Genomic DNA, 112,460 nt, shown 5'->3' on the forward strand with positions numbered 1-112,460 from the left:
AACGACTCCAGCTCACCCTTGTTCCACTCCTCGAACACGCCGGCGATCTCGGCCGGCTCGAGACCCGCGACGGAGCGCAGCAGGTCGTAGGACTCGGCGATCAGCTGCATGTCGGCGTACTCGATGCCGTTGTGGACCATCTTCACGAAGTGGCCGGCGCCGCCCTCGCCGACGTGGGCGCAGCACGGCTCGCCGTCGACGTGGGCGGCGATCGACTCCATGATCGGCCCCAGCCGCTCGTAGGCCCGGTCGCTGCCGCCGACCATGATCGAGGGCCCGTTGAGCGCGCCCTCCTCGCCGCCGGAGACGCCGGTGCCGACGAAGTGCAGGCCGTGGGCCTCGAGCTGCTCGGTGCGGCGGACGGTGTCGGTGAAGTGGGCGTTGCCGCAGTCGACGACGATGTCGCCCTCCTCCAGCAGCGGCACGAGGTCGTCGATGACCGCGTCGGTGCCCTCGCCGGCCTTGACCATCACCAGCACGACCCGCGGCTTCTCGATGGCGGCGACGAACTCCTCGAGGCTCTCGGTGCCGATCAGGCGGCCGCCGCTCCCGGCGCCCTCGTCGCCGTGCTCCTCGAGCAGGCTGGTGGTGCGGGCCGTGGTCCGGTTGTGGACGGCGATGGCGTGGCCGTGCCGGGCGATGTTGCGGGCCAGGTTGCGTCCCATCACCGCCAGGCCGGTCAACCCGATGGTGGCGGACGGGGTGGTGGCGTTCGAGTTCATGGCTCCAGCCAACCTCGTCGGGCCAAAGTGCGTCGCGGCGTCTCAGCCCTTGCGGTCCCGCTTGATGCGCCGGCGCAGCTGCAGGATCCGCAGCGACCCGACCGCGCCGGCGACGACCATGCCGACGACGGTGGCGATCAACAGGGCGACCGCGAGCGGCAGGGAGCCGTCGAAGCCGAGGAACTCGATGTCGGTCGACTCGGTGTTCTGGGCGATGAAGACGATCAGCAGGATCAGCAGCACCGCCGCCGCGATCACCCCGGCCCAGGCGCCGCTGGTGCGGGAGCCGCGCAGCGGGTCCTGGTGGTCCCTGGTGGGTGTCGGTGCCGGCCCGGGCACGGTCTCCGGGCCGGGCGACCCGGCCGGGGGCGGCGGCGGGCCGCTCGGGCTGGTCGGGTCATGCGGCGCCGGGGTCTCGGTCATGGGGCCGAACCTAGCCCCGCCGGGGCGTCGTGCGGTCCACCCCGGAGGCCCGGTCTCCCCGGCCCGCGCCGGGCGGCGGACGTGGTCAGAAGACGTTGAACGGGCGGTACTGGACGGAGATGCGCGGACCGGCGTGCGCCACCTTCGGGACGGCGTGCTCCCACGTGCGCTGGCACGAGCCGCCCATCACGACCAGGTCGCCGTGGCCCATCTCGACCGCCAGCGTCGCCGCGCCGGCCGCGGCGGTGCCGGCGCGGGGGCGCAGGTGCAGCGTGCGCGGGTCGCCGAGGGAGACGATCGCGACCATCGTGTCGTGGGTGGACCCGCGGCCGATGGTGTCGCCGTGCCACGCGACGGAGTCGCGGCCGTCGCGGTAGTAGCAGCAGCCGGCGGTGCGGAACGGCTCGCCCAGCTCGCCGGCGTAGTGCGCCGAGAGGGCGTCGCGGGCCTCGGTGAGCAGGGGGTGGGGGAGCGGCTCGTCGATCATGTAGGTGTGCAGCAGACGGGGGACGTCGACGACCCGGTCGTACATCTGCCGGCGCTCGGCGCGCCACGGCACGTCGTGCACCAGCGTCTCGAACACCTCGTCCGGTGCCGGCACCCACGACCGCAGGACGTCGAGCCAGGCGCCCCCGCCGAGCGGACGGCGTTCGATGCGGGCGAAGTCGCCCACCCCGGACGCGGGTGCCTGGAAGAGGGTTCCCTGGAAGTCCATGCGCCTCAGCATAGACCGCGGGTCGAACAGGTGTTCGACCCTCCGCGGCGTGCCGCGAGCCGGTCACCGGGATCGGGGTCGCGTCGGGGGCATCCCGGTGGCGCCGAGGTTGCCCGACCGGTCAGGCTGGTGCCATGACGACCTCCACCCCCAGCCCGACGGCCGGCCGCGAGGTGGCCGCTCGCGTGGTCGGCCTCTCCAAGACCTACGGTCAGGGTGAGGCGGTCGTCCGGGCCCTCGACGACGTCACCCTCGACCTGTACGCCGGGGAGTTCACCGCCGTGATGGGTCCGAGCGGGTCCGGCAAGTCGACGTTGATGCACGTCTGCGCGGCCCTCGACAGCGCGACGTCCGGCGAGGTGCTGATCGGCGACCGGGAGATCGGCCGGCTCCACGACAAGGCCCTGACCCTGCTGCGCCGCGAGGAGATCGGCTTCGTGTTCCAGTCCTACAACCTGGTGCCGACGCTGAGCGCGGAGGAGAACATCGTGCTGCCGCTGGCCATCGCCGGCCGCAAGCCCGACCGCGCCTGGTTCGACTCCGTCGTCGCCACCGTCGGGCTCGGCGACCGTCTCGACCACAAGCCCAACCAGCTCTCCGGGGGCCAGCAGCAGCGGGTCGCGGTCGCGCGGGCGCTCGTCAGCCGGCCGCGGATCGTCTTCGCCGACGAGCCCACCGGCAACCTCGACTCCCGTTCGGGCGCCGAGGTGCTCGAGCTGCTGCGCGCCAGCGTCGACACCCACGGCCAGACCGTCGTGATGGTGACCCACGACCCCGTCGCGGCCGCCTACACCGACCGCGTCGTCTTCCTCGCCGACGGCAAGGTCGTCGACGAGCTGCGCCAGCCCGACCGCGACCAGGTGCTCGCGATCATGGCCCGGATGTCGGACGCCGGCCCCGGCGGCCCCGGATGATCCGCGCGGCTCTCAAGAGCCTGCTCGGGCGCAAGCTGCGCCTCGTGATGAGCACCTTCGCGATCGTGCTCGGCGTGGCGTTCGTGGTCGGCACCCTGATCTTCTCCGACACGCTGAACCGCAGCTTCACGTCGCTGTTCGCCTCGACCGTCGGCGACGTCGTCGTGCGGCCCGACGGCGGCGGCGACGCGCCCGGTGGGGTGCTGTCGACCCGCACCGTCCCCGGCGACCTCGTCGGGACGCTGGCGGCGGTCCCGGGGGCCGCGCGCGCCGACGGGATGGTGAACGCGCTCGGCGTCTACGTCGTCGACGACGAGGGCAAGCCGATCGGTGGGTTCGGGCCGCCGTCCCTCGGAGCCAACTGGTCCGACGCGCCCGCCGGCAACGGGCTCGAGGGTCTGCAGATCGCCGAGGGTCGCGCACCCGAGGGGCCCGACGAGGTCGTCCTCGACGCCGCCACCGCCGAGAAGTCCGGCTACGACGTCGGCGACACCGTCCCCCTCATCACCACCGACGAGACCGCCAACCTCGCACCGACACTGGTCGGGGTGGCCGACTTCGCCGAGGGCGGCTCGCTCAACGGCGCGACGTACGCGGCGTTCGAGACCGCGGAGGCGCAGCGGCTCTTCCACGAGGGCGAGGACGAGTACGAGTCGATCTGGGTCACCGCCGCCGACGGCGTCACCCAGGAGCAGCTGCTCGCCGACGTCGAGGCCACGCTGCCCGACGGCTACGAGGCCGTGACCGGCGACGAGGCCGCCGACGAGTCGGCGAGCGACCTGCTCGAGGCGATCTCGTTCCTCACCACCTTCCTGCTGATCTTCGCCGGGATCGCGCTGGTCGTGGGGTCCTTCATCATCGTCAACACCTTCTCGATCCTGGTCGCGCAGCGCAGCCGCGAGCTGGCCCTGCTGCGGGCGCTCGGCGCCTCGAAGAAGCAGGTGGTGCGCTCGGTCCAGCTCGAGGCGTTCGTGCTCGGCTTCCTCGGCGCCACCTTCGGCGTGCTGCTCGGCATCGTGCTCGCGATCGGGCTGCGGGCGCTGTTCGCGACCTTCGGGCTCGACCTGTCCGGGCAGCCGCTCGTCTACCGGCCGCGCTCGTTCGTCGCGGCGTACGCCGTCGGGATCGTCGTCACGATGGCGGCGGCCTACCTGCCGGCCCGGCGGACGTCGCGGATCGCGCCGGTGCAGGCGATGCGCGACGAGATCGCGCTCCCGGAGGAGTCGCTGCGCAACCGGTTCCGCTACGGGCTGCTGCTGGCGCTGGTCGGCGGCGGGCTGCTGGCGGTCGGGCTCACAGACGTCCTCGGCCTCGGGCGCGTCGGCTGGTTCGTCGGCGGGGGCGTGCTCGCCGTCCTGCTCGGCGTCACCGCGATGGCTCCGGTGCTCGCGGGGCCGTTCCTCCGAGCCGCCCGGGCGCTCTACGAGCGGCTGTTCGGCTCCATCGGCAACCTCGCCGGCCAGAACTCGCTGCGCAACCCGCGGCGCACCGCCGCGACCGCCTCGGCGCTGATGATCGGCCTCACCCTCGCCTGCACGATGGCGATCGTGGGCGACTCCGCCAAGGCGTCGGTCGACCGGACCATCGAGGAGAGCTTCACCGGCGACTTCGTGGTGAGCAGCATCTTCGGCGGTTCCTTCTCCGCCTCCATCGCCGAGCGGGTCGACGGCGTCGAGGGCGTCGACGCCGTCGTGCGTCAGCGCTCCGGCTTCGCCGAGGCCGACGGGGACTTCACCGTCGTCGTCGCCACCGACCCCGAGTCGCTCGAGCGGCTCGGCGTCACCTTCGTCGAGGGCGGCCCCGCGGACCTGACCACGGGCACGGTCCTGCTCGGCGACTCCTACGCCGCCGACCGCGGCCTCGCCGTCGGCGACGACTACGTGCTCGACGCCGCCGCCGGCACGGTGACGTGGACCGTGGCGGGCACGGTCGAGACCGGCGCCCTCCTCGCCGGTGGCGTCATCGTGTCGATCCCGACGTACGAGGCGGCGGGCTACCCGCCGGAGGACTCGATGCTGGTGGTGTACGCCGACGACGCGGCGTCCGGGCTCCAGGACCGCCTCGACGAGGTGCTGGCCGACCAGCCGATCGTGACCGCCAAGGACCAGGCGGCCTTCGCGGCCGAGCAGCGCGAGCCGATCGACCAGTTCGTGCTCATCATCTACGCGCTGCTCGGCCTGGCGCTGCTCATCGCCGTCCTGGGCATCGTGAACACGCTGGCCCTGTCGGTGATCGAGCGGACCCGCGAGGTCGGGCTGCTGCGGGCGATCGGCGTCACCCGGCCGCAGCTGCGGCTGATGATCACGCTGGAGTCGGTGGTGATCGCGGTGCTCGGCGCCGTGCTCGGCCTGGTGCTCGGGATCGGGTTCGGCGTGGCCCTCATGCGGGCGGTCCGCGACGAGGGGCTGGAGGTCATCAGCGTCCCGTTCGGGCAGCTCGGCGTCTTCCTGCTGCTGGCCGTCGTGGTGGGGGTGCTGGCCGCCGTCCTGCCGGCGCGGCGTGCCGCGCGCCTCGACGTCCTGGAGGCGATCTCGACGCAGTGAGTCCCCGCAAGTCGGCCATTCTGCTGACGGGGCGGTCGGCGTTGCCTACTGTGGCTCGCGTGGAGGACGTGCTGCTCAGGGACGGACGTGCGCTCAAGCACGTCGTCGTGCGCGAGTACGTCCGCGCCCTGGTCGGGAACAACGCCCCCGGGTCGCCGGCGCCGTCCGAGCGCGAGCTCGTGCACCGCTTCGGCGTCGCCCGGATGACGGTGCGCCAGGCCCTCGACGCGCTGGTCACCGAGGGGCTGCTCGAGCGGATCCCCGGGCGCGGGACCTTCGTCGCACGGCCGCGCCGCGAGGCCACCCGGATCATCGGCTACACCGAGGAGATGACCCGACGCGGCCTCCTGGCCGAGTCCCAGACGATGCTGGCCCGCCGCGAGCAGGCCGGCCCCGGCGTCGCCCGCGCGCTGTCGCTGACCGAGGGTGACGCCGTCATCCACTGGCGCCGGCTGCGCCGCGGCGACGGCTCCCCGGTGTGCATCGAGGACAACTACCTCAACGAGATCCTGCTGCCGGGCTTCCTGCAGACCGGCATGCCGACCAGCCTGTACGACGCGCTCGAGCGGCGCGGTCTGCGCCCGACCTGGGCCGAGGACTCCATCTCCGCCGACACCGCCGGCGACGAGGAGGCCGCCCTCCTCGAGATCGAGCCGGGCACGGTCGTGCTGCGGCACTCGCGCCGCGGCATGGTGGGCGAGAAGATCGTGAACGTGTCGCGCTCGGTCTACCGCGCCGACCGGTTCACGATGTGGATCCAGCTCGGCTCCGACTCCTAGCCCACCCGGCGCGCCGTCCCGCCAATCGCGCCGTCCCGCCCGTCGCGACGGCGCGCTCGTCAGCGCTCCGCGCCCAGGAACCCCAGGGCGGCCGCGACCTCGCCGGTCTCCTCGCAGACCCACACCGGGTCGGGTCCGCCGAGGTCGGGCTGGATGTAGAGCGAGTGCACCGGGCCGTCGGCGCAGGCGAGGCACAGCGGCCACCGCCCGGCGTTCTCGAACAGCGCGTCCTGGACGTCCTGGGCCACCAGCCCGGCGACGTACACGGTGCCCTCCGGCCACTGCTCGGCCCACCAGTGCCGGGCCGAGCAGGCGTCCTCCAGGGCCGACACGGCACTCGCCGTCGCCTGGTGCCGTGCCGAGAGGTCGGCCAGCACGCGGGCTCGGGCGTCGATCAGCAGGCGGTCGTCCACAGGTCCATTGTGCGGGCGTTTCAAGGGCCGGCCTCCGGGGGCACGTCCCGGGCCCACCCACGACCCGAAGGAGCACCCCATGAGCAGCCCCGAGATCACCGTCGAGGACTGGGCCGACCTCGAGCGCCTGCCGCGAGCGATGGACGACGTCGGCCAGCAGCTCGAGGACACCCTCGGCTACGCCGTGCGCTGGATGTGCCGCCGCGACGGCTTCGCCACCAGCCCGGTCTGCGTGCTGCAGCCGCTCGCCGAGGTGATGGACGTCGTCGCCGCCGCGTTCGCGGGCGCGGGACGTCGCTACCTCGACGACTGGCACCAGCTGCGCGACGACGTGGTCATGGCCGGCCGCGAGCTGCGGGCGAGCGACGACCGGGCGACCGCCCGCGCCGGCGTCGTGGACGACGCCGTGGCCGGTGCCGGCACGGGGGAGGTCGGTTGAGGTGGGCGACGACCCGCTGCTGCGCGAACCCGACCTGTCCCCGCCGCCCGAGGGCGACGACGAGCTGCGGCACGACCGCACCTTCGAGAGCTGGGACGCGAAGGTCGGTGGGCTCCGCGACCTGGCCAACCGTGGCATCGACGTCCTCGACGGCCTCGGTGCCGGCCTGCGCCGGCTGCCCGAGGGCAGCCTGCGCGAGCTGCTCGTCGAGCCGCTCACCGGCGATGCCGGCGCGATCCGGCAGAACGCCGAGGCCTGCCACACCGTGCGCGACGCGCTCGTCGTCCTGGCCGGCAACCAGGGTCGGCTGGTGCTGTGGGTCGACCCACGGTGGGGCGGCCGGGCCGGGCTCGCCTACGGTCTCGACCTCGGCGGGCGCGCGCTCGCCACCCGGGCGCTGGCCGAGCTGGTCGAGGCCGCGGCGCCCGTCCTCGACGAGGTGGCACTCACCTGCGAGCGGCTGACGGTCGAGGTGGAGGGGCTGGTGGTCGAGTGCGGCGAGGTGCTCGGCCGGCTCGTGCGGCGGTTGCTGTCGCGGGTCTCGGGCCCGCTCGGGTGGGGGTGCTTCGCGGTCGAGGTCGCCACCCAGGGGATGAGCGCGATCACCGACCTGGTCGACGACGCGACCCGGGTCCTCGAGATCGTCGAGACGCTGCTGACCATGCAGGACGACGTCCTCGCCTGGGCGCAGGAGCGGCGCGACCGGATCGAGACGCTGCTCGACCTCCCCGAGATGCTGCGCGCCATCGCCTAACGTCGGGTCCATGACGACGGTGCTGGAGGTCGCGGTGCGACAGGCCCGCGACGTGCCCGGCTGCGTCGAGGGTGGCGCCGACCGGCTCGCGCTCGACGTCGACGGCCGCTCGCCCGACGTCTCGACGGCCGCGGCCGTGGTGCGCGCCAGCGACCTCCCGGTCCGGGTGCTGCTCCGCCTCGACGAGACCTTCACCACCACCGGGGGTGACCTGGCCCGGCTGGCCGGCCTGGGTCGCGAGTACGTCGCGCTCGGCGCCGAGGGCGTCTGCTTCGGCTTCCTCGACGCCGACCTCGAGGTCGACGTCGAGACCACCCGCGCGCTCGCGGAGTCCCTGCCCGGGGTCGGGTGGACCTTCCACCGCGCCGTCGACGCCACCCTCGACCTGCGACGCTCGTGGCGCCGGCTGCTGGCGCTGCCCGGGCTGACCGCGGTCGCCAGCGGCGGCTCGCCGCAGGGGCTGGCCCACGGCTACGACGACCTGCTCGCCCTGGCCTCCGCCGACCCCGAGGTCGCCCGCCTGCTGATGCCGACCGGGGGGCTCGCGGCCGAGCAGGTGCCGTGGTTCGTGCGGGCCGGGGTCCGGCAGTTCCACGTGGGCCCCCAGGTCCGACCGGGCGGCTCCGACCGCGCCTACGTCGACGCCGGGCTGGTCCGCTCCTGGCGGCTGCTGCTCGACAGCGCGCCGGTCGCCGGGCGGGAGCGGAGCGGGTGACCGTGCTCATCGACCCGCCGACCGTCGAGGGCCACGGCCGGCTGTGGTCGCACCTGGTCAGCGACGTCTCCTACGACGAGCTGCACGCCTTCGCCCGCACGCTCGGCATCCCTGAGCGCGGCTTCGACCGCGACCACTACGACGTCCCGTCCGAGTGGTACGACGACGTGGTGGCCGCCGGTGCGCTGCCGGTGAGCTCGCGCGAGCTGGTCCGCCGGCTGATCGCCTCGGGCCTGCGGCGCCGCAAGGGCTAGGCCCGGCCGCTGAGCTCGGCGGCGACGTTGGCGCGGGCCCGCTGCTCCCACCGGTCGTGCGCGTACGCGGTGTGGAACAGCCGCGGCTTGGCGAGGAGGTCCTCCAGGACGCCCCGCCGCCCGGCGGTGAACGTCGCGTCGTCGAGGTGGCCGTACTCGGTGCGCACGGCGGCGACGTACGAGGCGTAGCGGGCGTCCGGGGCGGCCAGGATGCCGAGGTCGGCGTCGGAGAGCACGCAGCCGTTGCGGTCGCTGTCGTCGGGCCGGTGGGTCTCGGTCAAGCGGATCAGCCGGGTCACCTCGGCGACGGTCGCGTCGTCGACCAGGCCGGGCAGGGCGGCCTCGGCCCACGCGGCCGAGCGCTCCTCGGCGTCCCGCTCGCCGTCGTACACGCTGTCGTGGAACCACGCGGCGAGCCGCACCGGCGTCCGGTCGAAGCTCACCCCGGCCGCGGCCAGCTCCTCGACGCGGGCCAGGACCTCGGAGAGGTGGGTGGTGTCGTGGTAGCCGCGGGCCGGGTCGGCGTAGGCCGCGAGCAGCTCGTCGCGGACGTCGGCGCCGTCGGCCAGCGGCCAGGGGTGGCTGGGGTCTGCGGGATCGGCAGGTGGGGGCACCACCCCATTGAAACCCAGGACCCTGTCAGGCGGGTGGGCGCATCGCCCAGCGGATGGTGCCGGTCGCCGCCGTGCCGAGCGCGCGCACGGCGGTCCGCTCGGTGACCGGGAGCCAGGGGAGCCGCAGCTGCGGGCGGGTCCAGGCCGGCATCAGCCCCACCGCGGCGGCCACCAGCACGCCGTACGGCGCGCGGGCGAGCAGCGGCAGCGGCGGGTGCACCAGCACGTGGCGCACCGCCTCGCGGGCCTCGGGCGTGCCGCGCAGCTCGGGTCGGTACGACGCCAGCGCGTCGGCGAGCTCTGCCTCGGTCGCCGGGACGTCGTTCGCGCCGAGCCGCCGCGCGACCAGCCCCGCCTGGGCGACGTACTCGTCGCGCTCGGCCTGGTCGAGCGCGTGCTGGCCGTAGACGGTGTGGGCGCGCAGGAAGCTGTCGACCTCGGCGACGTGCACCCAGCGCAGCAGGTGCGGGTCGGAGGCGGCGTACGGCGCGCCGTCGGGCATCGTCCCGACGACCCGGCGGTGGATCGCCTTGACGATGTCGACGGAGCGTTGGGCGTCGTCCGCGGCGCCGAAGGTGGTGGTCGCCAGGAAGGTGCTGGTGCGGTGCAGCCGTCCCCACATGTCGCCGCGGTAGCCGGAGTGCTCCGCGACGGCCCGCATCGCGGCCGGGTGCAGGGTCTGCAGCAGCAGCGCCCGGATCCCGCCGACGAACATCGAGGCGTCACCGTGCACCACGGTGATCGGGCTGCTCGGCTCGAACCACCGCGGCCCCTCGGTGCCGTGGATCCGGTCCCGCTCGGCCGGGCCGTCCGGTCCCGCGACCCGCAGGAAGAGCGCCTCGCCGAGGCGTCCGCGCACGTCGCCGATCATGTCTCGATCACGAGGTCGACCCTACGCAGCGCCGGTGACCCGGAGGGGTGGCCGAGTCGGCGCGGAGGTCGAGCCAGGACGGGTCGAGTCGGCGTTCGTGTTGAGTCCGAACGCCGACTCGGCGTCAGGAGGCCCAGGAGCGGACCCAGACGGTGTGCTCGGAGTGGCCGAGGGCGGCCAGGACGGTGTCGGTGACGGGGCCGGCGACGTCGGTGGCGACGTAGCCCTGCTCGCCGCGGGTGGCGAGGTACTGGGCGGTGACGTTGAGTCCCTGCTCGGCCAGGCGAGCGTTGAGGCCGGCCAGGACGCCGGGGACGTTGACGTGCAGGAAGCCGACGCGCGACCCGGAGCCGAGGTGCGGGGCCAGGACGGCGGGCAGGTTGACCGACAGCTCGGTGCGGCCCTCGAGCGAGAACGCCGCGAGCTTGCCGGACACGAACCAGCCGATCTCCTCCTGCGCCTCCTGGGTGGACCCGCCGACGTGCGGGGTGAGGATGACGTTGTCGAGGCCGCGCAGCACCGACATGAACTCGTCGCCCTGCGCCTTCGGCTCGACCGGGAACACGTCGAGCGCAGCGCCGGCGATGTGACCGGAGAGGATGTGCTCGCGCAGCGCGACGTCGTCGACGACCATGCCGCGGGCGGCGTTGATGAAGAGCGAGCGCGGCTTCATCTTCTTGAACTGCTCGTCGCCGAAGAAGCCGGCGTTGCCCGGGCGGCCGTCGACGTGCAGCGAGACGACGTCGGCCTCGGCGAGCAGGTCGTCGAGGGTCGGCATCCGGCGGGCGTTGCCGTGCGCGAGCCGGTCGGCGGTGTCGAAGAAGACGACCCGCATGCCGAGCGCCTCGGCGAGGTTGGACAGCTGGGTGCCGATGTTGCCGTAGCCGACGATGCCGAGCGTGCGGCCGCGGACCTCGTGGCTGCCCTTGGCCGACTTGTCCCAGATCCCCTCGTGCATCCGCTGGGTCTTCTCCGACAGCCGGCGGCCGAGCGCGATGATCTCGCCGATCACGAGCTCGACGACGCTGCGCGTGTTGGAGTACGGCGCGTTGAAGACCGCCACGCCGCGGTCCGCGGCGGCGGCGAGGTCGACCTGGTTGGTGCCGATGCAGAAGCAGCCGACGGCGAGCAGGTCGGTGCCGGCGTCCAGCGCACGCGGCGTGATCGTGGTGTTGGAGCGGATGCCGAGCAGGTGGACGCCGGGCAGCGCCGCCACCAGCTCGTCCTCGCTCATCGCGGCCGAGCGGAGCTCGACGTCGAAGCCGCGACGTTCGAGGGTCTCGACGGCGACCGGGTGGATGTTCTCGAGCAGGAGGGCCTTCACGTGCCACCAGCCTACGGCGGCGCCGAGGGGGCCCGAACGGGCCATGGCATCGGCGAGACGCCGGCCTAGCGTCGACAGATGGACTCCTCCCGCCCGGCCCGCACCGTCCCTGCCGTCTCCGCCCTCACCCTGGCCGCCATCGTCGTGGCGCTGCTGGTCGCGGTCGGCTCGACGTCGTACGCCGTCGGGGTCGCCCGCAACAGCGTCGGCACCGCCCAGCTCAAGCGCGCGGCGGTGACCGCGGTGAAGCTCGGGCAGGGCGCGGTGACCGCCCCGAAGCTGCGCGGCGACGCCGTCACGGGGGCCAAGGTCCGCAACGGGTCGCTCGGCCCCGCCGACCTCGCGCCCGGGACGCTGGCCCCGCGGCCGGTCGTCGCCGACGGCTCGATCCCGGCCGGCGTCGCCGATCGCGAGATCGGACGCGTGAACGGGATCTCCTACGTGATGAACTGCTCGTTCCGCGGCGGTAGCGGCGCGACCGCCGTGCTGGCGATCCACGCCACGACCTTCACGAACACGGTGACGGGCGGCACCTCGACCGCCGTGAAGGACGGCGGCGCCACCGAGGTCACCCAGACGCTCTCGACCGGGGGTGAGGCCTACGCCGTCAACTACCTCATCACCAGCACCGACTCCGCGGCCACCGGCACCGGGCACGGCCGTCTCGACGGTCTCGTCCGGCAGGCCGGCCAGCCGATGTCGTCGGTCGAGGCGTCGGTCAGCGCGGTCGGTGGGTCCTCGCGCTCGTGCGGCTACCGGCTGTTCGTCGTCCCTGCCGCCTGACGGGCCGCGGGTAGGACCACGCCGGGGTGGGTAGGCGTCGCCCTCATGGGATGGAACTGCACGATCGCCGTCGTCCACGACGCCAGCCTCGCCGACCTCGTGCCACTGGGCTGGACGCCGACCACGGAGAGCGTCGCCTGGGACGAGGCCACCGGGAGCGGCTTCGAGGGCATCGCCGGGTGGGAGCGCGACGGTGACGTGATCCTGGCCAGCGGCGGCCCGGACCTGGTCGACGCCGTGGAGCGGCTCGGCCGCGTCGGCCCGGTCCACCTCGGCCTCTTCATGTCGGTGACCGACGTCCACGTCTGGGAGACCGCCGGCCCGGTCGGCCGTCGGACCTGGTCGTGGACCGTGGACGGGCCGGCGGTCGACGAGGGTGCGCCCCACCCGGCCGAGGCGGGCATCGAGCGGCTCGACGAGGACACCCTGTTCGACCTCCTCGCCGCCGGGGGGCTGGCCTACGACGAGCGGCTCGAGGAGGCGACGTTCGTCGTCCTCGAGACCGGGCTGCCCGACCCGGGCGCCGTCGCGGGTCCGCCCGCACGCCGCCGGAAGAAGCGGTTCGGCCTCTTCTGACGGGTGCGGGCGGCGGGCTCAGTCGCCCTTGACGTTCACGACCTGGCGCAGCGTGTGCCGGACCTCGACGAGGTCGGCCGCGTCGGCCATCACCTGGTCGATGTCCTTGTACGCCGCCGGGATCTCGTCGACGAAGGCGTCGGTGTCGCGGTACTCGATGCCGGCCATCGCCTCGCGCAGCTGCTCGCGCGAGAACGTCTTGCGGGCAGCCGTCCGCGAGTACGCACGACCGGCGCCGTGCGGGGCCGAGTCGAGCGACATCCGGTTGCCGCGACCCACCACGACGTAGGACGCCGTGCCCATCGAGCCCGGGACCAGGCCGGGCACGCCCGCGGCGGCGTGGATCGCGCCCTTGCGTGAGAGCCACACGTCCTTGCCGAAGTGCCGCTCCTGCTCGGTGTAGTTGTGGTGGCAGTTGATCTCCTCGACCCGCTGCACGTCGTCCACCCCGAGCCAGTCGGCGAAGCACGCCACGACCCGGTCCATCATCTCCTCGCGGTTGAGCAGTGCGTACTGCTGCGCCCACCGCATCTCGCGGACGTAGGCCGAGAACTCCGGTGTGCCCTCCACCAGGTAGGCGAGGTCGCGGTGCGGCAGCTCGATCCACCACCGCGCGCACAGGTCGCGGGCGACCTGGATGTGCCGCTGGGCGATCTTGTTGCCGACCCCGCGCGACCCGGAGTGCAGGAACAGCCAGACGCGAGCCTCCTCGTCGACGGTCACCTCGATGAAGTGGTTGCCGCTCCCGAGCGTCCCGAGCTGCAGCTCCCACCGCCCGGCGTACGACGCGGGGTCGAAGCCGGCCCGGTCGGCCCCGGCCCGCAGCACGTCGAGCCGCTCGCGGGTGTGCTCGCGGCTCACGCCCTGGTTGGCGGCACCGGCCGACAGCGGGACGGCGCGCTCGACGGCCTCGCGCAGCGGGCGCCGGTCGGCGGGCAGGTCGTCGAGCGTGCACGACGTCCGGACGGCGATCATGCCGCAGCCGATGTCGACGCCGACGGCGGCCGGGATGATCGCGCCGAGGGTCGGGATCACCGAGCCGACGGTCGCCCCCAGCCCCAGGTGGGCGTCCGGCATCAGCGCCAGGTGGGGGTGGATGAACGGCATCGTCGCCGTCATCACCGCCTGCGCGCGGGTCTTGTCCTCGAGGATCGAAGCCCAGCTGACGAGCTTCGCGCTGATCCGCTCCATGGTCCTTCCCTGGTTGCTGCCCTCCCCGGCGGGGGCTGACCGCCCAGGCTAGGGACGCCGAAACCGGTTGCACGACCCGTTACCCAGGTGATCCTCGGTCCGCCGGCGCAACCTTTCGGCCCGGCAGCGCGTCTCTCCGGTCGTGAAGACCTATGGTCCCGGCGTGACCACCACCCGCCGCCTGCTCGCCGTCGTCGCCGCTGCAGCGCTCAGCCTGACCCTCGCCCCGGACGCCGGCGCGGCCCCGTCGCGCGCCTCGTCCGTCGCCCCGGCGGCCGCCCTGCCCGACCCGGCCGACCCGACCGATCTCGCGGACGTCGGCGAGTGGGGGGTCGTCGCGCTCGGCGACGGCCGGTTCGCGGTGTCGTGGACCTCGCCCGACGTCCTCCCGCTGAACTCCGACCGTCCCACGATCGGCGGTGCGGGCCTGACGTTCGGGCCGACGACCACGGCCGCCGACGGCCGCACGGTGCAGGCGGTCGTCACCGCCGAGGCCGCGCCCGACCCCGCCGACCTGGACGTCGTCCTGTCCGGCGACCGGCTCGACGAGGCCGGCTCCGACCCGGCCGGTCCGGCGTCCGGCAGGGCGACCCCCGCGCCGCGCACCACGCCGCTCGACGCGGCCGACCCGGGGGCCGCCGGCCCGTTCGCCACGGTCAGCAGCGACTACCGGCTGCCCGGAGTGAAGGTCCCGGGGATGCCGCGGCCGATCGAGATGGTCGGTCACGTCGTCGAGCCGACGGCGGCCGCGGCGACCGGTCCGCGCCCGCTGGTGCTCTTCCTGCACGGCCGGCACGGCGTCTGCTACGACCCGGACGACGACGACGCCTACGCCGAGCGGTGGCCGTGCCGCGGCCGGTTCGAGGAGATCCCGAGCCACCTCGGCTACGTCTACGTCCAGCAGCTGCTCGCCTCCCAGGGCTACACCACCGTCTCGGTGCGGGTGAACGGCATCAACGCCCAGGACGGCTCCCTCGACGACGGCGGCGCCGACGCCCGCGCGCGGATCGTCCGGGAGCACCTCGACCACTGGACGACGCTCGCGGCCGCCCACCAGGTCGACCTCGACCAGGTCGTCCTCGTCGGTCACAGCCGCGGCGGGGAGGGCGTCGACCGCGCCTCGATCGAGATCCCGCTCTCGGCGCCGTACCGGATCGCCGGACAGGTGCTCATCGCGCCGACCGACTTCGCGTCCCACACCGCGCCGTACGTGCCGACCGCGACCGTGCTGCCCTACTGCGACGGCGACGTGTTCGACATCCAGGGCCAGAAGTTCACCGACACCGCCCGCGACCTCGCGACCGACGACACCTCGCTGAAGAGCTCGCTGCTGGTGATGGGCGCCAACCACAACTTCTTCAACACCGAGTGGACGCCCGGCACCGCCGCCGCCCCCGCCAACGACGACTGGGGCGGCGACGCCACCGAGCCCTGCGGACGACGGGCGCCCGACCGGCTCTCGGCGCGCGAGCAGCGAGACGTCGGCAAGGCCTACGTCGCGGGCGCCGTCCACCTGTTCACCGGCGACGACGCCTACCTGCCCCTCTTCGACGGGTCGGCCGTCTCGGTGCCGTCGACCGGGGACGCCGACGTCCGCAGCCACGCCCTGGGCGGCGGCCGCGACGTGCGGCGCCCCGGGATCGAGGCCAGCCCGACCCTGGCCGGCGGCGGCGCGGAGACCCGGATCTGCACCGGGCGCGTCTCGGACGAGACCGGCCCGGTCGCCGACTGCGGCGCCGGCATCCGCAACCGGGTCACGCCGCACTGGTCCTCGGCCTACGAGGCCGTCCCGACCCGTGGCTTCCTCGAGCTCGCCTGGTCCCGCGCCGGCGCGGTCGGCGGCCTGCGCTTCGACCGACCGCTCGACCTGAGCGCCGACCGGCTCGAGCTGCGCACCATCGTCGACCCGCGGCGCGGCCCGGTCGACCTGCAGGTCCGGCTCACCGACGGCGCGGGCGGCACCGTCACCCTCGACCCGGACGGCGGCCGGCGGCTCACCCCGCTCCTGGACGCCGGCTTCGCGACCAAGCTGTGGGCCCAGGCCCTGCTCGTGGACGCCGCCGGCGCCACCGGGATCGACCTCGCCGACGTCCGCTCCGTCGAGCTGGTCGGGCGCTCCGCCCGCGGCCGGGTGTGGGTCGCCGACCTCGCGGCCGCACCCGCCGCACTGGCCCCGGTGCCCGCGACGCGGGCCCCGCAGGTCAGCCTCGGCAAGGTGACGATCGACGAGGGGGACCCGCCGGGCAGGCGGCCCGTCCGCCGGATCGCCCGGGTCCCGTTCACGATCACCGGTGACGTCACGGCCCCGGCCCGGATGGCCGTGGTCACCGCCGGCGAGACGCGGGGCAGCCGGCAGCGGTTCGCCGTCGACATCGCCCCGGGTCAGACCTCGGGCACGATCCCGGTGCCGTACGTCGTCGACGACGTCCACGGCGCCGGCGGCCCGGTGCAGGTCACGGCCTGGCCGACGCGCAACCTCGCCACCGACGTCTACCAGGGCCGGCTCACCGTCCGCGAGGACGACCCGGAGCCGAAGGTCCGCGTGCGTCTGACCCGATCGGTCCGCGAGGGGTCCTCGATCGTGATGACCGTCCGGCTCTCCGCGCCGCTCGGCTACGACCTCTACCCGAACATGTCGTTCGGACGTGGGCCCGGACCGCACCTCAGCGGCTCCGACGTGCCGGCCGCCTGGCTGAGCCGGGTCACCGGCGGCGCGACGTGCACGAAGGCGCTCCACCTCTGCGGGATCGGCCTCAACGTGCGGCTTCGCGCCGGGCAGGACGAGGCCCGGATCGTGATCCCGGTCCGAGCCGACGGCCGCCGCGAGGGCGTCGAGCGGCTGACGATCCGCTACGCCGACGGGCTGCACCGGCCGCGCAAGGCCACCGTCGTCGTCCGCGACCGCTGACCGGGGACTGGACGGCTCACGTCTGAACTTGTCGGCCGGGATCCCGGCCGACAAGTTCAGATTTCCCCGGTCGACCGGGGAAATCCCGGCCGGGTCAGGCCGGCAGGTCCTCCGCGTCGACGATCCGGTAGGCGTAACCCTGCTCGGCGAGGAAGCGCTGCCGGTTCTGGGCGAAGTCGGCGTCCACGGTGTCGCGCGAGACGATCGTGTAGAAGTGCGCGGTCTTGCCGTCCTCCTTGGGACGCAGCAGGCGGCCCAGCCGCTGGGCCTCCTCCTGGCGGGAGCCGAACGACCCGGACACCTGGATCGCGACCTCCGCCGAGGGCAGGTCGATGGAGAAGTTCGCGACCTTCGACACCACCAGCAGACCGATCTCGCCGGAGCGGAACGCCTCGAAGAGGCGCTGGCGCTCCTTGACCGGTGTCTCGCCCTTGATGACGGGGGCGTCGAGCTTCTCGGCGAGCTCGTCGAGCTGGTCGATGTACTGCCCGATGACCAGCGTGGGCTGGTCGCTGTGGGCGGCCACGAGGTCGCGGACCACCTGGATCTTCTCGTGGGTGCACGAGGCGAGCCGGTAGCGCTCCTCGGGCTCGGCGACGGCGTACACCAGCCGCTCCGGTGTCGGCAGCGTCACCCGGACCTCGACGCAGTCGGCCGGCGCGATCCACCCCTGCGCCTCGATGTCCTTCCACGGGGCGTCGAAGCGCTTGGGGCCGATCAGCGAGAACACGTCGCCCTCGCGCCCGTCCTCGCGCACCAGCGTCGCGGTCAGCCCGATCCGCCGCCGCGCCTGGAGGTTGGCGGTCATCCGGAAGATCGGCGCCGGCAGGAGGTGCACCTCGTCGTAGACGATGAGGCCCCAGTCGCGGGCGTCGAGGAGCTCGAGGTGGCGGTAGGCGCCGCCGCGCTTGGTCGTCATCACCTGGTAGGTCGCGATGGTGACCGGCCGGATCTCCTTGACGGTGCCGGAGTACTCGCCGATCTCGTCCTCGGTCAGTGACGTCCGCCTGACCAGCTCGTCCTTCCACTGCCGCGCACTCACGGTGTTGGTGACCAGGATCAGCGTGGTCGCCTGGGCGTGGGCCATGGCGGCGGCACCGACGAGGGTCTTGCCGGCGCCACAGGGCAGGACGACGACGCCCGACCCGCCGTGCCAGAACGAGTCGGCCGCCTGGCGCTGGTAGTCGCGCAGGTGCCACTCGGTCTCGTCGAGCGCGATCGCGTGCGCCTCGCCGTCGACGTACCCGGCGAAGTCCTCGGCCGGCCAGCCCAGCTTGAGCAGCGCCTGCTTGAGGTTGCCGCGCTCGGAGGCGTGCACCGCGACGGTGTCGTCGTCGATCCGGTTGCCGAGCATCCCGGCGATCTTCTTGGCCCGCAGCACCTCCTCGAGCACCGGCCGGTCGTTGCTGGCGAGCACCAGGCCGTGGACCGGGTGCTTCTCCAGGCGCAGCCGTCCGTAGCGCGCCATCGTCTCGGCGACGTCGACGAGCAGCGAGTGCGGGACGGCGTAGCGGCTGTAGGTGAGCAGCGTGTCGACCACCTGCTCGGCGTCGTGACCGGCCGCCCGGGCGTTCCACAGCCCGAGCGGCGTCAGCCGGTAGGTGTGCACGTGCTCGGGGGAGCGCTCGAGCTCCGCGAACGGCGCGATCGCCTTGCGGCACTCGGCCGCCTGCTCGTGGTCGATCTCGAGCAGGAGGGTCTTGTCCGACTGGACGATGAGCGGGCCGGTGTTCACCGCACGAGTCTACGGAGGCGACCCCGCGCCGTAGGGTCGCCGGCATGTCCGAGCTGATCCACGACGTCCTCGACACCGCCGACGAGTCCGTGGCCGGGCGCGCGCGGCTGAGCGCCTGGAGCGAGGCGATCCACCGCAGCTTCCTCGAGGCCCGCCCCGACGACGGCCGCACCCAACGTCTGATCGACAACGCCGTCGCCCAGGCCGCCCGCGTCGCCGGTGCCTGGCGTCCCGAGACGACGCTCCCCGGCGCCGACGTCCCGGTCGGGACCCTGGCGAGCTGGCAGGGGGAGATCACGGTGGCGCCCGGCCGGTCGCTGCCGTTGCACATGATCACCGACGTCACGGTCGCGCCGACCCATCGGCGCCGCGGCCTCGCCCGTCGGTTGATCACCGACGACCTGTCCCACGCGGTGGCCCAGGGGCGTCCGCTGGCTGCGCTCACCGTGTCCGAGGGCAGCATCTACGGCCGCTTCGGCTTCGGCCTCGGCACCCGGCTGCGCCAGGTCACCGTCGACCTCGGCGCCCGGTTCGCCCTGCGCCGCGAGCCCGAGGCGCCGGGCACCACCACGCTGGTCGATCCCGGGACGGCCTGGCCGTACGTGCAGCGGGTCTTCGCCGCGCACGCCGCGGCGACGCGCGGGGCGGTGGGTCGCCCCCACTTCTACGAGTCGATCCTGACCGGCGCCTTCGACTGGGAGTCCGGGAGCGAGAACCGCAAGCTGCGCGCCGTCCTCCACCTCGACGAGGACGGGGCGGCCGACGGCTACGCCCTGTGGAGCCTCGCCGGCCAGGTCGACGGGCGGGAGACGATCGACGTGGTCGACCTGGTCGGGCTCACCCCGGAGGTGCAGCTGACGCTGTGGCAGCAGCTCGCCGCCGTCGACCTGGTCGAGCAGGCGCGCTGGCGGCGGTCGCCGATGACCGGCGTCCTCGACTGGGCGCTCACCGACCCGCGCGTCGTCGCCACGACGAAGGTCGCGGACCTGCTCTGGGTCCGGGTCCTCGACGTCCCCGTGGCGCTCGCGGCCCGCGCGTGGGGTGCCGACGGCTCGGTCGTGCTCGACGTCGACGACGCCCTCGGGCACGCCGCCGGGCGGTGGCGGGTCGAGGTCGCGGACGGCGTCGCCCGGGTCGCGGCCACCGAGGACCCGGCCGACCTCCGGCTGTCCGCCGACACCCTCGGCGCGCTCTACCTCGGCGGCGTCGCCACCGACGTGCTGGCCGCCGCCGGGAGGCTGGTGGGCGAGGCGCCCGCGGTCGAGCGGTGGGCGCGGATGGCCGACGTCGGCCCCGAGCCCTGGTGCACGACCGGCTTCTAGGACGCGCCCGGGCCGCTCAGGCAGGCGACGACAGCGGGCGCACGGTCGTGATCCGGTGCACCGCGAACGCGCGGACGTCGTCGGCGCGGTGGTCGTAGGCCTGCAGCGACCCGCCCTCGATCGTCCGGGGGTCGACGACCCGCTCGGAGGACACGCCCTGGTTGTCGACGTAGCCGATCAGGACGGTGACGCGAGCCTCGATCGCCTCGCGCAGCGCCGCCAGCGCCCCGGACGGCGTCAGCGGCGTCGCCGGGGTGGTCGGGCGGGCCGCGGCCACCCGGTCGCCGGAACGGATCGCGGCGACCACCGAGGCGACCCGGGCCGAGCCGCGCACCGACCTCAGCGACGGGCCGCGGTCCTTCGGGGTGCGGGCGCGGAGCACGTCGGGTCGCAGCACCTGGACGGTGCCGTCGGGCGACTCGACGACGGGAGCCACGCCGAGGTCGCGCAGCCGGGGGAGCAGCACCTCGACCGGGATGGTGCTGATCAGCACCGTCGGGGCGATCCGCCGCAGCCCGAGCCCGCGCGCCTGCGGATGGTGGAGCAGCTCGCTCAGCGCCGACTCGTCGTCGGCGCGCAGGAACGCCTCGGCGTGCCCGACGCGCACCGTGCCGAAGGTGCGCACGGTGTCGTCGACGAGGTAGGTCAACGGCTGCGGGACCGGCGTGCGGGAGACGTCGCCGAGGAACCGGTGCACCTCGACGGCGGTCCAGCCGACGTCGAGCGCGCGCCGTACCGAGCCGGGCGTGAAGCGGTAGACCGTCGCGCCGCCGCGGGACTCGACGTCGGCGACGAGCTGCAGCTGCCGGGCCAGCGCCGCCTCGAGCGGGCCGGGCGCGACCGCGGTGAGGTCGGCCTGGATGAGCACGTGGTCCACCGGCTCGGGCAGCAGGACGGCGAGCGCCGGCACGGGGTCCTCGCCGGCCACGAGCACCCGGGCGTACGACGCCAGCCCGTCGAGCCCGACCACGCCGAACGCCGCCGCCTCGGACATCGCCCACGCGACCTGCTGGCTGCGCGAGCGCGGCCGGCGCGGCCGGTGCCACGCCACCTGCTCGACCAGCGACGGCAACCCGGTGGCGGCGGCCAGGACCCGGCCCGGGGGCAGCGACGCGAGGGCCTGGAGCGTGCCGGCCCGCGCCTCGGCCATCGCGTACGACGCCAGCTCGGGCGCGAGGGCGTTCCACGTCTTGCCGGCCGGGTCGCGGGTGCCGACCAGGCCCGGGAGCCGCGGGCTCTCGAGCCACGCGCGCACCAGGGTCGCCCAGCGCGCGGCCGGGGCCTCGGCGATCCAGGCGTCGAAGGCGTCGGTGGGCACCCAGACCGAGTTGCCGTCGGCGTCGGCGCGGTGCCCGAGCAGCCCGGCGACCGACGCCGTCTCGACGACCAGCGCCGCGCGCTGCTCGTCGACGGCGAGCAGGGACGTGGCCGCCTTGAGGTCGCGGACGCCGAGCCCGCCGCTGCGCAGCACGTGCGGCGGGTGCGCACCCCAGTGGTCGAGCAGCAGCTCGACCTGCCGGACGATCTCGAAGGCCGCGCCCGCCGCGGTGCGGTCGACCAGCGCCGCCGACCGCTCGGTCACCGCGATCGGTGGGACGACGTCGACCGGCTCGGTCGTCGTCCGTCCCCCGCGCAGCGCCAGGCCGACCTCGCCGGGTGCCACCAGCAGGCCGCCGCCGGTGCGGGGCACGAGAAGTCGTCGGGCGATCAGCTCCTCGGCCGGGGTGGCCGCGTCCTCGGGGAGGACGGTGATCCGGGCCGAGCCGCCGGTGGCCTCGCCGCCGGCGTCCACGACGTGCTCGAGCATCGCCCGGGCGGCGGGGGAGACCTCCGCCAGCCGGGCCGCGACGACGTCGGGAGCGGGGGCGTCGGCCGAGCGCGGCCGCAGCCCGCTGGCGCCGGGACCGGTCGCGAGGGCGTCGGCTACGCCGGAGAGCACGCGGAGCCCGCCGTCGCGCGTGTGCCACACCAGGGCCAGGTCGACCAGTCTCCCGAGCGTCGCGTCGACAGCGGCCGCGTCGGCGAGGATGATGGAGCGCACGTCGGCGGCCGTGGTTTGACCCGCGACCACGAGGGCATCAAGCACGAAGAGCTCGAGTCTGGTCAGGGTGTCGAGTGCGCGCGAGAGCGATGCACGGACCGCGGCACGAGACGCCAGTTGTCCGAAGTCGTGAGGGGCGGGTGTGGTCAGGTCGGGTCGGGCGGTGAGCAGTCGTGCGACGCGCTCGTCGCTCCAGCTGCGCAGCTGGTCGGCGAGCGTGCGGAACCCCGCGTCGTCCTTGGTGGCCATCGGCTCAACGCTACAAGGGCGCCTCCTGGTGCCCGAGGACGTCTCGTGACGGGCGTCGAGCTGCACCACGGCGCGGCCACCGACGTCGGGCTGGTGCGCCAGGTCAACGAGGACTCGTTCCTGGTCGCCCCGCCGGTCTTCGTGGTCGCCGACGGCATGGGCGGCCACGACCGCGGCGACGTCGCGAGCCGCCTCGTGGTGGAGGAGTTCGGGCGCCTGGCCGACGCCGGCTACGACCCGAACCGCGGCCCCGACATCATCGCCGAGACCCTGCGCACCGCCCAGGCCCGCATCGGGGAGTACGACGCCGGGCAGCGCGCCGCCGGTGCCCACGACTTCGCCGCCGGCACCACGGCCGTCGTGGCGCTGCTCATCGAGCAGTCGACCGAGCCGAAGTGGCTGCTGGCCAACCTGGGCGACTCCCGCATCTACCGCATCAACGACGGCGTCCTCGACCAGGTCAGCGTCGACCACAGCGTGGTCCAGGAGCTCGTCGAGGCCGGCGTGATCACCGCCGACGACGCCGCCGTCCACCCGGAGCGCCACATCATCACGCGGGCGCTCGGTGGCCGGGGCAGCGCGGAGGCCGACTACTTCGTCCTGCCGCTGTCGGGCGCGGAGCGCCTGATGCTCTGCTCCGACGGCGTCAGCGGCATGATCGACGACGCCGCGATCGCCGAGATCCTGCTCAGCACGTCCGATCCGCGCGACGCCGCCGACCGGGTCGTCGCAGCCGCCGTGGCGGCCGGAGGTCGTGACAACGCAACGGCCGTCGTCGTCGATGTGGTGGGATTGGCCGACGATCGACCGTACGACTCCGACGCGCAGCGCGAGAGTCTCGAGCAGAAGTTGGGAGCGCTGCCATGAGCCAGCACCCGGGCACCTGGTCCTACCGACCCGGATCGTGGTTCGGCGTCTTCGGGGCCGCCACGACCCTGGTGCTGCCGGCCACCGAGAAGGCGCGGGTCGCCGAGCTGTGGTCGCGCATCGACGACGGCGCCGGCTTCGACGACGTCCTCGACGCCCTCCTGCAGTCCGGGCTCGGCGCGCTCTCGGGGTTCGTGCTGGTGGGCAGCGGCGACGGCCCGACCAAGATCCTGGTCCGCGGCGCCTCGGTGCACGCGACCGTGACCGCCGGCGGCGAGACCGTCGAGCTGGACGGGTCCACCGTCTCGACCTGGGTGGAGCGCACGCTGGAGGAGGTGACCGCGCTGTCCGTCGTCGTCGACGGCGGTGACCCCGACGCCGACGACCTGCCGATCCACGGCGGCCTGGTCCGCGTGGGCCGGGTCGACCTGCCGCCGCACACGACGTCGACGGCGCCGTCCGCCGACGAGCCGGTCGAGGTGCTGCCGGTGGTCGCCGTCGCGCTGCCCGAGCCCGAGCCCGAGCCCGGGCCGGAGCCCGTCGAGGCTGCCGCCGAGCCGGAGCCCCTGCTCGAGCCGGAGCCGGAGCCCGAGCCGGAGCCGGAGCCCGAGCCCGAGCCCGAGCCCGAGCCGGAGCCGGAGCCCCTGCTCGAGCCGGAGCCCGAGCCGCAGCCCGAGCCGCAGCCCTACGCCGGTGACCCGGACACGGTCATCCCGCCCGTCGGACTGCCCCTCGAGCAGCCGGCCGAGCCGGAGCCCGAGCCCGAGCCCGGGCCCGACGAGCCCCCCGCGACCGAGCTGCTCGACCTCGCCGAGACCGAGTCGTCCCCGCTCGACGACGACGGCGACACCAGCAACATGGGCAGCCCGGAGCCTGCGGGCGAGCCCGGCCCGCTCGACGCCGCGCCGTCCTGGCCGCCGGCCCCGCCGTCGCCGCCGGCCCCGCCGGCCTGGCCGGGACCGACCCCGCCGCCCCCGCCGCCGGCGTTCCTGCCGCCCGCGCCCGCCGACGAGGCGCCCGGCCACGACGCCCTGTCCGACCCCGGGCCCGTGGTGCCCGTCGACCACGACGGACTGACCCAGGCCGGGGTCGACGGCGGCGAGTTCGCGCGCTCGCAGCCCGGGATCGCCGGGCAGCCGATGGCACCGAGCATCGGCCGCTCGGTCGCCAAGCTGATGATCTCCAACGGCGACGTCGTCGACGTCGACCGCGTCGTCCTGGTCGGCCGCGCGCCCGAGGCCCGGCGGTTCACCACCACCGACCAGCCGACGCTGGTCACCGTCCCGAGCCCGCTGCACGAGATCTCGTCGACCCACGTCGAGTTCCGGCCCGGTTCGGGCGTCGACCACGGCAGCGCCGTCGTGACCGACATGGGCTCGACCAACGGCACCGTGCTGGTGCAGCCCGGGCTCGGCCCCGAGGAGCTCAAGCCCGGCATCGCCGTGCAGGTGCTTCCCGGTGCGACCGTGAACCTCGGTGACGGCGTCACCATCCAGGTCGCACACCCTTGATCCCTGGAGAGGGCCCGATGAACCACCCCGCTCCTCCTCCGGAGGCGGTCAGCTATCCCGCTGCCGAGCTCGACCGACGGTTCTACGCGTTCGCCATCGACCGCGTGGTGGCGTGGGGCCTGTTCGTCGGTGCCGGCTACCTCGCGTGGCGCTACCTCTTCGACGACGACCGGGTCGGCGCCGGGATCGGCGTGGTGGTCGGCACGGTGGTGCTCGTCTCGCTCGTCTTCGCCGTGCTCCTCGGTGTCGCCGGCACCTCGCCCGGCAAGGCCCTGGTCGGCCTCCGCGTGGTCCGCGACGGCGACGGGCGTCCGATCGGCGTCTCCAAGGCGCTGGTGCGCACCGCCGTCCTCGGCATGTTCACCCTGCCGACCCTCGGGCTCGGCCTCGCCACCCTGGCCTGGACCGCCGTCATGGACCCGGGCGGACGACGTCGCGGCGGCCACGACCGGATGAGCGGCGCCGTCGTGGTCGACGTCCGGCCGGCGCCGGCGGTCGAGGCGGAGGACGCCCGCCCCTACGCCATCGTGAACCTCACCGCGATGCGGCTGCGGCCCGCGCCACCGGTGGCCCCGCCCGTGCCCGTGCCGGCACCGGCCGGTCGACCCGCACCGTCCGGCCGGCCCGACCCGGCCCCCTCGCCCGCGCCGCCCCCGGCGCCCGCCCCGACCCCGACGCCCGCGCCCGCGCGCCCCGCCACCGCCGCCACCCCCGCCGCTCCCGCCGCGCCGCCCGCCCCGGCGCCGGGCCCGCCCGCCGCGCCGCCGCGCTCGCACCGCGCCACGCCGGCGACGCCCGCGGCGGCGGCCGCGCGCTGGCGGGTCACCTTCGACACGGGGGAGACGTTCGTCGTCGACGGCCTCGCGCTCGTCGGACGCCGTCCGGAGGCGCGCGCCGGGGAACCGGTGACCCACCTGGTGCCGCTGCGCTCCTCCGACATGTCGCTGTCGAAGACCCACGCTCAGTTCCAGGTCGTCCCCGACGGCGCGCTGGTCGTGATGGACCGCGGGTCGACCAACGGGTCGGTCGTGGTGCGTCAGGGCGTGTCGAAGTCGCTCACGGCCGGCCGGCCCTCGACGCTCGTCGACGGCGACACAGTCCGCTTCGGCGACCGCACCATGACCGTCGCCAAGGACGCCTGAGCGACCTACGGGGCGTCGGGCACCGAGTCGAAGACGTCGGGGCGCCCGACGAACCGGGCGTGGTCCAACGGCCAGACCAGCGAGAACACCTTGCCGACGACGTTGTCGAGCGGCACGAACGGCCGGTCGGGGGCGCAGCCCTGCTCCTTCGGCCCGCACAGCCGTGCCGAGGAGTCCGCCGAGGCGGCCCGGTTGTCGCCCATCACGAACAGCCGGTCGTCGGGCACCGTGACCTCCCAGCCCCGCTGGCAGCCGCGCTGCCCGTAGGGCATCGGGCCGTCGCAGTCCTGCTGCGGCGCGATGAAGTCGTCCTCGTCGAGGGCGACGCCGTTGACCTCGAGCTGGCCGTCGGCGTCGCAGCACACGATCGTGTCGCCGGGCACGCCGACGACCCGCTTCACCAGGTGGCCGCCGGTCGGGTAGAGCCCGACCTTGGCCAGGCCCTTCGACAGCAGCGTGGTGGGGCCGATCTCGGGTCCCACCAGCCAGCCGCCCGGGTCCTCGAACACGATGACGTCGCCGCGCGAGGGCGAGCCGCCGAACCAGTAGGACACCTTCTGGACCAGGATCCGGTCGTTCTTGACCAGGCCCGGCTCCATCGAGGCCGACGGGATGTAGAACGCCTGCACGAGGAACGTCTTGATGACCAGCGCCATCACGAGCGCGACGACGAGCAGCACGATCGTCTCCAGCCAGAGCGGTGCGCGCCGCCGGTGGCCGTCGTCCGCGGCGGTCGTGCCGTCCTCGTCGTCGGGGCCGGCAACCGCCGTCGGCTCGGGCCCGGGTGTCGCGACGGGCTCGGCGGGGTCGGTCTTCCCGAGGTCGGGTCGGCGCGGCTCGTCGTCATCTGGCACGACAGGGAATGTACGCCAGGCCCCGTCGCCGCCGACGTACGGTGAGGGCGTGGCCGACCACCCCGTCCTGATGCACACCGCGATCGACGCGGTGGACGCCCGCGGGCTCGCGGAGTTCTACCGACGCCTCCTCGGTCTGCGCTACCGGCCGGGTGACGAGCCGGCCGCCGGGGCGCCCGACGACGACGCCGACTGGCTCGTGCTCCTCGACGAGGCCGGTCGCCGGGTGCTCGCGGTGCAGCGCGTCGGGCGCCTCGAGCGGGCCACCTGGCCCACGGACGACGTCCCGAAGCAGATGCACCACGACTTCCGGGTCCCCGACGCCGAGGCGCTGGAGCGGCACGGTCGACGGGCCGAGGACCTCGGCGCGACGGTGCTGCTCGACCGCACCGACGACGACGACGAGCCGCTCCTCGTGCTGGCCGACCCGGCCGGCCACCCGTTCTGCCTCCTCGTCGCGCAGCACTGACCGCACCGCGTGACGCGGGTTACGTTCTCCCCATGCAGTCCTACGCCCGCGGGGAGACCGACCAGCCGCTTCTCGACGAGACCATCGGCGCCAACCTGGCGCGCACCGTCGCGTCCTGGCCGGACCGGGAGGCGCTGGTCGAGGTGGCCACCGGTCGGCGCTGGACCTGGGCCGAGCTGGCCCGCGACGTCGACGCCGTCGCGCGGGGGCTCGTCGCAGCCGGCCTGGACGTCGGCGACCGGGTCGGGATCTGGTCGCCCAACTGCGCCGAGTGGACGATCGCGCAGTACGCCTGCGCCGACGTCGGCGTCGTCCTGGTGAACGTCAACCCGGCCTACCGCACCCACGAGCTCGCCTACGCCGTCAACCAGAGCGGGATGCGGCTGCTGCTGGCCGCCTCGGCGTTCAAGACCAGCGACTACCGCTCCATGGTCGACGCCGTCCGCGGCGACTGCCCGCGACTGGAGCGCACGGTCTTCGTCGACACCGACGACTGGGCCGGGCTGGTGGCGGCGGGCGAGGACGTCGCCGAGGAGACGATGGCCGCGCGGCGGGCCGGGCTGTCGCCGTCCGACCCGATCAACATCCAGTACACGTCGGGCACGACCGGCTACCCCAAGGGCGCGACGCTGAGCCACCGCAACATCCTCAACAACGGCTACTTCACGACCGAGACGATCGGGCTGACCCACACCGACCGGCTCTGCATCCCGGTGCCGTTCTACCACTGCTTCGGGATGGTGATGGCGAACCTCGGCTGCACCAGCCACGGCGCGACGATGGTGATCCCCGGCCCGGCGTTCGACCCGGAGGCGACGCTGCGCGCCGTGGAGGACGAGCGGTGCACGGTGCTGTACGGCGTCCCGACGATGTTCATCGCGATGCAGGGCGCCGCGTCGTTCGGCGAGCGCGACCTGTCGTCGTTGCGGAGCGGGATCATGGCCGGCTCGATCTGCCCGGTCGAGGTGATGCGACGCTGCATCGACGACATGCACATGGCGGAGGTGTCGATCGCCTACGGGATGACCGAGACGTCCCCGGTGTCGTGCCAGACCCGCGCCGACGACGACCTCGACCGGCGCACGACGACCATCGGGCGGGTCCACCCGCACGTCGAGATCAAGGTGGTCGACCCGGTGAGCGGCGAGACCGTCGAGCGCGACACCACCGGCGAGCTCTGCACCCGCGGCTACTCGGTGATGACGGGCTACTGGGACGACCCCGACAAGACCGCCGAGGCGGTCGACGCCGACGGCTGGATGCACACCGGCGACCTCGCGGTGATGCGCGAGGACGGCTACTGCGTGATCGTCGGACGGATCAAGGACATGGTGATCCGCGGCGGCGAGAACATCTACCCCCGCGAGATCGAGGAGTTCCTCTTCCAGCACGACGACATCGAGGACGTCCAGGTCGTCGGCGTCCCCGACGAGCGGTACGGCGAGGAGCTCTGCGCGTGGATCCGGATGCGCGCGGGGGCCGACCCGCTCGACGCGGACGCCGTCCGCGCCTTCGCCACCGACCGCCTGGCGCACTACAAGATCCCGCGCTACGTGCTGGTCGTCGACGAGTTCCCGATGACCGTCACCGGCAAGGTGCGCAAGGTCGAGATGCGCGCGAGGTCGACGGCCGAGCTCGGGCTGGGCTGAGGCGCCGCCCGCGGACGGCGTCGACGTCAGCGCGCGAGGCTCCACTCCTCGCGCAGCAGGCCGTAGATCGCGGAGTCGGTCCACTCGCCGGTGCCGTCGTCCCACCAGTCGCGGCGCAGGTGCGCCTCGTGCCGCATGCCGAGCCGCTCGCAGAGGCGGGCGGAGGCGTCGTTGCGGGGGTCTAGGTTGGCGTAGACGCGGTGGCAGCCGAAGTGGTCGAAGGCCAGGTCGGTGACGGCCCGGGCCGCCTCGGTGGCCAGCCCCCTGCCGCCGTGACCGGGGTGGAAGACGTAGCCGATCTCGGCGATCGAGCGCCGGGCCTCGCCCTTTAGTCGCAGCATGACGTCGCCGACGACGACGCCGGCGTGGTCGGCGACGAGCGTGAGGGCCCAGTCGGCGTCCGGGTCGGCGGCGGGGTCGGTGGTCAGGTTCCGGTGCCAGGCCGCCACCCGCTCGCGGACGGCGTCCTCGCCCTGCGGGTCGAACGGCAGCCAGCGGCACACCTCGGGGTCGCCGCGGTAGGCCACCAGGGCCTCGACGTCGGACTCGACCGCGCTGCGCAGCACCAGTCGCTCGGTGCGCAGCGGGAGCGGCGGCGCGGTCACCGGGTGATCCCGACGGGCAGCCGGGTGACCGTGCCGGAGGCGCCGCGCCAGACGACGAAGCCGTCGTCGAGGCGGCCCCGGCCGGGTCCGGACACGCGCACGGTGAACGTGACGCTCTCGCCGCGGCCCAGGCGGACGGCGGCCGGGCGCACGCTGACGTCACGGCGGAACCCGCGCGCCGACGACGAGAAGTAGAGCCGCCGTCCGGTGACGTTGGTGATCGTGCGCCGAGCCACGCGGTCGCCGTCGGCGAGGACGAGGGTGGGGGCGTTGAGGTCGGTGCGCCGGCCGTCGAGCCAGGACCGGTAGGCCCGGGGCGGCACGAGGTAGGCCAGGCCGGGCCGGCCGGCCCGGTCGGGCTGCACGAGGCCGGCGCCGCTGCGCAGCACCGAGGTGCGGGACACGGGGCGGGCCGAGGTGACCAGCGCCGAGCGGACCTCGGCGGGACGCATCCCGTCGCCCAGCAGGACGGCGGCCACGCCGGCCGTGTGGGCGGTGGCGACCGACGTGCCGGTGGTGAAGGTCCAGCCCTCGCCGCCGGGGACCGCGGTGAGCACGCCGGTGCCGGGGGCGACGACGTCGGGCTTCAGGACGCCGCTGCCGGCCCCGGACGCCGAGAAGTCGGCCACCCGGACCCGCCGCTCGGCGACGCCGCTCGAGGTGAGGGTGACGCGGCCGGTCGGGTGGCTGCGCAGCCACCGGAGCAGGGTGCGGGCGTGGCGGACCGGCAGGTGCACGGTCGGCACGCTGTGGACGTCGGCGTCGACGGAGCCGGCGCTGCGGTTGAGCAGCACCATCCCGGCGCCGTCGGCGAGCGCGACGGCGCGGGACTTGTCGACGCGCCCGACCCGGCCGCGGTCGCAGACCACGACGACGCCGCCCACGCGGGCGGCGTCGAGGCTGCCGGGGGTGCAGTAGCGGGCCTCCGCACGCCGGGCGCCGGCCGCGGCGACGTCGACGGCGCGCACGACGCGTGCCGGGCCGACCGTCGTCCGGGCGAGCATCGCGCCGCCGACGGCTCCGACACCGGGGAGCAGCACCCGGCCGCGCCGGGCCTCCCCGGTGGTGGCGCCGACGGTGGTGACCCAGGGGGAGGAGTGGGCGGTCGCACCCGCGCCGTCGTTGCCGGCGGCGGCGACCACGACGACCCCGGCCTCGGTGGCCCCGAGCAGGGCGCGCTCGACGGTGTCGAGCACACCGGGCCCCCCGACCGCCAGGCTCAGCACGTCGACGCCGTCGCGGGTGGCGTCGTCGACCGCGGTGACCACGTCGGCGGTGGAGCAGCCGTCGTCGGCGGGATCGGGGGCGCTCCAGCAGGCCTTGTAGACGGCCAGGCTCGCGTCGGGCGCCATGCCGCCGAAGTCGCCGAGGCGCTCGCCACCGACCTCGACCGGGACGCCGGGGTTGCCCGCGGCGACCGAGGCCATCTGGGTGCCGTGGCCGTCGGAGTCGCGCGGCGACAGCGTGCTCGCGGCGCGGAGCCGGTCGGTGCCGAACCCGTCGACGTACCAGCGGGCCGCGACCACCTTGCCGTTGCACTCCGCGGCGACCCAGTCGCCGGCCACCGCGCAGTCGCCGTCGAAGCCGGCCGGACGCCGCGCGGCCGTGCGCTGGGCGAAGAGCGGGCTGTCGGGCGCCAGGCCGCTGTCGACCAGGCCGATCACGACGCCCGACCCGCCGGTGGTCGGACCGTCGCCGAACCGGCCCGACGGCGGCAGCGCCGGCGCCGACGCCATCGCGCGCACCTCGTCGGCCTCGACCGAGACGACCTCGGTCAGGGCGTCGACGTCGGCGGCGCGCTCGGCGTCGAGCCGGACGGCGAAGCCGTTCAGGGCGGTATGCCAGCGGTAGACCGGGTCGGGGAGGGCGAGGGCGTCGAGGACGTCGTCCTGGTCGACGTCCGGCTGCAGCGTGACGAGGTAGAGCGCGGTGCCCGGCGCGGCCTCCGCGGGGGACTGAGAGGAGGCCGCCGCGGCACCGCCGTCGGGCCGGACGAGCAGGGTGGCCAGGAGCGCGCCACACAGGGCGGTGGCGCGCACCGTGGAGCGCCGGCGCCGTCGTCGCTCCGTCACGTCGTCCCCCCGCCCTCGTCGTGTCCTGGTGGTCGAGCCGTCCATTGTGGCCCACCCGGGCGTCCGACGCACGGGGCCGGTCCTCCCGCCGGTCTCCTACCCTGGTCCGGTGACCGCTCCCCACGACCCGCTCGTCGTCGGGTTCGACCTCGACATGACCCTCATCGACACGGTCCCGGGGTTCACCTCGGTGCTCACCGCGCTGGGCGCCGAGCTGGGCGTGACCTTCCCCGTCGAGGCGATGACCGCCGTCCTCGGCCCGCCGCTGGACGTCGTCCTGGCGCCGTACCTGCCCGCCGACGACCTCGCGTCGGCCGGCGACCGGTTCCGCGCGCTCTACCCGGAGCACGCCGTGGCGTCGGTGCCGCTGCTCGCCGGCGCGGCCGACGCCCTGGCCGCCGTCCGGCGCCACGGCGGCAAGGTCGTCGTCGTCACCGGCAAGTACGAACCCAACGCCCGACTGCACCTGGACCACCTCGGCGTCGAGGTCGACGTCCTCGAGGGGTGGGTGTGGGGCGTCGGCAAGGCGGCCGCGCTGCGCCGCGAGGGCGCCTCGATCTACGTCGGCGACCACGTCCACGACGTCGAGGGCGCGCTGGCCGCCGACGCGCTCAGCGTCTCGGTGCTGACAGGCGGTTGCAGCCGCGAGGAGCTGCTCGACGCGGGCACGCACGTCGTCCTCGACGACCTGCGCGATTTCCCGTCGTGGCTCGACGCGCACGTGGCATAGGGTGACGCTCGCTCGAGGGACCTCGGGCAGGATCGGCCCGTCCGGGCAGAGGGAGCAGGCGAGAGCAGTGCCGAACGGCAAGGTGAAGTGGTACGACGTCGACAAGGGCTTCGGCTTCCTGTCCCAGGAGAGCGGCCCCGACGTCTACGTGCACGCCGACGCGCTCCCGGCCGGCACGACGGCCCTCAAGCCCGGCGCCCGCGTCGAGTTCGGCATCGCCCAGGGGCGCAAGGGCGACCAGGCGCTCCAGGTGCGGCTGCTCGAGAAGCCCGCCTCCGTCTCGCGCAACCAGTCGCAGGCGCGACGCAAGAGCCCCGAGGAGATGGTCCCGATCGTGGAGGACCTGATCCGCCTGCTCGACGGCATGGGTGAGGCCTACCGGCACGGACGGCACCCCGACGGCAAGGCGGCCGCACCGGTCGCGAAGCTGTTGCGGGTCCTCGCCGACGAGCTGGAGCTCTAGCCGGGCGCAGGTCGGCGCCCCGTCGACCGGGAGCACGCCGGCGGGTGCGAGCGGCCGCGGCGTCAGTCCTTCTCGAGCGAGACCGACCCGGCACCGGGCCCGGCGGCAGCCGCGGGGGGCGGGGGCGGACCGGCCGGACGACGTCCTCCGCGCGGCGTCGACGACAGCACGAACAGCGTCCACGCGACGAGGACGGCGAGCGCGACGCCGAGCCCGAGCCGGGGGATCTGGGGCAGCGCGATGCCGACGAACCCGCCGATCACCCACGCCAGCTGCAGCGTGGTGTCGCTGCGGGCGAAGGCGCTGGCCTGCACGTGGACCGGCACCCCGCTCTGGATGGTGGAGTCGAGCGAGACCTTCGCCAACGACTGCGCCAGCCCCGCGACCAGGCCGAGGCCGGCGAGCGCGACGACGCCGTAGAAGAGGGCGCCGGTCAGCACCATGGCGGCGTCGGCCAGCAGCGCGACGGTGACGGTGACCGCCGGGTTGATCCGCTTGAGGACCGAGGCCAGGAAGATCCCGATCGCGTTGCCGGCGGCCGCCCCGCCGATGACGATGCCGAGCAGGATCGTCTGGCGGTCCTCCCACCCGTCGAGCGGCTTGTCGCGCAGCAGGAACGCCATGTACATGGTGAGGAAGCCCGAGAGCCAGCGCGGGCCGCAGTTGGCGCGCAGCGCGTAGGCGACCTGGGAGGGTATCTGCGTGCCACGGCGCGGCTCGCCCGGCCCGGGCTCGCGCAGCGACACCGCCTGCTCGCCCTCGCTCGAGTCGACCTTGGCCGGCAGCAGGATCGCCGCGACGGTGCCGACCACGAAGACCAGGAACGCGTAGCGCAGCGACCACTGGGCGCCGAGGTAGGCGGCGCCGCCGGCCAGCGGCGCCGAGATCGCTCCGCCCACCAGCCCCGCGAGCGAGACCCGGCCGTTGGCCTTGACGAGGGTGAAGTCCTCCGGCAGCAGCCGGGGGATGGCGGCGGCGCGCGTGACGCCGTACGCCTTGGAGGAGACCAGGACGCCGAGCGCGGCGGGGTAGAGCAGCGCCGACTCGGCCGCCACCGCGCCGGCGAGCACCCAGCACAGGAACGCCCGGATCGCGAACGTCGACCCGATGGCCCACCGGCGCCCGTGGCTGAACCTGTCGAGGAACGGCCCGATCAGCGGCGCGACGACGGCGAACGGCAGCATCGTCAGGCCGAGGAACAGCGCGACCTGTCCGCGGGCCTCGCTGGTGGCCCCGGCGAAGAACACCGTGGTCGCCAGCGAGATCGCGACCGCGGCGTCGCCGGCCGCGTTGGCGGCGTGCAGGTAGATGAGCCGGTTCAGCCCGGACTTCTCGGCCCCCTGGGCGTTCGCGGCCCGCTTGGCCTGCCCGACCGCGTACTTGCCGAAGCGACCGCCGACGCGGGCGGTGGCCCGCACCCCGCGCGCGGTCACCTTGGCGCCGGTGCCCAGCCCCTGGCCGACCGCCCGGGCCCGGTCGGCGTTCGGGTGGTCGCTCCCGTGGTCGGGGGGGCCGGAGGTCATGCGCCACATCCTGCCTGTTCGGGGCGCCCCCCACGCGGCAGACCCGCCCCGACCTGACATCGGCGCCCCCGATCAGTCATGCTTGCGACCGTGACCCCGTCCACGACCCTGGTGACCCTGCAGCCCGACAGCGTCGCGGCCAAGGCCGTCGACGTCGCGCGGTCGGCCCTGGTCGAGGAGGTGCCCGCCTCCGAGGTCGGCGACCACCTCGGCGTCGAGGCCGAGGTCGAGGCCGAGCGGACCGTCACCCACCTCTTCGAGTGCCGGCGCCCCGGGTACGTCGGCTGGCGCTGGGCCGTCACCGTCGTCCGGGCCTACCGCCAGAAGCAGATCACCGTCGCCGAGGTCGTGCTGCTCCCCGGGTCGAGCGCCATCACCGCCCCCGCCTGGGTTCCCTACCGCGAGCGGATCCTGCCGGGCGACATGTCGCCGGGCGACCTCCTCCCGGTCGACGACGACGACCCGCGCCTGGTGCCGACGTACTCCTTCGGCGACGACCCGCTCGACGCCGACGACAAGGCCCAGGTCCGCCAGGTCGCCCAGGACCTCGGCCTCGGCCGGGTCCGCACGCTCTCGCCGGAGGGGCGCGACCTCGCCGTCCAGCGCTGGTACGAGGGCGACGCCGGTCCCGACTCCCCGGTCGCGCAGGCCGCGCCCGAGCCCTGCTCGAGCTGCGGCTTCCTGCTCCGCCTGGCCGGCCCCCTGGCCGAGACGTTCGGCGTCTGCGCCAACGGCGACGCCAACGACGACGGCCGCGTGGTCGCCTTCCAGCACGGCTGCGGAGCGCACTCCGAGGTGCGCCTGGCCAAGAAGTTCGAGCCGCTGCCGATGCCCGACCACGTCTTCGACACCCTCAGCCGCGACGAGTTCGAGAGCTTCTAGCCACAGGTCGACCCTCGGGTCGAGGCCCGTCGCCGGGCTGCTAGCCGGCGGCCGGCTCCGCGGCGTCGCGTTCCTGGCGGGCCCGGCGGCGGCGCCGGCAGACCTCGAGGCCGAGCAGGCCGAGGCCCATGCCGACCAGGCAGGTCCACAGCCACCACTGCTGGCCGTTCTCCTCGAGCCGGCCGTAGAACGGCAGCAGCGCCAGGAAGCCGAGGAAGAACACCGCGGTGCCGACCTCGACGCTGCGGACGCCGTCGGGGTCGAGCGGCTCGACGTCGGCGAGCAGGTAGGTCCGGTTGCCGATCTCGTGCTTCATCGGCTGGTCGTCACGGAACTCCACCCCGTCACCGTACCTCCGAACCCGGACCTCGAGCGTGGCCCGGGGCCGGACACCGTGCACGGGTGCGGCCGGCGGCTGGCATCCTGCCGCCATGAGCGAGAAGCACGCCACCACTGCCCCGGGCCTCGACGGCTACTTCAAGATCTCCGAGCGCGGCTCCACGGTGGGGCGCGAGGTCCGCGGCGGCGTGGTCACCTTCTTCACGATGGCCTACATCGTCGTCCTCAACCCGCTGATCCTCGGCTACGCCGTCGACGCGGACGGCAAGTTCCTCGGGGGCGGCTCGGAACCCAACATCGCGGCCATCGCGGCCGGCACGGCGCTGGTCGCCGGGGTGATGTCGATCCTGATGGGCGCCGTCGCGAACTTCCCGCTCGCCATCGCCTCCGGCCTCGGGCTCAACGCGTTCCTCGCCTTCTCCGTCGCGACGCAGATGACCTGGGCCGACGCGATGGGCCTGGTCGTGATCGAGGGCGTGGTGATCCTGGTGCTGGTGCTCACCGGGTTCCGGGAGGCCGTCTTCCACGCCGTCCCCAAGCAGCTGAAGGTCGCGATCTCGGTCGGCATCGGTCTGTTCATCGCGCTGATCGGCTTCGTGGACGCCGGCTTCGTGCAGCGCATCCCGGACGTCGCCAACACCTCCGTGCCCGTCCAGCTCGGTCAGACCGGCCAGCTCGACGGCTGGCCCGTGCTCGTCTTCGCGCTCGGCCTGCTCCTGCTGGTCGCGCTGTGGGTGCGCAAGGTGCCGGGCGCCATCCTGATCACGATCGTGGCGACCACGGTGCTCGCCATCGTGGTCGAGGCGATCGGGAAGTTCGGCGCCGACAGCCCGACCGGCTGGATGCTCACCGTGCCGTCGTTCCCGGACGAGTGGAGCGGGCCCGACTTCGGCACGCTGGGCGAGTTCAACCTGCTGGGCGGCTTCGACCGGGCCGGCGTCGTGGTGGCGCTGCTGTTCGTGTTCACGCTGCTGCTCGCCGACTTCTTCGACACGCTCGGCACGATGACCGCGGTCGGCGCCGAGGCCGGGCTGCTCGACGAGGACGCGATGCCGCCCAACACCCAGAAGATCCTCGTCGTCGACTCGATCGCCGCTGCCGCCGGTGGCCTGGGCGGCGTCTCCTCGAACACCTCCTACATCGAGTCGGCGTCCGGCGTCGGCGAGGGCGCCCGCACCGGACTGGCCTCGGTCGTCACCGGGCTGTGCTTCCTGCTGACCATCTTCATCGCCCCGGTCGTGGCCGTGATCCCCTCGGAGGCGGCCGTCCCGGCGCTGGTCCTGGTCGGCTTCCTGATGATGCAGCAGGTCACCGACATCGACTGGACCGACCTCGAGATCGCCCTCCCGGCGTTCCTCACCATCGTCCTGATGCCCTTCACCTACTCGATCTCGGTCGGCATCGGGGCCGGCTTCCTGACCTACGTGCTCCTCAAGGTCGTGCTGGGCAAGGCCTCCCAGGTCGGCCCGATCCTCTGGGTCGTCGCGGGGCTGTTCGTCCTGTACTTCGCCATCAACCCCCTCACCGACCTGTTGACCTGACGAGGGTCCTGGGTGCGCAGCGTCGGCGCTCGCTGGCGCTCGCTCGCTCAACCTCCGGTGGTGCGCGACCAAGCTCGGGCCGGAATGCTTAGCAAGGGTAATGAGTTATGCTAACGACATGCCCACCGTCCAGAAGGTCGCCCGCACCGATGCCGGGCTCGCGTCCGAGCTGCGCATCTCGGTGATGCGCCTGCGTCGGCGTCTCGCCAACGAGCGGCACCCCGACAACGAGCTGAGCATGAACGCGATGGCGGTGCTCGGCGCGCTCTACCGCAACGGCGACCTGGCCGTCGGTGAGCTCGCGGCGCACGAGCGGGTGCAGCCGCCGAGCATGACCCGCACCGTCAACTGCCTCGAGCGCGACGGCTACGTCACCCGGCGCGCCCACGAGACCGACGGGCGCCAGGTCGTCGTCGCCCTGACCGACAGCGGCCGCACCACGCTGCTGGCCGACCGGCGCCGCCGCGACGAGTGGCTGGCCCGCCGGCTGCGCGACCTGACCCCCGACGAGCGCGCCGTCCTCCGCGCCGCCGCCCCGATCCTGGAAAGACTGGCCACGACTGAATGAGCACGACTGCATGAGCCCCACCTTCCGCGCCCTCCGCAACCACAACTACCGGCTCTACGTCGCCGGCACGCTGGTCTCCAACACCGGCACCTGGATGCAGCGCATCGCCCAGGACTGGCTGGTCCTGACCCTCGGCGGCGGCGGCACGGCGCTCGGCATCACCACCGGCCTGCAGTTCCTGCCGGTGCTGCTCCTCTCCCCGTACGCCGGCGTCATCGCCGACCGGTTCCCGAAGCGCCGGCTGCTGCAGGTCACCCAGGCCACGATGGCGCTGGCCAGCCTGCTGCTCGGCGTCCTCGCCGTCACCGGTGCGGCCCAGACGTGGCACGTCTACGCGATCGCGTTCGCCTTCGGCATCGGGTCGGCCTTCGACGCCCCGGCGCGACAGTCGTTCGTCTCCGAGATGGTCGAGCCCGACGAGCTGACGAACGCCGTCGGCCTCAACTCCGCCTCGTTCAACCTCGCGCGGATCCTCGGCCCGGCGCTGGCCGGGCTCCTGATCCACGCACTCGGCGACGGGTCGCGGGCCACCGGCTGGGTGATCCTGGTCAACGCGGTGTCCTACCTCGCGATCATCGCCCAGCTCCAGCGGATGGACCTGGCCCAGCTGCACACGCCCAAGCCGACCGGGCGGCGACCGGGAGCCCTGCTGGAAGGGGTGCGGTACGTCCGCAGCCAGCCCCGGATGGTGCTGATCCTCATCGTGGTCTTCTTCGCCGGCACCTTCGGGATGAACTTCCAGGTCACCTCCGCGCTGATGGCCACCGAGACGTTCGGCAAGGGTGCGGGCGAGTTCGGCGTGCTCGGGTCGGCCGTGGCGGTCGGGTCGTTGGCCGGCGCGCTGATGTCCGCCCGCCGCGTCCGGATCCGGCTGCGCCTGCTGCTCGGCTCGGCCGTCGGGTTCGGCGTGGCGCTGGTGGTGGCCTCGACGCTGCCGACGTACCTGTCGTTCGCGCTGTTCGTGCCGCTGATCGGGCTCGCCACCCTCACCATGCTGAACTCGGCCAACGCGATGATGCAGCTGACCGCGGCCCCGGAGCTGCGGGGACGGGTGATGGCGCTCTACATGACGATCGTGATGGGCGGCACGCCGATCGGCTCGCCCATCATCGGCTACGTGGGGGAGCGGTTCGGGGCGCGGTGGACCTTCGCGGCCGGCGGCGTCCTGACCCTCGTCGGCGTGGTCGTGGCGGTCGCGGTGTACGCCCGCCTCACCGGCGGGTGGCGCGGGCTGCTCGCCGAGGTGCGCCGACGCGAGGAGCGCCCGCTCGAGGACGCCGTCCCGGAGTCCGTCCAGGCGAGCTGAGCGGGCCTGCCCGGTTGATTTGTCCTGCCTGAGCGCGGCCGGTAGCCTTGACCCTTGGTGCTCGGAGTCTCCGGCACCCCGCGCGCCCACCCGATGCCCGATGCGGGTCAGGGCCGTGCTCCACGGCACGATCTTCATCGCAACATCACCGTGCCCGGCAGGTCGCCGGGCACCGAGAGTAGACCGAAAGGGAACCACCAGGTGCCCACCATTCAGCAGTTGGTCCGCAAGGGCCGCCAGGACAAGGTGTCCAAGAACAAGACGCCTGCCCTGAAGGAATCGCCCCAGCGACGCGGTGTGTGCACCCGCGTCTACACCACCACCCCGAAGAAGCCGAACTCCGCCCTGCGCAAGGTCGCCCGTGTGCGCCTGTCCAGCGGCGTCGAGGTCACGGCCTACATCCCGGGCGTGGGCCACAACCTCCAGGAGCACTCCATCGTGCTCGTGCGCGGTGGCCGGGTGAAGGACCTCCCCGGTGTCCGCTACAAGATCATCCGCGGCTCGCTCGACACCCAGGGCGTCAAGAACCGCAAGCAGGGCCGCAGCAAGTACGGCGCCAAGAAGGAGAAGAGCTAATGCCCCGCAAGGGTCCCGCCCCCAAGCGGCCGATCGACATCGACCCAGTCTACGGGTCGCAGCTCGTCTCCCAGCTCGTCTCGAAGGTGCTCCAGGACGGCAAGAAGCAGGTCGCCCAGCGCATCGTCTACACCGCCCTCGAGGGCTGCCGCGAGAAGAACGGCACCGACCCGGTCGTCACGCTCAAGCGTGCGCTGGAGAACGTGAAGCCGGCCATCGAGGTCAAGTCCCGCCGCGTCGGTGGCGCGACCTACCAGGTCCCGATCGAGGTCAAGGGCACGCGCGGCACCACGCTCGCGCTGCGCTGGCTCGTCGGCTACGCCGCCGACCGTCGCGAGAAGACGATGCACGAGCGGCTGATGAACGAGATCCTCGACGCCTCCAACGGCCTCGGTGCCGCGGTGAAGAAGCGCGAGGACACCCACAAGATGGCCGAGTCCAACAAGGCCTTCGCCCACTACCGCTGGTGATGCGTGGCAGGGGCGTCGCGTGCGACGCCCCTGCCCCACCAGTCCCTCTCGACCTCTAAGGAACGCTGACGCAAGTGGCTGTCAACATCACGACCGACCTGAACGTCGTTCGCAACATCGGCATCATGGCCCACATCGACGCGGGCAAGACCACGACGACCGAGCGCATCCTCTTCTACACCGGCATCAGCTACAAGATCGGTGAAGTCCACGAGGGCGCAGCGACGATGGACTGGATGGAGCAGGAGCAGGAGCGCGGCATCACCATCACGTCCGCCGCGACGACCTGCTGGTGGAAGGACCACCAGATCAACATCATCGACACCCCCGGTCACGTCGACTTCACTGCCGAGGTCGAGCGCTCGCTGCGCGTCCTCGACGGCGCGGTCGCGGTGTTCGACGGTGTCGCCGGCGTGGAGCCGCAGACCATGACGGTCTGGCGCCAGGCCAACAAGTACTCCGTGCCGCGCATGTGCTTCGTCAACAAGCTCGACCGCACCGGCGCCGACTTCTTCCGCTGCGTCGACATGATGGTCGAGCGCCTCAACTCCACCCCGCTGGTGCTGCAGCTGCCCATCGGCGCCGAGTCCGACTTCCTCGGGGTCGTCGACCTGGTCGGCATGCGCGCGCTCGTGTGGCGCGGCGAGACCAAGATCGGTGAGGACTACGAGGTCGAGGAGATCCCGGCCGACCTCGCCGAGCAGGCCGCGGAGTACCGCGAGAAGCTCGTCGAGACCGTCGCCGAGACCGACGACGAGATCATGGAGCGCTACCTCGACGAGGGCGACGTCTTCACCGTCGAGGAGCTCGAGGCCGCCATCCGCAAGGCGACGCTGGCCGACAAGCTCAACCCGGTCCTGTGCGGCACCGCGTTCAAGAACAAGGGCGTCCAGCCCCTGCTCGACGCCGTCGTGAAGTTCCTGCCGAGCCCGCTCGACATCGACGCGATCATCGGTCACGACCCGCGCGACGAGGAGAAGGAGATCCGCCGGCAGCCGTCCGACGACGAGCCCTTCTCGGGCCTGGCCTACAAGATCGCCACCGACCCGCACCTCGGCAAGCTGATCTACGTCCGCGTCTACTCCGGCAAGCTCGTCGCCGGCGCGACCGTGGTCAACTCGGTCAACGGCCGCAAGGAGCGGATCGGCAAGGTCTACCAGATGCACGCCAACAAGCGTGAGGAGATCGAGTCGGTCGGCGCCGGTCAGATCGTGGCCGTCATGGGTCTCAAGGACACCAAGACCGGGCACACCCTGTCCGACCCGCAGCACCAGGTGATCCTCGAGTCGATGACGTTCCCGGCCCCGGTGATCGAGGTCGCGATCGAGCCCAAGACCAAGAGCGACCAGGAGAAGCTCGGCACCGCCATCCAGCGGCTGTCCGACGAGGACCCCACCTTCACCGTCAAGGCGGACGAGGAGACCGGTCAGACGATCATCGCCGGCATGGGCGAGCTGCACCTCGAGATCCTCGTCGACCGGATGAAGCGCGAGTTCCGCGTCGAGGCGACCGTCGGCAAGCCGCAGGTCGCCTACCGCGAGACCCTGCGCAAGGACGTCCTCAAGCACTCCTACACGCACAAGAAGCAGACCGGTGGCTCCGGCCAGTTCGCGAAGGTCGTCGTCTCGCTCGGCCCCAACATCGACCCCGAGACCGGCGTCGGTGCGGGCTACGAGTTCGTCAACGCCACCTCCGGTGGTCGCGTGCCCAAGGAGTACATCCCCTCGGTCGACCAGGGCGGCCAGGACGCCATGGCGTTCGGCGTCCTCGCCGGCTACCCGATGGTCGACGTCAAGTTCACCCTCGAGGACGGCGCCTACCACGACGTCGACTCCTCCGAGCTGGCGTTCAAGATCGCCGGCAACCAGGCCTTCAAGGAGGCCGCACGCATGGCCAAGCCGGTGCTCCTCGAGCCCGTCTTCGCCGTCGAGGTGATCACGCCCGACACGTTCCTCGGAACCGTCATCGGCGACATCAACTCGCGGCGTGGCCAGATCAGGGCACAGGAGGAGCGTCACGGCGACATGGTCATCGACGCCATTGTGCCCCTGTCCGAGATGTTCGGGTACGTTGGCGACCTGAGGTCCAAGACCTCCGGCCAGGCTTCGTACTCGATGGAGTTCGACTCGTACGCCGAGGTTCCCACGAACATCGCCGACGAGATCATCAAGAAGGTGCGGGGCGAGTAGCCACCTCTCCCACAGGAGAGACCTGCGCGTCCGGGACCCTCGGTCGCAACATCACCAGTACGAGTCAAGTACCAACCACACCAGGAGGAGCCCACAGTGGCTAAGGCGAAGTTCGAGCGGACCAAGCCGCACGTGAACATCGGCACGATCGGTCACATCGACCACGGCAAGACGACCTTGACCGCGGCGATCACCAAGGTCCTGCACGACAAGCACCCCGACCTCAACGCCGCTTCGGCGTTCGAGGACATCGACAAGGCTCCCGAGGAGCGTCAGCGCGGCATCACGATCTCGATCGCGCACGTCGAGTACCAGACCGAGGCGCGCCACTACGCGCACGTCGACTGCCCGGGTCACGCGGACTACATCAAGAACATGATCACCGGTGCGGCCCAGATGGATGGTGCGATCCTCGTGGTCGCCGCCACCGACGGTCCGATGCCGCAGACCAAGGAGCACGTCCTCCTGGCCCGCCAGGTCGGCGTGCCGGCGATCGTCGTCGCGCTCAACAAGTGCGACATGGTCGACGACGAGGAGCTCATCGAGCTCGTCGAGATGGAGGTGCGCGAGCTCCTCTCCGACTACGAGTTCGACGGCGACAACATCCCCGTCGTGCGCGTGGCTGCCTTCCCGGCGCTCCAGGGCGACGAGAAGTGGGGCGAGTCGATCATCGAGCTGATGAACGCCGTCGACGAGGCCATCCCGACCCCCGAGCGGGAGACCGACAAGCCGTTCCTCATGCCCGTCGAGGACGTCTTCACGATCACCGGTCGCGGCACGGTCATCACCGGTCGCATCGAGCGTGGCATCGTCAAGGTCAACGAGGAGGTCGAGATCATCGGCATCCGCACGACCGCCCAGAAGTCGACGGTCACCGGTGTCGAGATGTTCCGCAAGCTCCTCGACGAGGGCCAGGCCGGCGAGAACGTCGGGCTGCTCCTGCGTGGCACCAAGCGCGAGGACATCGAGCGCGGCATGGTCGTCATCAAGCCGGGCACCACGACCCCGCACACCAACTTCGAGGCCTCGGTCTACATCCTCTCGAAGGAGGAGGGCGGCCGTCACACGCCGTTCTTCAACAACTACCGCCCGCAGTTCTACTTCCGTACCACTGACGTGACCGGCGTGGTGACCCTCCCCGAGGGCACCGAGATGGTCATGCCCGGCGACAACACGGAGATGTCGGTCGAGCTGATCCAGCCGATCGCCATGGACGAGGGCCTGCGTTTCGCGATCCGTGAGGGTGGCCGCACCGTCGGCGCCGGCCGGGTCGTCAAGATCACGAAGTGATCCCCCGGGTCGACTGACCCGCTGCTCCAACCCGACAGCCCCGGACCTCGGTCCGGGGCTGTCGTGCGTGCCGCCCGGTTTGGGCCGGGCGCCGGGGCGGGAGGCTCGCCGGCATGAGCGAGCACCGAGGACCTGACGACCGGTCCGACCCGCCACGTCCGACGTCGTCCGGCCGGTCGTCGGAGCGGCGGCGGCCACCACCGGCCCCCGTCGAGCACCCCGAGGCGACGACCGTGCTCGTGCTCGGCATCCTGGGCCTCGTCCTGTGCCAGGTCCTGGGCGTCGTCGCCTGGGTCAAGGGAAACCGGGTGATCGCCGAGATCGACCGCTCGGGCGGTCGCTACGGCGCCCGGTCGGCGGCGAACGCCGGCCGGATCTGCGGGATGGTGGCGACGCTGATCACCGTCGGCGCGATCGTGCTGGTCGTCCTGGTCGCGCTCCTGACCGCGGGGTCGTCGTCGACCGGAGCCGGCGGACCGGCGCGGTGACGGCCCTGGGACAATCGGGCCCGTGAACGACGTACGACCCGCACCGCCACTTCCGGCCCGCCCGCACCAGAGGGTCACCGACGACGGCCGCACGGTCCGCGAGGTGCTCTCCTACTCGCGCCGGGGCAGTCGGTTCACCCCACGCCAGGCGGCCGCCTGGGAGGCGCACCACGAGGCCTGGGTCGTGCCCGACGAGGCCGTGGACGCCCCCGACTTCTCCTGGGCCGACGTGTTCGGGCGCGAGGCCCCCCTGGCCGTCGAGATCGGACCGGGCATCGGTGAGGCCACCGTGGCGCTGGCGGCGTCCCGACCGGGGACCAACGTGCTGGCGCTGGAGGTCTGGCGCCCCGGTGTCGCCGAGGCCCTCGGCCGGACCGCCGAGGCCGGGCTGAGGAACGTGCGGTTCTGCGGGGTCGACGCGGCCTGGCTGCTCGAGCACCGGGTGGCGCCGGCGTCGCTCGCCGAGCTCTGGACGTTCTTCCCCGACCCGTGGCACAAGGCCCGGCACCACAAGCGTCGTCTCGTCGCGCCGCGCTTCGCCGCCGTCGCCGCCGCCCGCCTCGCGCCCGGCGCGCCCTGGCGGCTGGCCACCGACTGGGCGGAGTACGCCGAGCAGATGGTCGAGGTCCTCGACGCCGAGCCGGCACTGGCCGGCGGCGTCGTCGAGCGCTGGCCCGAGCGACCCGTCACCCGCTTCGAGCGCAAGGGGCTGGCGGTGGGCCGCACCATCACCGACCTGGAGTACCGCCGGGTCTGAGCGGCCGCACCTCCCGGCCGGGCGGGCACCGGGTGTCCCTGGATCGTCGTCCGGTGGCAGGAACCGGAGGGCGGACGACGCCGCAGCCTCCTAGGCTGGGCCGGTGAGCGCCACCGTCGAGTCCCGTCGCGGCGCCCGCCGCCTCCACCGCGCCTGGTGGGTGGCCGCGATCACGATGGGCGCGCTGATCGCGGCGGCCGGCTTCCGGTCCTCCACCGGCGCCCTCCTGGGTCCGCTCGAGGACGAGTTCGGCTGGTCCCGGGGGACGACGAGCGGCGCGGTCAGCCTCAACCTGATCGTCTACGGCCTCACGGCGCCGTTCGCGGCAGCGTTGATGGAGCGGTTCGGGCTGCGCCGGGTCGTGGCGGCCTCGCTGAGCCTGGTGGCGGTCGGCTCCGGCCTGACGCTGGTGATGACGTCGGCCTGGCAGCTGTGGCTGCTGTGGGGCTTCGCGATCGGCGTCGGCACCGGGTCGCTCGCCCTCGTCTTCGGCGCGATCGTCGCCAACCGCTGGTTCGTCCGGCACCGCGGCGTCGTCGTCGGGGTGTTCTCGGCCGCCAGCTCGACCGGGCAGCTCGTCTTCCTGCCGGCGATCGCCCACCTCGCGGACGGTCCCGGCTGGCGCTGGGCGGCCGGCCTGGTGGCGGCGTTCGCGCTCCTGCTGGTGCCGCTGGTCCTGCTGCTGCTCGCCGACTCACCGGCGAGCGTCGGGACGACGGCGTACGGCGCCGATCCGAGCCTGGCCACGCCGGTCCCGGTCGCGGCGCCGACGCGCGGGGCCGCACGCACCGCGATCGACACGCTGCGGGAGTGCTCCCGGTCGAAGGTCTTCTGGATCCTCTTCGGCACGTTCTGGATCTGCGGGTGGTCGACGAACGGCCTGATCGGGACCCACTTCATCGCGGCGTCGCACGACCACGGGCTGCCCGAGACGACCGCGGCGTCGTTGCTCGCGCTGATCGGGATCTTCGACATCGTCGGCACCGTGGCCAGCGGCTGGCTCACCGACCGCGTCGACAGCCGGCACCTGCTGCTGGTCTACTACCTCTTCCGCGGGCTGTCGCTGCTCGCCGTGCCCTACCTGCTCGCCGACGTGGTGCACCCGAGCCTGTTCGTGTTCATCGTCTTCTACGGACTGGACTGGGTCGCGACCGTGCCGCCGACGGTCGCGCTCTGCCGCGCCCACTTCGGCGCCGAGCGGGCCGGGGTCGTCTTCGGCTGGGTCTTCGCCGCGCACATGGTCGGTGCGGGCGTCGCGGCGAGCTTCGCGGGCCTCGTCCGCCAGGGCACCGGCGACTACTACGCGGCGTGGATGACCGCCGGCGTCCTGTGCCTCGCGGCGGCGTTCGCCGTGCTGGCGATCCCGCGGGACCCGCCCTCGAGGCAGGTCACGCCCGCGACGTGAGCCGCCGGCGGACCTCGTCCTGGCGCCGCAGCCGGTCCAGGTCGCGGTCGCGGCGGGCGGCGACGACGGCGGCGAGGAAGTCCTCCGGCGCGGTGCCGTGCGGCGGCAGGGGGGCCACGTGCTCGGAGACCTGCTCGGCCAGCCGGGTGCCGACGCGGACCCGCGAGGCGGGGTCGAGCGTGGGCAGCCGCCCGAGGTACTGCCGCACGGCCAGCGCGAGCCCGGTGGGCAGCGAGGTGATGTCGGCTCGCGCCGCCCACGCGGCGAGGTGCGGTGGCGCGAGCGGCGGGTGGGGGAGCGAGAGGGCGACCCGGCTGCGGACGACGTAGGTGCCCGCGGCGTAGTCGCCGAGCCGCTTGCCGCGACCGCTCACCAGGGCCGAGAGGAAGGCGGGGGCGCCGAAGAACGCGTAGACCTCGACGAACCCGACCAGCGAGCGGATCAGGGCGTGCTGGAAGGAGATCGGGCCGGCGTCGTCGCGCACGGTGCGCAGGCCGAGCGCCAGCTTGCCCAGCGACCGGCCGCGGGTCAGGGTCTCGAGCGTGGTCGGCACCACGACGAACACGAGGACCGTGGTGAGGATCAGCATCGCGTCCGCCAAGGCCGGGTCGACGTTGATCGCAGCGACGCCGATGACGATCGCCAGCACGACGAGCGTCCCGATCGTCGCGACGACGTCGATGATCCCCGACGCCATCCGCGATCCCAGCCCGGCCGGGGGGAGGTCGAGCGCGACCGCCTCACCGGTGACGAGGTCGTCACTGGTGAGCATGTTGAACTCGCGTGCTGGCATCGGCGTCAGTCTTCCACGTGCGGGCACGGAGCCGTCGGGACGTCGGCGGCCGCGCTGCGGAGCCTCGCTAGGGTGGCCGCGTGGATCTCGACGCCTACGTGCTCGCGCACTCGCACGAGTGGGAGCGGCTCGAGGCGCTCGCCCAGCGGGGCCGGCTGTCCGGCCCCGAGAGCGACGAGCTCGTCGAGCGCTACCAGCAGGTCGCGACGCACCTGTCCGTCGTCCGCACGTCGTCGCCCGACAGCCACCTCATCGCCTACCTGTCGTCGCTGCTCGCACGCACCCGGATCAGGCTCGTCGGCACCCGTACCTCCACGTGGGCGCGCTTCGGCAGGTTCTTCACCCACCGCTTCCCGGCGGCGCTGTACCGGCTGCGCTGGTGGTGGATCGGCACGTGGGTCGCGAACGTCGTCGTGATGGCGGTGATGCTGCTGTGGCTGCTCGAGCACCCGAGCGTCGAGCAGAACCTGCTGAGCCCGGCCGAGGTCGACCAGCTCGTCGACAACGACTTCGAGAGCTACTACAGCGAGAACCCCGCCCAGAGCTTTGCGGCCCGGGTGTGGATCAACAACGCCTGGGTGGCGGCCCTCTGCATCGCCTTCGGCGTGCTCGGGTTCCCAGTGGTGATCCTGCTCTTCAACAACCTGCTGAACGTCGCCGTCATCGGCTCGATCATGATCCGCCACGACCGCGGCGACCTCTTCTTCGGCCTGATCCTGCCGCACGGGCTGCTCGAGCTGACCGCGGTCTTCGTGGCGGCGGGCTTCGGGCTGCGGCTGTTCTGGTCGTTCGTCGAACCGGGATCACTCACCCGCGCGCAGTCGATGGCCCGGGAGGGCCGCACCGCCATCACCGTCTCCCTCGGCCTGGTCGTCGTGCTGCTGGTGAGCGGCGTCATCGAGGCCTTCGTGACGCCGTCGCCGCTGCCGACCTGGGCGCGGATCGGCATCGGCGCGCTGGCGCTCGCGGTCTTCGTCCTCTACGTCTTCACCCTCGGACGGCGTGCCGTCGACGAGGGCGAGACCGGTGACCTGTCGGCCGACCTGCTGGAGGACCGGGTCGCCACCCAGGCCTGACCCGCGCCGCCGGTCAGACCTCGACCGGCACCGGACGTCGTACCAGCAGCGCGACCAGGACGGCGGCGGTCGAGATCACCCCGCCGTACACCAGGGCGGCGTGGATGCCCTCGGCGGTCGCGTCGACGAGCGGCGTGCCGGCGTCGGCGGCCGAGGTCGCCCGCCGGGTCATCACGGTGATGAACAGCGCGGTGCCCGCCGCGCCGGCGACCTGCTGGAGCGTGGAGACGATCGCGCTGCCGTGCGAGTAGAGCTGCTGCGGCAGGGACCCGAGGGCCGAGGTCATCAACGGCGTGAACATCAGCGCGAGACCGATGCTCATGACGACGTGCAGCGCGACGACGGTCGGCCGGGAGGTGTCGACGTCCAGGGTTGTCATGCCCCAGAGCGCGACGCTCGTGACGGCGGCGCCGGGGGCGACCAGCGGGCGTGGGCCGACGCGGTCGAAGGCCCGGCCGACGACCGGCGCGAGCAGGCCCATCGTCAGGCCGCCGGGGAGCAGCACGAGACCGGTCTGGAGGGTCGAGAGGCCGAGCACGTCCTGCAGGTAGAGCGGCAGCAGGATCAGCGTCCCGAAGAGCGCCATCATGCTGACGGCGACGAGGCTGACGGCGATGGTGAAGGACCGGGTCGCGAACACGCGCAGGTCCAGCAGGGCCCGGTCCCCGAGCCGCACCTGCCGGACGACGAACCCCGCGAGGGCGAGCGCGCCGACGACCAGCGGGATCCAGACCGGCACCGCCGTGTGCCCGGTCGCGCTCTCGCCGATGCTGCTGGGCCCGTAGATCAGGCCGCTGAACGCCAGCGCGGACAGGACGACGGAGCCGGCGTCGATCCGCACGAGGCGCGGCTCGGTCACGTTGCGGACCCAGGTCGCGCCCAGGGCGAGCGACAGCAGGGCGATCGGCAGCACGATCCAGAACATCCAGCGCCAGGACAGCGAGTGGAGCACCAGCCCGGAGACCGTCGGCCCGATGGCGGGCGCGACGGAGATGACGATCGAGACCGTGCCCATCATCCGGCCGCGGCGCTCGGGCTCGACGAGGTTGAGGATCGTGGTGATGAGCAGCGGCATCATCAACGCGGTGCCGACGGCCTGCACCACGCGCCCGGTCACGAGCAGCGGGAAGGCCGGCGCCGTGGCCGCGACCAGCGTGCCGATGCTGAACGACGTCATGGCCGCGACGAAGACCGCGCGCAGCGGGAAGCGGGTCAGCAGGAACCCGGTGATCGGGATGACGACGGCCATGGTGAGCAGGAACGCGGTCGTCAGCCACTGCGCCGTCGTCGCCGGCACGTCGAACTCGCGCATCAGCTCGGGCAGCGCGACGCTCATGATGGTCTCGTTGAGGATGACGACGAACGCCGAGCCGACGAGCAGCGCGATGAGCCGGTTGGCGCCGGGGATCCGGCCGGGCGCCGCGGTCGGCGCGTCGGGGGTGGTGGTGGTCACGGGGGAGCTCCTGGACGCGGTGGTGGTGTAGTCAGTCTGGGTCAACCTGGCAGTCAGTGCCAACACGGCGTCCGGAGGCGTTGTTCCCCTATGCTCACCGGATGACCGAGATCGCGCTCCGGGAGCGGCGCCGCCGCCAGACCGAGCGGGAGATCGGCGATGCCGCCCTCGACCTCTTCGAGGCCGGCGGGGTCGACGGCACCACCGTCGACGACATCGCCCGCGCCGCCGGGATCTCGCCGCGCACGTTCTTCCGCTACTTCCCCTCCAAGGAGCGCGCGGCCCTGGTGCCGCACGTCGAGCTCGACGAGCGGGTCGAGGCCATGCTCGCCGGCCTCAGCGCCGACCGGCCGCTGCTCGACCAGCTCGAGGAGGTGTGGCGCGAGGTGCTCCTCGCCCTCGACGACGGACGCAGCGAGGCCGGCCGGCTGCTGCTCCGGGTGCGCCGGCTGATGCGAGCCGAGCCCGCGTTGCGGCTGGCGGCCGCCGCGGTCGACGAGGAGCGGCTCGACGCCCTCGTCGGGCACCTGGTCCGGCTCGTGGGGGCCGACGACGACCTGGAGCCACGACTCGTCGTCGAGACGGCCGGGGTCGCGGTCCGGGTCTCGCTCGACCGGTGGGCCGGGGCCCGCGAGGCGGGCCGTGCCGTCGACCTGCTGGAGACCTACGCGCAGGCCTGCCGGGTGGTGCGCAGCCCGGGACGGTGACTGCGCCGGCGCCGGGCGCTCAGCGCAGGCCCAGGCGCCGTACCACCTGGCGTGCCATCGCCCGCTCGCCGAGCGCGTTGGGGTGGACGACGACCGGGTTGATGCCGAGCAGGATCGGCTCGACCCAGCGGGTGCCGATCGGCTGGCACGCGTCGTGCCCGTCCGAGACGCGGTTCAGGTTCACGTACGTCGACCCGGTGGCGCGGGCGGCCCGGCGCACCGCGCCGTTGAGGGTGCGCTGGAGGCTGCGCAGGTACGGGACGTCGCCGCGGGCGATCGGCATCTGGGCGAAGCACCCCTCGCGCCTCGGCACGATCCACGGGTAGCCCAGGATCGCCACCCGGGCGTTCGGGGCGCGTCGGTGGACCGCGCGCAGCGCCCTGACCAACGACGGGTAGGTGGTCTCGCGGACGGTCCGCTCGAACGAGTCGCCGTGCTGCTGCTCGCACGGGTTGCCCCGGCCCAGGCTCGAGACGCCCGCGACCCCGCACGCCAGGATCGCGCCGATGAAGACGCCGCTGTCGTTGCCCCCGATCGTCATCGTCACCAGGTCGGTGCGCCGCGAGAGGGCGTCGAGCTGGGGTGCGATGCCGGGGTGCTGGCCCTCGAAGAAGTCGCCGGTCTCGGCGGCCCCGCAGGTGACGTCGGTCAACCGCGCGCCGGTGCGGGCGGCGAGGACGTGCGGGTAGCTGCGCGCCGAGCGCAGGCAGACCAGCGGTGCCGTCGGGTCCGGCGGCAGGACGCCGGAGGCCGCGCTGTAGGAGTCCCCGAGCGCGACGTACCGCAGCGGCGGGTCGGGAGTGGTCGCGACCGCCGGAGCGGCGGGGGCGGCCGTCGACGTGGGCGCGACCAGCCCGGTCGCGGTGAGCACGAGCACGGCGAGGACCAGCAGCAGGCGGCGCATGAGCCGACCCTAGCCGCGACACGCTGTCACGGGTAGGCCCCGGCTCGCTCAGGGGAGCCGCGGTCGGCGGCACCGGGCCCCGTTCGTCAGAGGAGCCCGCGCGCCTTCAGCCCGAGGTAGTGGTCGGCCAGCGCCGGCGGCAGCCGCTCGGCGTCCGCGTCGACGACGTCGACCCCGAGCCGGGTGAGCAGCGCGGCCGTGCGCACCCGCCGGCTCTGGGCCTGCTCGGCCGCCGCGGCGTCGTAGACCTCGTCGATCGTGTCGCGCGCCGCGGTGAGCCGGTCGAGCTCGGGGTCGCGCACCGAGGCCAGGACGACGCGGTGGTGCCGGGTCAGCGTCGGCAGCACGGTCAGCAGGCCCTCCTCGACCGCCGATGGCTCCAGCGGCGTCAGCAGGACGACGAGCGCCCGCTGCCGGCCGAACCCCTGGACGGCGCCCGCGAGCGCGTCCCAGTCGGCCTCGGCGATCACCGGATCGAGGTCGGCCATCGTGTCCTGCAGGCGTGCCGCGACCTCGCGCACGCCGGCCGAGCGCAGCCGGGCCCGGACCCGCCGGTCGCCGGCGACGAAGTCGATCCGGTCACCGGCGCGCGCCGCGAGCGCGGCCAGCAGCAGGGCGGCGTCCATCGCCGAGTCGAGCCGGGGGACGTCGTCGACGCGGCCGGCCGACGTGCGCGACGTGTCGAGCACCAGCACCACCCGGCGGTCGCGCTCGGGCTGCCAGGTGCGCACGACGACGTTCGAGGTGCGGGCCGAGGCGCGCCAGTCGATCGAGCGGACGTCGTCGCCGCGCACGTACTCGCGTAGCGAGTCGAACTCCGTGCCCTGCCCGCGCACCCGGACGGCGCTGCGTCCGTCGAGGTCGCGCAGCCGGGCCAGTCGCGACGGCAGGTGCTTGCGGGAGTCGAACGGCGGCAGCGCGCGCACCGTGCCGGGCACCTCGACGCTCCGCTGCCGGGCGACGAGACCCAGCGGGCCGGGCAGGCGCACCGTCACCCCGAACGCGCGGAGGTCGCCGCGGCGTCGCGGCAGCAGGGGCGTGACCAGGGCGGCGCGGTCGCCGGGGGCGAGCCGGAGGCCGTGCCGGTTGCCGCTCGCCCCCGCCGTGGGCTGCCAGGCGTCGCGGACGACGCCGCGCACCGTGCGGGTCGAGGTGTTGGTGACGAGCAGCAGGGTCTCGGCGGGGTGGTTCATCCGGACCGCGGGCGTCGGGCGCCGCGAGAGCTCCAGCGCGGCCGGCCGCGGCGCGAGCAGCCAGTCGGCCAGCCCGAGGAGCCCGACGAGCAGCACCCACAGCCACACGGTGCTGCCGGCCGGTCGCAGCACGACGGGCACGACGCCCAGCAGCAGGAGGAGCGGCACGCGGCCGGTGATCGACACGGGCGACGGCCTACCGCGGGACCGGGACCGAGGCCAGCGCGGAGGCCAGCACCTGTGCCACGTCGACGCCCTCGAGCTCGGCCTCCGGACGCAGCCCGAGCCGGTGCACGAGCGTGGCGTGGGCGAGCGCCTTCACGTCGTCGGGGGTGACGAAGTCGCGGCCCGACAGCCACGCCCACGCGCGGGCGGCGCGGAGCAGCGCGGTGGCGCCGCGGGGGCTGACGCCGAGCGAGAGCGACGGCGACTCGCGCGTGGCCCGCGCGATGTCGACGATGTAGGCGGCCATCTCGGGGCTGACCTGCACCCCGCGGACGGCGCGCTGGCCGGCCTCGATGTCGGCGGCACCCGCGACGGCACGGACGCCGGCGGCCGCGACGTCGCGCGGGTCGAACCCGCCGGCGTGCCGGTTGAGGATCTCGATCTCGGCGTCGCGGGCCGGGATCGGCAGCACCACCTTGAGCAGGAACCGGTCGAGCTGCGCCTCGGGGAGCGGGTAGGTGCCCTCGTACTCCACGGGGTTCTGGGTCGCGGCCACGAGGAACGGCTTCGGCAGCGGGTGCGTCACGCCGTCGACGGAGACCTGGCCCTCCTCCATCGCCTCGAGCAGCGCCGACTGCGTCTTGGGCGGCGTCCGGTTGATCTCGTCGGCCAGCAGCAGGTTGGTGAAGACCGGGCCGCCGCGGAACGACAGCTCACCGGCGTGCGAGTCGATGACCATCGAGCCGGTGATGTCGCCGGGCATCAGGTCGGGGGTGAACTGCACCCGCCGGGTCTCCACCGACAACGACGCCGCGAGGGTGCGCACGAGCAGCGTCTTCGCGGTGCCGGGCACGCCCTCCATCAGCACGTGCCCGCCGCAGAGCATCGCCACGAGCAGGCCCGAGACGGCGGCGTCCTGGCCGACGACGGCCTTGGCGACCTCGTGGCGGACGGCGACCAGGCGGGCCCGCGCGTCGGCGTCCGGGCGGTCCGGGGGACCGTCGGGTCGGTCGTCCGGCTTGTCGAGCGACATCTCGGTCATGAACGGCGTACCTCTTCCTCGAGGGCGGTCAGGGCGTGGGCGAGGGCGATCAGGTCACGGTCGGTGCCGGGCACGGGTCCGCCGGAGCCGACCAGGGCGGCGAGGTCGGCCTCGTGCCGCCCGACGTGGCGGGCGAGGTCGCGCACCAGGGCGGCCTCGTCGGTGCCGGCCCCGAGCCCGAGCCGGTCCCGGGCCCGGGACCGGGTGGCGGCCCGCAGCGCCCCGGCGGCGTGCGCCCGGTCGCCGGCGCGGCGGTAGAGCCGGCCCCGGCTCCGGGTGGTCTCGATGGCCTTGACCGCCACGGGCATCGGCTCGATCGCCAGCGGCCCGAGGCGGCGTCCGCGCCAGAAGATCAGCCCGACGACGGCGAGGACGACGACGGCGAGGCCGGGACGGATCCAGTCGGGCACCAGCGACCAGACGTCGACGCCGTCGTCGCCGGTGAGGTCGTCGTACGACGCGACGTACCAGACGAGGCGGTCGTCCTGGCCGAGCATCCGCAGCGCGACGGCGGCGTTGTCGGCGCGGGTCACCTGGTCGTTGGTGACCAGGTCGCCGGCGCCGAGGAGCACGAGGTCGTCGGTCACGCCGAGCGCGCCGTCGAAGCAGGACGTCGCCCCGGGCACGCCGACGCCCCGGTCGACCTCGATCTCGAGCCCGGCGTAGAGCGGGTCGTAGCAGTCGGCCGGGACGACGTCCTCGGTGTCGAGGGGGGTGACCGACCCGCCCGTGCCCAGCAGGGCGAGCAGCTCGGGGCCGGGCTCGAGGACGACGACCCGGGCGCCGCGCGCATGGTCGACGAGCCGGTCCACCGTGCTCTCGCCGAGCTGGTCGGCGGAGGTCACCACGACGGTCGTGCCGGCGTCGACCCCGGCCTCGTCGAACGCGTCGGCGGAGCGGACGACCTCGAGGTCGACGCCCTCGTCGTCGAGCACGCCGGCGACGGCCTGGGCGCCCTCGCCGCCGGAGCTGTCGGGGTCGAGGCGGGCGGTGCGCCCGTCGTCGCCCGTGCCCAGCACCAGCACCACGGCCACCGCCGCGGCGAGCGCGGCCACGACGACCAGGGTGCTGCGGTGGCGGCGGCCGAGTCCGGGGCGCGCGGCGGCGACGGTGCTGCTCACCGGGTGCTCACCGGGTGCCCGCCAGCTCGCGGTCGAGGTCGAGGACGGCGACGGCCTGGTCGCGCGTGGCCGGGCGCTCGCCGTACCTGACGGCGTCGAAGAGGTCGGCGCCGGCGGCGGTGCGGTCGCGACGGTCGGGGTAGGTGGAGGCCAGCGCCGCGGCGACCTCGTGGGCGGTGATGCCGGGGGAGTCGTCGAGGCGCCCGCGCTCGACCTGTCGGCGCGCGAGGGCGCGGAAGCCGTCGACGACCGCGTCGGCGTACCGGCCCTCGGCGAGCGCCCGCTCGGCCCGCCCGCGGAGCTCGGCGGCGGTGGCGACCTCGTCGGTGAGGACCGCGCCGACCCGGTCGGGGGCGTGCCGCGCGGTCCCCCGGGCCCGCGCGAGGAGGAGCCCGACCCCGCCGACCAGGCCGACGACGAGCACCGTGATCGCGAACCAGGTGAGCGGGGGCATGCTGCTGGCCCCGTCGATGGCGCCGTCGACGCGTCGGTCGATCCAGTCCAGCAGGCGCTGGAGCAGGTCGTCGTCGTAGTAGTCCGGCTTGGCGAGCTCGGCCTGGAGCAGCCGGCGGGCCTCGTCGGCCGACGGGTCGAGCGGCGGGTCGGCGGCCCGGCCGGCGAGGCCCGCGAGCCCGGTGGACGCGATCACGTGTCGAGGACCCCGGCCTCCCGCATCAGCTCGACGTCGTAGGCCTCCTTGCGCATCCGCTGGTCGAGGTACTGCACCGACGTGACCGCGGCGCTGAACGGGGCGACGAACGCCGTCGACAGCACCTGGGCGATCGCGGTGCCGAGGACGAAGACCAGCGCGCCGTACTCTCCGGCCGCCAGCGACCCGATCTGCGCCACCAGCGAGAACGGGAAGCTCAGCACCTGGGCGGCGGTCCCGGCGATCAGGACGGTGAGCAGCCCGATGCCCAGCGTGCGCCAGAACTGGTCGCGGGTGAGCCGGTAGCCGCGGCCGATGCTGGAGAGGACGCCGAGCCGCTCCAGCATGAGGGCGGGCACCGGCAGGTAGTAGAAGCGGATCCAGAACCAGGTCAGCAGCGCCAGGAACAACGGCACCGACAGCAGCCCGACGACGACGATCACGACGACGTCGGCGAGGACGACCAGCAGCACCCAGAACACGACGTAGACGGCGATGATGACGGTCAGGGCCAGCCCGAGCACGGTGGCCAGCCCGACCAGCCGCCACCGTCGTCCGTGGGTGGCCGCCCAGGCCTCGCCGAGCGAGAGCCGGCGGCCGACCGCCGCCGCCTTCGTCACGTGGGCCACCATCCCGGTCACGAAGATGATGCCGATGCTCTGCAGCACCGAGGCGAGCCCGACGGACCCGTAGGCGACCAGCGTGCCGAGCAGGTCGGTGTCACTGATCTCGCCGGTGCCCGAGGTGTCGAGGGTGAGGCCGACGGTGAAGGTGAGCACGGCGGTGAGCAGCACCGGGATCGCCATGGCGACGGCCGCGACGAGCACGGCGGAGCCGACCGTCGCCTTGGGGTTGAACCGGATGATCCGGAACGAGGCGTCGTAGATCGCGCCGAGCGAGAGCGGGTGCAGGGGCATGGCGCCCGGCTTGTGCGCGGCACCGAGCATCCCCGGCGCCGGCTGCCAACCCGGTTGTCCGCCCGGCTGCCAACCAGGCTGTCCGCCCGGCTGCCAGCCCGGCGGCGGCGGGGGGCCGGCCGGGGCCCCGGGCCGGCCGGGCGCCGGAGCGGCCGGCTGGGCCCAGCGCGCCGGGGCGGGCTCGTTCGGCGGCGGGGCGCCCGGGGGAGGGGGCGAACCGGGGGGAGGGTAGGACTGCTGGTCGGACATGGCTCCTCGACGGGGGTCACGGGTCGACGGGTGCACATCCTGTCAGGAGGTCCGTGGCGTCGGCGGCGGCGCACCGCCGCGGACCGCGACACGCCCGCCCTCGGGGGTGGGGGAGCGCGGGGCCACGCCACGCCGGTGGCGCTCCTTGCCGGCTGCCTGGGGTCGGATTTGGTACGGCCCGAGATGTCTGCCAAGATATCCAGGTTGCTCCGGCGGGTTGCCGGGGTGCGGCATGTCTTGACTACTGAATCGCGTCTCCCAGCGTGGCCCCGAGCGGGCGGCGCACCGGTGACGTGGTGGTGGCAGACACATGGCCGCACCGCACCAGGAGACCCGATTCAGCCGACAGCCTCAGCAGTCGAAGCGCTTCGCCATGTGGGATTCAGATTCTGACCCAGGCGACACGCCCGACCGCGGGGGTGGGACCCGGAGCCAGGACACCCAAGCACGCAGGACGAGCGAGAAGGACGAGCTACCTATGGCGGGACAGAAGATCCGCATCAGGCTCAAGGCCTATGACCACGAGGTGATCGACACCTCGGCGCGCAAGATCGTGGACACCGTCACCCGAACGGGTGCGAAGGTCGCCGGCCCCGTGCCGCTGCCGACCGAGAAGAACGTGTACTGCGTCATCCGCTCGCCCCACAAGTACAAGGACTCGCGCGAGCACTTCGAGATGCGCACCCACAAGCGCCTGATCGACATCATCGACCCCACGCCGAAGACGGTCGACTCGCTGATGCGTCTCGACCTGCCGGCGGGCGTCGACATCGAGATCAAGCTCTGAGTCGGGGAGACACGCCATGACTTTCGAACGCAACGTCAAGGGACTGCTGGGCACCAAGCTCGGCATGACCCAGCTCTGGGACGAGAACAACAAGGTCGTCCCCGTGACCGTGATCGCGGCGAGCACCAACGTCGTGACCCAGGTCCGCCTGCCCGAGCCGGACGGCTACAACGCCATCCAGGTCGGCTACGGCGAGATCGAGGGTCGCAAGATCACCAAGCCGCAGGCCGGACACTTCGACAAGGCCGGCACCACGCCGCGCCGCCACGTCGTCGAGATCCGCACCGCCGACGCGTCCGCCTACACCGTGGGCCAGGAGCTCGCCGCTGACACCTTCGCCGCGGGCGACGTCATCGACGTCACCGGCACCAGCAAGGGCAAGGGCTTCGCGGGCGTCATGAAGCGCCACGGCTTCCACGGCGTGGGCGCCTCGCACGGTGCCCACCGCAACCACCGCAAGCCGGGTTCCATCGGCGCCTGCGCGACCCCCGGTCGTGTCTTCCAGGGCACCCGGATGGCCGGCCACATGGGCACCGAGACGGTCACCACCCAGAACATCACCGTGCACGCGGTCGATGTCGAGAAGGGTCTGATCCTCGTCAAGGGCGCCGTCCCCGGCCCCAAGGGCGGACTGATCATGCTCCGCTCGGCCGCGAAGAAGCAGGAGGCCTGAGCATGGCTAGCGACAACACGGCCAAGGTCGTCACCCCCGAGCTGCCCGCCGCCATCTTCGACGTCGAGGTCAACGTCCCGTTGATCCACCAGGTCGTCGTCGCGCAGCAGGCTGCCGCTCGTCAGGGCACCCACTCGACCAAGCGTCGCGGCGAGGTCCGCGGCGGTGGCCGCAAGCCCTACAAGCAGAAGGGCACCGGCCGCGCCCGTCAGGGCTCGACCCGCGCGCCCCAGTTCGCCGGGGGTGGCGTCGTCCACGGCCCGCACCCGCGCGACTACAGCCAGCGCACCCCCAAGAAGATGAAGGCCGCCGCCCTCCGCGGGGCGCTCTCCGACCGGGCCCGCAACGAGCGGATCCACGTCGTCGAGTCCCTCGTCACCGGTGAGGCCCCCTCGACCAAGGCGGCCCTGGCCGCGCTCACCGGGCTCAGCCCGCGCGTGCGCTTCCTCGTCGTGCTCGAGCGCACCGACGTCGTCACCTGGCTCTCGCTGCGCAACGCGGTCGAGGTCCACATCGTCGCCGTCGACCAGCTCAACACCTACGACGTGCTCGCCGCCGACGACGTGGTCTTCACGCAGGGCTCCTACGACGCCTTCGTGGCCGCCGCGAGCTCGACGTCCGCCACCGTCGTGACCGAGACCGAGGAGGACGACAAGTGAGCACCCTGCACAAGGACCACCGCGACATCCTGATCGCGCCGGTCGTGTCCGAGAAGAGCTACAGCCTCCTCGACGCCAACAAGTACACCTTCCTGGTGCACCCCGAGGCCAACAAGACCGAGATCAAGATCGCGGTCGAGAAGATCTTCAACGTCAAGGTCACCTCGGTGAACACGCTGAACCGCCCGGGCAAGACCCGCCGCACGCGGACCGGCCTCGGCAAGCGCAAGGACACCAAGCGCGCCATCGTCAGCCTCGCCGAGGGCCACCGCATCGACATCTTCGCCGGCCAGGCCTGAGCGGCGAGAGGACCAGATACCCATGGCAATCCGCAAGTACAAGCCGACCACCCCGGGCCGTCGTGGCTCGTCGGTCGCCGACTTCGTCGAGATCACCCGGACCACGCCCGAGAAGTCCCTGACGCGTCCGCTGCCCAAGAAGGGCGGCCGCAACAACCAGGGCCGGATCACCACCCGTCACCAGGGTGGTGGCCACAAGCGTGCCTACCGGATCATCGACTTCCGTCGCTACGACAAGGACGGCGTGCCGGCCAGGGTCGCTCACATCGAGTACGACCCGAACCGCACCGCCCGCATCGCCCTGCTGCACTACTCCGACGGCGAGAAGCGCTACATCGTCGCGCCGAAGGACCTCACCCAGGGCACCCGCGTGGAGTCCGGCCCCACGGCCGACATCAAGCCCGGCAACAACCTGCCGCTGCGCAACATCCCGGTCGGTACGACGATCCACTGCATCGAGCTCCGCCCCGGCGGCGGTGCCAAGATCGCCCGCTCCGCCGGCATCAGCGCCCAGCTCGTCGCCCGTGAGGGCTCGCGCGCCACGGTCCGCATGCCCTCGGGCGAGATGCGCTTCGTCGACGTGCGCTGCCGCGCCACGGTGGGCGAGGTCGGCAACGCCGAGCAGTCCAACATCAACTGGGGCAAGGCCGGCCGCATGCGCTGGAAGGGCAAGCGCCCGACCGTCCGCGGTGTCGTCATGAACCCCGTCGACCACCCGCACGGTGGTGGCGAGGGCAAGACCTCGGGTGGCCGTCACCCGGTGTCCCCCTGGGGCAAGCCCGAGGGTCGCACGCGCAAGCGCAAGGCGAGCGACTCCCAGATCATCCGCCGGCGCAAGTCCGGCAAGAACAAGCGCTGATAGGGAAGTAGACAGATGCCTCGCAGCCTCAAGAAGGGTCCGTTCATCGACGACCACCTTCAGAAGAAGGTGGACGCCGAGAACGCCAAGGGCTCTCACAACGTCATCAAGACCTGGTCGCGTCGTTCGATGATCACCCCGGACTTCATCGGGCACACGATCGCCGTCCACGACGGTCGCAAGCACGTCCCGGTCTTCGTCACCGACTCGATGGTCGGTCACAAGCTGGGCGAGTTCGCGCCCACCCGCACCTACCGCGGGCACGTCAAGGAAGACCGGAAGGGGCGTCGTCGCTGATGTCTACCACCGAGCGTCACCGCGTCAGCGCGCGCCGCGACTCCCTGCTGGGCGACCAGCCGGGTGCCTTCGCGAGTGCCCGCTTCCAGCGGATCACCCCGATGAAGGCCCGCCGTGTCGTCGACATGGTCCGCGGCCTCCCGGTCGACCAGGCCCTGTCGCTGCTGCAGTTCGCACCGCAGGCCGCCTCCGAGACCGTCTACAAGGTCCTCGAGAGCGCCGTCGCCAACGCCGAGACCACCGAGGGCCTCGACGCGAGCGACCTCGTCGTCTCGGTCGCCATGGTCGACGAGGGCCCCACGATGAAGCGGTGGCGGCCGCGTGCGCAGGGTCGTGCGACCCGGATCAACAAGCGCACCAGCCACATCACGCTCGTCGTCCAGCCCGCGTCGGCTCTGAAGAATGGAAGGAGTGCCTGATGGGCCAGAAGATCAACCCGAACGGCTTCCGCCTCGGCATCAGCACCGACCACAAGTCGCGCTGGTACGCCGACAAGCTCTACAAGGCCTACGTCGGCGAGGACGTCGCGATCCGCAAGCTGCTCTCCAAGGGCATGGAGCGGGCCGGCATCTCCAAGGTCGAGATCGAGCGCACCCGTGACCGCGTGCGCGTCGACATCCACACCGCGCGTCCCGGCATCGTCATCGGTCGCCGCGGCGCCGAGGCCGACCGGATCCGTGGCGAGCTCGAGAAGCTGACCGGCAAGCAGGTCCAGCTGAACATCCTCGAGGTCAAGGCGCCCGAGATGGACGCCCAGCTCGTCGCCCAGGGAGTCGCCGAGCAGCTCGCCGGCCGCGTGCAGTTCCGTCGCGCGATGCGCAAGGCGATGCAGACCACGATGCGCTCGGGTGCCAAGGGCATCCGGATCCAGTGCTCGGGTCGGCTCAACGGCGCCGAGATGTCGCGCACCGAGTTCTACCGCGAGGGTCGCGTCCCGCTGCACACGCTGCGTGCCGACATCGACTACGGCTTCTACGAGGCCAAGACCACCTTCGGCCGCATCGGCGTGAAGGTCTGGATCTACAAGGGCGAGGTCGCCGGCACCCGTGCCGAGCGCCAGGCCCAGGCTGCAGCCCGCGCCGGCGTCCCCGGCCGCGGTGGCAGCAACCGCCCGCAGCGTGGCGGCGAGCGCCCGAGCCGTGGCTCGCGCCCGACCCGCGCCGACCGCGACGGTGCTCCGGCCGAGGCTCCGGCCGAGGCGGCCGCCGCGCCGACGACTTCCGGAACGGAGGCCTGACCCATGCTGATGCCTCGCCGCGTCAAGCACCGCAAGCAGCACCACCCCAACCGCCGTGGATCGGCCAAGGGTGGCACGACGCTGGCCTTCGGTGACTTCGGCATCCAGGCGATCGAGGGTCACTACGTGACCAACCGACAGATCGAGTCGGCCCGTATCGCGATGACCCGCCACATCAAGCGTGGTGGCAAGGTCTGGATCAACATCTACCCCGATCGTCCGCTCACCAAGAAGCCCGCCGAGACCCGCATGGGTTCCGGCAAGGGCTCGCCCGAGTGGTGGATCGCCAACGTCAAGCCCGGCCGCGTCATGTTCGAGCTCTCCGGAGTCGACGAGGAGACGGCTCGCGAGGCCATGCGCCGCGCGATCCACAAGCTCCCCATGAAGTGCCGCTTCATCACCCGAGAGGCCGGTGAGTTCTGATGAGCCGCGACACGAAGGCCCACGAGCTCGACGAGCTCAACGACGTCGACCTCGAGTCGAAGCTGCGCGAGTCGAAGGAGGAGCTGTTCAACCTCCGCTTCCAGGCCGCGACCGGCCAGCTCGAGAGCCACGGTCGGCTCCGCACGGTCAAGAAGGACATCGCCCGGATCTACACCGTGGTGCGCGAGCGCGAGCTCGGTATCCGGACCGCCCCGGGCACGAAGGACGAGGCAACCGCATGAGCGACAGCACCAGCACCCCGACGACCGAGGGCCGCAACGCCCGCAAGACCCGTGAGGGTCTCGTCGTCAGCGACAAGATGGACAAGACCGTCGTGGTCGAGGTCGAGGACCGCGTCAAGCACGCGCTCTACGGCAAGGTCATGCGCCGCACCAGCCGGCTCAAGGCCCACGACGAGAACAACGAGTGCGGCACCGGCGACCGGGTCCTGATCATGGAGACCCGTCCGCTGTCGGCCACCAAGCGTTGGCGCCTCGTCCAGGTCCTCGAGAAGGCCAAGTAGTCCCCGAACTTTTCGGCCCTAACAACACCGTTCGGCCAGGCTCGATCCGCCCCGCCCCGGCGGGGGACGGGCGAGAACCAGCTCGACAAGGAGAGAAACAGTGATTCAGCAGGAGTCGCGACTCAAGGTCGCCGACAACACGGGTGCCAAGGAGATCCTCTGCATCCGCGTGCTCGGAGGCTCGGGTCGCCGCTACGCCGGCATCGGTGACGTCATCGTCGCCACCGTCAAGGACGCGATCCCCGGTGGCAACGTCAAGAAGGGCGACGTCGTCAAGGCCGTCATCGTCCGGACCGTCAAGGAGCGCCGTCGCGCCGACGGTTCCTACATCCGCTTCGACGAGAACGCCGCCGTCATCCTCAAGACCGACGGCGAGCCGCGCGGCACGCGCATCTTCGGCCCCGTCGGCCGCGAGCTGCGCGAGAAGCGCTTCATGAAGATCATCTCGCTCGCCCCGGAGGTGCTGTGATGACCAAGAAGGTCGGCAAGATCAACATCAAGAAGGGCGACACCGTCAAGGTGATCGCCGGCAAGGACAAGGGCGCCGAGGGCAAGGTCATCAAGGTGCTCCGCGAGGAGGACCGCGTGATCGTCGAGGGTGTCAACCGCGTCAAGCGGCACACCAAGGTCGTCAACCAGGGCGGCCGCGGCGGCAACACCGGCGGCATCATCACCGTCGAGGCCCCGATCCACGTCTCGAACGTCATGCTCGTCGACGGTGACGGCGTCACCCGCATCGGCTTCCGCCGCGACGAGGTCACCAAGCGTCGTCCCGACGGGTCGACCTACCTCGGTGAGCGCAGCGTCCGCATCTCGCGCAAGACCGGCAAGGAGATCTGAGAATGACTGAGGGAGCAGTGGCCGAGAAGGTCACCCCGCGTCTCAAGACGCGCTACCGCGAGGAGATCCTCCCGACGCTCAAGTCGGAGTTCGAGATCGCGAACGTCATGCAGGTCCCCGGCCTGGTCAAGATCGTCGTCAACATGGGCGTCGGCGAGGCCGCGCGCGACTCGAAGCTGATCGAGGGCGCGGTCCGCGACCTCACCGCGATCACCGGCCAGAAGCCGGCCGTGACGAAGGCCCGCAAGTCCATCGCCCAGTTCAAGCTGCGCGAGGGCATGCCGATCGGCTGCCACGTCACCCTGCGCGGTGACCGCATGTGGGAGTTCCTCGACCGCCTCCTGTCGCTCGCGCTGCCGCGCATCCGCGACTTCCGTGGTCTGAACCCGGGCCAGTTCGACGGCAACGGCAACTACACGTTCGGCCTGACCGAGCAGGTCATGTTCCACGAGATCGACCAGGACAAGGTCGACCGCCAGCGCGGCATGGACATCACCATCGTCACGACGGCCACCACCAACGACCAGGGTCGCGCGCTGCTCAAGCAGCTCGGCTTCCCCTTCAAGGAGAACTGACATGGCGAAGACCTCGCTCAAGGTCAAGGCCGCGCGCAAGCCGAAGTTCGCCGTCCGCGGCTACACCCGCTGCCAGCGCTGCGGCCGCCCGAAGGCCGTCTACAGGAAGTTCGGCCTGTGCCGGATCTGCCTGCGCGAGATGGCTCACCGCGGCGAGCTGCCCGGCGTCACCAAGTCCTCCTGGTGAACCTCACCACCACCAACCGCTGAAGGTCCCGCCGCACCGCGGGAAACCACAGAAGAGAGAGAACACGCTTCCATGACGATGACTGACCCGATCGCAGACATGCTCACGCGTCTGCGCAACGCCAACCAGGCGTTCCACGACGAGGTCTCCATGCCCTACAGCAAGCTCAAGCAGGGCGTCGCGGAGATCCTCAAGCAGGAGGGCTACATCGCCTCCTTCGACGTGACCGACAACGAGGGCCCCGGCCAGACGCTGACGATCACCCTCAAGTACGGCCGCAACCGCGAGCGCTCGCTCGCCGGCGTCCGCCGCATCAGCAAGCCCGGCCTGCGCGTCTACGCCAAGCACACGGGCCTGCCCAAGGTGCTCGGCGGACTCGGCGTGGCGATCATCTCGACCAGCCAGGGCCTGCTCACCGACCGCCAGGCCAACCAGAAGGGCGTGGGCGGAGAAGTCCTCGCCTACGTCTGGTGACCGGCACCAACGACTGACCGAAAAGGAGAACGAACAGCATGTCGCGTATTGGCAAGCTCCCCGTCGCGGTCCCGTCCGGTGTCGACGTGGCTATCAACGGCCCGCTCGTGACCGTCAAGGGCCCCAAGGGCACCCTGTCGCACACCGTCGCCGCACCGATCGTGGTCGAGAAGGGTGACGACGGCGTCCTCGACGTCAAGCGCCCCGACGACGAGCGCATCAGCAAGTCCCTCCACGGGCTGACCCGCACGCTGGTCAACAACATGGTCGTGGGCGTCACCGACGGCTACGAGAAGAAGCTCGAGATCGTCGGCGTGGGTTACCGCGTCCTGTCGAAGGGCCCGACGCAGCTGGAGTTCCAGCTCGGCTACTCGCACCCGATCATCTTCGACGCGCCCGAGGGCATCACCTTCACCGTCGAGAGCCCCACCAAGCTCGGCGTGGTGGGCATCGACAAGCAGCTGGTCGGCGAGATCGCCGCCAACATCCGCAAGCTTCGCAAGCCCGAGCCCTACAAGGGCAAGGGTGTCCGGTACTCCGGCGAGCACATCCGCCGCAAGGTCGGAAAGGCTGGTAAGTAGCACATGGCCATCAAGATCAAGCAGCAGAAGCACGCCTCCAAGCGTCTGCAGTCGCGGCTGAAGCGTCAGGTCCGCGGTCGCAAGAGGATCAGCGGCACCGACGAGCGCCCGCGCCTGGTCGTGACGCGTTCGACCAAGCACATCACCGTCCAGGTCGTCGACGACCTGGTCGGCAAGACCCTCGTGTCTGCCTCCTCCATGGAGGCCGACCTCCGGTCCCTCGACGGCGACAAGACCGCCAAGGCGACCCGGGTCGGTGAGCTCGTGGCCGAGCGCGCCAAGGCCCAGGGCGTCGACGCCGTGGTCTTCGACCGCGCCGGCAACAAGTACCACGGCCGGATCGCGGCCCTGGCTGACGGGGCCCGCTCCGGCGGACTCACGTTCTAGCCAGCGACCAACACCTACAGGGAGTAGAGACTCATGAGTGGACCGCAGCGCGGACAGCGCGGTGGCGGCGACCGTCAGGGCCGTGGGCGCGACGGTGGTCGTGGCCAGGGCGCTGAGAAGAGCCAGTACCTCGAGCGCGTCGTCGCCATCAATCGCGTCGCCAAGGTCGTCAAGGGTGGTCGGCGCTTCAGCTTCACCGCCCTCGTCGTCGTCGGTGACGGCGACGGCATGGTCGGCGTCGGCTACGGCAAGGCCAAGGAGGTGCCCGCGGCGATCGCCAAGGGCGTCGAGGAGGCCAAGAAGGCCTTCTTCCGGGTTCCCCGGATCCAGGGCACCATCCCTCACCCGGTGCAGGGCGAGAAGGCGGCTGGCGTCGTCTTCCTCCGTCCGGCCTCGCCCGGTACCGGCGTCATCGCCGGTGGCCCCGTGCGCGCGGTCCTCGAGTGCGCCGGCATCCACGACGTGCTGAGCAAGTCGCTCGGGTCGTCGAACCAGATCAACATCGTGCACGCGACCGTCGAGGCGCTGCGCATGCTCGAGCAGCCCGAGGCCGTCGCGGCCCGTCGTGGCCTGCCGGTCGAGCACGTCGCCCCGGCGGCGCTGCTCAAGGCCCAGGCCGAGGGCAGGCAGGAGGCGGCCGACGCCGCCGCCGCAGGGGTGAGCCACTGATGGCGCAGCTCAAGATCCAGCAGAACAAGTCCACCATCGGGTGCAAGGCCAACCAGCGCGAGACCGTGCGCTCGCTCGGCCTGAAGCGCATCGGTGACGTGGTCGTCAAGGAGGACCGTCCGGAGATCCGGGGCATGGTCCACACCGTCCGTCACCTGGTGACGGTCGAGGAGGTCGAGTGACATGACGCTCAAGCTGCACCACCTGCGCCCGGCTCCGGGCGCCAAGAAGGCCAAGACCCGCGTCGGGCGCGGTGAGGGCTCCAAGGGCAAGACCTCGGGTCGCGGCACCAAGGGCACCAAGGCCCGCTACCAGGTGCCGGTCGCGTTCGAGGGTGGGCAGATGCCCATCCACATGCGTCTGCCCAAGCTGAAGGGGTTCAGGAACCCCTTCAAGGTCGAGTTCCAGGTCGTCAACCTCGACCGGATCAGCTCGCTCTACCCCGAGGGCGGCGACATCGACGTCGCCTCGCTCGTGGAGCGTGGCGCGGTCCGCAAGGGTCTGCCGGTCAAGGTCCTCGGCCAGGGCGACCTGACCGTCAAGGTCTCGGTCACCGCCCAGGCCTTCTCGGCCTCGGCCAAGGAGAAGATCGAGGCCGCTGGCGGCTCGGTCACCGTGGCCTGAACAACTCTCACGGCTTGGTCAGGGGCGTCCCTCACGTAGGGGCGCCCCTGACGTGCCTGTTAGGCTTCCCCGGGCCCAATGATCGTGCTCCATCACCGGAGCCGCCGGGCCCGGGCCCTCATCTGCTGGAGAAAGAGGAAACGTGCTCGCCGCGTTCGTGAACGCCTTCCGTACCCCGGACCTGCGCAAGAAACTGCTGTTCGTCCTGGCGATCATCGTCGTCTTCCGGGCCGGCTCGCAGATCCCCGCACCCGGGGTGAACGTGGGCAACGTCCAGCAGTGCCTCGGAGACCAGGCCAACAACGAGGGCGTCTACACCCTCATCAACCTGTTCTCAGGTGGAGCGTTGCTCCAGCTGACGGTCTTCGCGCTCGGGATCATGCCCTACATCACCGCCAGCATCATCTTGCAGCTGCTCGTCGTGGTGATCCCACGACTCGAGGCGCTCAAGAAGGAGGGCCAGTCGGGTCAGGGCAAGATCACCCAGTACACCCGGTACCTGACGCTGGGCCTCGCGGTCCTCCAGGCCACCGGCATCGTCGCGCTGGCCCGCTCGGGCAGCCTGCTGCAGTGCGAGCTGCCGCTGCTGCACAGCAACAACCTGTCGACGTTCATCGTCATGGTCGTCACCATGACCGCCGGCACCGCCGTGATCATGTGGCTCGGCGAGCAGATCACCGAGCGCGGCATCGGCAACGGCATGTCGATCCTCATCTTCACCCAGGTCGTCGCGACCTTCCCGGTCGCGCTCTGGCAGGTCGGCAAGACCCAGGGCTGGTGGACCTTCGGCGTGGTGATCGCCATCGGCATGGTCATCGTGGCGGCGGTCATCTTCATCGAGCAGGCGCAGCGCCGGATCCCGGTCCAGTACGCGAGGCGGATGGTCGGGCGCAAGATGTTCGGCGGCTCCTCGACCTACATCCCGCTCAAGGTGAACCAGGCCGGCATCATCCCGGTCATCTTCGCCTCGTCGCTGCTCTACCTGCCGGCCATGGCCGTGCAGTTCCAGCAGAACAACACGAACCCGGCCGGCTGGGTCGGGTGGATCAACGACCACTTCGTGGCCGGCGACCACCCCTTCTACATGGCGACGTACTTCGCCCTGATCATCTTCTTCACCTACTTCTACGTGTCGATCACGTTCAACCCGACCGAGGTTGCCGACAACATGAAGAAGTACGGCGGCTTCATCCCCGGGATCCGGGCGGGCAAGCCGACCGAGGACTACCTGTCCTACGTCCTGTCCCGCATCACGCTGCCCGGAGCGCTGTACCTCGGCATCATCTCGCTCATCCCGCTGATCGCGCTGGTGCTGATCGACGCCAACCAGAACTTCCCGTTCGGTGGCACATCGATCCTCATCATGGTCGGCGTCGCACTCGACACCGTGAAGCAGATCGAGAGCCAGCTCCAGCAGCGCAACTATGAAGGATTCCTGCGCTGATGCGTCTGATCTTGATGGGCCCGCCCGGTGCGGGCAAGGGCACTCAGGCCACCTCGGTCGCCGACCACTTCGGGATCCCGGCGATCTCGACCGGCGACATCTTCCGCGCCAACGTCAGCGCCGGCACCGAGCTCGGCATCGAGGCGAAGCGCTACATGGACGCCGGTGACTACGTCCCCGACGAGGTCACCAACAAGATGGTCCGCAACCGGATCGACGAGCCCGACGCCAAGCCCGGCTTCCTCCTCGACGGCTACCCGCGCACCACCGCGCAGGTCGAGGAGCTCGACGGGATGATCGCCTTCACCGGCCACCAGCTCGACGCGGCCGTGGTGCTGACCGTCGACGCCGACGAGCTGGTCGCCCGGCTGCTGCAGCGGGCCACGACCAGCGGTCGTGCCGACGACACCGAGGACGTCATCCGCAAGCGGCAGGAGCTCTACACCAACGAGACCGCGCCGCTGATCGAGCTGTACCGCGCGCGCGGCATCCTCGTCGAGGTCGACGGCATGGGCACGGTCGACGAGGTCGCGGAGCGCATCTTCGCCGCCCTCGACATCATCCCCGAGTCCTGACCGGTCCCGAGCCGGCGACGGCAGCGACCGGCGCGCGGGGTCGCGGCGCAGGCGTCGGGACCCTGCACGCAACTCCGGAAAGGTAGACGATGGGCTGGCGGGACCGCGGCGTCGAGATCAAGACGCCGGAGCAGATCGCAGCGATGCGCCGCGCCGGCCTGGTGGTCGCGCGCACCCTGGAGCTGGTCACCGACCTGGCCCGACCCGGCCTGACCACCGGTGAGCTCGATGCCGCGGCCGAGGCCCACATCCGTGGTCTGGGCGCCACGCCGTCGTTCCTCGGCTACCACGGCTTCACCGGTTCGCTCTGCGTCTCGGTGAACGACGAGGTCGTGCACGGCATCCCGGGCAGCCGGGTCCTCGCCGACGGCGACCTGGTCTCGATCGACTGCGGCGCGATCGTCGAGGGCTGGCACGGCGACGCCGCGACCACCGTCGCGCTCGGCGAGGTCTCCGAGGAGGTGCGCGCGCTGATGGCGGTCACCGAGGACGCCCTGTGGGCCGGGATCGGTGCGGCGCGACTGGGGGGTCGGGTCACCGACATCTCGCACGCCGTCGAGACGCTGGTCCGCTCCCGTGGCGACTACGGCATCCTCGAGGACTACACCGGCCACGGCATCGGCTCCGAGATGCACCTGCCGCCCGACGTCCCGAACGTCGGCAAGCCGGGCCGCGGTCCGCGGCTGGTGGAGGGCCTGGCCCTCGCCGTGGAGCCGATGGTCACCCTCGGCTCCGCCGAGACCGACCTCCTCGAGGACGACTGGACCGTCGTCAGCCACGACGGCTCCTGGGCCGCCCACTACGAGCACACCTTCACCCTCACCCCCGACGGCGCCTGGGTCCTGACCGCCCTCGACGGCGGCCGCGCCCGCCTCGAGGCCCTCGGCGTCCCCTACGGCGGCGACTGAGCGGGCCGCCTGCTAGCGGACCTGCCAGGGTGGCGGCTCCAGGTTCGCCGAGTCGGCGTTCGCGTCGAGTGTTCGCGCCGACTCGGCGTCGTTCGCCTTCACCTCCGCGCCGACTCGGCGTCGTTCGGCTTCACCTGCGCGCCGACTCGGCGGACTAGGCGGACGCGCTCTCCTGCTCGCGGACGTTGTCGGTGGCGACGTGGGCGGCCTCGTCGAGGACGTCGGCGGCCTGGCGCAGCGCCACGACGTGCTGGGCCGACCAGTCGGACTCGAAGCGGGTGCGGTCCGCGCCGACCCACTCGGTGGTCGCGAGGTGGGCGGTCAGGCGGGTCTCGATGGCGCGGACCCGGTCGGCGACCTCGGCCATCTGCTGGGCGAGGGCCTGGACCCGCTCGGTGTCCATCCCGCGGATCACGACCGCGCTCCCGCCGCCAGGGCCGCGACCCGCGCCCGCACGGAGGCCACGGTCTCGGCGTGGGCCCAGGCCCGCTGGGAGCCGGGCCGGGCCAGGATCGACCACGACCCCTGGGGCCCGGTGAAGAGCCCGGTGAGGTCGGGGCGCTCGAGCGGCGACCCGGTCTCGCGGCGCACCACGAGGACGTCGGCGCGCAGGTAGGCCTGGCCGAGCCGCTCGAGGAGCTCGGAGGGCGCCTCGGAGTCGGGTGCGACGGCGAGCTCGACGTCGTCGCCGGTGCCGTCGGTGGCGGCCGGGTGGACGACGGCACCGAACAGCAGCGCCGGGAGGTCACGGGCATGGCCGAGGGCGAAGCGGTGCAGGCCGTCGGAGCCGACCTCCTCGAGCAGGACGACGTCCTCGACGACGTGGGCGTACCAGAAGTCCTGGGCCGAGGAGGTCGTGCGGCCGACCGCGACGACGGCCGACGCACTCTGCCGCAGCGTCAGCGCCGACAGGACGTCGTTGCGGACCCTCAGGTCGAGCGCGACGTCCCCGACGGCCGCGGGCGCGCCGAGCGCCGCGGTGGCCGCCTCCTGGCTGGGCGGGTCGACGATGCCCCGGGCGACGAGGCCGCGGAACGCGGTGCGCCGGACGGCGTCGCGCTCGGCCTCCGGCACCGCCGACAGGACGGGGGTGACGACGACCCCCTGGTCAGGCAGCAGCACCGACAGCTCCTCGTCGGTGAGGATCTCGAGGGCGATCGTCTGGACCTCGGGCTCGGCCTTGCTCGCCGCGTAGGTGGTGCTCGTCATGCGCCTGCTCCTGCCGGTCGGGAGCCGCCGCCGAGCAGGCCGTGGGCCCACCCCAGCGCCGACTCGTAGCCGCTCGTGACGCCGTCCCACACCCGGCCGGCGGCGTCGCCGACGGCCGTGGTGACGCGGGCGGCGCTGTCCTTGAAGGTGCCCCAGTGGTCGTAGACGTAGTTGCCCGCCGTCCACAGCCCGTATGCCGTGACCGCGACCGCCGCGACGGCCGCGGTGACCGGGGCGGCGGCGACCAGGGCGGCCCCGCCGACGAGCAGGGTCGCCGCGCCGGCGGCCCCGGCGAGCCCGAAGCCCCGCGTGGCCCAGCCCCGCCAGCCGTCGTACCCGCCGCCGGTGAAGACGTCCACGACGCCGGTGACCGCCGTGATCGGGAGGAACGCCTTGCCGAGCAGCCTGCCGAGGGCGGGCAGGCCCAGCTTGCCGAGGAGGCCGCCGGTCCTGCTGCCGTTCATGAACACCTCGAGTGCCTCGACCAGCTTCGCCGAGCCGGCGAGCCTGCCCAGGTTCGACGCGCGCAGCAGACCGATGAAGTCGAGGAGCGCCTTGGCCTTCATGATCGGCTTCAGCGGCGCGGTGAGGAAGCTCTTGACCGCCATCGCGTCGCGGAAGAACGACAGGACGCCGTACCCGGGCGCCGCGGACCCGCCCGCGCCCGCGCCGCTCGCGTGCTCCTGCTCCTGGGCGTTCTCGGCGAGCAGCCGCCCGGCGGTGGCCAGCGCGTCCGAGACGCCGGTCATCCGCTCCTGGGCGAAGGTGCCCCACTCGTTCTTGCAGCGCTCCGCGTCCGGGCCCTGCCAGTCGTGGGCCGCCTCGATCGACCCGGCGAGCCGGCCGGCCAGGTCGCGCAGCTCCTGCGCGCCAGCGTCGAAGTCGGCCGACAGGCGTTCGAGCGCCTCGACATCGGCGCCGACCAGTCCGACCATCGGCCTCTCCTCACCCCGCGCTGTCCCGTGCCTGGACCTGTGCCGGGACCCGTGCCGTCCCGTGGCTGAACGCTAGGTGGGGCGGGATCACGGCGTCTCTACCGCGGGCGGCGGAGAGTTCCGTTTCGTGCCGTCGGCGACGGCTCAGTCGACGCAGCGCTCGGTGAACGGCGAGGCGTCGGCCCCGCGGATCAGCCGCACCTGCACGCACAGCCGGTCGGGCGACCGGAGCGTCAGCCGCCGCTCGGTCGTGCGAGCGCCGTCGCCGGAGTCGGTGCGCCGCCACTCCCAGGTGTCGCCGTCCACCGGCTCGTCGGGCGAGCGCCAGGTGAAGGTGACCTGCGCGCCCTGCCGCTTCCCGGACACCTCGGGCGGCAGCTGCGGCGAGCCCGGCTCGAGCGGCGCCGGCGTCCGCGTGCTCGGGTCGACCGTCGGCGGGGGGTCCTCCTCGCCGCCGCCGCGCAGGGCGAGGACGGCGACCACCGCGGCCACGACGAGGACTCCGAGGACGCCCCAGACCACGGCGCCGCGCGACCCGCGCCCCGGGTCCACGGTCGCCCTGCTGTCGGACTCGATCCGCGCCGCGCGTGGACCGGAGGCCGGGATGACGGTGACCGGCTTGACGTACGTCGCGTCGGTGTCGCCGTCCGCCACGACGGCGCGGCCGGTCCCCGGCGCCGGGCGGTCGCCCTCGACCGCGACCGGGGTGCGGGCGTAGCCCGCCTGCTGCTCGATCCGCTGCAGCGACCGCGCCAGGTCGATCGCCGAGGGGGGCCGGTGCTCCGGCACCTTGGCCAGGCACTGCGCGAGCAGCGCCTCGAGGGCCGCGGGCGTGTCGGGGCGACCGGTCGGCGGGGCGGGGGTGTGCAGGATCCGGGTCGACAGCGCCCGCGGGGTGTTGTCGCCGTGCAGGATCGCGAACGGCGAGCGGCCGGTCAGCAGGTTCCAGATCGTCGCACCGAGCGAGTACACGTCGGAGGCCACCGACCCGTTGGACCGCGCGTCGAGCAGCTCGGGCGGGGCCCACGGGTAGGAGATCCGCACCTCCTCGTCGCCGCCGACGTCGGCCAGGTGGCCGGCGATGCCGAAGTCGGTCAGCGCGGGCTCGTGGTAGCTGGTGACCAGCACGTTGCTCGGCTTGATGTCGCGGTGCACGATCCCGGCCCGGTGGGCGGTCTCGACCGCGCTGGCCAGCTTGATTCCGGTGCTCACGGCGTCCGCCACCGACATCGGAGCCTGTCGGACCCGGACCCCCAGGTCGGGCGGCGGGCAGTAGCGCATCACCAGGTAGGGGCGCCCGTCGCCGGTCGTGCCGGCGGTGATCACCGAGACGATGTAGGGGTGGTCGGCGAGGGTCGCCATCGCGTTCGCCTCGGCGGTGAACAGGCTCTTCTCGCGCCCGGTCAGCGCCACGTCGGCCCGGACGACCTTGACCGCCACCCGCTGCTGGGGCCACTGCTGCTCGTAGAGGAAGACGTCGGCGAAGCCCCCGGTGCCGAGGTGCTGCAGGAACGTGTAGCCGGGGATCTGGGGCGCGCCGCTCATGCGGGGTCCCTGTGGCGTCGTCCGGTGGAGGAGCGCAGCGGGGGAGCCGGAGGACGTCGTGGGGTGCTCATGCGGGGTCCCTGTGGCGTCGTCCGGTGGAGGAGCGCAGCGGGGGAGCCGGAGGACGTCGTGGGGTGCTCATGCGGTGACCTCGTAGACGATCTCGTAGCTGTCGGCCAGGTCGAGCACCTGGCCCGGCTCCCACACGTAGGTCTCGTGGGCGCGGACCCGCTGCGGCACCCGGCCGGGCACCCGCAGCGTCGTGCCGCCGCGCGAGCCGAGGTCGGTGGCCAGCACCATCCAGCCGTCGAGCGCCACCGACAGGTGCGACCGGGACACGAGGGTCACCTCGGCCGGCAGTCGCACCAGGTGCGGCCACCGCGGTCCGCCCGGCACCGGCGTCGGCTGCCGGCCGAGCACGACGCCCCGGTCGAGAGGCACCCGCTCGCCGTCGGGCAGGTGCAGGACGCCGAGCCGCGGGCGCGGCATCCGCTGCGGCTCCTGCGGGCCGACCGGGGCGTCGCAGACCCGGCACTGCGGGCGGTAGGCGGCCGTCACGTGGCCCTCGGGGCAGTGCACGGCGAGCACCGTCTCGGCCGTGGACTGCTGCAGGTGGCTGCCGGACGGGGTCGGGTCGCGGCCGACGTCCTCGGGCCGGTAGGTCGTGCGGCCGTCGTGGTCGCTGTCGATCGGGCCCGCACCGGGGCCCGCCGGGGGAGGGGGTGGCGGACCCGAGGCGCCGCGCCGCACGGTGTGACCCCCGGGCTCGGCCCTGCGTCGTCCGGCCCCGGCGGGCGGCTCGTCGGTGTCGACCGGCCCGAGCGCGGGCGGGGGAGCCGGCGGCGCGGTCGGCGGCGGCGTCGGTGGGACCGGTCGCGAGGCGAGGATCTCCGGCGGGATCCCGTCGATCAGCCCGGCAGCCTGCCCGGCAGCCGGGCCGGCGACGGGCCCGGGCCCGGGAGCCGCGGACGACGGGAGCCCGGACCCCGGCACGAGCACGACCGCGGCGGCCGCGACCACCCCCCCGACCAGCCGGCGCGCCGGTGTCGGCGCGTCGGCGTCGACCGGCCCGAGCGCGAGGGTGTGGACCCCGTCGACGGTGGTGTGCCGCCCCGAGCCGCGGGTCGCCGACGTCTCGGCGCCGGGGGTCAGGTCGACGAGCACGAGGGCGGCGTCGGGCCCGCACGCCGCGGCGACGACGTCGAGCACGGCCGCGCTCGCGACGCGCGGTCCGGTCACCAGGTCCCACAGGGCGTCGGTGGTCTCGGCGTCGGGGACGGCGTCCAGCAGCAGCCACCGGCGTCCCGCGCCGAGGACGAGCCCCTCGCCGGGGGTGTAGGACGCCTGCACCCGGGCATTCTCACGCAGTCGCACCCGAGTTGTCCTGCCGGGAGCGCCCTTCCTACCCTTGCCTCCCCAGGCCACCAGGAGTGCAATGTCGATCTCGAGGGCGATCCGCCGCCACCGCGTCGCCATCGCGACCAACGCGGCGCTCCTCGTGGCGGCGACCTGCGTGGTCGTCGTGGCCACGCAGGCCGACGGCTACCGCAAGCACGAGGCGCAGCTCAACGACGGCGGCATCTGGGTCACCAACGGCCGCGACGGCTACCACGGCCGCGTCAACAAGCCCATCGGCGAGCTCGACGGCGTCACGTTCGCCGAGCAGGACGCCCAGCTCGACGTCGTCCAGGACGGCGCCGCGGTGCTCGGCATCGACGTGTCGGCGGGCGTGGTCTCGACCATCGACCCCGCCAAGGTCTCGCTGCCCGACGGCGAGAACGCCGCGTTGCCCGCCGCCGCCCAGGTGCAGCTGGCCGGCGGCAGCCTCGCCGTCCTCGACCCGGCCGACGGCAGCCTGTGGGCGACCCGGGTCGACACCCGCCGCGGCGTCCCGCCGGTCGCGGCCCTCGACTCCCAGGCCGACCCGCTCGCCGTCACCGCCCCGGACGCCGCCCTCGCGGTCACCGTCGACGGCGGCCTGGTCGTCGCCTCCGCCGAGGACGACGTCCTGCGCACCTTCGCGGCCGGCGACGGCGGCTTCGGCGCGCCGAGCGAGGTCGCGCTGGGAGCCGACCTCGGCCGCACGGTCGCGGTCACGACGGTCGGCGAGCGCGCCGTCGTCCTCGACACCGAGTCGGGTGCGCTGCAGGTGGTCGGCGGTGCCGACGCCGACCTGCCCGCCGGGTCGGTCCTCCAGGTGCCCGGCCCCGACGCCGACGTCGTCCTGGTCGCGACTCCCGACCGGCTCGTCGGGATCGACCTGGCCACCGGCGCGGAGACCGAGGTCGTCGCCGACGCCGGAGGCCGGCCGACGGCGCCGGTGCGGCTCGGCGCCTGCGTCTACGGCGCCTGGTCCGGCGGGTTCGGTGCGGTGGCCACGGTCTGCGGCGACGGCCAGCCGAACGTCGACGACCTCGGCACCGAGACCAGCGACCTCGTCTTCCGGGTCAACCGCGGCGAGATCCTGCTCAACGACCGCGGCACCGGCGCCGTCTGGAACATCGACTCCGACCAGCCGACCCGCCTCGACAACTGGGACGCCTTCCAGCTCAAGCCCGACAAGTCCGACGACGACAACCAGAACGAGAACACCGACGACGGCGACCGGCGTCCGCCCGAGGCCAAGGACGACGCCCTCGGTGCCCGGGTGGGGCGCACGACCGTGCTGCACCCGCTCGACAACGACACCGCTCCCGGCGGGCGGCTGCTCGCGATCTCGGGGGTCGAGCCGCCACGCGGCTCCGAGGCGGCGGTGACGGTCAGCCCCGACGGCCAGACCGTGCAGATCGACCTGCCCGAGGGCTCCGGCCCGACGCGCTTCGACTACACCATCGACGACGGCCGCACCGGGCTCTCCGACACCGCGACCGTCACGGTCACCCCGCGCACCGACGCCGCCAACGCCACGCCGCAGCTGCGCGAGGGCTTCGAGCCGCGGGTCTGGGCGGTCCCGGCCGGCGGCACCCTCGACATCCCGGTCCTGCCCGACTGGCGCGACAAGGAGGACGGCGACCCGCTCGCCCTCGACGGGGCCGTCGCCGTCGGCGGGGAGAGGAGCGGCGCGGTCGCGCGCACGACGTCCGCCGGGCGGGTGCGGTTCACCGCGCCGGCCGAGAGCGGCGTCGTCACCGTGACGTACTCCGTCACCGACGGGATCGGGGCGCCGGTGGAGGACGAGCTGGAGTTCCAGGTGCAGTCGCTCACCGACCGCAAGTCGTTCCCCGGCGTCGCCGAGCCCGACGTGGTCTCCGGCGAGGTCGGCCGGACGGTGACGATCCGTCCGCTCGGCAACGACCTGCCCGGCTCCGACCCGATCACCCCGACGGCCCGGACCGCCCTCGCCGGCAAGGTCGCCCAGCCCGCCGGCACCGAGGTGACGACCGACCTGGTCGACGGCACCATCAGCTTCACCGCCACCCAGGCGCGCACCTACTTCCTCGACTACGACCTCCGCTTCGGCAACGCGCCGTTCGCGCCGGGGCGGATCCGGGTCGACGTCAAGGCGCCCGACCGGCCGCCGAAGGCTCCGGTCGCGATGCCCGACAGCGTGACGCTCCACGGCCAGGCCGCCACGCTGGTCGACGTCGTGGCCAACGACATCGACCCGACCGGCGGGGTGCTCGTCGTGCAGGGCGCGGCACCCGACGCCGCCAACGCGCTCGACGTGGCCGTGGTCGAGGGCCGCTGGCTCCGCATCGCCGCCCGTCAGGGCCGGCTCGACCCCAACCCCCAGCTCGTCCGCTACACCGTCAGCAACGGCGCCCGCTCCGGCGTCCAGGGCGAGGTCGTCGTGGCGTGGCGGCCGGCGCCCGACGACAACACCCCGGTCACCGAGACCGACCGCGTCGTCGTCCGGGCCGGGGGAGGGGTCTCGGTCCCGGTCCTCGACAACGACTTCAGCCCGGCCGGCGACGAGCTCGAGCTCGTCGGGCACGGGCCCGGCGGCGAGGCCGGGGTGCTCGAGGTCCGCCCGCCCGGCGAGGAGGACGTGCCGACCGGCCAGGCCTTCGTCACCGACCGGTTCGTGCGCTACGTCGCCCCCGACGGGCTCGAGGACGCCGAGACGTTCACCGTGCGCTACCTCGCCACCAACACCACCGGCGACCGCGCGCCGGGCACCCTCGAGATCCAGGTCGTGCCGAGCACCCGGCGCAACGAGCCGCCCGAGCCGCCGGTGCTCGAGGGCCGCGCCGTCGCGGGTGACACGATCAAGCTCCGGATCCCCGGCGCCGGCGTCGACCCCGACGGCGACCCGGTCACCCTCACCGGCATCGACTCGGCGCCGTCGCTGGGCCGGGTGGTCCGGTTCGGGGCGAGCTCGATCGTCTACCAGGCCTACCCGGGCAGCGTGGGCACCGACGAGTTCGGCTACACCGTCGCCGACCCGAACGGCGGCAGCGCGGCCGGGACCGTGCGCATCGCCGTCGTCCCGCCGGGCACCCCGCAGCCCCCGCTCGCCGTCCCCGACACGGTCACGACCGAGCCGGGCCGGCTGGCCCGCGTCGACATCCTCGCCAACGACTACGTCGCCGCGGGCGATCGCGTGGAGGCCACGCTGGTCGACCCACCCGCCGGCGTCAGCCTGGAGACCCCGCAGGGCCCGATCGTCATCGAGGCGCCGGACACGCTCGAGGCCCGCACCCTCCAGGTCGTCTACCGGCTCTCGAACGGCCTCGACGCCTCCCAGACGAGCGTCACGCTGCGCCTGGCGACGCCCTACAACAACCCGCCGGTCGTCTTCGACGCCTACGGCACCCCGGCCGACGAGGGCGCGGTCGACGGTGCCGGGGGGACCGGCGACGTCGACGGCCGCGGCGACGCCTCGACGGTCACCGTCGACGTCCTCGAGACGGCCTACGACCCCGACGGGGAGCCCGAGGACCTCCGGGTCAGCAAGGTCTTCGCGCCGCAGGGCACGACCGCCACCATCGCCGGCGGCGAGGTCACCGTGCAGCGCGGGGCCGAGCCGATGGTGGTGCCGTTCCGCGTGCGCGACGCCGACGGCGGCGCCGCGACCGGCTCGATCTACGTGCCTCCGGTCGACGCCGGCGCGCCGTACGTCGTGCCGGGCGCCTCCATCGAGGTGGACCCCGGCGAGACCGAGAGCCTCGACCTCGCCGACTACGTCGTGAACCCGGGCGGCGGGCCGGTCCAGTTCACGCTGCAGGACCGCATCTGGGCCTCGCCCGAGGGTGACGTGCAGCCCACCATCACCGACGACGGGGCCTTCGACGTCGCCGCCTCCGACCGCTACGAGGGCCCGGGCGCGGTGGTGTTCGAGGTGACGACCGGCGACGGCGTCGACGATCCCGACGGCATCGAGGCGACCCTGTCGGTGCCCGTCCAGGTCGGCCGGCCCCGCCCGGTGCTGCGCTGTCCCGACACCCCGGTCCGGATCGCCCAGGACCGCACCATCGGCCTCGACGTCGCGTCGTTCTGCCACGTCTGGACGCCCGATCCCGAGGACGTCGACTCGCTGTCGTTCGACGCCGACTGGCAGACCTCGGTCGACGGCTTGAGCATCGTGCAGCCCAGTGGCTCGACCATCGAGGTCAACGCCGCCGGCAACGCCGCGGTCGGCAGCCGCGCCACCCTGCAGGTCACCGCCGAGGGCAGCGAGCCCGGGCTGGTGCAGCTCCTCGTCGTGGAGTCGCCGCCGCCGTCGATGTCGCCGGTGCGGCTCGAGGACATGCGAGCCGGCGAGGAGCGGACGATCGACCTCGCGCCGTACCTGCGCGCCGGCGTCCCGAACCCGGAGCCGGAGGTCCTCGAGGTCGCCCAGGTCGGCAACCTCGACGTCCAGGCGACCTCCGAGGGCTCCCGGGTCACCATCACCACCGGTCCCGAGGTCGACGGCCGCGCCGAGCTGCGGGTGCTGATGAGCGACGTCACCGGGTCGAACGGGCCGGAGCGGCAGGTGGAGGGCCGCATCACCTTCGACGTCCTCGACGTGCCGGACGTGCCGACCGCGCCGGTCCCTGGCACCACGGTGCGCGACCAGGAGGTGGCGCTGGGCTGGCGCGCGCCCGACGCGAACGGCGCCCCGATCGACCGCTACGAGGTGCGCGGCACCGGAGGGGTGGGTCGCGAGTGCGGCGGCACGTCCTGCGACGTCACCGGACTGACCAACGGCCAGGACTACCGCTTCGAGGTGCGCGCCCACAACGCCGTCGGCTGGTCGGGGTGGAGCCCGCAGTCGAGGGTCGCCACGCCCGACGCCAAGCCGGGGCGGGTCGGTCCGATCCAGGTGGTCGCGGAGGGCGACACCAGCCTCCGACTGCGCTGGACGCCGCCGACGACCCAGACCTCCGACATCCGTGAGTACGTCGTCTCCTGGGACGACGGCGGCAGCACCACCACCCGGCGTCCGGAGGTCACGGTCACCGGGCTCGACAACAACCAGCGCTACACCTTCACCGTCTACGCCGTGAACGAGCGGTTCGCCGGTGAACGCCGCTCCGGCGGGCCCTACCAGTCGGTCGGCACGCCGGCCGCCCCGGCCGCGCCCACCCTCACCGAGAACCGCACCAGCAGCCGGCAGACGGCCGTGATCGTCTCGTGGCCCGCGGTCGACCCCAACGGGCCCACGCCGCTCAGCTACACCGTGCTGCGCGACGGGTCACCGCTTCCCGCGTGCACCGACCAGGCCGCCACGTCCTGCGTCGACGGCGGCATCGGCTACGACGGCCGCAAGTACCGCTACGCCGTCCGGGTGACCAACAAGGGCGGCGCCGGCCGCACCGCGACCGGGCCGCCGTCGGAGTTCGTCGCCGTCGGCGACCCCGAGGCGTGGGGCGACTGGTCGGTCACGGCGACCGGTCAGGACAACCAGTCCCGTGCCGACTTCACCGTGCCGGTCTCGAACGGCGCCGAGTCGCGGGTCAAGGTCATCGTCGGCACCACCGTCGTCGAGCAGTTCCAGGGCGCCGGCGGGCAGTCGCGCACCGTCACCGTCCCGAACAACGACGGAGCGCACCAGGTGCGGCTCGAGGTGTGCAACGAGCTCGACCGCTGCTCGCCGTCGGCGCCGAGGTCGGTGCAGACCTACGGGCCGCTCGGCGCCCAGCACATCGTGTCGATGACCTCCACCCGTGGCGACGTCGTCCCCAGCCAGGAGATCGGCTGGCGGATCACCGTCGACCCCAACGGCGACCCCGCCACGGTGCGGGTCACCAGCAACCAGGGCCGCGACGAGACGATCACGATCCCGGGCGTGGACACCTACACCTTCGACACCCAGCTGCGGCGGATCGGCTACGACACGACCGAGACGATCACGGTGCGGCTGTCCGACGCCGCGCCGGCCCGCGGCCCGGCCACCCGCACCGCCGAGTCGGTGCGCACCGACCAGCCGCTGCTGCCGTCGGTCGAGGTGACCCGGGGCGACCGGTGCAGCGACCGGGCCGGCTCGTCGCTGCCGAACTGCTACACGACGTCCGGCACGGTGTGCACCCACGCCTCCTGCGGCTACATCACGATCATCATGAGCAACTTCAGCGGCAGCAACACCTACTGCACCATCGACTCCTCGACCGGGGGCGGCTTCGGACGCAAGGGCCCGTTCGGCGACGGGTCGCACCAGACCGGCGCGTACTACGGCAACCCCGGTGGCTGGGTCAGCGCGACGTGCGGGGGCGCCACGAGCCCGAGATACACGTGGCCGGGCAGCTGACCGGCCCCGCTCCGACCGCTTCCGACCCGACCGTGACAGGACCCGCATGACGATCACCCGCGAGCAGGCCGCCTGGTTCCACCAGACCTTCGACCAGCTCACCGACAACATCGAGAAGGCCGTGCTCGGCAAGCGGCACGTCGTCCGGCTGGCCCTGACCTGCCTGCTCTCCGAGGGCCACCTCCTGCTCGAGGACTTCCCGGGCACCGGCAAGACGATGCTGGCGCGGGCGCTGGCCAACACCGTGCAGGGCAGCCACGCGCGGATCCAGTTCACCCCCGACCTGCTGCCCTCCGACGTCACCGGCGTGACCGTCTACGACCAGCACAAGGGCACCTTCGACTTCCACCCCGGGCCGATCTTCCACTCGATCGTGCTGGCCGACGAGATCAACCGGGCCTCGCCCAAGACCCAGTCGGCGCTGCTCGAGGTGATGGAGGAGGGCCGGGTCACCGTCGACGGGAAGCCCCACGAGGTGGGCCGGCCGTTCATGGTGATCGCGACCCAGAACCCGATCGAGCAGGCCGGCACCTACCGGCTCCCCGAGGCCCAGCTCGACCGGTTCCTGATGAAGAGCTCGGTCGGCTACCCCGACAAGGCCGCGACCATCGAGCTGCTCCTCAACGCCAAGGTCCGCGACCGCGCCGCGCTCGTGACCCCGGTGATCACCGCGCAGACCATCGCCCAGATGAGCGGCCTCGCCGACGAGGTGTACGTCGACCCGGCCGTCATCGGCTACGTCGCCGAGCTCGCCGAGGAGTCGCGCCGCCAGCCGCACGTCAAGCTCGGGCTCTCGGCCCGGGGCTGCCTGGCCTTCATCCGGGTCGCCAAGACCTGGGCCGCCGCCGACGGGCGCGACCACGTCGTCCCCGACGACGTGCGGGCGCTGGCGGAGCCGGTGCTGTGCCACCGGCTGCTGCTCGACGCGGAGGCGCAGTTCACCGGCGTGACCGTCGACGCCGTCGTCTCCCGGCTGCTCGACGCCGTCGCCCCGCCCACCGACCGCGTCGCGACCCGCTGATCGTGCTGCGACCGTGCTGACCCGGGCCCGCGCCGCGCTGGGGGTGGTCCGCCCGCTGGGCTGGCTGCTCCTCGGCCTCGGCGTGCTCGCCCTCGCCGTCGCGTCGCAGACCCGGTGGCGCGAGCTCGTCGTCCTGGGGGCCGCCTGCCTGCTGCTGCCGGCGTTCTGCCTGCCGTTCCTCCTGGGCCGCACCCGGGTGCGGGTGGCGATCGTCCTGGAGCCGTCGCGGGTGGTGGCCGGCAGCTCGGTCTCGGGTGGCGTCGACGTCACCAACACCTCGACGCGACGGATGCTGCCCACGCTGCTCGAGCTGCCCGTCGGCGCGGCCGTGCACCGCTACGGCGTCCCGGCGCTCGCCGCGGGCGCGACCAGCGAGGAGTCCTTCACGATCCGCACCGAACGTCGCGGGGTGATCGAGGTCGGGCCGGCGGTCACCCGCCGCGGCGACGCCGTCGGCGTGTTCTCCCGCGACTCCGTGTGGGCCGAGGTCCAGGAGGTGCTGGTGCGGCCCCCGCTCGTGCCGCTCGACGCGATGGGCGCCGGCCTGCTCCGCGACCTCGAGGGCGTCGAGACCGACGCGATCTCCCAGAGCGACCTCGCCTTCCACGCCCTGCGCGAGTACGTCGCCGGCGACGACCTGCGCCACGTGCACTGGCGCTCCTCGGCGAAGGCGATGGGCGCGGGCCAGCAGCAGCTGCTCGTGCGGCAGTACCTCGACACCCGGCGCAGCCACGCCACCGTCGTGGTCGACGACGACCTCGCGTCGTGGGCCGACGACGACGAGCTGGAGATCGCGATGTCGGTCGCCGCCTCGGTGCTGGTGCGCGCGATCACCGACGAGTTCGAGGCGACGTTCGTCTGCGGTCCGACCGCCAGCTCCGGCGTCGACGGCAACCTCGCCCTGGACGCCGTCTGCCGTGCCGCGCCCGGCACCGTCGGGCTGGTCGGCGCCGCTCGGAGGGCGGTCGACCTCGCTCCCGACACCAGCCTGCTGTTCCTGCTCACCGGCGCCGCCGCCGGGCTCGACCCGCTGCTGCGCGCCGCGGCGGTCTTCCCGCCCGAGGTCCGACGACTGGCGCTCCTGGTCGAGCGCGGCGTGAAGCCCGGCGTCACCGAGGTCAGCGGGCTGTCGGTCCTGCGGCTCGGCGACAAGGACGACCTCCCCGGCCTGCTGCGGTGGAGCGTGTGATGCGCCGCTTCCTCCCCTCCCGCACGAGCGCCGTCGACCTCGGCTTCCTCCTCGCCCTGTGCCTGGTCGCCCTCGCCGGGCTGGCGACGACCTTCACCGGAGTCGCCCACCTGCTCGTCGCCGTCCTCGGCCTGGTCCTCGGTCTCGCGCTCACCGGGCTGGTGCGGGCGCTGCGCTGGCCCGGCATCGCGGCCGTGACGCTGGGGGTCCCGGTGTTCTTCGGCGTCGGCGCGCTGGTCGCCGCGACGTCGGTCGGCACCGTCGCCGACCAGGTCGTCGGCGGCTGGAAGGAGCTGCTCACCACGCTCCCGCCCGTCCAGGGCACGGGCGAGGTGCTCGTGCTGCCGTGGACGCTCGGCCTCGTCGCCGGGCTGCTCGGCGGCCTCACCGTCGGGGTCCGGTCCGGCCCGGCCCTGCTGCGCTCGGCGCTGGCGCTGCTCGCGCCGGTGCTGCTGCTCGTCGCCGTCATCCTGCTCGGCGTCGCCCGGCCGCAGTCGCTGTGGCTGCAGGGCACGGTCTTCGCGGTCCTCGCGATCGGCTGGGTCGCCGTCCGCGAGTCGCGGCGCCGGCGCCCCGTCGACGGACGCCACGGGCGCTGGCGTCGCGGCGTCGCGGGCGTCGTCCTGGTCGTGGCCGCGGGGGCGCTGGCGATGCCGGTCACCTCCGTCGCGCTCGGGGACGACACCGGCCGCACCGTGCTGCGCACCCAGGTGCGCCCGCCCTTCGACATCGGGCAGTACCCCTCGCCGCTGGCGTCGTTCCGCCGCTACGTCGAGGAGCCCGACCCGGTCGAGGCCGAGAACCTGTATGACGAGACGCTCCTCACCCTCGACGGCGCGCCCGCCGGGTCCCGGCTGCGGATCGCGACCTTCGACCGCTACGACGGGATCGTGTGGGGCGCCTCCGAGGGCGCCGACCCCTCCACCGCGGCGGATGCGTTCCAGCGCGTCTCCAGCACGATCGACAACCCGGTCCGGGGACGACGGGTCTCGGTCGAGGTCACCGTGGGCGACGGCTACGACGGGGTGTGGCTGCCGACCGTCGGAGCGCTCCAGGAGCTCGAGTTCGACGCCGGGGACCCCACGACGAAGGCGGAGTCCTGGCGCTACAACCTGGCCACCTCCACCGCCGTCGTCCCGACCGGGGTGCGACCGGGCGACGTCTACCACTTCACCGCGGTCGAGCCGGACGACGAGCTGTCACCGACCGACGCCCCGGCCGAGGTCGTCACCGACGTGCCGTTCGCGGCGTCGTTCCTCGACACCCAGGCGGTGCAGTGGTCGGCCGGGGCGTCGGAGCCGATGGAGCGGGTCTTCGCGATCGCGGACCACCTCAAGGTCGAGGGCAAGTACTCCGACGGCGTCCTTCAGGCCGAGCGGATCTACCACCCCGGCCACCACGTGAAGCGGCTCGGCGACGAGTTCGCCAACGCGCCGATCGCGGTCGGCAACGACGAGCAGTACGCCGCGGTGATGGCGCTGCTCGCCAACAAGGTCGGCGTGCCGGCGCGGGTCGTGCTCGGTGCCGTGGTGCCCGACGACGGCGTCGTGCAGGGTCGCGACGTCTCGGCGTGGGTCGAGGTGCAGGTCGTCGACGGGAGCTGGCGGACGCTGCCGACCGAGACGTTCATGGACCTCGACCGGCCGGCCGAGCAGCCGCCGCTGGCCGAGCAGGAGATGAGCGGCACCGTCGTCCCGCCGCCGGCACCGGTCCCGCCGCCCTCGACGCTGGCCGAGCAGACCGAGGCCGAGCTCGAGGCCCGCAAGATCGAGCGCAAGGACCAGGACGACGGCGCGGTGGTCTCCGGCTGGTTCGGCTGGGTGCTGGCCGCCGTCGGTGGGCCGCTGCTGCTCGCCCTGCTGGTCGTCGGCACCATCGCCGGGCTCAAGGCGTGGCGCCGGCGGCGCCGCCGTGGCGCAGCGCGCGCCTCGGCGCGGGTGGTCGGGGGCTGGCGCGAGCTGGTCGACCACGCCCGCGACCTCGGCCGGCCGGTCCCGGTCGGCAGCACCCTGACCCGCCGCGAGCAGGCGCCCCACGTGCCGTCGCCGGCGGCGCCGGCCCTGGCCCGGCACGCCGACGGACTGGTCTTCGGCCCGGCCGAGCCCGACGCGGCGGTGGCTGCGGAGTTCTGGGCGCTGGTGGACGCCGAGCGCCGGGCCCTGACGTCGGCCGCCACCCGCCGGCGCCGGCTGCGCGCCGTCGTCGCGGTCCGCTCCTTCCGGCGGCGCTCGTGAGCCGGTCGGCGCCGGCGCCGTTAGGGTGGCGCACGACATGAGCGACCACACCCGCGCACGCCTCGTCGTGCAGTCCGCCCAGGGCCAGCACGAGTTCGACCAGGACCGGGTCGTCGTCGGACGTGAGCAGACCTGTGACGTGGTGGTCGCCGACCCGCGCGCCTCGCGGCACCACCTGACCTTCGAGCGGCAGGGCGACGCCTGGTTCGTCGCCGACTCGAGCACCGGCGGCACCTTCGTCGGCGGCGCGCGGGTCTCCCGGCTCCCGGTGGGCCCGGCCGCGACGTCGTACACCCTCGGCGACCCGCACGGCGAGACGGTCGTCGCCTGGCTGGTGGCCCCGGTCCGGCCCGCCCCGGTCCCGCCGCCGTACCAGCCCGCCCAGCACGGCGGGCCCGCCCAGCCCGCCGGCCCGCCGCCGCACCGGTCGGCGCCGCCGCCGTACCAGCCGACGCCGCCGCCCCTCGGCGACGCGCCCGTGGTCGCCCAGGCGGTGCTGCCGCCGGGCCAGCTCGAGCACGGCCGCACGATGATGCCCGCCAGCGCCGGCTTCGGGCGGTCGGTGACGATCGGTCGCGACCTGTCCAACGACATCGTGCTCGACGACCCGCTGGCGTCGCGGTTCCACGCCCGGCTCGAGCTCGGGCAGCAGCCCGGCGCGGCGATGCTCCACGACCTCGGCAGCTTCAACGGCGTCTTCGTCAACGGCCAGCGGGTCGCCGGCTCCGTCCGGGTCGACCCGGGGTCCGAGGTCATCGTCGGCAACCAGACCTTCCGCTGGGACGGCACCCAGCTGCTGACCTCGGCCACCCAGCACGAGTTCACCCTCTACGTCGACGGGCTCTCCGTCGTCGTCGGCGGCGGCAAGCGGCTGCTGGAGAACGTCTCCTTCACCCTCGCGCCGTCGTCCCTCACCGCGGTCATCGGTCCGTCCGGCGCCGGCAAGTCGACCCTGCTCGGCGCCCTCACCGGGCTGCGGCCGGCGACCCACGGTCGGGTGATCTGGCAGGGCCACGACCTCTACGCCCACTACGACCAGCTGCGCTTCCAGATCGGCCTGGTGCCCCAGCAGGACATCCAGCACCCGCAGCTCAAGGTCCGTCAGGCGCTCGGGTACGCCGCCGAGCTGCGGCTGCCGCCCGACACCCGGCCCGAGGAGCGTGCCCACCGGGTGCACACCGTGGCCGGCCAGCTCCAGCTGCAGCAGCGCCTCGACAACCGGATCGGCACCGAGCTCTCGGGCGGGCAGAAGAAGCGCGTCTCCATCGCCACCGAGCTGTTGACCGCGCCGCCGCTGCTGTTCCTCGACGAGCCGACGTCCGGCCTCGACCCCGGTCTCGACCTCGAGGTGATGCGGCAGCTGCGCTCGCTCGCCGACGACGGCCGCGTGGTCGTGGTCGTCACCCACTCGGTGCTCGCCCTCGACGTGTGCGACAACGTCATGGTCCTCGCCCCCGGCGGCCGGATCGCCTACTTCGGGCCGCCGGCCGGCGTCCTGGCCCACTTCGGTGTCAGCAACTACCCGGAGGTCTTCGACCTGCTCGACGAGCCCGACCTCTGGTCGCGGATCACCCCACCGCGGTCCTCGACCGACACCGGCCGGCTCCCGGCGCCCGCCGCGCCCGTGCCGGCCCCGCCGCGCCAGTCGATCACCCGGCAGCTCTCCACGATGGTGCGCCGCAACACCGCCGTCGTGGTGGCCGACCGGCTGCTGCTCAGCATGCTCGTCGCGCTGCCGCTGGTGCTGGGCGGCCTGAGCCGACTCGTCCCCGGCGGCTCGGGGCTGTCCCTCGACGACACCCGACGCTGCCCGCCCAACAGCGACGCGGTCGGGCCGCTGCGCTGCCAGCCCACCCAGGACGGCCAACCCTTCGGCGACCTCGTCGACAAGCTCCTCTCGCCCGGGGAGGCGTCCCAGCGCCTCATCGTCCTCATCGTGGCGGCCTGCCTGATGGGGACCGCGATCGCCATCCGCGAGCTCGTGGGGGAGCGGCCGATCTTCCGGCGCGAGTACGCCGTGGGCCTCTCGCCCGGTGTCTACTTCGCCAGCAAGATCGTGGTGCTCGGCTCCGCGGCGTTCCTGCAGGGGCTGGTGGTCACCTTCATCGCGGTCGTCGGCCTGCCCGGGGCCGACGGCGAGCTGGGCACGGCCCGGATCGCGCTGACGATCGGGGCGCTGTCGTTCACGATGGCGGTCGTCGGGCTCTGCCTGTCGGCGCTGGTCACCAGCACCGAGCAGACGATGCCGGCGCTGGTCGGCATGATCATGGTCCAGCTCGTCCTGTCGGGCTCGCTGTTCGCGATCAACCGACCGGTGCTCGAGCAGATCTCCTGGCTCTCGCCGTCGCGGTGGGCCTACGCCGCCTGCGCCTCGTCCATGGGCCTGACCCGGGCCCAGGGCGAGCGTGAGAAGGAGGACTGGATCGCGCGTGCCGGCGGTGCGCACTTCGTGATGGACGTGCTGATGCTCGGCCTCCTGGGCACGATCGCCGTCGGCATCGGGTTCTGGCTGGTCCGTCGCAGCGCGACCTCCGACGGCTGAGCCTCACTCGTCGAAGGGCCCCTCGAGGTCGATGTTGAACTCGGAGTCCTTGCGCGACAGGAGCTCGCGCCGTTCGGCGGGCGTGAGTGCCTCGAGCTGGGCGACGACGTCGGACGGGAAGCCGGTCACCTCCCGGGCGGGGGCGAGCGGCACGATCGTGTGGACGACGCGGTCGGCGTAGAGGTGCGCCACCGTGAACGCCTGGTGACCGTCGACGCCCGACACGAACCGGTCGACCGGGACGGGGTCGCTGGTGTAGCAGGACGCCGAGGCGACCGAGACCGGGATGCCGGCGAACGTGGAGTACGTCGAGATGTGCAGGTGCCCGGCGAGGATGACGCGGACGTCGGTGCCGGCCAGCACCGCGGCGAGCGCCGGCTGGTCCTCGAGCTCGATCACCTCGGCGGCCCGCAGCATCGGCACCGGGATCGGCGGGTGGTGCATCGCGAGCACGGTGCCGTGCCGCGCCGGCGTCGCCAGGACGTCGGCCAGCCAGGCCAGCTGGGCTGGCTCGAGCTCGCCGTGGTGGTAGCCGGGCACGCTCGTGTCGAGGGCGACCACGCGCAGCCCGTCGACCTCGAGGACCCGGTCCTGCGGACCGTCGTGGCCCGGCTCGTCGTACAGGCTCGCGGCGTACGTCGCCCGCTCGTCGTGGTTGCCCATCGTCCAGACGACCTGGGCGCCGAGCTCGGCGGCCACCGGCTCGACGAGCGCGCGCAGGCGCGCGTACGCCGCCGGCTGGGCCTTGTCGGCGAGGTCGCCGGTGAAGAGCAGCACCTGGGGCGCCGGGTCGAGGTGCCGGAGTCGCTCCAGGGCCAGGAGCAGGCCCCGCTCGGGGTCGACGGCGCCGTACTGGAGGCCACCGGTGGCGAGCAGGTGCGGGTCGCTGAGGTGGACGACGACGTGACGCGGGGACGGGTACTGACCTAGCTGCACGGATCGAGGTTAGTGCGCACCCGTACCGGGGAGTGGAGAACCTGGCCGTCGAGGAGAGGATGGCCCCGCACGCCGGTCCGCCGGCCCGTCAACCCCGAGGAGAACCAGCATGGCGCTGCGCGACACGATGGTCGAGAAGGCCCGCCCCCACCTGCAGCCGGGTGAGCAGGTGCAGGCCGTCTTCGGCGGCCAGAAGATCAGCCAGTGGTGGTTGCTGCTCTCGGTGCTCGTCCTGCTCTTCGCCAACAAGTACCGCGTCGTGGTCGTCACCGACCGTCGGATCCTGGTGCTCGCCGGGACGACGTGGAGCCAGTCGAAGGTCACCGGGGTGCTGGCCGAGGTGCCGCGCGCCGTCCAGATCGGGCCCCCGTCGGGGCTGTGGTGGAAGTGCACCTCGCTCGGCGAGCCGCTCTACGTGCACAAGCGGTTTCACAAGGACGTCGTCGCCGCCGACACCCGGCGCCCGGTCCACCCCGGCCACCCGGGCCACCCGTCGGTGCCGCCGCCGTCCTCGCCGCCGCCGGGGTACTGACCCGGCTCCGGACGCGCCGACGCCGGCCCCGCGCGGGACCGGCGTCGGCGTGGGTGGCGGGTGGCTCGGCCACCTCGCCGGTGGGTCAGCCGACCTTGAGGACCTGCGTGCCGCCGGCGAACTTGTCGTGCCAGGCCTGGCGGCGCTGCGGGTCGCCGTTGATCCCGACGGCGATCATCACGACCGCCGCGACGCTGGCCAGGAAGCTCAGCACCGCCCCGATGATCGGGATGATGTTGAGGAGGTTCGCGGCCAGCCAGAAGTTGCGCCGGACCGCCTGCTCGAGCGTCGGGTTCGCGACGCCGTCGGGGCCGACCACCTTGAGCTTCATCACCTGCTTGCCGATCGTGGCGCCGCGGGTCGACTCGAGGTAGGCGAAGTAGCCCACCCAGACCACGCTGATGACGATCGAGGCGAAGATCCAGAACAGCAGCCACTCGCCGGTCGAGTAACGGAAGCCCCGCAGGAACATCGCGCTGAAGATCGCGTAGATGATGCCGTACGCCACGCCGAGGATCACGCCGTCGATCAGCCGGGCGACGAACCGGTCGACCAGCTCACCCGGGCGGGGCACGCCCACCGGCGGTGGCGGCGGGGCTCCGTAGCCACCGGCCGGAGGCGGTGAGCCGTAGCCGCCGGGAGGCGGTGGGGGAGGCGGCGACTGGGACATGGGATCTCCTCGGGGCGGGACGGGCGTGACGGGCGTGGCGGGCGTCGTGGGACGCGGTGGCGCGTGGTGGGCGTGAGGCAGGGGTCGACCCTCGGTCGACACGGTCGGCTGAAAGTAGCGTGTCCGGGCACGCGCGGACAGGTCATGTCGGGCTATTGCGTCCGGGGGCTCGGCCGGGGTGGCCCCGTCGACCGTGGTGCGTGGGCAGGGCCGTGCCGCACCGGGGGAGGCGAGGTCGACCGGGCAGGGGTGAGGATGTCGGACATGGCCCGCCCCTTCGCCCGCAAGCCGCCCCGTGACGACATCGACGAGTCCGACCTCGAGGTCGGCGGTGAGGCCCACGCAGCGGCCGGGAAGACGGCCGTGGCCGTGGCGCTCAAGCGCGCCGTCGAGCAGATGGGTCCGAGCCGGACCGCGCGCACGCTGCTCAAGCTCAACCAGGTCGACGGCTTCGACTGCCAGGGCTGTGCCTGGCCGGACCCGGAGGCCGGGCACCGGCACACCGCCGAGTTCTGCGAGAACGGCGCCAAGGCCGTCACCGAGGAGGCGACCCGGCGCCGTGTCGACCGGGCGTTCTTCGCCGAGCACCCGCTGGCCGTCCTCGAGGAGCGCACCGACTACTGGCTGGGACAGCAGGGCCGGATCACCGAGCCGATGGTCAAGCGTGCCGGCAGCACGCACTACGAGCCGATCTCCTGGGACGAGGCGTTCGCCCTGGTCGCCGAGCACCTGCGCGGCCTCGCCAGCCCGGACGAGGCGATCTTCTACACCTCCGGCAAGACCTCGAACGAGGCCGCGTTCGTCTACCAGCTGTTCGTGCGCGCGTTCGGGACCAACAACCTTCCGGACTGCTCGAACATGTGCCACGAGTCGACCTCGGTCGCGCTCGCGGAGACCATCGGCATCGGCAAGGGGTCGGTGTCTCTCGAGGACGTCCACGACGCCGAGCTCATCGTCATCGCCGGCCAGAACCCGGGCACCAACCACCCCCGCATGCTGAGCGCCCTGGAGATCGCCAAGCAGCGTGGCGCCCGGATCGTGGCGGTCAACCCGTTGCGTGAGGCGGGGCTGGTGCGGTTCAAGAACCCGCAGACGCCGCGCGGCATGGTCGGCCCGGGCACCGCGCTGGCCGACCTGTTCCTGCCGGTGCGGATCAACGGGGACCTGGCGCTCTTCCAGGGCCTCGCGGCGTACCTGCTCGAGCACGACGCCGTCGACCACGACTTCGTCGCCGCCCACACCGACGGCTACGAGGCGTGGGTCGAGCACGTCCGCCGGGTCGACTGGGCCGAGGTCGAGCGGGCCACCGGACTGACCCGCGCCCAGATCGAGGAGGCCGGCGAGATGCTGCGCACCTCGTCGCGGACGGTCTTCTGCTGGGCGATGGGCCTCACCCAGCACCGCAACTCGGTCGCGACGATCAAGGAGCTCGTCAACCTGGCGCTGGCGCAGGGCAACATCGGCAAGCCCGGCGCCGGTCTCTGCCCGGTGCGCGGCCACTCGAACGTCCAGGGCGACCGCACCATGGGCATCTGGGAGCGGCCCAAGCCGGAGTTCCTCGACGCGCTGCAGGCCGAGTTCGGGTTCGACCCGCCGCGCCGGCACGGCTTCGACACCGTCGACTCGGTCAAGGCGCTCACCGACGGACGGGCGCGGGTCTTCTTCGCGATGGGCGGCAACTTCGCCTCGGCGGTCTCCGACACCGAGGTCACCGAGGCCGCGCTGCGCCGGGCCGACCTGACCGTCCACGTGTCCACCAAGCTCAACCGCTCGCACGTCGTCACCGGCCGCGAGGCGCTGATCCTGCCCGTGCTGGGCCGCTCCGAGAAGGACCTCACCGGCGGCCGGGAGCAGCGCGTCACCGTCGAGGACTCCATGTCGGCGGTCCACGCGTCCCGGGGTCCGCTCGATCCCGCCTCGGAGCACCTGCGCTCGGAGGTCGACATCGTCTGCTCGCTCGCGGAGGCGACCCTCGGCGAGGCCTACGAGATCCCGTGGGCGGACTTCCGGTCCGACTACTCGACCATCCGGCGACGCATCGCGAACGTCGTCCCGGGGTGCGCGGCGTACGACGAGAAGGTCGAGCGCCCCGGCGGGTTCGTCCTCCCGCACCCGCCGCGCGACTCGCGCACCTTCCCGACGGCGGTGGGCAAGGCGGTCTTCTCGGTGGTGCCGCTCGACGTCTTGGCCGTGCCCGAGGGGCGGCTGCTGCTCCAGACGATGCGCAGCCACGACCAGTTCAACACCACGATCTACGGTCTCGACGACCGCTACCGCGGCGTCAGGAACGGGCGCCGCGTGGTCTTCGTGCACCCCGACGACATCCGCCACCTCGGCTGGGAGGACGGCGACCTGGTCGACCTCGTCAGCGAGTGGGACGACGGCTCGGAGCGCACCGCGCCGGCCTTCCGCATCGTGGCCTACGAGCAGCCGATCGGCTGCGCCGCGGCGTACTACCCCGAGACGAACCCGCTCGTCCCGCTCGACTCGAAGGCCGAGGGCAGCAACACCCCGACCTCGAAGTCGGTCGTCGTGCGGCTCCAGGCGCCGGGCGGGGGCAGGGCCGGCGTGACGAGGGCGGCCGAGGCCGACGTCGAGCACGGGCACAAACGGGTCACCGACCCGATCCACCAGAGCTGACGCGCCGCCGGACCGGGGTGACACGATGCTCCCGTGAGCACGCTGGACGAGCATCCCGAGGAAGTCACCTGCGCCGCCGGTCCCGCGGGGGGCGTCGAGGTGCTGACGCCGCGCGAGGTGCCGCTCGGCGGGCCCCGGGCGATGACCGTGCGGCGCACGCTGCCCTCGCGCGCCCGCAGCCTGATCGGTGCGTGGTGCTTCCTCGACCACTACGGGCCCGACCCGGTCGCCGAGAGCGGCGGCATGGTCGTCCCGCCGCACCCGCACACCGGGCTGCAGACCGTGAGCTGGCTGTTCACCGGCGAGATCGAGCACCGCGACAGCGCCGGCCACCACGCGATCGTGCGTCCCGGCGAGGTCAACCTGATGACGGCCGGCCGCGGGATCAGCCACTCGGAGGTCTCGACGGCCTCGACCACGACCCTGCACGGTGCGCAGCTCTGGGTCGCCCTGCCCGAGCACGCCCGCGACGCCGACCCGGGCTTCGTGCACCACGCGCCCGACCCGGTGCGCCGCCCCGGCGTCGAGGCCCGCGTCTTCCTCGGGGCGTTGCTCGACGTGGTCTCGCCGGTCCCGACCGCGACGCCGCTGCTCGGCGCCGAGCTGCTCCTCGAGCCCGGTGGTGCCGTCACGCTCGACGTCGACGCGACGTTCGAGCACGGCGTCCTCGTCGACGCCGGCTCGCTGCGCGTCGCCGGGCAGCACGCCGCCGCCCACGACCTCGTCTACCTGCCGCCGGGCCCGACGTCGCTCGACCTGGTCGCCGGCCCGGACCCGGTGCGGCTGCTCCTGCTCGGCGGGCCGCCCTTCGGGGAGGCGATCGTGATGTGGTGGAACTTCGTGGCCCGCACCCACGAGGAGGTGGTCGCGCACCGGCGTGAGTGGCAGGAGCAGGTCGGCGACGGGACCGCGCTCGCCGACGGCCGCTTCGGCGTCCCGACCGGCGACCCGAGGCCGCCGATCCCCGCGCCGGCGATGCCCCAGGTCCGCCTCCGGGAGCGGCGGTGACGGCCGAGCGCGACCTCCGTCTGGCCGAGACCCGCTTGCGCTCCCTGTGGGACCTGCACCCGGACGCCGTGTTCTCCCTCGACCTCGAGGGCCGGTTCGTCTCGGTGAACCCGGCCGCGTTCGAGATCAGCGGGCGCGGCGCCGACGAGCTGATCGGCCACTCGTTCGTCGACCTGCTGCTCGACGAGGACGTGGAGGAGGTGGCGGGCCACTTCGCCGGCATGCTGGGCGGGGAGACCCGGATCTTCGAGACCCGCTACGTGCGCGGCGACGGCTCGGTCGGTGACCTGGAGGTGATCGGCATCCCGATCGTCGTCGACGACGAGATGATCGAGGTGTACGGCATCGCCGAGGACATCACCGCCCGGCGCCACCTCGAGCGGACCCTCGCCGAGTCCCGGCGGGTGGCCGAGAGCGCCAACGCCGCGAAGTCGGCGTTCCTGGCCACCATGAGCCACGAGATCCGCACGCCGCTCACCAGCGTCCTGGCCGCCGCCGAGCTGCTCGACGAGACCACGCTCACCGACCGCCAGCGCAAGCTGGTGACAGTGATGGAGCGCTCCGGGGAGCGGCTGCTGCGCCTGGTCAACGACGTCCTCGACTTCTCCCGGGTCGAGGCCGGCCGCGTCGAGCTCGTCGCGGCGCCGTTCGACCTCCACGACGTCGTCGACGACACCGCCCTGATCGTGCGCGGCGCCCTCGACGAGCGCGGCCTGGACTTCGTCACCGAGGTCGGTCCCGACGTCCCGCGGCGGGTGGTCGGCGACGCCGCCCGGATCGCGCAGGTGCTCACCAACCTCATCGACAACGCCACCAAGTTCACCCACGTCGGCGGGGTCGGGCTGGCCGTCGAGGCCGAGCGGGAGGGGCCCGACACCGTCGAGCTCCGCTTCACCGTCACCGACACGGGCATCGGCATGACCGAGGAGGTGCAGGGCCAGGTGTTCGAGATGTTCCGCCAGGCCGACTCCTCGATCACGCGGGAGTTCGGCGGCACCGGGCTCGGGCTGGCCATCTCGCGCAACCTGGTCGCGCTGATGGGCGGCGTCCTCGAGGTCTCGAGCGCGCCGGGGCGGGGTAGCGCGTTCACCTTCGCCGTCCCGCTGGCCCGCACCGCCGGCTCCTGAGGTCCGCGGCCGCGCCCGCGGACGCCTGTCGGTGGGGTGCGGCAGGATGCCGCGCATGGGACCCCTGACCGGTGCCGACGGCACCGCCCGCTGCCCGTGGGCGGGCGAGCAGCCGAGCCTGATGCGCGACTACCACGACGACGAGTGGGGGCGACCGGTCCGTGGCGAGGCCGCCTACCTCGAGCGGCTCACCCTGGAGGCGTTCCAGTCGGGGCTGGCGTGGTCGACGATCCTGCGCAAGCGCGACGCCTTCCGCGAGGTCTTCCGCGACTTCGACGCCGACGCGATCGCGTCCTTCGACGACGCCGACCGGGCGCGCCTCATGGACGACGCCCGGATCGTCCGCAACCGCCTCAAGATCGACGCCGCCGTCACCAACGCCCGCGCCACCGTCGCCCTGCGCGAGGCCGGTGGCCTCGAGGCCTTCGTGCTGTCCTTCGCCCCCGAGCACCCGCCCGCGCCCACCGACACAGCCTCGGTGGCCACCACCTCGCCCGAGTCGGTCGCGCTGTCGAAGGGCCTGAAGAAGCAGGGCTTCGCCTTCGTCGGCCCCACCACGATGCAGGCGCTGATGGAGGCGATCGGCGTCTTCGACCCGCACCTGGTGGGCTGCTTCCGCCGCGGCGCCGTGGGTCTCGACTCGGCTCGCTGACGCTCGCCGGCTCGACCAGCGGGGGGCGGTGCTTGGTCTCGACTCGGCTCGCTGACGCTCGCCGGCTCGACCAGCGGTGGGGGGCTGCTTGGTCTCGACTCGGCTCGCTGACGCTCGCCGGCTCGACCAGCGGGGGGCGGGCGGTGCTGGTCTCGACTCGGCTCGCTGGCGCTCGCCGGCTCGACCAGCGGTGGGCGGGCGCGGAGAGGCGCGAGCAGCGCGGGCAGGGCCGCACCGGCTACCGTCACCACGCATGACCCAGGTCAGTGCCCACGACGACGACGCCCTCGGCGACCACGACGCGGTCGGCCTGGTCGCCGCGCTGCACGAGGGCGAGGTGTCGGTGCCCGAGGTGGTCGAGGCCGCCATCCGCCGCGTCGAGCGGGTCGACCCGCTCCTCGGCGCGATGGCCTTCACCGCCTACGACCGGGCGCGGGTGGAGGCCCGCGATCCCCGGGGCGGGTTCTTCGCCGGCGTCCCGACGGTCGTCAAGGACAACGTCGACGTCGCCGGCATGCCGACCCGCGAGGGCACCGACGCCTGGATCGGGCGCCCGGCGCCGGCCGACGGCGACTTCGCGCGGATGTACCTCGCCACCGGGCTGCTCCCGCTCGGCAAGAGCCAGCTGTCGGAGCTCGGGTTCTCCGCAGCGGCCGAGCACCCCCGACTGGGCGCCGTCCGCTCGCCGTGGTCGACCGACCACGTGGCCGGCGCGTCCTCGGCGGGTTCGGCCGCCCTCGTCGCCTCCGGCGCCCTCCCGATCGCCCACGCGAACGACGGCGGCGGGTCGATCCGCATCCCGGCCGCCGTCAACGGACTCGTCGGGCTCAAGCCGACCCGCGGCCGGCTGGCCCAGGACCGGGCGCTGCGCGAGATGCCCGTCCGGATCGTCTCCGACGGGGTCCTGACCCGCTCGGTCCGCGACACCGCCGCGTTCCTCCGCGAGGCCGAGCACGTCTACCGCAACCTCTCGCTGCCGCCTGTGGGGGATCTCACCCGCCCGGGCCGCAAGCGGCTCCGTGTCGCGCTCAACACCACCGGGGCCGGGGGCCTCGGTGCCAGCGCCGAGGTGCGGGAGGCCACGCTGCGCACCGCCGTCCTCCTCGAGGAGCTCGGGCACCACGTCGAGGAGGTCGAGGCGCCGATGCCCGCCGGCTTCCGCGACGACTTCCTGCTCTACTGGGCCTCGCTCGCGCTCGTCCTGCTCCGCACCGGACGCCGCCGGCACGGCCGGTCCTGGGACCCCGACCGCCTCGACCACCTCACCCACGGGCTGGCCCGGCACGCGGCGCGCAACCTGCACCGCCTGCCCGGTGCCGTCTACCGGCTGCGCCGCTCCTCCGCCGTCACCTCCGCCCACTACCGGGCCCACGACGTCACCCTGACGCCGACGCTGGCCCACGGCACGCCCCGGGTGGGGCACCTCGACCCGACCCAGCCCTACGAGACCGTCATCGATCGGCTCACGACGTGGGTGGCCTTCACGCCGCTGCAGAACGCGACCGGCGAGCCGGCCGTCTCGCTGCCCCTGGCGACGTCGGCGCAAGGGCTCCCGGTGGGCATGATGTTCGGCGCCGCAGCCGGTCACGAGGCCGTGCTGCTGGAGCTCGCCTACGAGCTCGAGGAGGCCTCCCCGTTCGCCCGGATCGGGGGGTCTGTGGGAGGCTGATCCCACCGCGGCGCGGTGCCCCCGGACCCGATTTCGTGCTTGATCGGACCGTGTGTATCGTTCTCCGTCGTTGCCCCTTTAGCTCAGTCGGCAGAGCGTCTCCATGGTAAGGAGAAGGTCTACGGTTCGATTCCGTAAAGGGGCTCTCGTACTCTTGGCGGGGTAGCTCAGGTGGTTAGAGCACACGACTCATAATCGTGGTGTCGCGGGTTCGAGTCCCGCTCCCGCTACCCAGCACGACCGATCAGCCTTCAGCACCCTTCGACAGAGGATCCACCGTGGCCAGCAAGAGCTCCGACGTTCGCCCCAAGATCACGCTCGCGTGCGTGGACTGCAAGGAGCGCAACTACATCACCAAGAAGAACCGCCGCAACGACCCCGACCGGCTCGAGCTCGCGAAGTTCTGCCCGCGCTGCCGCAAGCACACCGCGCACCGCGAGACCCGCTGACGCTGGTCGTCCCGCACCACCCGGCACCGGCCCTGCGCCGCGCGCCGGTCGAGCCCGCCCCGGATCCCGGAGGCGGGCTCGTCTGCGTTAACGTCGCCCTCGTGGACGCCACCATCGTCGGGCGCACGTACCCGCCCGCCCCGCCCCACGAGGTCACCGAGCCCTCGGTCCGTGCCTTCGTCGAGGCCACCGGCGGCCGGTACGACGGCGGCCCCGCCCCCGCGACGTACCCGATCGTCCCCGCGTTCGACGCGATGATGGGGTTCCTGGAGGCCGAGGCGCTCGACCTGTCCCGCATCGTGCACGGCGAGCAGCGCTTCGCCCACGAACGGCCGGTCGTGCCGGGCGACGTCCTCACCGTCGCGCTCACCGTCGCCACGCTGCGCCAGATCGGCGGCAACGACATCATCGGCACCACCAGCCAGGTCACCGACGCCGCGGGCGCCCTCGTCTGCACCGGCGCCGCCACCCTCGTCCACCGGGCCGGCGCATGACCGGCACCCCCGGCCGTCCGGCGGCTCCCGTGCTCCGCCCCGGCGCCGCTCGTCGCCCCGGGAGTCCCGCATGACGACCCCGATCGAGTCCGGCGACCTCGCCCCGCGCACGTTCACGATCACCCGCGCCGACCTCGTCGCCTACGCGCAGGCCAGCGGTGACCACAACCCGATCCACCAGGACGAGGACGTCGCCCGCTCGGTCGGCCTGCCCGGCGTCATCGCCCACGGGATGTACACCCTGGCCCTGGCCGCCCGCTACGTCGAGGAGCAGGCCGGCGGCCGCGGCGGCGTCGCCTCCATCGGCGCCAAGTTCACCAAGCCCGTCGTCGTCCCGGCCGAGGGCGTCGACGTGACCGTCGCCGGCGTCGTCGAGGACGACGGCACGATCGCCGTCACGGTCACCTGCGACGGCGTCTCCGTCCTCGGCCGCTGCCGGGCCACCCTGCGGGCGTGAGCGTGCCCGATCCCACCGGGGAGCGGCTGCGCGACCACACGACACTCCGGCTCGGCGGCCCGGCCGGGCGGTTCGTCGTCGCCACGACCGAGGCCGAGCTGGTCGAGGCCGTCTCGACGGCCGACGCCGCCGGCGAGCCCGTGCTGCTCCTGGGCGGCGGCAGCAACCTCGTCGTCGCCGACGCCGGCTTCGCCGGCACGGTCGTCGCGGTCGCGACCACCGGCCTGACCAGCGACACCGGCGACGCCGGCGACGCCGGGGGCACCGACGAGGCGACCTGCGGGGGAGCGCTCGTGACCGTCGCCGCCGGCGAGGACTGGGACGGCTTCGTCGCCCACGCCGTCGAGCGCGGCTGGGTGGGCGTCGAGGCGCTGTCCGGCATCCCGGGCGCCGTCGGCTCCACCCCGATCCAGAACGTCGGCGCCTACGGCCAGGACGTCGCCCAGACGATCGCCCGGGTCCGGGTCTGGGACCGCGTTCTTAACGGCGTGCGCACCTTCGCCGGCCCCGACTGCGGGTTCGGCTACCGCAGCTCGCGCTTCAAGGCCGACCGGTACGACGCCTGGGGCGGGCGGCACGTCGTCCTCGACGTCACCTTCCAGCTCGCCGTCGGCACGCTCGGCGCCCCGGTGGCCTACGCCGAGCTGGCCCGCGCCCTGGGCGTCGAGCAGGGGCGTCGCGCCCCGCTCGCCGACGTCCGGGCCGCCGTGCTCGGGCTGCGGGGCGGCAAGGGCATGGTCCTCGACGCCGACGACCACGACACCTGGAGCGCCGGCTCGTTCTTCACCAACCCGATCGTGCCGGCATCCGACGTGCCGGCCGGGGCGCCGTCCTGGCCCGCGGGCGACGGGCTCGCGAAGACCTCGGCCGCCTGGCTCATCGAGCACGCCGGCTTCGGCCGCGGCTACGGCACCGGGCGGGCCCGGGTCTCGACCAAGCACACCCTCGCGCTCACCAACCGCGGCGACGCGAGCACCGAGGACCTGTTGGCGCTGGCGCGCGAGGTCCGCGACGGCGTGCACGCGGCGTTCGGCATCACGCTCGTCAACGAGCCGGTGCTCGTCGGCTGCGAGCTGTAGGACCCCCGGGGCGGTGTCGCTCAGGCGGTGCCGAAGCTGAAGATCGACACGACGAAGCCCGCGTAGAGCACCACCAGGGCGATCACCCCGAGGCCGACGACGGTGCCGATGATCCCGGTGACGAGCCCGGTCGTCGCCGCGCTCTCGTTGGTGTAGTGCCCGGGAACGGTCCGCATCTCCTTCTGGGCCCGAAGCGCGAGCGCGATCGCGAAGGGGCCGCACAGCACGCCGGGCAGCGTCACGCAGACGACGAAGGTCAGCACCGCGCAGACCACGCTGGTGATGCCGAGCGCCATCGCGGTGTTGGCGCCGCTGTGGGCCGGCCGGTAGCCGTAGGAGTAGGCGCCGGGCGGGTAGGGCTGGAACCCCTGCGGGCCGCCGTACGGCTGGGCGTGGGGCGAGGAGTACGGCTGGCCGCCGGGCTGGCCGTACGGCTGCTGCGCGGGTCCCGGGTGCGGCTGCTCGTACGGCGTCGTGGGCGGCTCCGGTGCCGCGGCCCCCTCCGACGACCGCGAGTCCCGCTTGGCGAGGTACGGCTGGATCGGCTCGGTCTCGTCGGGGCGCTCGCTCATGGCGTCAGTGTCCCATCGGCGGTCGGGGCGAAACCCGCTCAGCCGGCCGGGGCGGCGAGCCAGGCGTCGACGTCGGCGAGTGCCGCGTCCCGCAGCGCGTCGGGGGCGCGCGAGGCCCGCAGCGACATCCGCGCGAGCTCGGCCATCGTCTCGTCGGACAGCTCGTGGGCCGCCCGCATCGTGGCGTACTGACCGGCCAGGCGCGAGCCGAAGAGCAGGGGGTCGTCGGCGCCGAGCGCCACCGTCGCGCCGGCCTCGAGCAGGGTCGGCAGCGGCACCGACGTCAGGTCGGAGTAGACCCCGAGGGCGACGTTCGAGACCGGGCAGACCTCCAGGGCCACGCCGCTGTCGACGATCCGGGCCAGCAGGTCCGGGTCCTCGGTCGACCGGACGCCGTGGCCGAGCCGTCCGGCGTGCAGCCGGTCGAGGCAGGTGCGCACGTGGTCGGGCCCGCGCAGCTCGCCGCCGTGCGGCACGAGCAGCAGCCCGGCCCGCCCGGCGATCTCGAAGGCGGCCGCGAAGTCGGCGGTGCGGCCGCGCCGCTCGTCGTTCGAGAGCCCGAAGCCGACGACCCCGCGGTCGGCGTACTGCGCCGCGAGCCGGGCGAGCGTGCGCGCGTCGAGCGGGTGGCGGGTGCGGTTGGCGGCGATGACGACCGCCATGCCGAGCCCCGTGCGCTCGGAGGCCACCCGGACGGCGTCCAGGACCAGGTCGGTGAAGGCGGTGATCCCGCCGAACCGGGCGGCGTACCCGCTCGGGTCGACCTGGATCTCCAGCCACCGCCCGCCGTCGCAGACGTCGTCCTCGGCGGCCTCGAGCACCAGTCGCCGGACGTCGTCCTCGGTGCGCAGCACCGACCGGGCGACGTCGTAGAGGCGCTGGAAGCGGAACCAGCCCTTCTCGTCGGCCGCACTCAGCTGCGGCGGCCACTCCGTCACCAGCGAGTCGGGCAGGGCGATCCCGTCGCGCTCGGCGAGCTCGAGCAGCGTGCCGTGCCGCATCGAGCCGGTGAAGTGCAGGTGCAGGTGCGCCTTCGGCAGGGCGTGCAGGTCCCGGGGTCTCAAGCGAGCAGCTTCTGCAGCCTCGAGATCCCCTCGACGATGTCGTCGTCGCCGAGGGCGTAGGAGAACCGGAGGTAGCCGGGGGAGCCGAACGCCTCGCCGGGGACGGCGGCGACCTCGGCCTGGTCGAGGAAGTACTCGGCGAGCTCGGCGGAGGTGTCGATCCGGACGCCGTCGTAGTCCTTGCCCAGCAGGCCCTTGACCGAGGGGTAGGCGTAGAACGCGCCGCCGGGCATCGGGCAGAGGACGCCGTCGATCTCGTTGAGCATCGACACGATCGTGCGGCGACGCCGGTCGAAGGCGGTCTTCATCTCCTCGACCGCGGTGAGGTCGCCCTCGACCGCGGCGATCGCGGCGCGCTGGGCGACGTTCGAGACGTTGGAGGTGGCGTGGGACTGCAGGTTGGTCGCGGCCTTGACGAGGTCCTTCGGACCGATCATCCAGCCGACCCGCCAGCCGGTCATCGCGTAGGTCTTGGCGACGCCGTTCACGATGACGCAGTTGTCCTGGAGGAACGGGCAGAGCGCCGGCATCGACCCGGTCTCGGCGTCGTCGTAGACGAGGTGCTCGTAGATCTCGTCGGTGAGCACCCACAGGTCGTGGTCCTCGACCCAGCGGCCGATCGCCCGGATCTCCTCGGCGGAGTAGATCGCCCCGGTCGGGTTCGACGGCGAGACGAACAGCAGGACCTTCGTCTTGTCGGTGCGGGCGGCCTCGAGCTGCTCGACGGTGACCTTGTAGTCCTGGGTCTCGTCGGCCAGCACCTCCACCGGGACGCCGCCGGCGAGCGCGATCGCCTCCGGGTAGGTCGTCCAGTACGGCGCCGGCACGATGACCTCGTCGTCGGGGTCGAGCATCGCGGCGAACGCCGCGTAGATCGCCTGCTTGCCGCCGTTGGTGACCAGCACCTGGGCCGCGTCGATCGCCAGGCCGCTGTCGCGCAGCGTCTTCTCGACGATCGCCTTCTTCAGCTCCGGCAGCCCACCAGCAGGGGTGTACCGGTGGTTCTTCGGGTCGCGGCAGGCTTCGACGGCCGCCTCGACGATGTAGTCGGGGGTGGGGAAGTCGGGCTCGCCGGCGCCGAAGCCGATGACCGGGCGTCCCTCGGCCTTGAGGGCCTTCGCCTTGGCGTCGACCTTGAGCGTGGCCGACTCGGCGATGGCGCCGATGCGCTGGGAGACTCGTCTGTCGCGGGGGCTGCTGGTCATGGGCTCCATCGTAGGGCGAGACGTTCGACACCTCCGACCCATCTCGGGCGGATGGACCACAGGCCCGTCGGCACGGCGGGTGCTCGGAGAGGAAGCGGGTCGCCATGACCGACACCCAGTCCCCGGAGGGGGTCGACCGCGAGGAGTCCGGGCTCAAACGGACGATCACCGGCCGGCTGCTCTTCTTCTACGTCCTCGGCGACGTGCTCGGATCGGGCATCTACGTCCTCATCGGCGCGGTCGCCGGCGAGGTCGGCGGCGCCTTCTGGGTCGCGTTCCTGATCGGCGTCTCGATCGCCACCATCACCGGTGCCGCGTACGCCGAGCTGGTCACGAAGTTCCCCCAGGCGGCCGGCGCGGCCCTCTTCGTCAACAAGGCGTTCAAGAACCGGATCCTGACCTTCCTGGTCACCGTCAGCATGCTCTCGGCCTGCTTCGCGGCGTCCGGCTCGCTGGCCACCGGGTTCGCGGCCTACTTCGACACGGTGTGGTCGCTGCCGCCGGCCATCCTGGTCTCGCTCGGGCTGATCGTGCTGCTGACGATCGTGAACTACCTCGGCATCACCGAGTCGGTCCTGGCCAACCTGGTCATGACGATCGTCGAGGTGACGGGCCTGGTCGTCGTCCTGCTCATCGCGGTGGTGCACACCGCCGAGGGCGACTCCGACCTCGGCACCCTCACCGACTTCAGCACCCAGGGCAACGAGATCTTCGCGATCGTCGCCGGTGTCGCGCTGGCCTTCTTCGCGATGACCGGCTTCGAGAACGCCGCCAACATCGCCGAGGAGGTCGTCGACCCGGCCAAGCACTTCCCGCGGGCCCTGGTCGGCGGCATGGTCGCGGCCGGCGTGATCTACGTGCTCGTCGCGATGTCGGCCTCGCTCGTGGTCGACGCGAAGGAGCTGGCGTCCTCGGACGCCCCGCTGCTCGACGTGGTCGAGTCCGGCGTCCTGCCGATCTCGGTCAGCGTGCTCAGCATCGTCTTCGCCATCATCGCGATGACCGCCATCACCAACACCACGCTGGTCTCGGTCGTCACCCAGTCCCGGATCCTCTACGGCATGGCGCGCGAGGACGTCGTCCCCGGCGTCTTCGCCAAGACCCACGAGCGGCGCCGCAGCCCGGTCGCCGCGCTGCTCTTCGCGGGCGCGGTGGTCTGCGCGCTGCTGCTGGTCGGCTGGGCCCTCAACGAGACCGGTGCCGGCATCGACGTCGTCGACCGGCTCGCGACCGTCACGGTGGTCTTCACCCTCTTCATCTACTCGCTGGTCATCGTCGCCGCGTTCAAGCTGCGCGGGCAGGCCGAGACCGAGGAGAACTACCACGCGCCGACGGCCCTGCTCCTGCTCGGCCTGCTCGGCAACGCCGTCCTCCTGGTCTACGTCGTGGTCGACGACCCCGGCTCGCTGCTGTGGGTCGCGGGCCTGCTCGCCCTCGGCGTGGTGCTGTTCCTCCTCGAGTACGCCTTCGGCTCGCGCACCCGGGCCGACGGGGTCGAGCGAGGCCGTCCCGACGCCGGTTGAGCCGGACCCGTGCCGGCGCTGACCGAGCCGGTACGGGGGTTGTTTGGACGCCGCTGGCCCCGGGGCCGTAGACTCCTGGACGGTGGATTCCCCCGCATGCTTCGCCGTGCCCGAGACCGGGCCGGTTCGCAGCGAAGGGATCGACGGAGGGCACTAGCTCAACTGGCAGAGCATCGGTCTCCAAAACCGAAGGTTGGGGGTTCAAGTCCCTCGTGCCCTGCAACACATCAGTACGGCAACACAGCTTCGAGACAATCGAGAGCTCCACGAGGTACGGCGAGAGGTGAGTGGCGTGTCGGACAGCAGCGCGGTCCGCGGTTCCCGGGACGACAGGCCCGACGACGAGCGCAAGCGCACGAGCATCCCGACGTTCTACCGCCAGGTGGTCGCCGAGCTGCGCAAGGTCGTCTACCCGACGCAAGAGCAGCTGGTCACCTACTTCTTCGTGGTCATGGTCTTCGTGATCGTCATGATGGCGATCGTCTCGGCGCTCGACCTGGGCTTCGGCAAGCTCGCCTTCGCGATCTTCGCCGGCTGACGGCCCGACGGCGCCGCCGTCGGGACGCAGAGGCCCCCCTGAACAGCAATTTGATGGAGCAACGCGTGTCTGAGCAGTACGACGAGACCGAAGCGATCGAGAACGCCGACGCCGAGGTGACCGACCCCGTGGTCGAGGACGACGTCCTCGAGGCCACCGAGGGTGCTGCGGAGGGCACGGCGCCCGCCGACGCCGAGATCGACGACGACCTCGACGCCGACGAGCCGACCGACGAGGCGCTCGCCGACCTCGTCGAGGCCGAGGGCGAGGTCGCCGACGAGGCGGCCGCCGAGCTCGTCGAGGAGACCCTCGACACCCTCGACGCGGGCGAGGTCGCCGCCGAGGAGGACGTCCCCGTCGAGGACGAGGACCCCCTCGAGGCGTTCCGACGCGAGCTGTGGGCCAAGCCGGGCGACTGGTACGTGGTGCACACCTACTCGGGCATGGAGAACCGGGTGAAGTCGAACCTGGAGAACCGGATCGTCTCGCTGAACATGGAGGACTACATCCACGAGATCGTGGTCCCCATCGAGGACATCGTCGAGATCAAGAACGGCCAGCGCCGCACCCGCAAGAAGCCCGCGCTGCCCGGTTACGTCCTGGTCCGCATGGACCTCACCGACGAGTCGTGGTCGGCCGTGCGCCACACGCCCTCGGTCACCGGCTTCGTCGGCAACAGCCACCAGCCGGTGCCGCTGAGCATGGACGAGGTCGAGAACATGCTCGCCCCGGCCGTCGTCGCCGCCGCCGAGATCGCCGCCGCCGCGGCCGGGACCTCGACGTCCGGCTCCGGCTCCTCCTCGACCGCCAAGAAGCCGATCGAGGTCGTCGACTTCGACCTCGGCGACTCGGTCCAGGTCGTCGACGGTCCGTTCGCCACGCTGCACGCCACGATCACCGAGATCAACGCCGAGTCGCAGCGGGTCAAGGCCCTCGTGGAGATCTTCGGCCGGGAGACCCCGGTCGAGCTCAGCTTCAGCCAGATCGAGAAGGGCTGAGGGTCCGCCGGGTCGCGATTTCGCTCGCGGCCGGCGACGCAGCACCATAGTTCGGGCAACACCCGTGGCAGGGGGCGCATCGCCCTCGTCATGACCACAGAGAACAGGAAGAGAACATGCCTCCGAAGAAGAAGAAGATCTCCGCGCTCGTCAAGGTGCAGCTCCAGGCCGGCGCCGCGACGCCCGCCCCGCCCGTCGGTACCGCCCTCGGCCCGCACGGCGTCAACATCATGGAGTTCTGCAAGGCCTACAACGCCCAGACCGAGTCCATGCGCGGCAACGTCATCCCCGTCGAGATCACCATCTACGAGGACCGGTCGTTCACCTTCATCACGAAGACGCCTCCGGCCGCCGAGCTGATCAAGAAGGCCGCCGGGCTGCAGAAGGGCTCCGGCGTCCCGCACAAGGAGAAGGTCGGCAAGCTGACCAAGGACCAGGTGCGCGAGATCGCGACGACCAAGCTCCCCGACCTGAACGCCAACGACATCGACGCCGCGATGAAGATCGTGGAGGGCACCGCCCGGTCGATGGGCGTCACCACCGAGTAACACCCCGTGGCAGGGCCGCTGCTGGCCCATCTGACGACCACAACCTTCTGAGTCATCACCAGAGAGAAGACATCACCATGCAGCGCAGCAAGACCTACCGCGCGGCGGCGGACACGTTCGACAAGGACGAGCTCCACGCCCCGCTGGCCGCGATCAAGATCGCCAAGACCACCTCGAAGAAGAAGTTCGACGAGACCGTCGACGTCGTCATGCGACTCGGCGTCGACCCCCGCAAGGCCGACCAGATGGTGCGCGGCACCGTCAACCTGCCCCACGGCACCGGCAAGACCGCCCGCGTCCTGGTGTTCGCCAACGGCGACAAGGCCGAGGCCGCCCGCGAGGCCGGCGCCGACATCGTCGGCAGCGACGAGCTGATCGACAAGGTCAGCGGTGGCTGGCTCGAGTTCGACGCCGTCGTCGCGACCCCCGACATGATGGGCAAGGTCGGCCGCCTCGGCCGCGTGCTCGGCCCCCGCGGCCTGATGCCGAACCCGAAGACCGGCACCGTGACGCCCGACCCGGCCAAGGCCGTGACGGACATCAAGGGCGGCAAGATCGAGTTCCGCGTCGACCGCCACGCCAACCTGCACTTCATCATCGGCAAGGCGTCGTTCAGCGAGGCCGCGCTGGCCGAGAACTACGCCGCCGCCCTCGAGGAGGTGCTGCGGCTCAAGCCGGCCAGCTCCAAGGGCCGCTACCTGCGCAAGGTCACCGTCTCCACGACGATGGGCCCCGGCATCCAGGTCGACCCGAACCGCACCCGCAACGTCACCGGCGAGGACGACGAGGCCTGAGCCTGCGTCACCCCCGCCCACCGGCCCGTCCAGCCCTGCTGGACGGGCCGGTGTCGTTGCGAGCGCCCGCCGCCTCCCCGGGCCCGCCACGACCCCACGGTCACACCGGGCGGCCGGAGTCTGAGCTGGGGGGCCGGGGTATCGGCCGTCAAGTTCAGATTTCCCCGGTCGGCCGGGGAAATCCCGGCCGAGCCGGCCTCCGGAGCCGGGAATCCGGAGCAACGCAGGCAACGCCGTCCCGTTGGCCCCGTCCGTCCCACCGGGCGGCGGAAACCTGAACTGGGGGGCCGGGGTATCGGGCGACAAGTTCAGACTTCCCCGGTCGGCCGGGGAAATCCCGGCCGGGCCGGCCTCCGGAGCCGGGAATCCGGAGCAACGCAGGCAACGCCGTCCCGTTGGTCCCGCCCGTCCCACCGGGCGGCGGAAACCTGAACTGGGGGGCCGGGGTATCGGGCGACAAGTTCAGACTTCCCCGGTCGACCGGGGAAACCCCGGCCAGGCCGGCCCACAGATTTGGCCCACCGCCGCGCCACCCGTACAGTTCCACTCGAAACCAGAGACCGCCGGTTGTCAGGCTGTGCATGCAGTCCGACCGAAGGTGCCGCAGGGATGCGGACGGCCCGCGCAGGATTCAGAGTCCGGCTCCACACGGAGCCTCACGCCCTGAGCCCTGCGCTCGGGGCGTTCGTCGTTCCCAGGTGTTGCCGGGGGTGGTCTCCCAGTCCGGAAGGAGACCCATGGCGCGGGCAGACAGGAACGCCGCCGTCGCGGAGATCGTTGAGTCCTTCAACGCCTCCGACGGTGCCGTGCTGACCGAGTACCGCGGTCTCACCGTCAAGGAGCTGCAGAACCTTCGCCGCTCCCTCGGTGAGAACGCCAGCTACGCCGTGGTCAAGAACACGCTGGCCAAGATCGCCGCCAACCAGGTGGGCATCTCCGGCTTCGACGACCTGCTGACCGGCCCGACCGCTATCGCCTTCATCAACGGCGACGTGGTCGAGGCGGCCAAGGGTCTGCGTGACTTTGCCAAGGCCAACCCCGCCCTTGTCATCAAGGGCGGAGTCCTGGACGGCAACATCCTCGACGCGAAGGAGATCGCCAAGCTGGCCGATCTCGAGTCGCGCGAGGTGCTCCTGGGCAAGATGGCGGGCGCCATGCTCGCCTCGCTGTCCCAGGCCGTCTACCTCCTCAACGCGCCGATCGCCCAGGCCGCCCGTCTCGCGGGTGCGCTGCAGGCCAAGGCCGAGGAGGACCCCTCGATCCTCGCAGGTGGTGCGGGCACGCCCGCCGCCGCCGAGGAGGTCCCGGCCGAGGAGGCCGCTGCCGAGGAGACCCCCGCGGAGGAGGCGTCCGACGACGCTCCCGCCGCGGAGGCGACCGACGCCGCTGCTCCCGACGCCGAGGCCACCGACGCCTGATCCCAGGCGTACCCACCACCTGAAACCCGGTCCCGACCCGCGTCTGCGGCGGGGCCACCGAATGGAAGGAACGCCACCATGGCGAAGCTCAGCACCGACGAGCTCCTTGACGCCTTCAAGGAGATGACCCTCATCGAGCTCTCCGAGTTCGTGAAGCAGTTCGAGGAGACCTTCGGCGTCACCGCCGCCGCTCCCGTCGCCGTGGCCGCCGCGCCCGGCGCCGCTGCCCCGGCCGAGGCCGAGGCTGCTCAGGACGAGTTCGACGTCGTCCTCGAGGCTGCCGGCGAGAAGAAGATCAACGTCATCAAGGAGGTGCGCGCCCTCACCTCGCTCGGCCTGAAGGAGGCCAAGGAGCTGGTCGAGGCCGCCCCCAAGGCTGTCCTGGAGAAGGTCGACAAGGCTGCGGCCGACAAGGCCAAGGAGGCCCTCGAGGGCGCCGGCGCCACCGTCACCCTCAAGTGACCTGGGCGGGCTGGTGAGCGGGACGAGGTCCTGAGCACCACCTGCCGACCGCGAGGCGGTCACCCCCGATCGGGGGTGACCGCCTCGTTGTTTTCCCCACCCCGCGAGTGCGACGTGACGTCACGCACATTCCCGCGTAACCTCGCCGCGTCGGCGCCGTTGTTACCGGTGAGTGTCCCCGGGTAGCAGCCCCGTGGCCGCCCGGTCCGAGGAGGGGAGGAGCACGCATGGGTGTCGAGATCAAGATCGAGAACCTCACGAAGTCGTTCGGCAAGCAGATGATCTGGGGCGATGTGTCCCTGACCGTCCCGGCCGGCGAGATCAGCGTGATGCTCGGCCCGTCGGGCACGGGCAAGTCGGTCCTGCTCAAGACGATCATCGGCCTCCTCAAGCCCGACAGCGGCGCCGTCATCATCGAGGGCACCGACCTCGCCTCCTGCCGCGAGAAGGAGCTCTACGAGATCCGCAAGCTCTTCGGCGTCCTGTTCCAGGACGGGGCCATGTTCGGCTCGATGAACCTCTACGACAACGTCGCCTTCCCGTTGCGCGAGCACACGAGGAAGTCGGAGTCCGAGGTCCGTGAGGTCGTCATGGAGAAGATGGACCTGGTCGGCCTGCTCGGGGCCGAGGACAAGCTGCCCGGCGAGATCTCCGGCGGCATGCGCAAGCGCGCCGGGCTGGCCCGGGCCCTGGTGCTCGACCCGGAGATCGTGCTCTTCGACGAGCCCGACTCCGGCCTCGACCCGGTGCGCACGGCGTTCCTCAACCAGCTGATCATCGACCTCAACGCCCAGATCGACGCGACGTTCCTCATCGTCACCCACGACATCAACACCGCGCGCACGGTGCCCGACAACATCGGCCTGCTCTACCACCGCCACCTGGCGATGTTCGGGCCGCGCGAGATGCTCCTCAGCTCCGAGGAGCCGGTGGTGCGCCAGTTCCTCAACGCCCAGCGGGTCGGCCCGATCGGCATGTCCGAGGAGAAGGACGCCGACGAGCTGGCCGCGGAGTCCGGCCAGGAGCTCCCGCCGCTGCCGCCCATCCCGCCGCAGCTCGAGCCGTCGAACGGCATCCCGCGCCGCAGCCAGCGCGAGCCCGGTGCCTGGTGCCGCGAGAACGGCGTCAAGCCCCCGCCGGGATCGTTCGAGGACGACATGACGATGGCGACCGGGGCCTGACGCACGTGTCCTCCCTGACGTCCTCGCGCGTCCTCGCGCCCCTCGGGGCCGCCGGGGGCCTGTTCGCGTTCGCGCTCGACGTCCTGCGCGGGCTCTTCCGGAGGCCGTTCCAGCTGCGGGAGTTCCTGCAGCAGGCCTGGTTCATCGCCTCGGTGACCATCATCCCCACCGCGCTCGTCGCGATCCCGTTCGGCGCCGTCATCGCGCTGCAGGTCGGCGGCCTCATCAAGCAGTTCGGCGCCCAGTCGTTCACGGGCTCGGCCTCGGTCCTCGCCGTGATCCAGCAGGCCGCGCCGATCGGGACCGCGCTGCTGATCGCCGGCGCCGGTGGCTCCGCGATCGCCGCGGACCTCGGCGCCCGCAAGATCCGCGAGGAGCTCGACGCCATGATGGTGCTCGGGATCGACCCGATCCAGCGGCTCGTCGTGCCGCGGGTGCTCGCCTGCATCCTCGTCGCGGTGTTCCTCAACGGACTGGTCAGCGTGGTCGGTGTCTCCGGCGGCTACGTCTTCAACGTGATCCTCCAGGACGGCACGCCCGGCGCCTACATCGCCAGCTTCACCGCTCTCGCGCAGCTGCCCGACCTGTACGTCGGCCTGCTCAAGGCAGCGGTCTTCGGCCTCCTCGCCGCGATCGTCGCCTCCTACAAGGGGATGAACGCCGGCGGCGGCCCCAAGGGTGTCGGCGACGCCGTCAACGAGTCGGTCGTCATCACCTTCCTGCTGCTCTTCGTCGTCAACTTCGTGATGAGCACCATCTACCTCCAGCTCGTCCCACCGAAGGCCGGGTGACGGGCCCGGTGCCGAACCTGAAGGCGGTCTACCAGAAGCCGGTCAGCGCCCTCGACGACCTCGGGGGCCAGCTCGGCTTCTACCTGCGGGCGCTCGGAGCCGTGCCGAGGACGATCGCGCGCTACCCCAAGGAGATCATGCGGATCCTGGCCGAGGTCACCCTCGGCTCGGGCTCGCTCGCGGTCATCGGCGGCACCGTCGGGGTCATCCTCGGGATGACGTTCTTCACCGGCGCCCAGGTCGGCCTGTCCGGGTACGCCGCGCTCAACCAGCTCGGCACCGCCGCGTTCTCGGGCTTCGTCTCGGCCTACTTCAACACCCGCGAGATCGCCCCGCTGGTCTCCGGCATCGCGCTCGCCGCGACCGTCGGCTGCGGCTTCACCGCCCAGCTGGGCGCGATGCGGATCTCGGAGGAGGTCGACGCGCTCGAGGTGATGGCGATCCCCTCGATGCCGTTCCTCGTCACGACCCGCATCATCGGCGGCCTGATCGCGATCATCCCGCTCTACGTCGTCGGGCTGCTCTCGTCGTACGTCGCGAGCCGGCTGGTGGTGACGAAGTTCTACGGGCAGAGCACGGGCACCTACGACCACTACTTCAACCAGTTCCTCCCACCGGGAGACGTGCTCTGGTCGTTCGGGAAGGTGCTGGTCTTCGCCGTCGTGGTCATCCTGATCCACTGCTACTACGGCTACAACGCCTCCGGCGGTCCCGCCGGCGTGGGGGTCGCGGTGGGCCGGGCGGTGCGCTCGAGCATCGTCGCGGTCAACGTGATCGACCTGTTCCTCTCCATGGCGATCTGGGGCACCACCACCACGGTCAGGCTGGCGGGTTGAGATGACCTCCGTGCTCTCCCGTCCCCGCGTGCTCGGCATCGTCTTCCTGACGCTGCTGCTGGCGAGCGTCTACCTGACCTTCGCGATCTTCACCAAGAAGTTCGTCCAGTACGACGAGGTGCAGCTCCAGACCTCCTCGATCGGGCTCCAGCTGCCCAAGCGCGCCGACATCAAGCTGCGTGGCGTCCTGGTCGGCGAGGTGCTCGACTACGAGGCCGACGCCGACGGCGCCTCGGTGACCCTCGGGATCTACCCCGACAAGATCGACATGATCCCGGCGAACGTCACCGGCTCGATCGTCCCCAAGACGCTGTTCGGCGAGAAGTACGTCTCGCTCGTCATCCCCGACCGGGCCGACGGCGTCCTCGCCGAGGGCGACACGATCACCAGGACCGTGGTGTCCACCGAGGTCGAGGCGGTGCTCAACGACCTGCTGCCGCTGCTCGAGACGGTGCAGCCCGCCGAGATCAACAAGACCCTGACCGCCCTGGCGACCGCCCTCGAGGGGCGCGGCGAGCAGATCGGCGAGAGCGTCGAGGTCCTCGACGGCTACCTGCAGCGGCTCAACCCGCGCATCCCGGAGCTGGTCGAGGACCTGCGGCTGACCTCCGACGTCGCCGCCATCTACACCGAGATCCTGCCCGAGGTCGCCGAGACCCTCGACAACGCCGTGGTCACCACGAGCACCCTCGAGGACCGCGAGAAGAAGCTCAACGACCTCTTCGTCGACGTCGCCGGCTTCTCCGACAGCGCCCGCACGTTCCTGGCCGACAACGAGGAGAACATCGTCCGCTTCGGCGAGCTCGGGGTGGCCCAGCTGCGGCTCCTGGCCCGCTACTCGACCGAGTTCCCGTGCCTGACCGGCGGCATCGTCCGGGCCGGGGCGGGGCAGGCCGAGGCGTTCCGCAACTTCAAGCTGCACATCGTGCTCGAGACGCTGCCGCGGCAGCCGCGCAAGTACGACGTCGACGACCGGCCCCGCGTCTCGGTGAGCGGCGGCCCGACCTGCCTCAACCTGCCCGACCCCCCGTGGGACCAGGCCAACCCGGTCAAGCGGATCCCCGACTTCGACGACGGTGTCGACCGCCCCACCGGCAAGGGCACCACCCGCGTCGGGACGCCGTACCTCCTGCGGGACGGGACGGGGTTCCAGGGCAGCGTCGGTGAGTACGACCTCTACCGCGACCTCCTCGCGCCCG

114 protein-coding genes and 3 tRNA genes (2 of these 117 running past the window's edge) are annotated in these 112,460 nt (G+C 72.8%); 84 read left to right on the top strand and 33 right to left on the bottom strand.

The annotated features are described in order from the left end of the window. From gndA to E4623_RS12790, 3 genes are all read right to left on the bottom strand, one after another. On the bottom strand, window positions 1–722 hold the beginning of the coding sequence (gene gndA, locus E4623_RS12780) for an NADP-dependent phosphogluconate dehydrogenase (protein ID WP_134766896.1). The gene continues 745 nt to the left of window position 1, outside the view; the window shows 722 of its 1,467 coding nt (coding positions 1–722); it begins with the start codon at window positions 720–722; its stop codon lies off the left edge, out of view. Between the two features lie 42 nt (window positions 723–764). Continuing rightward, window positions 765–1,145: a lipopolysaccharide assembly protein LapA domain-containing protein gene (locus tag E4623_RS12785; RefSeq protein ID WP_134766897.1), complete on the bottom strand. Its 381-nt coding sequence runs from the start codon at window positions 1,143–1,145 to the stop codon at window positions 765–767. Between the two features lie 85 nt (window positions 1,146–1,230). Further along, complete coding sequence (locus E4623_RS12790) at window positions 1,231–1,860, bottom strand: alpha-ketoglutarate-dependent dioxygenase AlkB (protein ID WP_134766898.1); 630 nt, start codon at window positions 1,858–1,860, stop codon at window positions 1,231–1,233. A gap of 134 nt (window positions 1,861–1,994) precedes the next feature. On the opposite strand from E4623_RS12790, the gene E4623_RS12795 reads away from it, so the two are divergent. Genes E4623_RS12795 through E4623_RS12805 form a run of 3 tightly spaced genes read left to right on the top strand, consistent with a single transcriptional unit; the run spans window position 1,995 to window position 6,096 of the window. After that, window positions 1,995–2,774, top strand: a complete 780-nt coding sequence (locus E4623_RS12795) for an ABC transporter ATP-binding protein (protein WP_134766899.1) — start codon at window positions 1,995–1,997, stop codon at window positions 2,772–2,774. After that, window positions 2,771–5,317, top strand: coding sequence for an FtsX-like permease family protein (locus E4623_RS12800; protein ID WP_134766900.1), 2,547 nt, complete (start codon window positions 2,771–2,773; stop codon window positions 5,315–5,317). Before E4623_RS12795 ends, E4623_RS12800 begins: the two co-directional genes overlap by 4 nt. 59 nt (window positions 5,318–5,376) lie before the next feature. Then, the gene (locus tag E4623_RS12805) at window positions 5,377–6,096 is read left to right on the top strand and encodes a GntR family transcriptional regulator (RefSeq protein WP_134766901.1); all 720 of its coding nucleotides are present in this window, start codon (window positions 5,377–5,379) and stop codon (window positions 6,094–6,096) included. A gap of 59 nt (window positions 6,097–6,155) precedes the next feature. Here the strand turns inward: E4623_RS12805 and E4623_RS12810 are convergent, their stop codons facing one another. Then, on the bottom strand, window positions 6,156–6,509 hold the full coding sequence (locus E4623_RS12810; protein ID WP_134766902.1) for a hypothetical protein: 354 nt from the start codon (window positions 6,507–6,509) through the stop codon (window positions 6,156–6,158). A 79-nt stretch (window positions 6,510–6,588) separates the two neighbouring features. Here E4623_RS12810 and E4623_RS12815 point away from each other — a divergent pair, with 79 nt between their 5' ends. Genes E4623_RS12815 through E4623_RS12830 form a run of 4 tightly spaced genes read left to right on the top strand, consistent with a single transcriptional unit; the run spans window position 6,589 to window position 8,671 of the window. Next, window positions 6,589–6,948: a hypothetical protein gene (locus E4623_RS12815; protein ID WP_134766903.1), complete on the top strand. Its 360-nt coding sequence runs from the start codon at window positions 6,589–6,591 to the stop codon at window positions 6,946–6,948. Between the two features lies 1 nt (window position 6,949). Then, window positions 6,950–7,702 (top strand): hypothetical protein, encoded by a 753-nt coding sequence (locus E4623_RS12820; protein ID WP_134766904.1) that lies wholly within the window; start codon window positions 6,950–6,952, stop codon window positions 7,700–7,702. 10 nt (window positions 7,703–7,712) lie between these two features. Then, a complete protein-coding gene (locus E4623_RS12825) occupies window positions 7,713–8,417 on the top strand; it encodes a copper homeostasis protein CutC (RefSeq protein ID WP_134766905.1) in 705 nt (234 codons plus the stop codon). Further along, window positions 8,414–8,671, top strand: coding sequence for a DUF4031 domain-containing protein (locus E4623_RS12830; RefSeq protein WP_134766906.1), 258 nt, complete (start codon window positions 8,414–8,416; stop codon window positions 8,669–8,671). Before E4623_RS12825 ends, E4623_RS12830 begins: the two co-directional genes overlap by 4 nt. Here E4623_RS12830 and E4623_RS12835 read toward each other — a convergent pair. The 3 genes from E4623_RS12835 to serA all read right to left on the bottom strand — a co-directional run bounded on the left by E4623_RS12835 (window position 8,668) and on the right by serA (window position 11,480). Next, window positions 8,668–9,285 (bottom strand): hypothetical protein, encoded by a 618-nt coding sequence (locus E4623_RS12835; RefSeq protein WP_167736602.1) that lies wholly within the window; start codon window positions 9,283–9,285, stop codon window positions 8,668–8,670. The two genes, E4623_RS12830 and E4623_RS12835, sit on opposite strands and share 4 nt — an antisense overlap. 25 nt (window positions 9,286–9,310) lie before the next feature. Continuing rightward, window positions 9,311–10,144, bottom strand: coding sequence for an oxygenase MpaB family protein (locus E4623_RS12840; protein ID WP_245155056.1), 834 nt, complete (start codon window positions 10,142–10,144; stop codon window positions 9,311–9,313). A 136-nt stretch (window positions 10,145–10,280) separates the two neighbouring features. Further along, entirely contained in the window at window positions 10,281–11,480 is a 1,200-nt protein-coding gene (gene serA / locus E4623_RS12845; protein WP_134766908.1) for a phosphoglycerate dehydrogenase, read from the bottom strand. A 78-nt stretch (window positions 11,481–11,558) separates the two neighbouring features. Here serA and E4623_RS12850 point away from each other — a divergent pair, with 78 nt between their 5' ends. Together E4623_RS12850 and E4623_RS12855 are read left to right on the top strand one after the other, a co-directional pair. After that, entirely contained in the window at window positions 11,559–12,263 is a 705-nt protein-coding gene (locus E4623_RS12850; RefSeq protein ID WP_134766909.1) for a hypothetical protein, read from the top strand. A 45-nt stretch (window positions 12,264–12,308) separates the two neighbouring features. Continuing rightward, window positions 12,309–12,839, top strand: a complete 531-nt coding sequence (locus tag E4623_RS12855; RefSeq protein ID WP_134766910.1) for a hypothetical protein — start codon at window positions 12,309–12,311, stop codon at window positions 12,837–12,839. Window positions 12,840–12,857: 18 nt separating this feature from the next. Here E4623_RS12855 and E4623_RS12860 read toward each other — a convergent pair whose 3' ends face one another. Then, window positions 12,858–14,030 carry an RtcB family protein gene (locus tag E4623_RS12860; protein ID WP_134766911.1) on the bottom strand — a complete coding sequence of 391 codons (1,173 nt, stop codon included), beginning with the start codon at window positions 14,028–14,030 and terminating at the stop codon, window positions 12,858–12,860. Between the two features lie 163 nt (window positions 14,031–14,193). On the opposite strand from E4623_RS12860, the gene E4623_RS12865 reads away from it, so the two are divergent. Then, window positions 14,194–16,938 carry a hypothetical protein gene (locus E4623_RS12865; protein ID WP_134766912.1) on the top strand — a complete coding sequence of 915 codons (2,745 nt, stop codon included), beginning with the start codon at window positions 14,194–14,196 and terminating at the stop codon, window positions 16,936–16,938. Between the two features lie 94 nt (window positions 16,939–17,032). On the opposite strand, the gene E4623_RS12870 is transcribed toward E4623_RS12865, so the two are convergent. Then, on the bottom strand, window positions 17,033–18,673 hold the full coding sequence (locus tag E4623_RS12870; RefSeq protein WP_134766913.1) for a DNA repair helicase XPB: 1,641 nt from the start codon (window positions 18,671–18,673) through the stop codon (window positions 17,033–17,035). Between the two features lie 44 nt (window positions 18,674–18,717). Here E4623_RS12870 and E4623_RS12875 point away from each other — a divergent pair, with 44 nt between their 5' ends. Beyond that, on the top strand, window positions 18,718–19,995 hold the full coding sequence (locus E4623_RS12875) for a GNAT family N-acetyltransferase (protein WP_134766914.1): 1,278 nt from the start codon (window positions 18,718–18,720) through the stop codon (window positions 19,993–19,995). Window positions 19,996–20,011: 16 nt separating this feature from the next. Here E4623_RS12875 and E4623_RS12880 read toward each other — a convergent pair whose 3' ends face one another. After that, a complete protein-coding gene (locus E4623_RS12880; RefSeq protein ID WP_134766915.1) occupies window positions 20,012–22,285 on the bottom strand; it encodes a helicase C-terminal domain-containing protein in 2,274 nt (757 codons plus the stop codon). A 45-nt stretch (window positions 22,286–22,330) separates the two neighbouring features. Between E4623_RS12880 and E4623_RS12885 the strand changes: the two genes are divergently transcribed. The 3 genes from E4623_RS12885 to E4623_RS12895 are packed head-to-tail and all read left to right on the top strand — an operon-like array spanning window position 22,331 to window position 25,805. Beyond that, complete coding sequence (locus E4623_RS12885; protein ID WP_134766916.1) at window positions 22,331–23,152, top strand: protein phosphatase 2C domain-containing protein; 822 nt, start codon at window positions 22,331–22,333, stop codon at window positions 23,150–23,152. After that, the gene (locus E4623_RS22995) at window positions 23,149–24,663 is read left to right on the top strand and encodes a hypothetical protein (protein ID WP_209020655.1); all 1,515 of its coding nucleotides are present in this window, start codon (window positions 23,149–23,151) and stop codon (window positions 24,661–24,663) included. Before E4623_RS12885 ends, E4623_RS22995 begins: the two co-directional genes overlap by 4 nt. A gap of 17 nt (window positions 24,664–24,680) precedes the next feature. After that, a complete protein-coding gene (locus E4623_RS12895; RefSeq protein ID WP_134766917.1) occupies window positions 24,681–25,805 on the top strand; it encodes an RDD family protein in 1,125 nt (374 codons plus the stop codon). Between the two features lie 5 nt (window positions 25,806–25,810). On the opposite strand, the gene lepB is transcribed toward E4623_RS12895, so the two are convergent. After that, complete coding sequence (lepB, locus tag E4623_RS12900; protein ID WP_134766918.1) at window positions 25,811–26,659, bottom strand: signal peptidase I; 849 nt, start codon at window positions 26,657–26,659, stop codon at window positions 25,811–25,813. Window positions 26,660–26,708: 49 nt separating this feature from the next. On the opposite strand from lepB, the gene E4623_RS12905 reads away from it, so the two are divergent. After that, a complete protein-coding gene (locus E4623_RS12905; protein ID WP_209020656.1) occupies window positions 26,709–27,128 on the top strand; it encodes a VOC family protein in 420 nt (139 codons plus the stop codon). A gap of 32 nt (window positions 27,129–27,160) precedes the next feature. Beyond that, window positions 27,161–28,777, top strand: coding sequence for an AMP-binding protein (locus E4623_RS12910; protein WP_134766919.1), 1,617 nt, complete (start codon window positions 27,161–27,163; stop codon window positions 28,775–28,777). Between the two features lie 26 nt (window positions 28,778–28,803). Here E4623_RS12910 and E4623_RS12915 read toward each other — a convergent pair whose 3' ends face one another. Both E4623_RS12915 and E4623_RS12920 read right to left on the bottom strand, forming a co-directional pair. Further along, window positions 28,804–29,382 carry a GNAT family protein gene (locus tag E4623_RS12915; protein ID WP_167736603.1) on the bottom strand — a complete coding sequence of 193 codons (579 nt, stop codon included), beginning with the start codon at window positions 29,380–29,382 and terminating at the stop codon, window positions 28,804–28,806. Then, window positions 29,379–31,454, bottom strand: coding sequence for a S8 family serine peptidase (locus tag E4623_RS12920; RefSeq protein WP_167736604.1), 2,076 nt, complete (start codon window positions 31,452–31,454; stop codon window positions 29,379–29,381). Before E4623_RS12920 ends, E4623_RS12915 begins: the two co-directional genes overlap by 4 nt. Window positions 31,455–31,563: 109 nt before the next feature. Between E4623_RS12920 and E4623_RS12925 the strand changes: the two genes are divergently transcribed. Both E4623_RS12925 and E4623_RS12930 read left to right on the top strand, forming a co-directional pair. Beyond that, complete coding sequence (locus tag E4623_RS12925) at window positions 31,564–32,184, top strand: HAD hydrolase-like protein (protein ID WP_245155057.1); 621 nt, start codon at window positions 31,564–31,566, stop codon at window positions 32,182–32,184. Window positions 32,185–32,251: 67 nt separating this feature from the next. After that, window positions 32,252–32,647, top strand: coding sequence for a cold-shock protein (locus tag E4623_RS12930; RefSeq protein ID WP_134766922.1), 396 nt, complete (start codon window positions 32,252–32,254; stop codon window positions 32,645–32,647). 62 nt (window positions 32,648–32,709) lie between these two features. Here E4623_RS12930 and E4623_RS12935 read toward each other — a convergent pair whose 3' ends face one another. After that, a complete protein-coding gene (locus E4623_RS12935; RefSeq protein ID WP_134766923.1) occupies window positions 32,710–34,170 on the bottom strand; it encodes an MFS transporter in 1,461 nt (486 codons plus the stop codon). Window positions 34,171–34,260: 90 nt separating this feature from the next. Here E4623_RS12935 and E4623_RS12940 point away from each other — a divergent pair, with 90 nt between their 5' ends. Next, window positions 34,261–35,052 (top strand): DUF3027 domain-containing protein, encoded by a 792-nt coding sequence (locus E4623_RS12940; protein ID WP_245155058.1) that lies wholly within the window; start codon window positions 34,261–34,263, stop codon window positions 35,050–35,052. A 40-nt stretch (window positions 35,053–35,092) separates the two neighbouring features. Here the strand turns inward: E4623_RS12940 and E4623_RS12945 are convergent, their stop codons facing one another. Further along, the gene (locus tag E4623_RS12945) at window positions 35,093–35,392 is read right to left on the bottom strand and encodes a DUF2530 domain-containing protein (RefSeq protein WP_245155059.1); all 300 of its coding nucleotides are present in this window, start codon (window positions 35,390–35,392) and stop codon (window positions 35,093–35,095) included. A 91-nt stretch (window positions 35,393–35,483) separates the two neighbouring features. On the opposite strand from E4623_RS12945, the gene E4623_RS12950 reads away from it, so the two are divergent. From E4623_RS12950 to E4623_RS12995, 10 genes are all read left to right on the top strand, one after another. Further along, window positions 35,484–36,932 (top strand): NCS2 family permease, encoded by a 1,449-nt coding sequence (locus tag E4623_RS12950; protein ID WP_134766925.1) that lies wholly within the window; start codon window positions 35,484–35,486, stop codon window positions 36,930–36,932. Window positions 36,933–37,050: 118 nt separating this feature from the next. Beyond that, the gene (locus tag E4623_RS12955; RefSeq protein ID WP_245155060.1) at window positions 37,051–37,500 is read left to right on the top strand and encodes a MarR family transcriptional regulator; all 450 of its coding nucleotides are present in this window, start codon (window positions 37,051–37,053) and stop codon (window positions 37,498–37,500) included. Window positions 37,501–37,510: 10 nt separating this feature from the next. Next, the gene (locus E4623_RS12960; protein ID WP_134766927.1) at window positions 37,511–38,806 is read left to right on the top strand and encodes an MFS transporter; all 1,296 of its coding nucleotides are present in this window, start codon (window positions 37,511–37,513) and stop codon (window positions 38,804–38,806) included. A 201-nt stretch (window positions 38,807–39,007) separates the two neighbouring features. Continuing rightward, window positions 39,008–39,382 (top strand): 30S ribosomal protein S12, encoded by a 375-nt coding sequence (rpsL, locus tag E4623_RS12965; RefSeq protein WP_134766928.1) that lies wholly within the window; start codon window positions 39,008–39,010, stop codon window positions 39,380–39,382. Next, window positions 39,382–39,852 (top strand): 30S ribosomal protein S7, encoded by a 471-nt coding sequence (rpsG, locus tag E4623_RS12970; protein ID WP_134766929.1) that lies wholly within the window; start codon window positions 39,382–39,384, stop codon window positions 39,850–39,852. Before rpsL ends, rpsG begins: the two co-directional genes overlap by 1 nt. A gap of 74 nt (window positions 39,853–39,926) precedes the next feature. Then, a complete protein-coding gene (gene fusA, locus E4623_RS12975; protein ID WP_134766930.1) occupies window positions 39,927–42,041 on the top strand; it encodes an elongation factor G in 2,115 nt (704 codons plus the stop codon). Window positions 42,042–42,137: 96 nt separating this feature from the next. Next, window positions 42,138–43,331 (top strand): elongation factor Tu, encoded by a 1,194-nt coding sequence (gene tuf, locus E4623_RS12980; RefSeq protein ID WP_134766931.1) that lies wholly within the window; start codon window positions 42,138–42,140, stop codon window positions 43,329–43,331. A 113-nt stretch (window positions 43,332–43,444) separates the two neighbouring features. After that, window positions 43,445–43,819 carry a hypothetical protein gene (locus E4623_RS12985; protein WP_209020657.1) on the top strand — a complete coding sequence of 125 codons (375 nt, stop codon included), beginning with the start codon at window positions 43,445–43,447 and terminating at the stop codon, window positions 43,817–43,819. A gap of 22 nt (window positions 43,820–43,841) precedes the next feature. Further along, the gene (gene trmB, locus E4623_RS12990) at window positions 43,842–44,576 is read left to right on the top strand and encodes a tRNA (guanosine(46)-N7)-methyltransferase TrmB (protein ID WP_134766932.1); all 735 of its coding nucleotides are present in this window, start codon (window positions 43,842–43,844) and stop codon (window positions 44,574–44,576) included. A gap of 103 nt (window positions 44,577–44,679) precedes the next feature. Then, window positions 44,680–45,981: an MFS transporter gene (locus E4623_RS12995; protein ID WP_245155061.1), complete on the top strand. Its 1,302-nt coding sequence runs from the start codon at window positions 44,680–44,682 to the stop codon at window positions 45,979–45,981. Here E4623_RS12995 and E4623_RS13000 read toward each other — a convergent pair. After that, entirely contained in the window at window positions 45,965–46,774 is an 810-nt protein-coding gene (locus tag E4623_RS13000) for an RDD family protein (protein WP_134766933.1), read from the bottom strand. The two genes, E4623_RS12995 and E4623_RS13000, sit on opposite strands and share 17 nt — an antisense overlap. 80 nt (window positions 46,775–46,854) lie before the next feature. Here E4623_RS13000 and E4623_RS13005 point away from each other — a divergent pair, with 80 nt between their 5' ends. Next, complete coding sequence (locus tag E4623_RS13005; protein ID WP_134766934.1) at window positions 46,855–47,850, top strand: stage II sporulation protein M; 996 nt, start codon at window positions 46,855–46,857, stop codon at window positions 47,848–47,850. 13 nt (window positions 47,851–47,863) lie between these two features. On the opposite strand, the gene E4623_RS13010 is transcribed toward E4623_RS13005, so the two are convergent. Continuing rightward, window positions 47,864–49,303, bottom strand: coding sequence for a DHA2 family efflux MFS transporter permease subunit (locus tag E4623_RS13010; RefSeq protein ID WP_134766935.1), 1,440 nt, complete (start codon window positions 49,301–49,303; stop codon window positions 47,864–47,866). 101 nt (window positions 49,304–49,404) lie between these two features. Here E4623_RS13010 and E4623_RS13015 point away from each other — a divergent pair, with 101 nt between their 5' ends. Then, a complete protein-coding gene (locus E4623_RS13015) occupies window positions 49,405–50,010 on the top strand; it encodes a TetR family transcriptional regulator (protein ID WP_134766936.1) in 606 nt (201 codons plus the stop codon). Between the two features lie 19 nt (window positions 50,011–50,029). Here the strand turns inward: E4623_RS13015 and E4623_RS13020 are convergent, their stop codons facing one another. The 6 genes from E4623_RS13020 to E4623_RS13045 form a co-directional block, all read right to left on the bottom strand. Beyond that, window positions 50,030–50,914 (bottom strand): SGNH/GDSL hydrolase family protein, encoded by an 885-nt coding sequence (locus tag E4623_RS13020; RefSeq protein WP_134766937.1) that lies wholly within the window; start codon window positions 50,912–50,914, stop codon window positions 50,030–50,032. Between the two features lie 86 nt (window positions 50,915–51,000). Continuing rightward, entirely contained in the window at window positions 51,001–52,293 is a 1,293-nt protein-coding gene (locus E4623_RS13025; RefSeq protein WP_134766938.1) for a DUF58 domain-containing protein, read from the bottom strand. A 10-nt stretch (window positions 52,294–52,303) separates the two neighbouring features. Then, on the bottom strand, window positions 52,304–53,305 hold the full coding sequence (locus tag E4623_RS13030) for a MoxR family ATPase (RefSeq protein ID WP_134767143.1): 1,002 nt from the start codon (window positions 53,303–53,305) through the stop codon (window positions 52,304–52,306). A gap of 5 nt (window positions 53,306–53,310) precedes the next feature. Continuing rightward, window positions 53,311–54,435 carry a DUF4350 domain-containing protein gene (locus E4623_RS13035; protein WP_134766939.1) on the bottom strand — a complete coding sequence of 375 codons (1,125 nt, stop codon included), beginning with the start codon at window positions 54,433–54,435 and terminating at the stop codon, window positions 53,311–53,313. 7 nt (window positions 54,436–54,442) lie between these two features. Next, a complete protein-coding gene (locus E4623_RS13040) occupies window positions 54,443–55,084 on the bottom strand; it encodes a DUF4129 domain-containing protein (protein ID WP_134766940.1) in 642 nt (213 codons plus the stop codon). Then, window positions 55,081–56,001 (bottom strand): hypothetical protein, encoded by a 921-nt coding sequence (locus E4623_RS13045; protein WP_134766941.1) that lies wholly within the window; start codon window positions 55,999–56,001, stop codon window positions 55,081–55,083. The genes E4623_RS13040 and E4623_RS13045 overlap by 4 nt, the downstream gene beginning before the upstream one ends. Before the next feature lie 727 nt (window positions 56,002–56,728). On the opposite strand from E4623_RS13045, the gene rpsJ reads away from it, so the two are divergent. The 24 genes from rpsJ (at window position 56,729) to map (ending at window position 69,271) form a co-directional block, all read left to right on the top strand. Beyond that, window positions 56,729–57,037, top strand: coding sequence for a 30S ribosomal protein S10 (gene rpsJ, locus E4623_RS13050; protein ID WP_008360994.1), 309 nt, complete (start codon window positions 56,729–56,731; stop codon window positions 57,035–57,037). A gap of 16 nt (window positions 57,038–57,053) precedes the next feature. Continuing rightward, complete coding sequence (rplC, locus tag E4623_RS13055; protein WP_134766942.1) at window positions 57,054–57,710, top strand: 50S ribosomal protein L3; 657 nt, start codon at window positions 57,054–57,056, stop codon at window positions 57,708–57,710. Between the two features lie 2 nt (window positions 57,711–57,712). Next, window positions 57,713–58,369, top strand: a complete 657-nt coding sequence (rplD, locus tag E4623_RS13060; RefSeq protein WP_134766943.1) for a 50S ribosomal protein L4 — start codon at window positions 57,713–57,715, stop codon at window positions 58,367–58,369. Then, a complete protein-coding gene (gene rplW / locus E4623_RS13065) occupies window positions 58,366–58,668 on the top strand; it encodes a 50S ribosomal protein L23 (RefSeq protein ID WP_134766944.1) in 303 nt (100 codons plus the stop codon). The genes rplD and rplW overlap by 4 nt, the downstream gene beginning before the upstream one ends. Before the next feature lie 22 nt (window positions 58,669–58,690). Then, window positions 58,691–59,527, top strand: a complete 837-nt coding sequence (rplB, locus tag E4623_RS13070) for a 50S ribosomal protein L2 (RefSeq protein ID WP_134766945.1) — start codon at window positions 58,691–58,693, stop codon at window positions 59,525–59,527. Window positions 59,528–59,542: 15 nt separating this feature from the next. Continuing rightward, window positions 59,543–59,824: a 30S ribosomal protein S19 gene (gene rpsS / locus E4623_RS13075; protein WP_134766946.1), complete on the top strand. Its 282-nt coding sequence runs from the start codon at window positions 59,543–59,545 to the stop codon at window positions 59,822–59,824. Then, entirely contained in the window at window positions 59,824–60,243 is a 420-nt protein-coding gene (gene rplV, locus E4623_RS13080) for a 50S ribosomal protein L22 (protein WP_134766947.1), read from the top strand. Before rpsS ends, rplV begins: the two co-directional genes overlap by 1 nt. After that, on the top strand, window positions 60,243–61,061 hold the full coding sequence (gene rpsC / locus E4623_RS13085) for a 30S ribosomal protein S3 (RefSeq protein WP_134766948.1): 819 nt from the start codon (window positions 60,243–60,245) through the stop codon (window positions 61,059–61,061). The genes rplV and rpsC overlap by 1 nt, the downstream gene beginning before the upstream one ends. Before the next feature lie 3 nt (window positions 61,062–61,064). Next, complete coding sequence (gene rplP, locus E4623_RS13090) at window positions 61,065–61,484, top strand: 50S ribosomal protein L16 (protein WP_134766949.1); 420 nt, start codon at window positions 61,065–61,067, stop codon at window positions 61,482–61,484. Then, complete coding sequence (rpmC, locus tag E4623_RS13095) at window positions 61,484–61,726, top strand: 50S ribosomal protein L29 (protein ID WP_134766950.1); 243 nt, start codon at window positions 61,484–61,486, stop codon at window positions 61,724–61,726. Before rplP ends, rpmC begins: the two co-directional genes overlap by 1 nt. Further along, window positions 61,723–62,007, top strand: coding sequence for a 30S ribosomal protein S17 (rpsQ, locus tag E4623_RS13100; RefSeq protein ID WP_134766951.1), 285 nt, complete (start codon window positions 61,723–61,725; stop codon window positions 62,005–62,007). Before rpmC ends, rpsQ begins: the two co-directional genes overlap by 4 nt. A gap of 100 nt (window positions 62,008–62,107) precedes the next feature. After that, window positions 62,108–62,476, top strand: a complete 369-nt coding sequence (rplN, locus tag E4623_RS13105; RefSeq protein WP_134766952.1) for a 50S ribosomal protein L14 — start codon at window positions 62,108–62,110, stop codon at window positions 62,474–62,476. Then, window positions 62,476–62,847, top strand: coding sequence for a 50S ribosomal protein L24 (rplX, locus tag E4623_RS13110; protein ID WP_209020658.1), 372 nt, complete (start codon window positions 62,476–62,478; stop codon window positions 62,845–62,847). Before rplN ends, rplX begins: the two co-directional genes overlap by 1 nt. Window positions 62,848–62,849: 2 nt before the next feature. After that, a complete protein-coding gene (rplE, locus tag E4623_RS13115) occupies window positions 62,850–63,422 on the top strand; it encodes a 50S ribosomal protein L5 (RefSeq protein ID WP_134766953.1) in 573 nt (190 codons plus the stop codon). 1 nt (window position 63,423) lies between these two features. Next, entirely contained in the window at window positions 63,424–63,609 is a 186-nt protein-coding gene (locus tag E4623_RS13120; protein ID WP_010831721.1) for a type Z 30S ribosomal protein S14, read from the top strand. 72 nt (window positions 63,610–63,681) lie between these two features. Beyond that, window positions 63,682–64,083, top strand: a complete 402-nt coding sequence (rpsH, locus tag E4623_RS13125) for a 30S ribosomal protein S8 (protein WP_134766954.1) — start codon at window positions 63,682–63,684, stop codon at window positions 64,081–64,083. Between the two features lie 38 nt (window positions 64,084–64,121). Continuing rightward, window positions 64,122–64,664, top strand: coding sequence for a 50S ribosomal protein L6 (rplF, locus tag E4623_RS13130; protein ID WP_134766955.1), 543 nt, complete (start codon window positions 64,122–64,124; stop codon window positions 64,662–64,664). Between the two features lie 3 nt (window positions 64,665–64,667). Further along, window positions 64,668–65,051: a 50S ribosomal protein L18 gene (gene rplR, locus E4623_RS13135; protein ID WP_134766956.1), complete on the top strand. Its 384-nt coding sequence runs from the start codon at window positions 64,668–64,670 to the stop codon at window positions 65,049–65,051. Window positions 65,052–65,084: 33 nt separating this feature from the next. Beyond that, window positions 65,085–65,720 (top strand): 30S ribosomal protein S5, encoded by a 636-nt coding sequence (gene rpsE / locus E4623_RS13140; RefSeq protein WP_134766957.1) that lies wholly within the window; start codon window positions 65,085–65,087, stop codon window positions 65,718–65,720. Next, a complete protein-coding gene (rpmD, locus tag E4623_RS13145) occupies window positions 65,720–65,902 on the top strand; it encodes a 50S ribosomal protein L30 (RefSeq protein WP_134766958.1) in 183 nt (60 codons plus the stop codon). Before rpsE ends, rpmD begins: the two co-directional genes overlap by 1 nt. Before the next feature lies 1 nt (window position 65,903). Further along, entirely contained in the window at window positions 65,904–66,344 is a 441-nt protein-coding gene (gene rplO, locus E4623_RS13150; RefSeq protein ID WP_134766959.1) for a 50S ribosomal protein L15, read from the top strand. A 142-nt stretch (window positions 66,345–66,486) separates the two neighbouring features. After that, window positions 66,487–67,788: a preprotein translocase subunit SecY gene (secY, locus tag E4623_RS13155; protein ID WP_134766960.1), complete on the top strand. Its 1,302-nt coding sequence runs from the start codon at window positions 66,487–66,489 to the stop codon at window positions 67,786–67,788. Next, on the top strand, window positions 67,788–68,363 hold the full coding sequence (locus tag E4623_RS13160) for an adenylate kinase (RefSeq protein WP_134766961.1): 576 nt from the start codon (window positions 67,788–67,790) through the stop codon (window positions 68,361–68,363). Before secY ends, E4623_RS13160 begins: the two co-directional genes overlap by 1 nt. Window positions 68,364–68,452: 89 nt before the next feature. Then, the gene (gene map, locus E4623_RS13165; protein WP_134766962.1) at window positions 68,453–69,271 is read left to right on the top strand and encodes a type I methionyl aminopeptidase; all 819 of its coding nucleotides are present in this window, start codon (window positions 68,453–68,455) and stop codon (window positions 69,269–69,271) included. Window positions 69,272–69,425: 154 nt separating this feature from the next. Here map and E4623_RS13170 read toward each other — a convergent pair whose 3' ends face one another. The 5 genes from E4623_RS13170 to E4623_RS13190 all read right to left on the bottom strand — a co-directional run bounded on the left by E4623_RS13170 (window position 69,426) and on the right by E4623_RS13190 (window position 74,310). After that, the gene (locus tag E4623_RS13170) at window positions 69,426–69,686 is read right to left on the bottom strand and encodes a hypothetical protein (protein ID WP_134766963.1); all 261 of its coding nucleotides are present in this window, start codon (window positions 69,684–69,686) and stop codon (window positions 69,426–69,428) included. After that, window positions 69,683–70,480, bottom strand: a complete 798-nt coding sequence (locus E4623_RS22650; RefSeq protein WP_167736606.1) for a hypothetical protein — start codon at window positions 70,478–70,480, stop codon at window positions 69,683–69,685. The genes E4623_RS13170 and E4623_RS22650 overlap by 4 nt, the downstream gene beginning before the upstream one ends. Then, on the bottom strand, window positions 70,477–71,415 hold the full coding sequence (locus E4623_RS13180) for a WXG100 family type VII secretion target (protein WP_134766964.1): 939 nt from the start codon (window positions 71,413–71,415) through the stop codon (window positions 70,477–70,479). Before E4623_RS13180 ends, E4623_RS22650 begins: the two co-directional genes overlap by 4 nt. A gap of 144 nt (window positions 71,416–71,559) precedes the next feature. Then, window positions 71,560–72,960, bottom strand: coding sequence for a serine/threonine-protein kinase (locus tag E4623_RS13185; protein WP_134766965.1), 1,401 nt, complete (start codon window positions 72,958–72,960; stop codon window positions 71,560–71,562). A 138-nt stretch (window positions 72,961–73,098) separates the two neighbouring features. Continuing rightward, window positions 73,099–74,310, bottom strand: coding sequence for an FHA domain-containing protein (locus tag E4623_RS13190; RefSeq protein WP_134766966.1), 1,212 nt, complete (start codon window positions 74,308–74,310; stop codon window positions 73,099–73,101). A gap of 85 nt (window positions 74,311–74,395) precedes the next feature. On the opposite strand from E4623_RS13190, the gene E4623_RS13195 reads away from it, so the two are divergent. Genes E4623_RS13195 through E4623_RS13215 form a run of 5 tightly spaced genes read left to right on the top strand, consistent with a single transcriptional unit; the run spans window position 74,396 to window position 87,618 of the window. Further along, a complete protein-coding gene (locus E4623_RS13195) occupies window positions 74,396–80,632 on the top strand; it encodes an Ig-like domain-containing protein (protein WP_134766967.1) in 6,237 nt (2,078 codons plus the stop codon). Window positions 80,633–80,678: 46 nt separating this feature from the next. Next, window positions 80,679–81,653 carry a MoxR family ATPase gene (locus E4623_RS13200; RefSeq protein ID WP_134766968.1) on the top strand — a complete coding sequence of 325 codons (975 nt, stop codon included), beginning with the start codon at window positions 80,679–80,681 and terminating at the stop codon, window positions 81,651–81,653. A 13-nt stretch (window positions 81,654–81,666) separates the two neighbouring features. Continuing rightward, a complete protein-coding gene (locus E4623_RS13205; protein WP_134766969.1) occupies window positions 81,667–82,842 on the top strand; it encodes a DUF58 domain-containing protein in 1,176 nt (391 codons plus the stop codon). Continuing rightward, on the top strand, window positions 82,842–85,076 hold the full coding sequence (locus E4623_RS13210; protein WP_134766970.1) for a transglutaminase domain-containing protein: 2,235 nt from the start codon (window positions 82,842–82,844) through the stop codon (window positions 85,074–85,076). Before E4623_RS13205 ends, E4623_RS13210 begins: the two co-directional genes overlap by 1 nt. 37 nt (window positions 85,077–85,113) lie before the next feature. Then, a complete protein-coding gene (locus tag E4623_RS13215; RefSeq protein WP_134766971.1) occupies window positions 85,114–87,618 on the top strand; it encodes an ATP-binding cassette domain-containing protein in 2,505 nt (834 codons plus the stop codon). A 3-nt stretch (window positions 87,619–87,621) separates the two neighbouring features. On the opposite strand, the gene E4623_RS13220 is transcribed toward E4623_RS13215, so the two are convergent. Beyond that, on the bottom strand, window positions 87,622–88,554 hold the full coding sequence (locus E4623_RS13220; protein WP_134766972.1) for a metallophosphoesterase: 933 nt from the start codon (window positions 88,552–88,554) through the stop codon (window positions 87,622–87,624). 109 nt (window positions 88,555–88,663) lie between these two features. On the opposite strand from E4623_RS13220, the gene E4623_RS13225 reads away from it, so the two are divergent. Beyond that, window positions 88,664–89,086: a hypothetical protein gene (locus E4623_RS13225; protein WP_134766973.1), complete on the top strand. Its 423-nt coding sequence runs from the start codon at window positions 88,664–88,666 to the stop codon at window positions 89,084–89,086. An 85-nt stretch (window positions 89,087–89,171) separates the two neighbouring features. Here the strand turns inward: E4623_RS13225 and E4623_RS13230 are convergent, their stop codons facing one another. After that, entirely contained in the window at window positions 89,172–89,660 is a 489-nt protein-coding gene (locus E4623_RS13230; RefSeq protein ID WP_209020659.1) for an RDD family protein, read from the bottom strand. 360 nt (window positions 89,661–90,020) lie between these two features. On the opposite strand from E4623_RS13230, the gene E4623_RS13235 reads away from it, so the two are divergent. From E4623_RS13235 to E4623_RS13285, 11 genes are all read left to right on the top strand, one after another. After that, window positions 90,021–92,396: an FdhF/YdeP family oxidoreductase gene (locus E4623_RS13235; RefSeq protein WP_134766975.1), complete on the top strand. Its 2,376-nt coding sequence runs from the start codon at window positions 90,021–90,023 to the stop codon at window positions 92,394–92,396. A gap of 33 nt (window positions 92,397–92,429) precedes the next feature. Further along, window positions 92,430–93,404, top strand: a complete 975-nt coding sequence (locus E4623_RS13240; protein ID WP_134766976.1) for a pirin family protein — start codon at window positions 92,430–92,432, stop codon at window positions 93,402–93,404. Beyond that, complete coding sequence (locus tag E4623_RS13245) at window positions 93,401–94,531, top strand: ATP-binding protein (protein ID WP_134766977.1); 1,131 nt, start codon at window positions 93,401–93,403, stop codon at window positions 94,529–94,531. Before E4623_RS13240 ends, E4623_RS13245 begins: the two co-directional genes overlap by 4 nt. A gap of 55 nt (window positions 94,532–94,586) precedes the next feature. Next, window positions 94,587–95,183, top strand: coding sequence for a DNA-3-methyladenine glycosylase I (locus E4623_RS13250; protein ID WP_134766978.1), 597 nt, complete (start codon window positions 94,587–94,589; stop codon window positions 95,181–95,183). A gap of 253 nt (window positions 95,184–95,436) precedes the next feature. Further along, window positions 95,437–96,852, top strand: a complete 1,416-nt coding sequence (locus tag E4623_RS13255) for an amidase (protein ID WP_134766979.1) — start codon at window positions 95,437–95,439, stop codon at window positions 96,850–96,852. 72 nt (window positions 96,853–96,924) lie between these two features. Then, window positions 96,925–96,997 (top strand) — tRNA-Thr (locus E4623_RS13260). A gap of 11 nt (window positions 96,998–97,008) precedes the next feature. Further along, window positions 97,009–97,082, top strand: a tRNA-Met gene (locus E4623_RS13265). A 48-nt stretch (window positions 97,083–97,130) separates the two neighbouring features. Next, a complete protein-coding gene (gene rpmG, locus E4623_RS13270) occupies window positions 97,131–97,301 on the top strand; it encodes a 50S ribosomal protein L33 (protein ID WP_121804265.1) in 171 nt (56 codons plus the stop codon). 101 nt (window positions 97,302–97,402) lie between these two features. After that, window positions 97,403–97,795, top strand: a complete 393-nt coding sequence (locus tag E4623_RS22655) for a MaoC family dehydratase N-terminal domain-containing protein (RefSeq protein WP_167736608.1) — start codon at window positions 97,403–97,405, stop codon at window positions 97,793–97,795. 70 nt (window positions 97,796–97,865) lie between these two features. Further along, window positions 97,866–98,252 (top strand): MaoC/PaaZ C-terminal domain-containing protein, encoded by a 387-nt coding sequence (locus E4623_RS13280; protein ID WP_134766981.1) that lies wholly within the window; start codon window positions 97,866–97,868, stop codon window positions 98,250–98,252. Continuing rightward, window positions 98,249–99,331, top strand: coding sequence for a UDP-N-acetylmuramate dehydrogenase (locus tag E4623_RS13285; protein WP_245155062.1), 1,083 nt, complete (start codon window positions 98,249–98,251; stop codon window positions 99,329–99,331). Before E4623_RS13280 ends, E4623_RS13285 begins: the two co-directional genes overlap by 4 nt. A 20-nt stretch (window positions 99,332–99,351) precedes the next feature. On the opposite strand, the gene E4623_RS13290 is transcribed toward E4623_RS13285, so the two are convergent. From E4623_RS13290 to E4623_RS13300, 3 genes are read right to left on the bottom strand one after another with little or no spacing between them, the layout of a single operon-like run. Then, window positions 99,352–99,903 carry a DUF4190 domain-containing protein gene (locus tag E4623_RS13290; protein ID WP_134766982.1) on the bottom strand — a complete coding sequence of 184 codons (552 nt, stop codon included), beginning with the start codon at window positions 99,901–99,903 and terminating at the stop codon, window positions 99,352–99,354. A gap of 38 nt (window positions 99,904–99,941) precedes the next feature. After that, window positions 99,942–100,967, bottom strand: coding sequence for an adenosine deaminase (locus tag E4623_RS13295; protein WP_134766983.1), 1,026 nt, complete (start codon window positions 100,965–100,967; stop codon window positions 99,942–99,944). After that, on the bottom strand, window positions 100,964–102,172 hold the full coding sequence (locus E4623_RS13300; protein ID WP_209020660.1) for a pyridoxal phosphate-dependent aminotransferase: 1,209 nt from the start codon (window positions 102,170–102,172) through the stop codon (window positions 100,964–100,966). Before E4623_RS13300 ends, E4623_RS13295 begins: the two co-directional genes overlap by 4 nt. Before the next feature lie 104 nt (window positions 102,173–102,276). On the opposite strand from E4623_RS13300, the gene E4623_RS13305 reads away from it, so the two are divergent. From E4623_RS13305 to E4623_RS13360, 12 genes are all read left to right on the top strand, one after another. Further along, window positions 102,277–103,695 carry an APC family permease gene (locus tag E4623_RS13305; RefSeq protein WP_134766985.1) on the top strand — a complete coding sequence of 473 codons (1,419 nt, stop codon included), beginning with the start codon at window positions 102,277–102,279 and terminating at the stop codon, window positions 103,693–103,695. Window positions 103,696–103,842: 147 nt separating this feature from the next. Continuing rightward, window positions 103,843–103,915: transfer RNA gene (locus tag E4623_RS13310), tRNA-Trp, on the top strand. Between the two features lie 72 nt (window positions 103,916–103,987). Beyond that, window positions 103,988–104,233, top strand: coding sequence for a preprotein translocase subunit SecE (gene secE / locus E4623_RS13315; protein ID WP_134766986.1), 246 nt, complete (start codon window positions 103,988–103,990; stop codon window positions 104,231–104,233). A 65-nt stretch (window positions 104,234–104,298) separates the two neighbouring features. Further along, window positions 104,299–105,231: a transcription termination/antitermination protein NusG gene (gene nusG, locus E4623_RS13320; RefSeq protein WP_167736610.1), complete on the top strand. Its 933-nt coding sequence runs from the start codon at window positions 104,299–104,301 to the stop codon at window positions 105,229–105,231. 116 nt (window positions 105,232–105,347) lie between these two features. Beyond that, window positions 105,348–105,779 (top strand): 50S ribosomal protein L11, encoded by a 432-nt coding sequence (rplK, locus tag E4623_RS13325; protein ID WP_134766988.1) that lies wholly within the window; start codon window positions 105,348–105,350, stop codon window positions 105,777–105,779. Between the two features lie 77 nt (window positions 105,780–105,856). Next, window positions 105,857–106,573: a 50S ribosomal protein L1 gene (gene rplA, locus E4623_RS13330; RefSeq protein ID WP_134766989.1), complete on the top strand. Its 717-nt coding sequence runs from the start codon at window positions 105,857–105,859 to the stop codon at window positions 106,571–106,573. 737 nt (window positions 106,574–107,310) lie between these two features. Continuing rightward, complete coding sequence (gene rplJ, locus E4623_RS13335) at window positions 107,311–107,991, top strand: 50S ribosomal protein L10 (protein ID WP_134766990.1); 681 nt, start codon at window positions 107,311–107,313, stop codon at window positions 107,989–107,991. A 78-nt stretch (window positions 107,992–108,069) separates the two neighbouring features. Next, complete coding sequence (gene rplL / locus E4623_RS13340; RefSeq protein WP_134766991.1) at window positions 108,070–108,453, top strand: 50S ribosomal protein L7/L12; 384 nt, start codon at window positions 108,070–108,072, stop codon at window positions 108,451–108,453. 227 nt (window positions 108,454–108,680) lie between these two features. After that, window positions 108,681–109,634: an ABC transporter ATP-binding protein gene (locus E4623_RS13345; protein WP_134766992.1), complete on the top strand. Its 954-nt coding sequence runs from the start codon at window positions 108,681–108,683 to the stop codon at window positions 109,632–109,634. Between the two features lie 5 nt (window positions 109,635–109,639). Beyond that, the gene (locus E4623_RS13350; RefSeq protein WP_134766993.1) at window positions 109,640–110,425 is read left to right on the top strand and encodes an ABC transporter permease; all 786 of its coding nucleotides are present in this window, start codon (window positions 109,640–109,642) and stop codon (window positions 110,423–110,425) included. 8 nt (window positions 110,426–110,433) lie between these two features. Beyond that, entirely contained in the window at window positions 110,434–111,261 is an 828-nt protein-coding gene (locus E4623_RS13355; RefSeq protein WP_134766994.1) for an ABC transporter permease, read from the top strand. Window position 111,262: 1 nt separating this feature from the next. After that, on the top strand, window positions 111,263–112,460 hold the 5' portion of the coding sequence (locus E4623_RS13360; protein ID WP_134766995.1) for an MCE family protein. 89 nt of this gene lie beyond the right edge of the window; the window shows 1,198 of its 1,287 coding nt (coding positions 1–1,198); the start codon lies at window positions 111,263–111,265; its stop codon lies off the right edge, out of view.

It is taken from the genome of Nocardioides sp. 1609, from assembly GCF_004522105.1.
GTDB lineage: Bacteria > Actinomycetota > Actinomycetes > Propionibacteriales > Nocardioidaceae > Nocardioides.

What these genes read in the sequence shown, in the direction of transcription:
- E4623_RS12880 (WP_134766915.1), bottom strand. Translation starts at nt 22,285, where the DNA reads ATGGCCACCAAGGACGACGCGGGGTTCCGCACGCTCGCCGACCAGCTG.
- E4623_RS12795 (WP_134766899.1), top strand. Translation starts at nt 1,995, where the DNA reads ATGACGACCTCCACCCCCAGCCCGACGGCCGGCCGCGAGGTGGCCGCT.
- E4623_RS13120 (WP_010831721.1), top strand. Translation starts at nt 63,424, where the DNA reads ATGGCGAAGACCTCGCTCAAGGTCAAGGCCGCGCGCAAGCCGAAGTTC.
- rpsS (WP_134766946.1), top strand. Translation starts at nt 59,543, where the DNA reads ATGCCTCGCAGCCTCAAGAAGGGTCCGTTCATCGACGACCACCTTCAG.
- rplX (WP_209020658.1), top strand. Translation starts at nt 62,476, where the DNA reads ATGACCAAGAAGGTCGGCAAGATCAACATCAAGAAGGGCGACACCGTC.
- E4623_RS13000 (WP_134766933.1), bottom strand. Translation starts at nt 46,774, where the DNA reads ATGCCAGCACGCGAGTTCAACATGCTCACCAGTGACGACCTCGTCACC.
- rpsH (WP_134766954.1), top strand. Translation starts at nt 63,682, where the DNA reads ATGACGATGACTGACCCGATCGCAGACATGCTCACGCGTCTGCGCAAC.
- E4623_RS12985 (WP_209020657.1), top strand. Translation starts at nt 43,445, where the DNA reads ATGAGCGAGCACCGAGGACCTGACGACCGGTCCGACCCGCCACGTCCG.
- E4623_RS13210 (WP_134766970.1), top strand. Translation starts at nt 82,842, where the DNA reads ATGCGCCGCTTCCTCCCCTCCCGCACGAGCGCCGTCGACCTCGGCTTC.
- rplJ (WP_134766990.1), top strand. Translation starts at nt 107,311, where the DNA reads ATGGCGCGGGCAGACAGGAACGCCGCCGTCGCGGAGATCGTTGAGTCC.
- rplB (WP_134766945.1), top strand. Translation starts at nt 58,691, where the DNA reads ATGGCAATCCGCAAGTACAAGCCGACCACCCCGGGCCGTCGTGGCTCG.
- E4623_RS12935 (WP_134766923.1), bottom strand. Translation starts at nt 34,170, where the DNA reads ATGACCTCCGGCCCCCCCGACCACGGGAGCGACCACCCGAACGCCGAC.
- E4623_RS13030 (WP_134767143.1), bottom strand. Translation starts at nt 53,305, where the DNA reads ATGTCGCTCGACAAGCCGGACGACCGACCCGACGGTCCCCCGGACCGC.
- E4623_RS13195 (WP_134766967.1), top strand. Translation starts at nt 74,396, where the DNA reads ATGTCGATCTCGAGGGCGATCCGCCGCCACCGCGTCGCCATCGCGACC.
- E4623_RS12875 (WP_134766914.1), top strand. Translation starts at nt 18,718, where the DNA reads ATGTCCGAGCTGATCCACGACGTCCTCGACACCGCCGACGAGTCCGTG.
- E4623_RS22650 (WP_167736606.1), bottom strand. Translation starts at nt 70,480, where the DNA reads ATGACGAGCACCACCTACGCGGCGAGCAAGGCCGAGCCCGAGGTCCAG.
- E4623_RS13045 (WP_134766941.1), bottom strand. Translation starts at nt 56,001, where the DNA reads ATGCCCCTGCACCCGCTCTCGCTCGGCGCGATCTACGACGCCTCGTTC.
- E4623_RS12895 (WP_134766917.1), top strand. Translation starts at nt 24,681, where the DNA reads ATGAACCACCCCGCTCCTCCTCCGGAGGCGGTCAGCTATCCCGCTGCC.
- E4623_RS13235 (WP_134766975.1), top strand. Translation starts at nt 90,021, where the DNA reads ATGGCCCGCCCCTTCGCCCGCAAGCCGCCCCGTGACGACATCGACGAG.
- E4623_RS13305 (WP_134766985.1), top strand. Translation starts at nt 102,277, where the DNA reads ATGACCGACACCCAGTCCCCGGAGGGGGTCGACCGCGAGGAGTCCGGG.
- E4623_RS13215 (WP_134766971.1), top strand. Translation starts at nt 85,114, where the DNA reads ATGAGCGACCACACCCGCGCACGCCTCGTCGTGCAGTCCGCCCAGGGC.
- rplF (WP_134766955.1), top strand. Translation starts at nt 64,122, where the DNA reads ATGTCGCGTATTGGCAAGCTCCCCGTCGCGGTCCCGTCCGGTGTCGAC.
- rpmC (WP_134766950.1), top strand. Translation starts at nt 61,484, where the DNA reads ATGAGCCGCGACACGAAGGCCCACGAGCTCGACGAGCTCAACGACGTC.
- rpsQ (WP_134766951.1), top strand. Translation starts at nt 61,723, where the DNA reads ATGAGCGACAGCACCAGCACCCCGACGACCGAGGGCCGCAACGCCCGC.
- E4623_RS13255 (WP_134766979.1), top strand. Translation starts at nt 95,437, where the DNA reads ATGACCCAGGTCAGTGCCCACGACGACGACGCCCTCGGCGACCACGAC.
- E4623_RS13345 (WP_134766992.1), top strand. Translation starts at nt 108,681, where the DNA reads ATGGGTGTCGAGATCAAGATCGAGAACCTCACGAAGTCGTTCGGCAAG.
- map (WP_134766962.1), top strand. Translation starts at nt 68,453, where the DNA reads ATGGGCTGGCGGGACCGCGGCGTCGAGATCAAGACGCCGGAGCAGATC.
- E4623_RS13180 (WP_134766964.1), bottom strand. Translation starts at nt 71,415, where the DNA reads ATGGTCGGACTGGTCGGCGCCGATGTCGAGGCGCTCGAACGCCTGTCG.
- E4623_RS13020 (WP_134766937.1), bottom strand. Translation starts at nt 50,914, where the DNA reads ATGCGCCGCCTGCTGCTGGTCCTCGCCGTGCTCGTGCTCACCGCGACC.
- rplL (WP_134766991.1), top strand. Translation starts at nt 108,070, where the DNA reads ATGGCGAAGCTCAGCACCGACGAGCTCCTTGACGCCTTCAAGGAGATG.
- E4623_RS12955 (WP_245155060.1), top strand. Translation starts at nt 37,051, where the DNA reads ATGCCCACCGTCCAGAAGGTCGCCCGCACCGATGCCGGGCTCGCGTCC.
- E4623_RS12850 (WP_134766909.1), top strand. Translation starts at nt 11,559, where the DNA reads ATGGACTCCTCCCGCCCGGCCCGCACCGTCCCTGCCGTCTCCGCCCTC.
- rplD (WP_134766943.1), top strand. Translation starts at nt 57,713, where the DNA reads ATGGCTAGCGACAACACGGCCAAGGTCGTCACCCCCGAGCTGCCCGCC.
- E4623_RS12825 (WP_134766905.1), top strand. Translation starts at nt 7,713, where the DNA reads ATGACGACGGTGCTGGAGGTCGCGGTGCGACAGGCCCGCGACGTGCCC.
- rpsC (WP_134766948.1), top strand. Translation starts at nt 60,243, where the DNA reads ATGGGCCAGAAGATCAACCCGAACGGCTTCCGCCTCGGCATCAGCACC.
- rplE (WP_134766953.1), top strand. Translation starts at nt 62,850, where the DNA reads ATGACTGAGGGAGCAGTGGCCGAGAAGGTCACCCCGCGTCTCAAGACG.
- rplA (WP_134766989.1), top strand. Translation starts at nt 105,857, where the DNA reads ATGCAGCGCAGCAAGACCTACCGCGCGGCGGCGGACACGTTCGACAAG.
- E4623_RS13185 (WP_134766965.1), bottom strand. Translation starts at nt 72,960, where the DNA reads ATGAGCGGCGCGCCCCAGATCCCCGGCTACACGTTCCTGCAGCACCTC.
- E4623_RS12855 (WP_134766910.1), top strand. Translation starts at nt 12,309, where the DNA reads ATGGGATGGAACTGCACGATCGCCGTCGTCCACGACGCCAGCCTCGCC.
- rplO (WP_134766959.1), top strand. Translation starts at nt 65,904, where the DNA reads ATGACGCTCAAGCTGCACCACCTGCGCCCGGCTCCGGGCGCCAAGAAG.
- E4623_RS13200 (WP_134766968.1), top strand. Translation starts at nt 80,679, where the DNA reads ATGACGATCACCCGCGAGCAGGCCGCCTGGTTCCACCAGACCTTCGAC.
- E4623_RS13225 (WP_134766973.1), top strand. Translation starts at nt 88,664, where the DNA reads ATGGCGCTGCGCGACACGATGGTCGAGAAGGCCCGCCCCCACCTGCAG.
- E4623_RS12950 (WP_134766925.1), top strand. Translation starts at nt 35,484, where the DNA reads ATGAGCGAGAAGCACGCCACCACTGCCCCGGGCCTCGACGGCTACTTC.
- E4623_RS12785 (WP_134766897.1), bottom strand. Translation starts at nt 1,145, where the DNA reads ATGACCGAGACCCCGGCGCCGCATGACCCGACCAGCCCGAGCGGCCCG.
- E4623_RS12910 (WP_134766919.1), top strand. Translation starts at nt 27,161, where the DNA reads ATGCAGTCCTACGCCCGCGGGGAGACCGACCAGCCGCTTCTCGACGAG.
- E4623_RS13280 (WP_134766981.1), top strand. Translation starts at nt 97,866, where the DNA reads ATGACGACCCCGATCGAGTCCGGCGACCTCGCCCCGCGCACGTTCACG.
- E4623_RS12960 (WP_134766927.1), top strand. Translation starts at nt 37,511, where the DNA reads ATGAGCCCCACCTTCCGCGCCCTCCGCAACCACAACTACCGGCTCTAC.
- rplP (WP_134766949.1), top strand. Translation starts at nt 61,065, where the DNA reads ATGCTGATGCCTCGCCGCGTCAAGCACCGCAAGCAGCACCACCCCAAC.
- E4623_RS13250 (WP_134766978.1), top strand. Translation starts at nt 94,587, where the DNA reads ATGGGACCCCTGACCGGTGCCGACGGCACCGCCCGCTGCCCGTGGGCG.
- E4623_RS12860 (WP_134766911.1), bottom strand. Translation starts at nt 14,030, where the DNA reads ATGGAGCGGATCAGCGCGAAGCTCGTCAGCTGGGCTTCGATCCTCGAG.
- E4623_RS13015 (WP_134766936.1), top strand. Translation starts at nt 49,405, where the DNA reads ATGACCGAGATCGCGCTCCGGGAGCGGCGCCGCCGCCAGACCGAGCGG.
- rpsE (WP_134766957.1), top strand. Translation starts at nt 65,085, where the DNA reads ATGAGTGGACCGCAGCGCGGACAGCGCGGTGGCGGCGACCGTCAGGGC.
- E4623_RS13300 (WP_209020660.1), bottom strand. Translation starts at nt 102,172, where the DNA reads ATGACCAGCAGCCCCCGCGACAGACGAGTCTCCCAGCGCATCGGCGCC.
- E4623_RS12815 (WP_134766903.1), top strand. Translation starts at nt 6,589, where the DNA reads ATGAGCAGCCCCGAGATCACCGTCGAGGACTGGGCCGACCTCGAGCGC.
- rpsG (WP_134766929.1), top strand. Translation starts at nt 39,382, where the DNA reads ATGCCCCGCAAGGGTCCCGCCCCCAAGCGGCCGATCGACATCGACCCA.
- rplV (WP_134766947.1), top strand. Translation starts at nt 59,824, where the DNA reads ATGTCTACCACCGAGCGTCACCGCGTCAGCGCGCGCCGCGACTCCCTG.
- rplC (WP_134766942.1), top strand. Translation starts at nt 57,054, where the DNA reads ATGACTTTCGAACGCAACGTCAAGGGACTGCTGGGCACCAAGCTCGGC.
- rplR (WP_134766956.1), top strand. Translation starts at nt 64,668, where the DNA reads ATGGCCATCAAGATCAAGCAGCAGAAGCACGCCTCCAAGCGTCTGCAG.
- rpmD (WP_134766958.1), top strand. Translation starts at nt 65,720, where the DNA reads ATGGCGCAGCTCAAGATCCAGCAGAACAAGTCCACCATCGGGTGCAAG.
- E4623_RS13290 (WP_134766982.1), bottom strand. Translation starts at nt 99,903, where the DNA reads ATGAGCGAGCGCCCCGACGAGACCGAGCCGATCCAGCCGTACCTCGCC.
- E4623_RS12790 (WP_134766898.1), bottom strand. Translation starts at nt 1,860, where the DNA reads ATGGACTTCCAGGGAACCCTCTTCCAGGCACCCGCGTCCGGGGTGGGC.
- E4623_RS13160 (WP_134766961.1), top strand. Translation starts at nt 67,788, where the DNA reads ATGCGTCTGATCTTGATGGGCCCGCCCGGTGCGGGCAAGGGCACTCAG.
- E4623_RS22995 (WP_209020655.1), top strand. Translation starts at nt 23,149, where the DNA reads ATGAGCCAGCACCCGGGCACCTGGTCCTACCGACCCGGATCGTGGTTC.
- rplK (WP_134766988.1), top strand. Translation starts at nt 105,348, where the DNA reads ATGCCTCCGAAGAAGAAGAAGATCTCCGCGCTCGTCAAGGTGCAGCTC.
- E4623_RS12800 (WP_134766900.1), top strand. Translation starts at nt 2,771, where the DNA reads ATGATCCGCGCGGCTCTCAAGAGCCTGCTCGGGCGCAAGCTGCGCCTC.
- rpsJ (WP_008360994.1), top strand. Translation starts at nt 56,729, where the DNA reads ATGGCGGGACAGAAGATCCGCATCAGGCTCAAGGCCTATGACCACGAG.